At 40.0% G+C, this 115343-nt stretch carries 106 protein-coding genes (2 of these 106 only partly in view); 58 read left to right on the top strand and 48 right to left on the bottom strand.

What is annotated here, in order from left to right; translation table 11 throughout:
• The 8 genes from thiS to HDF25_RS10950 form a co-directional block, all read left to right on the top strand.
• On the top strand, positions 1 to 83 hold the final stretch of the coding sequence (thiS, locus tag HDF25_RS10985) for a sulfur carrier protein ThiS (RefSeq protein ID WP_260409359.1). Its footprint begins 130 nt before the window's first position; the window shows 83 of its 213 coding nt (coding positions 131–213); the start codon falls outside the window, past its left edge; it ends in the stop codon at positions 81 to 83.
• Between the two features lie 83 nt (positions 84 to 166).
• The gene (gene thiC, locus HDF25_RS10980) at positions 167 to 2110 is read left to right on the top strand and encodes a phosphomethylpyrimidine synthase ThiC (protein WP_411267909.1); all 1944 of its coding nucleotides are present in this window, start codon (positions 167 to 169) and stop codon (positions 2108 to 2110) included.
• A complete protein-coding gene (locus tag HDF25_RS10975) occupies positions 2111 to 2704 on the top strand; it encodes a thiamine phosphate synthase (protein WP_184624805.1) in 594 nt (197 codons plus the stop codon). It abuts the gene before it with no gap.
• Between the two features lie 7 nt (positions 2705 to 2711).
• Positions 2712 to 3362 (top strand): thiamine phosphate synthase, encoded by a 651-nt coding sequence (locus HDF25_RS10970; protein ID WP_184624804.1) that lies wholly within the window; start codon positions 2712 to 2714, stop codon positions 3360 to 3362.
• Positions 3356 to 4120 carry a thiazole synthase gene (locus tag HDF25_RS10965; protein WP_184624803.1) on the top strand — a complete coding sequence of 255 codons (765 nt, stop codon included), beginning with the start codon at positions 3356 to 3358 and terminating at the stop codon, positions 4118 to 4120. The genes HDF25_RS10970 and HDF25_RS10965 overlap by 7 nt, the downstream gene beginning before the upstream one ends.
• Positions 4113 to 5237 (top strand): 2-iminoacetate synthase ThiH, encoded by a 1125-nt coding sequence (thiH, locus tag HDF25_RS10960; protein ID WP_184624802.1) that lies wholly within the window; start codon positions 4113 to 4115, stop codon positions 5235 to 5237. Before HDF25_RS10965 ends, thiH begins: the two co-directional genes overlap by 8 nt.
• A complete protein-coding gene (locus HDF25_RS10955; protein ID WP_184624801.1) occupies positions 5234 to 5677 on the top strand; it encodes a hypothetical protein in 444 nt (147 codons plus the stop codon). Before thiH ends, HDF25_RS10955 begins: the two co-directional genes overlap by 4 nt.
• A gap of 31 nt (positions 5678 to 5708) precedes the next feature.
• Complete coding sequence (locus HDF25_RS10950; protein ID WP_184624800.1) at positions 5709 to 8399, top strand: MGH1-like glycoside hydrolase domain-containing protein; 2691 nt, start codon at positions 5709 to 5711, stop codon at positions 8397 to 8399.
• A 5-nt stretch (positions 8400 to 8404) separates the two neighbouring features.
• Here the strand turns inward: HDF25_RS10950 and HDF25_RS10945 are convergent, their stop codons facing one another.
• Both HDF25_RS10945 and HDF25_RS10940 read right to left on the bottom strand, forming a co-directional pair.
• On the bottom strand, positions 8405 to 8914 hold the full coding sequence (locus tag HDF25_RS10945; protein ID WP_184624799.1) for a hypothetical protein: 510 nt from the start codon (positions 8912 to 8914) through the stop codon (positions 8405 to 8407).
• 52 nt (positions 8915 to 8966) lie between these two features.
• Positions 8967 to 10505: a putative Ig domain-containing protein gene (locus HDF25_RS10940; RefSeq protein ID WP_184624798.1), complete on the bottom strand. Its 1539-nt coding sequence runs from the start codon at positions 10503 to 10505 to the stop codon at positions 8967 to 8969.
• Between the two features lie 128 nt (positions 10506 to 10633).
• Between HDF25_RS10940 and HDF25_RS10935 the strand changes: the two genes are divergently transcribed.
• From HDF25_RS10935 to HDF25_RS10905, 7 genes are all read left to right on the top strand, one after another.
• Positions 10634 to 11911, top strand: coding sequence for an NAD(P)/FAD-dependent oxidoreductase (locus HDF25_RS10935; RefSeq protein ID WP_184624797.1), 1278 nt, complete (start codon positions 10634 to 10636; stop codon positions 11909 to 11911).
• Positions 11912 to 11990: 79 nt separating this feature from the next.
• Positions 11991 to 13319 (top strand): cytochrome ubiquinol oxidase subunit I, encoded by a 1329-nt coding sequence (locus HDF25_RS10930; RefSeq protein ID WP_184624796.1) that lies wholly within the window; start codon positions 11991 to 11993, stop codon positions 13317 to 13319.
• Between the two features lie 3 nt (positions 13320 to 13322).
• Positions 13323 to 14342, top strand: coding sequence for a cytochrome d ubiquinol oxidase subunit II (locus HDF25_RS10925; protein WP_184624795.1), 1020 nt, complete (start codon positions 13323 to 13325; stop codon positions 14340 to 14342).
• Between the two features lie 12 nt (positions 14343 to 14354).
• Complete coding sequence (locus tag HDF25_RS10920; protein ID WP_184624794.1) at positions 14355 to 14969, top strand: HAD family hydrolase; 615 nt, start codon at positions 14355 to 14357, stop codon at positions 14967 to 14969.
• Positions 14970 to 15113: 144 nt separating this feature from the next.
• Positions 15114 to 15875: an alpha/beta fold hydrolase gene (locus HDF25_RS10915; RefSeq protein WP_184624793.1), complete on the top strand. Its 762-nt coding sequence runs from the start codon at positions 15114 to 15116 to the stop codon at positions 15873 to 15875.
• A complete protein-coding gene (locus HDF25_RS10910; RefSeq protein ID WP_184624792.1) occupies positions 15863 to 16831 on the top strand; it encodes an NAD(P)H-quinone oxidoreductase in 969 nt (322 codons plus the stop codon). Before HDF25_RS10915 ends, HDF25_RS10910 begins: the two co-directional genes overlap by 13 nt.
• A 102-nt stretch (positions 16832 to 16933) precedes the next feature.
• The gene (locus HDF25_RS10905; RefSeq protein WP_184624791.1) at positions 16934 to 17710 is read left to right on the top strand and encodes a DUF3050 domain-containing protein; all 777 of its coding nucleotides are present in this window, start codon (positions 16934 to 16936) and stop codon (positions 17708 to 17710) included.
• A gap of 920 nt (positions 17711 to 18630) precedes the next feature.
• On the opposite strand, the gene HDF25_RS10900 is transcribed toward HDF25_RS10905, so the two are convergent.
• Positions 18631 to 19638, bottom strand: coding sequence for a hypothetical protein (locus HDF25_RS10900; protein WP_184624790.1), 1008 nt, complete (start codon positions 19636 to 19638; stop codon positions 18631 to 18633).
• On the bottom strand, positions 19631 to 20221 hold the full coding sequence (locus HDF25_RS10895) for a hypothetical protein (protein ID WP_184624789.1): 591 nt from the start codon (positions 20219 to 20221) through the stop codon (positions 19631 to 19633). Before HDF25_RS10895 ends, HDF25_RS10900 begins: the two co-directional genes overlap by 8 nt.
• A 129-nt stretch (positions 20222 to 20350) precedes the next feature.
• On the opposite strand from HDF25_RS10895, the gene HDF25_RS10890 reads away from it, so the two are divergent.
• Positions 20351 to 20839 (top strand): GNAT family N-acetyltransferase, encoded by a 489-nt coding sequence (locus HDF25_RS10890; RefSeq protein WP_184624788.1) that lies wholly within the window; start codon positions 20351 to 20353, stop codon positions 20837 to 20839.
• A gap of 57 nt (positions 20840 to 20896) precedes the next feature.
• Here the strand turns inward: HDF25_RS10890 and HDF25_RS10885 are convergent, their stop codons facing one another.
• A complete protein-coding gene (locus HDF25_RS10885) occupies positions 20897 to 21730 on the bottom strand; it encodes a S1 RNA-binding domain-containing protein (RefSeq protein ID WP_184624787.1) in 834 nt (277 codons plus the stop codon).
• Between the two features lie 88 nt (positions 21731 to 21818).
• Between HDF25_RS10885 and HDF25_RS10880 the strand changes: the two genes are divergently transcribed.
• The 4 genes from HDF25_RS10880 (at position 21819) to trxA (ending at position 24454) form a co-directional block, all read left to right on the top strand.
• Positions 21819 to 22331 carry a DNA-deoxyinosine glycosylase gene (locus tag HDF25_RS10880; protein ID WP_184624786.1) on the top strand — a complete coding sequence of 171 codons (513 nt, stop codon included), beginning with the start codon at positions 21819 to 21821 and terminating at the stop codon, positions 22329 to 22331.
• Positions 22332 to 22376: 45 nt separating this feature from the next.
• Positions 22377 to 23546, top strand: a complete 1170-nt coding sequence (locus HDF25_RS10875; RefSeq protein WP_184624785.1) for an MFS transporter — start codon at positions 22377 to 22379, stop codon at positions 23544 to 23546.
• A 10-nt stretch (positions 23547 to 23556) separates the two neighbouring features.
• Positions 23557 to 24024, top strand: coding sequence for a DinB family protein (locus HDF25_RS10870; protein ID WP_184624784.1), 468 nt, complete (start codon positions 23557 to 23559; stop codon positions 24022 to 24024).
• A 130-nt stretch (positions 24025 to 24154) separates the two neighbouring features.
• On the top strand, positions 24155 to 24454 hold the full coding sequence (gene trxA / locus HDF25_RS10865) for a thioredoxin (protein WP_184624783.1): 300 nt from the start codon (positions 24155 to 24157) through the stop codon (positions 24452 to 24454).
• A 7-nt stretch (positions 24455 to 24461) separates the two neighbouring features.
• On the opposite strand, the gene HDF25_RS10860 is transcribed toward trxA, so the two are convergent.
• The 9 genes from HDF25_RS10860 to HDF25_RS10820 form a co-directional block, all read right to left on the bottom strand.
• Positions 24462 to 25295: a hypothetical protein gene (locus HDF25_RS10860; RefSeq protein ID WP_184624782.1), complete on the bottom strand. Its 834-nt coding sequence runs from the start codon at positions 25293 to 25295 to the stop codon at positions 24462 to 24464.
• Between the two features lies 1 nt (position 25296).
• On the bottom strand, positions 25297 to 27840 hold the full coding sequence (locus tag HDF25_RS10855; RefSeq protein WP_184624781.1) for a TonB-dependent receptor domain-containing protein: 2544 nt from the start codon (positions 27838 to 27840) through the stop codon (positions 25297 to 25299).
• Between the two features lie 42 nt (positions 27841 to 27882).
• Entirely contained in the window at positions 27883 to 28878 is a 996-nt protein-coding gene (locus HDF25_RS10850) for a FecR family protein (protein WP_184624780.1), read from the bottom strand.
• A gap of 10 nt (positions 28879 to 28888) precedes the next feature.
• Positions 28889 to 29503 (bottom strand): RNA polymerase sigma factor, encoded by a 615-nt coding sequence (locus HDF25_RS10845; protein WP_184624779.1) that lies wholly within the window; start codon positions 29501 to 29503, stop codon positions 28889 to 28891.
• 7 nt (positions 29504 to 29510) lie between these two features.
• Positions 29511 to 29936, bottom strand: a complete 426-nt coding sequence (locus HDF25_RS10840) for a CHRD domain-containing protein (protein WP_260409358.1) — start codon at positions 29934 to 29936, stop codon at positions 29511 to 29513.
• Positions 29937 to 30027: 91 nt separating this feature from the next.
• The gene (locus HDF25_RS10835; RefSeq protein WP_184624777.1) at positions 30028 to 31056 is read right to left on the bottom strand and encodes a glycosyl transferase; all 1029 of its coding nucleotides are present in this window, start codon (positions 31054 to 31056) and stop codon (positions 30028 to 30030) included.
• Positions 31049 to 31849 carry a methyltransferase, TIGR04325 family gene (locus HDF25_RS10830; RefSeq protein WP_184624776.1) on the bottom strand — a complete coding sequence of 267 codons (801 nt, stop codon included), beginning with the start codon at positions 31847 to 31849 and terminating at the stop codon, positions 31049 to 31051. The genes HDF25_RS10835 and HDF25_RS10830 overlap by 8 nt, the downstream gene beginning before the upstream one ends.
• Positions 31850 to 32003: 154 nt before the next feature.
• Positions 32004 to 33212 (bottom strand): GAF domain-containing sensor histidine kinase, encoded by a 1209-nt coding sequence (locus HDF25_RS10825; protein ID WP_184624775.1) that lies wholly within the window; start codon positions 33210 to 33212, stop codon positions 32004 to 32006.
• A 5-nt stretch (positions 33213 to 33217) separates the two neighbouring features.
• Positions 33218 to 34480: a prephenate dehydrogenase gene (locus tag HDF25_RS10820; protein WP_184624774.1), complete on the bottom strand. Its 1263-nt coding sequence runs from the start codon at positions 34478 to 34480 to the stop codon at positions 33218 to 33220.
• A gap of 219 nt (positions 34481 to 34699) precedes the next feature.
• Between HDF25_RS10820 and HDF25_RS10815 the strand changes: the two genes are divergently transcribed.
• The gene (locus HDF25_RS10815) at positions 34700 to 35065 is read left to right on the top strand and encodes a YybH family protein (RefSeq protein ID WP_184624773.1); all 366 of its coding nucleotides are present in this window, start codon (positions 34700 to 34702) and stop codon (positions 35063 to 35065) included.
• A 3-nt stretch (positions 35066 to 35068) separates the two neighbouring features.
• On the opposite strand, the gene HDF25_RS10810 is transcribed toward HDF25_RS10815, so the two are convergent.
• Positions 35069 to 35710: a YceH family protein gene (locus HDF25_RS10810; RefSeq protein WP_184624772.1), complete on the bottom strand. Its 642-nt coding sequence runs from the start codon at positions 35708 to 35710 to the stop codon at positions 35069 to 35071.
• Positions 35711 to 36319: 609 nt separating this feature from the next.
• Between HDF25_RS10810 and HDF25_RS10805 the strand changes: the two genes are divergently transcribed.
• Positions 36320 to 36634, top strand: a complete 315-nt coding sequence (locus tag HDF25_RS10805) for a hypothetical protein (RefSeq protein WP_184624771.1) — start codon at positions 36320 to 36322, stop codon at positions 36632 to 36634.
• Positions 36635 to 36836: 202 nt separating this feature from the next.
• On the opposite strand, the gene HDF25_RS10800 is transcribed toward HDF25_RS10805, so the two are convergent.
• A complete protein-coding gene (locus tag HDF25_RS10800) occupies positions 36837 to 37622 on the bottom strand; it encodes an SDR family oxidoreductase (protein WP_184624770.1) in 786 nt (261 codons plus the stop codon).
• Positions 37623 to 37757: 135 nt separating this feature from the next.
• Positions 37758 to 38294 carry a hypothetical protein gene (locus HDF25_RS10795; RefSeq protein ID WP_184624769.1) on the bottom strand — a complete coding sequence of 179 codons (537 nt, stop codon included), beginning with the start codon at positions 38292 to 38294 and terminating at the stop codon, positions 37758 to 37760.
• A 145-nt stretch (positions 38295 to 38439) separates the two neighbouring features.
• Here HDF25_RS10795 and HDF25_RS10790 point away from each other — a divergent pair, with 145 nt between their 5' ends.
• Complete coding sequence (locus HDF25_RS10790; protein ID WP_184624768.1) at positions 38440 to 38832, top strand: (deoxy)nucleoside triphosphate pyrophosphohydrolase; 393 nt, start codon at positions 38440 to 38442, stop codon at positions 38830 to 38832.
• Positions 38833 to 38843: 11 nt separating this feature from the next.
• Here HDF25_RS10790 and HDF25_RS10785 read toward each other — a convergent pair whose 3' ends face one another.
• The 3 genes from HDF25_RS10785 to HDF25_RS10775 all read right to left on the bottom strand — a co-directional run bounded on the left by HDF25_RS10785 (position 38844) and on the right by HDF25_RS10775 (position 43135).
• Positions 38844 to 39323: a TlpA family protein disulfide reductase gene (locus tag HDF25_RS10785; RefSeq protein ID WP_184624767.1), complete on the bottom strand. Its 480-nt coding sequence runs from the start codon at positions 39321 to 39323 to the stop codon at positions 38844 to 38846.
• Positions 39324 to 39524: 201 nt separating this feature from the next.
• Complete coding sequence (locus HDF25_RS10780; protein WP_184624766.1) at positions 39525 to 41987, bottom strand: DUF5686 and carboxypeptidase regulatory-like domain-containing protein; 2463 nt, start codon at positions 41985 to 41987, stop codon at positions 39525 to 39527.
• A 245-nt stretch (positions 41988 to 42232) separates the two neighbouring features.
• Positions 42233 to 43135: a hypothetical protein gene (locus tag HDF25_RS10775; RefSeq protein ID WP_184624765.1), complete on the bottom strand. Its 903-nt coding sequence runs from the start codon at positions 43133 to 43135 to the stop codon at positions 42233 to 42235.
• A 222-nt stretch (positions 43136 to 43357) separates the two neighbouring features.
• On the opposite strand from HDF25_RS10775, the gene HDF25_RS10770 reads away from it, so the two are divergent.
• The 4 genes from HDF25_RS10770 to HDF25_RS10755 all read left to right on the top strand — a co-directional run bounded on the left by HDF25_RS10770 (position 43358) and on the right by HDF25_RS10755 (position 47496).
• A complete protein-coding gene (locus tag HDF25_RS10770; protein WP_184624764.1) occupies positions 43358 to 43621 on the top strand; it encodes a hypothetical protein in 264 nt (87 codons plus the stop codon).
• Positions 43622 to 43709: 88 nt separating this feature from the next.
• Positions 43710 to 45851: a S9 family peptidase gene (locus tag HDF25_RS10765; protein ID WP_184624763.1), complete on the top strand. Its 2142-nt coding sequence runs from the start codon at positions 43710 to 43712 to the stop codon at positions 45849 to 45851.
• Positions 45851 to 47059, top strand: coding sequence for an MFS transporter (locus tag HDF25_RS10760; protein ID WP_184624762.1), 1209 nt, complete (start codon positions 45851 to 45853; stop codon positions 47057 to 47059). Before HDF25_RS10765 ends, HDF25_RS10760 begins: the two co-directional genes overlap by 1 nt.
• 26 nt (positions 47060 to 47085) lie before the next feature.
• The gene (locus HDF25_RS10755) at positions 47086 to 47496 is read left to right on the top strand and encodes an OsmC family protein (protein WP_184624761.1); all 411 of its coding nucleotides are present in this window, start codon (positions 47086 to 47088) and stop codon (positions 47494 to 47496) included.
• 512 nt (positions 47497 to 48008) lie between these two features.
• Here HDF25_RS10755 and HDF25_RS10750 read toward each other — a convergent pair.
• Together HDF25_RS10750 and HDF25_RS10745 are read right to left on the bottom strand one after the other, a co-directional pair.
• Positions 48009 to 48335 carry a DUF3276 family protein gene (locus HDF25_RS10750; protein ID WP_184624760.1) on the bottom strand — a complete coding sequence of 109 codons (327 nt, stop codon included), beginning with the start codon at positions 48333 to 48335 and terminating at the stop codon, positions 48009 to 48011.
• A gap of 153 nt (positions 48336 to 48488) precedes the next feature.
• Positions 48489 to 50303 (bottom strand): ABC transporter ATP-binding protein, encoded by a 1815-nt coding sequence (locus tag HDF25_RS10745; RefSeq protein ID WP_184624759.1) that lies wholly within the window; start codon positions 50301 to 50303, stop codon positions 48489 to 48491.
• A gap of 111 nt (positions 50304 to 50414) precedes the next feature.
• On the opposite strand from HDF25_RS10745, the gene HDF25_RS10740 reads away from it, so the two are divergent.
• The 9 genes from HDF25_RS10740 (at position 50415) to HDF25_RS10700 (ending at position 56639) form a co-directional block, all read left to right on the top strand.
• Entirely contained in the window at positions 50415 to 51503 is a 1089-nt protein-coding gene (locus tag HDF25_RS10740; protein WP_184624758.1) for a Glu/Leu/Phe/Val family dehydrogenase, read from the top strand.
• Positions 51504 to 51593: 90 nt separating this feature from the next.
• The gene (gene nusB, locus HDF25_RS10735) at positions 51594 to 52487 is read left to right on the top strand and encodes a transcription antitermination factor NusB (protein WP_260409357.1); all 894 of its coding nucleotides are present in this window, start codon (positions 51594 to 51596) and stop codon (positions 52485 to 52487) included.
• Between the two features lie 13 nt (positions 52488 to 52500).
• Complete coding sequence (locus HDF25_RS10730; RefSeq protein ID WP_184624756.1) at positions 52501 to 52944, top strand: DUF1573 domain-containing protein; 444 nt, start codon at positions 52501 to 52503, stop codon at positions 52942 to 52944.
• A gap of 19 nt (positions 52945 to 52963) precedes the next feature.
• Positions 52964 to 53287 carry a preprotein translocase subunit YajC gene (yajC, locus tag HDF25_RS10725; protein WP_184624755.1) on the top strand — a complete coding sequence of 108 codons (324 nt, stop codon included), beginning with the start codon at positions 52964 to 52966 and terminating at the stop codon, positions 53285 to 53287.
• A 227-nt stretch (positions 53288 to 53514) separates the two neighbouring features.
• Positions 53515 to 54462: a YbbR-like domain-containing protein gene (locus tag HDF25_RS10720; protein WP_184624754.1), complete on the top strand. Its 948-nt coding sequence runs from the start codon at positions 53515 to 53517 to the stop codon at positions 54460 to 54462.
• Positions 54462 to 55055, top strand: coding sequence for a dephospho-CoA kinase (gene coaE, locus HDF25_RS10715; protein ID WP_184624753.1), 594 nt, complete (start codon positions 54462 to 54464; stop codon positions 55053 to 55055). The genes HDF25_RS10720 and coaE overlap by 1 nt, the downstream gene beginning before the upstream one ends.
• Positions 55056 to 55997: an MBL fold metallo-hydrolase gene (locus tag HDF25_RS10710; RefSeq protein ID WP_184624752.1), complete on the top strand. Its 942-nt coding sequence runs from the start codon at positions 55056 to 55058 to the stop codon at positions 55995 to 55997.
• Positions 55997 to 56167 (top strand): DUF5522 domain-containing protein, encoded by a 171-nt coding sequence (locus HDF25_RS10705; protein WP_184624751.1) that lies wholly within the window; start codon positions 55997 to 55999, stop codon positions 56165 to 56167. Before HDF25_RS10710 ends, HDF25_RS10705 begins: the two co-directional genes overlap by 1 nt.
• 7 nt (positions 56168 to 56174) lie before the next feature.
• Positions 56175 to 56639 (top strand): MarR family winged helix-turn-helix transcriptional regulator, encoded by a 465-nt coding sequence (locus HDF25_RS10700; protein WP_184624750.1) that lies wholly within the window; start codon positions 56175 to 56177, stop codon positions 56637 to 56639.
• On the opposite strand, the gene HDF25_RS10695 is transcribed toward HDF25_RS10700, so the two are convergent.
• From HDF25_RS10695 to HDF25_RS10685, 3 genes are read right to left on the bottom strand one after another with little or no spacing between them, the layout of a single operon-like run.
• Positions 56636 to 57361: a ZIP family metal transporter gene (locus HDF25_RS10695; protein WP_184624749.1), complete on the bottom strand. Its 726-nt coding sequence runs from the start codon at positions 57359 to 57361 to the stop codon at positions 56636 to 56638. The two genes, HDF25_RS10700 and HDF25_RS10695, sit on opposite strands and share 4 nt — an antisense overlap.
• The gene (locus tag HDF25_RS10690; protein ID WP_184624748.1) at positions 57361 to 57924 is read right to left on the bottom strand and encodes a phosphatase PAP2 family protein; all 564 of its coding nucleotides are present in this window, start codon (positions 57922 to 57924) and stop codon (positions 57361 to 57363) included. Before HDF25_RS10690 ends, HDF25_RS10695 begins: the two co-directional genes overlap by 1 nt.
• On the bottom strand, positions 57921 to 58652 hold the full coding sequence (locus HDF25_RS10685; protein ID WP_184624747.1) for a class I SAM-dependent methyltransferase: 732 nt from the start codon (positions 58650 to 58652) through the stop codon (positions 57921 to 57923). The genes HDF25_RS10690 and HDF25_RS10685 overlap by 4 nt, the downstream gene beginning before the upstream one ends.
• A 139-nt stretch (positions 58653 to 58791) precedes the next feature.
• On the opposite strand from HDF25_RS10685, the gene glmM reads away from it, so the two are divergent.
• The 6 genes from glmM to HDF25_RS10655 all read left to right on the top strand — a co-directional run bounded on the left by glmM (position 58792) and on the right by HDF25_RS10655 (position 65986).
• Entirely contained in the window at positions 58792 to 60180 is a 1389-nt protein-coding gene (gene glmM, locus HDF25_RS10680) for a phosphoglucosamine mutase (RefSeq protein WP_184624746.1), read from the top strand.
• A gap of 5 nt (positions 60181 to 60185) precedes the next feature.
• Positions 60186 to 61334: a cysteine desulfurase family protein gene (locus HDF25_RS10675; protein WP_184624745.1), complete on the top strand. Its 1149-nt coding sequence runs from the start codon at positions 60186 to 60188 to the stop codon at positions 61332 to 61334.
• 65 nt (positions 61335 to 61399) lie between these two features.
• Entirely contained in the window at positions 61400 to 61933 is a 534-nt protein-coding gene (locus HDF25_RS10670; RefSeq protein WP_184624744.1) for a GNAT family N-acetyltransferase, read from the top strand.
• A 250-nt stretch (positions 61934 to 62183) separates the two neighbouring features.
• A complete protein-coding gene (locus HDF25_RS10665; RefSeq protein WP_260409356.1) occupies positions 62184 to 64475 on the top strand; it encodes a GH92 family glycosyl hydrolase in 2292 nt (763 codons plus the stop codon).
• A 198-nt stretch (positions 64476 to 64673) separates the two neighbouring features.
• The gene (locus HDF25_RS10660) at positions 64674 to 65327 is read left to right on the top strand and encodes an outer membrane beta-barrel protein (RefSeq protein WP_184624743.1); all 654 of its coding nucleotides are present in this window, start codon (positions 64674 to 64676) and stop codon (positions 65325 to 65327) included.
• 11 nt (positions 65328 to 65338) lie between these two features.
• Positions 65339 to 65986 carry an outer membrane beta-barrel protein gene (locus tag HDF25_RS10655; RefSeq protein ID WP_184624742.1) on the top strand — a complete coding sequence of 216 codons (648 nt, stop codon included), beginning with the start codon at positions 65339 to 65341 and terminating at the stop codon, positions 65984 to 65986.
• A 76-nt stretch (positions 65987 to 66062) separates the two neighbouring features.
• Here the strand turns inward: HDF25_RS10655 and accD are convergent, their stop codons facing one another.
• On the bottom strand, positions 66063 to 66908 hold the full coding sequence (gene accD / locus HDF25_RS10650; RefSeq protein ID WP_184624741.1) for an acetyl-CoA carboxylase, carboxyltransferase subunit beta: 846 nt from the start codon (positions 66906 to 66908) through the stop codon (positions 66063 to 66065).
• Between the two features lie 252 nt (positions 66909 to 67160).
• Between accD and fbaA the strand changes: the two genes are divergently transcribed.
• Both fbaA and HDF25_RS10640 read left to right on the top strand, forming a co-directional pair.
• Positions 67161 to 68240 (top strand): class II fructose-bisphosphate aldolase, encoded by a 1080-nt coding sequence (gene fbaA / locus HDF25_RS10645; RefSeq protein WP_184624740.1) that lies wholly within the window; start codon positions 67161 to 67163, stop codon positions 68238 to 68240.
• Between the two features lie 142 nt (positions 68241 to 68382).
• Positions 68383 to 68805 (top strand): GNAT family N-acetyltransferase, encoded by a 423-nt coding sequence (locus HDF25_RS10640; protein WP_184624739.1) that lies wholly within the window; start codon positions 68383 to 68385, stop codon positions 68803 to 68805.
• Here the strand turns inward: HDF25_RS10640 and HDF25_RS10635 are convergent.
• From HDF25_RS10635 to HDF25_RS10615, 5 genes are all read right to left on the bottom strand, one after another.
• A complete protein-coding gene (locus tag HDF25_RS10635; RefSeq protein ID WP_184624738.1) occupies positions 68795 to 69658 on the bottom strand; it encodes a hydroxymethylglutaryl-CoA lyase in 864 nt (287 codons plus the stop codon). The genes HDF25_RS10640 and HDF25_RS10635 overlap by 11 nt on opposite strands.
• 111 nt (positions 69659 to 69769) lie before the next feature.
• On the bottom strand, positions 69770 to 71125 hold the full coding sequence (locus HDF25_RS10630; RefSeq protein WP_184624737.1) for an alpha-L-fucosidase: 1356 nt from the start codon (positions 71123 to 71125) through the stop codon (positions 69770 to 69772).
• 183 nt (positions 71126 to 71308) lie between these two features.
• Complete coding sequence (gene secDF / locus HDF25_RS10625; RefSeq protein WP_184624736.1) at positions 71309 to 74251, bottom strand: protein translocase subunit SecDF; 2943 nt, start codon at positions 74249 to 74251, stop codon at positions 71309 to 71311.
• A 112-nt stretch (positions 74252 to 74363) separates the two neighbouring features.
• Positions 74364 to 74849, bottom strand: a complete 486-nt coding sequence (locus tag HDF25_RS10620; protein ID WP_184624735.1) for a dihydrofolate reductase — start codon at positions 74847 to 74849, stop codon at positions 74364 to 74366.
• Positions 74846 to 75640 (bottom strand): thymidylate synthase, encoded by a 795-nt coding sequence (locus HDF25_RS10615; RefSeq protein ID WP_184624734.1) that lies wholly within the window; start codon positions 75638 to 75640, stop codon positions 74846 to 74848. Before HDF25_RS10615 ends, HDF25_RS10620 begins: the two co-directional genes overlap by 4 nt.
• Positions 75641 to 75766: 126 nt before the next feature.
• Between HDF25_RS10615 and ispE the strand changes: the two genes are divergently transcribed.
• Genes ispE through HDF25_RS10595 form a run of 4 tightly spaced genes read left to right on the top strand, consistent with a single transcriptional unit; the run spans position 75767 to position 79181 of the window.
• The gene (ispE, locus tag HDF25_RS10610; protein WP_184624733.1) at positions 75767 to 76570 is read left to right on the top strand and encodes a 4-(cytidine 5'-diphospho)-2-C-methyl-D-erythritol kinase; all 804 of its coding nucleotides are present in this window, start codon (positions 75767 to 75769) and stop codon (positions 76568 to 76570) included.
• A gap of 6 nt (positions 76571 to 76576) precedes the next feature.
• Positions 76577 to 76993, top strand: a complete 417-nt coding sequence (locus tag HDF25_RS10605) for an OsmC family protein (RefSeq protein WP_184624732.1) — start codon at positions 76577 to 76579, stop codon at positions 76991 to 76993.
• A gap of 4 nt (positions 76994 to 76997) precedes the next feature.
• On the top strand, positions 76998 to 78164 hold the full coding sequence (locus tag HDF25_RS10600; protein ID WP_184624731.1) for a trans-sulfuration enzyme family protein: 1167 nt from the start codon (positions 76998 to 77000) through the stop codon (positions 78162 to 78164).
• Positions 78165 to 78221: 57 nt separating this feature from the next.
• On the top strand, positions 78222 to 79181 hold the full coding sequence (locus HDF25_RS10595; RefSeq protein ID WP_184624730.1) for an MBL fold metallo-hydrolase: 960 nt from the start codon (positions 78222 to 78224) through the stop codon (positions 79179 to 79181).
• On the opposite strand, the gene HDF25_RS10590 is transcribed toward HDF25_RS10595, so the two are convergent.
• The 5 genes from HDF25_RS10590 to tgt all read right to left on the bottom strand — a co-directional run bounded on the left by HDF25_RS10590 (position 79178) and on the right by tgt (position 85722).
• Positions 79178 to 79468 (bottom strand): LapA family protein, encoded by a 291-nt coding sequence (locus HDF25_RS10590; protein ID WP_184624729.1) that lies wholly within the window; start codon positions 79466 to 79468, stop codon positions 79178 to 79180. The two genes, HDF25_RS10595 and HDF25_RS10590, sit on opposite strands and share 4 nt — an antisense overlap.
• Positions 79469 to 79472: 4 nt before the next feature.
• Positions 79473 to 82283 carry a TolB family protein gene (locus HDF25_RS10585; RefSeq protein WP_184624728.1) on the bottom strand — a complete coding sequence of 937 codons (2811 nt, stop codon included), beginning with the start codon at positions 82281 to 82283 and terminating at the stop codon, positions 79473 to 79475.
• Between the two features lie 311 nt (positions 82284 to 82594).
• Positions 82595 to 83488, bottom strand: a complete 894-nt coding sequence (locus HDF25_RS10580; protein ID WP_184624727.1) for a DMT family transporter — start codon at positions 83486 to 83488, stop codon at positions 82595 to 82597.
• The gene (locus tag HDF25_RS10575; protein ID WP_184624726.1) at positions 83488 to 84591 is read right to left on the bottom strand and encodes an LptF/LptG family permease; all 1104 of its coding nucleotides are present in this window, start codon (positions 84589 to 84591) and stop codon (positions 83488 to 83490) included. Before HDF25_RS10575 ends, HDF25_RS10580 begins: the two co-directional genes overlap by 1 nt.
• The gene (tgt, locus tag HDF25_RS10570) at positions 84592 to 85722 is read right to left on the bottom strand and encodes a tRNA guanosine(34) transglycosylase Tgt (protein WP_184624725.1); all 1131 of its coding nucleotides are present in this window, start codon (positions 85720 to 85722) and stop codon (positions 84592 to 84594) included.
• A 135-nt stretch (positions 85723 to 85857) separates the two neighbouring features.
• Here tgt and HDF25_RS10565 point away from each other — a divergent pair, with 135 nt between their 5' ends.
• The 4 genes from HDF25_RS10565 (at position 85858) to HDF25_RS10550 (ending at position 90248) form a co-directional block, all read left to right on the top strand.
• Positions 85858 to 86979: a glycosyltransferase gene (locus tag HDF25_RS10565; RefSeq protein ID WP_184624724.1), complete on the top strand. Its 1122-nt coding sequence runs from the start codon at positions 85858 to 85860 to the stop codon at positions 86977 to 86979.
• Positions 86970 to 87602, top strand: a complete 633-nt coding sequence (gene rsmG / locus HDF25_RS10560; RefSeq protein WP_184624723.1) for a 16S rRNA (guanine(527)-N(7))-methyltransferase RsmG — start codon at positions 86970 to 86972, stop codon at positions 87600 to 87602. The genes HDF25_RS10565 and rsmG overlap by 10 nt, the downstream gene beginning before the upstream one ends.
• A 47-nt stretch (positions 87603 to 87649) precedes the next feature.
• Entirely contained in the window at positions 87650 to 88729 is a 1080-nt protein-coding gene (dprA, locus tag HDF25_RS10555; RefSeq protein WP_184624722.1) for a DNA-processing protein DprA, read from the top strand.
• A 157-nt stretch (positions 88730 to 88886) separates the two neighbouring features.
• A complete protein-coding gene (locus HDF25_RS10550) occupies positions 88887 to 90248 on the top strand; it encodes a pyridoxal-phosphate dependent enzyme (RefSeq protein WP_184624721.1) in 1362 nt (453 codons plus the stop codon).
• Between the two features lie 50 nt (positions 90249 to 90298).
• Here HDF25_RS10550 and HDF25_RS10545 read toward each other — a convergent pair whose 3' ends face one another.
• The 4 genes from HDF25_RS10545 to HDF25_RS10530 all read right to left on the bottom strand — a co-directional run bounded on the left by HDF25_RS10545 (position 90299) and on the right by HDF25_RS10530 (position 96402).
• Positions 90299 to 91837: an ArnT family glycosyltransferase gene (locus HDF25_RS10545; protein ID WP_184624720.1), complete on the bottom strand. Its 1539-nt coding sequence runs from the start codon at positions 91835 to 91837 to the stop codon at positions 90299 to 90301.
• 116 nt (positions 91838 to 91953) lie between these two features.
• Positions 91954 to 93282 carry a UDP-N-acetylglucosamine 1-carboxyvinyltransferase gene (gene murA / locus HDF25_RS10540; protein WP_184624719.1) on the bottom strand — a complete coding sequence of 443 codons (1329 nt, stop codon included), beginning with the start codon at positions 93280 to 93282 and terminating at the stop codon, positions 91954 to 91956.
• 34 nt (positions 93283 to 93316) lie between these two features.
• On the bottom strand, positions 93317 to 94009 hold the full coding sequence (locus tag HDF25_RS10535; protein WP_184624718.1) for a DUF4290 domain-containing protein: 693 nt from the start codon (positions 94007 to 94009) through the stop codon (positions 93317 to 93319).
• Positions 94010 to 94095: 86 nt separating this feature from the next.
• The gene (locus tag HDF25_RS10530; protein ID WP_184624717.1) at positions 94096 to 96402 is read right to left on the bottom strand and encodes an ATP-dependent helicase; all 2307 of its coding nucleotides are present in this window, start codon (positions 96400 to 96402) and stop codon (positions 94096 to 94098) included.
• Positions 96403 to 96522: 120 nt separating this feature from the next.
• Here HDF25_RS10530 and HDF25_RS10525 point away from each other — a divergent pair, with 120 nt between their 5' ends.
• On the top strand, positions 96523 to 97893 hold the full coding sequence (locus HDF25_RS10525) for a dipeptidase (protein WP_184624716.1): 1371 nt from the start codon (positions 96523 to 96525) through the stop codon (positions 97891 to 97893).
• Positions 97894 to 97926: 33 nt separating this feature from the next.
• Positions 97927 to 98859: a glycoside hydrolase family 25 protein gene (locus HDF25_RS10520; RefSeq protein WP_184624715.1), complete on the top strand. Its 933-nt coding sequence runs from the start codon at positions 97927 to 97929 to the stop codon at positions 98857 to 98859.
• A gap of 146 nt (positions 98860 to 99005) precedes the next feature.
• Here HDF25_RS10520 and HDF25_RS10515 read toward each other — a convergent pair whose 3' ends face one another.
• From HDF25_RS10515 to HDF25_RS10495, 5 genes are all read right to left on the bottom strand, one after another.
• Entirely contained in the window at positions 99006 to 99386 is a 381-nt protein-coding gene (locus HDF25_RS10515) for a hypothetical protein (RefSeq protein ID WP_184624714.1), read from the bottom strand.
• A 947-nt stretch (positions 99387 to 100333) separates the two neighbouring features.
• Positions 100334 to 100582: a hypothetical protein gene (locus tag HDF25_RS10510; RefSeq protein ID WP_184624713.1), complete on the bottom strand. Its 249-nt coding sequence runs from the start codon at positions 100580 to 100582 to the stop codon at positions 100334 to 100336.
• Between the two features lie 360 nt (positions 100583 to 100942).
• The gene (locus HDF25_RS10505; protein WP_184624712.1) at positions 100943 to 101320 is read right to left on the bottom strand and encodes a DUF2750 domain-containing protein; all 378 of its coding nucleotides are present in this window, start codon (positions 101318 to 101320) and stop codon (positions 100943 to 100945) included.
• A 643-nt stretch (positions 101321 to 101963) separates the two neighbouring features.
• Positions 101964 to 105332, bottom strand: coding sequence for a DUF6443 domain-containing protein (locus HDF25_RS10500; RefSeq protein WP_184624711.1), 3369 nt, complete (start codon positions 105330 to 105332; stop codon positions 101964 to 101966).
• A 56-nt stretch (positions 105333 to 105388) separates the two neighbouring features.
• Entirely contained in the window at positions 105389 to 109279 is a 3891-nt protein-coding gene (locus HDF25_RS10495) for a DUF5977 domain-containing protein (protein WP_184624710.1), read from the bottom strand.
• A gap of 192 nt (positions 109280 to 109471) precedes the next feature.
• Here HDF25_RS10495 and HDF25_RS10490 point away from each other — a divergent pair, with 192 nt between their 5' ends.
• The 3 genes from HDF25_RS10490 (at position 109472) to HDF25_RS10480 (ending at position 111802) form a co-directional block, all read left to right on the top strand.
• Positions 109472 to 109837, top strand: a complete 366-nt coding sequence (locus tag HDF25_RS10490) for a DUF1801 domain-containing protein (RefSeq protein WP_184624709.1) — start codon at positions 109472 to 109474, stop codon at positions 109835 to 109837.
• 93 nt (positions 109838 to 109930) lie between these two features.
• Complete coding sequence (locus HDF25_RS10485; protein WP_184624708.1) at positions 109931 to 111142, top strand: DUF3472 domain-containing protein; 1212 nt, start codon at positions 109931 to 109933, stop codon at positions 111140 to 111142.
• Positions 111143 to 111193: 51 nt separating this feature from the next.
• Positions 111194 to 111802, top strand: a complete 609-nt coding sequence (locus HDF25_RS10480; protein ID WP_184624707.1) for a YiiX family permuted papain-like enzyme — start codon at positions 111194 to 111196, stop codon at positions 111800 to 111802.
• On the opposite strand, the gene HDF25_RS10475 is transcribed toward HDF25_RS10480, so the two are convergent.
• Genes HDF25_RS10475 through HDF25_RS10465 form a run of 3 tightly spaced genes read right to left on the bottom strand, consistent with a single transcriptional unit; the run spans position 111795 to position 113768 of the window.
• A complete protein-coding gene (locus tag HDF25_RS10475; RefSeq protein ID WP_184624706.1) occupies positions 111795 to 112559 on the bottom strand; it encodes an arylamine N-acetyltransferase family protein in 765 nt (254 codons plus the stop codon). The two genes, HDF25_RS10480 and HDF25_RS10475, sit on opposite strands and share 8 nt — an antisense overlap.
• 26 nt (positions 112560 to 112585) lie before the next feature.
• Entirely contained in the window at positions 112586 to 112894 is a 309-nt protein-coding gene (locus tag HDF25_RS10470) for a GNAT family N-acetyltransferase (RefSeq protein WP_184624705.1), read from the bottom strand.
• Positions 112895 to 112898: 4 nt separating this feature from the next.
• Positions 112899 to 113768 (bottom strand): pirin family protein, encoded by an 870-nt coding sequence (locus tag HDF25_RS10465; protein WP_184624704.1) that lies wholly within the window; start codon positions 113766 to 113768, stop codon positions 112899 to 112901.
• Between the two features lie 155 nt (positions 113769 to 113923).
• On the opposite strand from HDF25_RS10465, the gene HDF25_RS10460 reads away from it, so the two are divergent.
• Positions 113924 to 115343, top strand: partial view of a thioredoxin domain-containing protein gene (locus HDF25_RS10460; protein ID WP_184624703.1) — the 5' portion only. It continues 593 nt past the right edge of the window; only the first 1420 of its 2013 coding nucleotides appear in the window; the start codon lies at positions 113924 to 113926; its stop codon lies beyond the right edge, outside the window.

The raw sequence follows: 115343 nt of genomic DNA, 5'->3' as shown, positions 1-115343 counted from the left end.
TTGTGTCTAAAACTGACTGGTCTGTATATCATCTTCAGCCCGGTGACCAGGTCATGCTGATCAAAGCGACCCAGGGCGGGTAATTTCCAAATTTCTGTTTGTTAAAAAATAAATCATATAACGATGAATCCGACAGGATTAAAATAATCATTAAGCACGCAGGGCAATGATTATTTTAATCATCAAAGGATCCATCTGGCAAATAAAAAACAATAAATATATACAGATGAAAGTAGAAAAAATTCCAGATGGCCAGGTCATCAGCAGAACACCCTTTCCGGCATCCCGTAAGGTTTTTGTAAAAGGTGAGCTTCATGATATTGAAGTTGCCATGCGTGAAATCAGTCTGAGTGAAACTAAAATACATAACGGTTTCGGTCTGACGGAGAAAAACCCTTCTGTAACTGTTTATGATACCAGTGGACCGTATACCGATCCCAACGTAGAGATAGATGTGAAAGCCGGTTTAGCCAGGATCAGAGAAAAATGGATTACAGACAGGGGAGATGTAGAGAAACTGGATCAGATTACTTCTGCTTACGGTGCCCAGAGACTGGCAGACCCATCCCTGGATCAATTGCGTTTTGCTTTTCAGCATTCTCCTTACCGGGCAAAAGAAGGACATAATGTTTCACAGATGCACTATGCGAGAAAAGGAATCATTACGCCCGAGATGGAGTACATCGCTATCAGAGAAAATCAAAGGATAGATTTATGGAATAAAGAGCAGGGAGCGCAGGCTGAATCTATGGCCCATCAGCATCAGGGAAACAGTTTCGGAGCAAATACGCCTAAAGGACATATCACACCTGATTTTGTAAGGGAAGAAGTAGCCTGTGGAAGAGCTGTTATCCCTTCCAATATTAATCATCCGGAATCAGAGCCTATGATTATCGGCCGTAATTTCCTGGTTAAAATTAATGCGAATATCGGTAATTCGGCAGTGACTTCGAGTATTGAGGAAGAAGTAGAAAAGGCTGTCTGGGCTTGTCGCTGGGGAGCGGATACCATTATGGATCTGTCGACCGGTAAAAATATCCATGAAACCAGAGAATGGATTATCCGTAATTCTCCAGTACCTATAGGCACTGTTCCCATTTACCAGGCTTTAGAAAAAGTAAATGGAAAGGCCGAAGACCTGACCTGGGAATTGTTCAGGGATACACTGATTGAGCAAGCCGAGCAGGGTGTGGATTATTTTACGATCCATGCCGGGGTTTTACTGCGTTATATACCGCTGACAGCCAAAAGAATTACCGGTATTGTATCCAGGGGTGGGTCAATTATGGCTAAATGGTGTCTGGCACATCATCAGGAAAGTTTCCTTTATACCCATTTCGAAGAGATCTGTCAGATTATGAAGGCCTACGATGTAGCGTTTTCACTGGGGGACGGCCTAAGACCAGGATGTTTAGCCGATGCTAACGATGCAGCGCAGTTTGCAGAGTTGGAAACTTTAGGTGAACTGACTAAAATCGCCTGGAAACATGATGTACAGACCATTATAGAAGGGCCGGGACATGTGCCGATGCATATGATCAAGGAGAATATGGAAAAACAGCTGGAACATTGCGGAGAAGCCCCTTTCTATACCTTAGGGCCATTGACAACGGATATTGCCCCAGGATATGATCACATTACTTCAGCTATCGGCGCAGCGATGATTGGCTGGTATGGAACGGCGATGTTATGTTATGTAACACCAAAAGAACACCTGGGTTTACCTAATAAAAAAGATGTAAAAGACGGTGTAATCACCTATAAGATTGCTGCCCATGCTGCGGATCTTGCCAAGGGTCATCCGGGTGCCCAGTACCGTGATAATGCACTGAGTAAAGCAAGATTTGAATTCAGATGGGAGGATCAGTTTAACCTGTCCCTTGATCCCGATACAGCTAAAGAGTTTCATGATGAGACCTTACCTGCGGATGGCGCTAAAATTGCTCATTTCTGTTCAATGTGCGGGCCCAATTTCTGTTCGATGAAAATCACGCAGGATGTCAGGGAATATGCAGCTAAACAAGGTGTGGAAGAAGCTGAAGCCCTGGCCAGAGGAATGGAAGAGAAATCGCGCGAATTCACTGAAAAGGGAAGCGAAATTTATTTATAAATGGAACTGATTGTCATTACCCGTCCAGATTACTTTCCGGGAGAAGGAGAGTTGATCAATGCGCTTTTTGGTGCAGGTCTTCGCTTACTACATCTTCGGAAACCGGAAAATGACGTTGCTAAATTCAGGGCGCTGATGAATGAAATAAACCCGCTTTACTATCAGGATATTTCTATTCATCAGCACCATGAACTGGCAGATGAGTTCTCTATTATGCGGCTTCACTTTCCCGAAAAATTATGGTCTTGCACTACGGGACAAAGAAAAATAGAACTTTTTACCAGTGGATTCCGTTTAAGCCGTTCCGTTCATCAATGGGAGGTTCCGGCAGATACAGCTTTCCTCGATTATGTTTTCTTTGGCCCTGTATTTAACAGCATTTCCAAACCTGGTTATTTAAGTACCATACCTAAAGATTTCTATTTATCCGGTGTACCTGGCGGTTTAAAGATTTTTGCCATAGGTGGGATTACTGCGCACCGGTTAGGAGATTTGAAAAGGATGAATTTCCATGGAGCCGTTATACTTGGGTCAATCTGGAACCATCCGCCATCCGCATTAAAAGAATTTGAAAAAATGTTAAAATCAGTATAAAACCATCATGATAATCGATCAGTTACATTATATATCACAAGCCCCCGCGAAGGGTACCCATCTGACTGCTATAGAAGAGGTATTAAGCTCCGGCGGCAAATGGATACAGCTCAGGGTCAAAGAACAGCCTGAACATGTTGTACTTGAACTGGCCATTGAGGCTAACCATTTATGCTTAAAGTATGGCGCAAAACTGATAGTGAATGACTATCCGGAGATTGTGCTTTCGGCTGGTGCATATGGGGTACATCTTGGTTTAGATGATATGCCGGTTCCTGAAGCAAGGGCGCTTCTGGGAAAAGATAAGTGTATAGGCGGCACCGCGAATACTTTTGCAGATATCTGCAGAAGAGTAGAAGAAGAAGCTGATTATATTGGCCTGGGACCTTTTCGTTTTACGACGACCAAGAAGAACTTAAGCCCGGTTCTGGGACTTGGAGGTTACTTGCAGCTCATGAAGCAAGTCAGTGATGCAGGCATAAAGACACCCATCATCGCTATAGGCGGGATCGGACTGACTGATATTAAACCCATCCTGGAAACCGGGATATATGGTATTGCAGTTTCTGGCCTGCTGACACAGGAGGGGAATTCTACGGAAAATGTTAATCAGCTTTACCGTGAAATAAATCTTAATTCAACACAAAAGACATGTTAAAGATCGCAGATAAAGTATTTAATTCAAGGTTGTTTACCGGGACTGGTAAGTTCAGTTCGGCAGAACTCATGGAAAATGCACTACTGGCTTCTGGTTCAGAATTGGTTACAGTAGCCCTAAAAAGAGTGGATTTAAAGGATGGAGATGATGATATCCTTCGTCATCTGGATTATCCGCAGATGAACCTGCTACCTAATACTTCGGGAGTCAGAAATGCAAAAGAAGCTGTTTTTGCTGCCCAAATGGCAAGAGAAGCACTCGAAACAAACTGGATCAAGCTGGAAATTCATCCTGATCCGAAATATCTGATGCCAGATGCGATAGAAACGCTGAAAGCTACGCAGGAGCTGGCCAAACTGGGTTTCATTGTATTGCCTTATATCCATGCTGATCCTGTTTTATGTAAACACCTGGAAGATGCCGGAACTTCGGCAGTCATGCCCTTAGGTTCACCCATTGGAAGTAATAAGGGATTAAAGACGATAGATTTCCTGGAAATCATCATCAGCCAGAGTAATGTACCAGTGATCGTGGATGCCGGAATAGGTTCTCCTTCTGATGCCGCAAAAGCCATGGAAATAGGGGCCGATGCAGTACTGGTCAATACCGCTATAGCAGTTTCCAGTGACCCTGTTCGCATGGCAGAGGCTTTTAAAATGGCTGTAATTGCCGGTAGAATGGCTTTTGAAGCAAAATTAGGTTCTGTAAATTCATTTGCTGTGTCGAGCAGCCCTTTAACTTCTTTTCTGGATGACTGATAATTTCAATACACTCTTTGAAACCTATAGCTGGACGCAAACCAGCGAGAGTATCTATGCCAAAACTGCTCAGGACGTTGAACGTGCTTTAGGGAGCAGTAAAAGGACGCTGGAAGATTTTAAAGCATTGATCTCTCCGGCTGCGGCACCTTATCTGGAACAGATGGCCCAGCTGAGCAGACAAATTACCCTGAAACGTTTTGGTAAAGTGATACAGCTTTATGTTCCGCTTTATCTTTCCAATGAGTGTAATAATATATGCACTTATTGTGGTTTCAGTTATGATAACAAGGTCAGACGTAAAACCCTGTCGCCTATAGAGATCATGCAGGAAGTAGCTGTCTTGAAAAAGATGGGGTATGATCATGTTTTACTGGTTACCGGCGAGGCGAACCAATCTGTACATACTGCTTATTTTAAAGATGTGCTGAAATTGCTCCGGCCACACTTTGCTCATATTTCAATGGAGGTACAGCCCCTGGACCAGGAGGATTACGAGGAACTGATACCTTTAGGTTTAAATACTGTTTTGGTTTATCAGGAGACCTACCATAGAGAGGATTATAAGAAGCATCACCCGAAAGGAAAGAAATCCAATTTTGAGTACCGGCTCGAAACACCCGACAGACTGGGAAGGGCGGGAGTACATAAAATGGGATTAGGCGTACTGATCGGTTTGGAAGACTGGAGGACAGATTCTTTTTTTACAGCACTGCATCTGAATTACCTTGAGAAAAAGTACTGGAAAAGTAAATATAGTTTATCATTCCCACGCCTGCGGCCGTTTAGCGGGGGGCTGGAGCCAAAAGTGGAGATGTCTGATAAGGAGCTGGTGCAGCTGATTTGTGCTTACCGTCTATTTAATGAGGAAGTAGAGCTGTCTATTTCTACCAGGGAGTCGACTGTGTTCCGTGATCATATTATTAATCTGGGAATTACGTCGATGAGCGCGGGATCTAAGACTAACCCAGGAGGATATGCCGTTGAGCCCGAATCTTTGGAGCAGTTTGAAATTTCTGATGAAAGGAGCACAGCTGAGATCGTGACCATGCTAAAAGGAAGAGGTTATGAAGCGGTGTGGAAAGACTGGGACCAATCGCTGATAAATCCTCATTGAATGAAATAAAATTTCAGGCGGCGCTGGCTTTTTTACTTAAATTCGAAGCCAGTATGCTTAAACCCCTGAATAATTTTATTTTCTACTGTTACTATTCAATAGTACTCTATAACCGGGAGGATAAACGGATTGACAGGGCCTGTTTCGGACTGGCGATGTTTTACGCCATCATTGCAATGACTATTTTTCTTCAGCTTGGAATATGGAGGATACATTTTAGTATAAATCCTATTATGCTGGCCCTCAGCTTTCCAATGATTTTTGCGTTCACTTATCTGAATGGAAAGCATTATTTCCTGAGCAATTTTGAAATTATCGAAACTAAATATGAAAAGTTAATTCCAAAAAGAGGATATGTTTTTTTTGGATTACTATTCTTTATCGGTTCAATCCTTCTTTTTGGAATTGCGGCCGATCGTTATACCAGCATGGATAAATAAATTATACTTTTGTGGTTATATATCAATAAATATGACCAGACTTTGTAAAATTGCCGTTCCTTCTTTATTATTGCTCTCTTTCACTACCACTAAGGCTCAAAAACCTATGGATAATATCTTTCAGTCTGATAGCTATAATTTATCAAAAAGTAAGGTTACACAAGGAACATTTGAAGCGACAGCATTATCTTCAACAGCGCTGCACTCGAATTATCAGAGCCCGGTTAATTTAGAAATCAGTCCGGTCTTATCCTTTAAGTTCAGTATTAATGGTAAGGATAATGAAATGGTTTCGGGAAAGAACCACCAGATTAGTATTATCGCAGCAAATGGAAAATTTGAAACTCCTGTCATCCGGTTCGGGCAACAGTTTACCGGAAAGGACCTGGCTGCGAAAGGAGTTTTCCTGAAGCCGGATACCAAATTTACCATCCGCTTAGATATGCGTGAGGTAATGGCAGCCTTTGCGGACAAAGGTTTTTATGCCACTTTTGATGGTACCAAAATTTATAAAGCAGATTTTAAAGGTGTTTTTGTGGCTGGGAGTATCAGTCCGCTGATCTGGGATTTTGATAACCTGTCGAATCACAAGGAACTGGAATTAAAAGATCCGGATGGGGACGGTATTTATACCGTAACCCTTGAAATGAATAAAGCAAAAGAAAAAAAGACTACAGCTTCTGCCTGGCAGCTGACAAAAAACATCTCTGCTTTTCCGGCTTATAAATCTGATGTCCCGATGATGGATGCACTCTATAATCTCGCTTTAGAAGAGATGGAAAATGCAGTGGAACCAGATAGTACATTCAGAACAGGAAAAGAGTGGGCAGGAGTCTGGACCAGGGATATCAGCTATAGTATTATCTTATCCATGGCTACCCTCCAGCCTAAGGTTGCCCAATATAGCTTGTTGAGAAAAGTAAAAAATGAGCGGGTAATTCAGGATACAGGAACCGGAGGTTCATGGCCAGTATCTTCAGACAGAATGATCTGGGCCGTTGCTGCCTGGGAAGTTTATAAAACTACAGGTGATCAGGCCTGGTTAGCTAAGGCCTACCGGATTATTAAAAATTCGGTAGAAGACGATCTGAAAAACGTTTATGATCCTCAGACCGGTCTGGTCAGAGGTGAATCTTCTTTCCTTGACTGGAGAGATCAGACTTATCCAAAATGGATGCAGTCTGCTGATATCTATTCTTCAGAAAACCTCGGTACCAATGCTGTACATTATCAGACTAACCATGTGCTCTCACAGATGGCTGTACTGATGAAAGACCAGGCAGCGGCGGACAAATATTCAGCTATAGCTTCACAATTGAAAAAAGCTATTAATACCCATCTATGGATACCGGAAAAAGGGTATTACGGGCAATATTTATACGGCAGACAGTTTAAGATATTATCTCCCCGTTCTGAGGCATTAGGTGAGGCGCTGACAGTTTTATTTGACATCGCAGATCAGGAAAGACAAAAAACTGTAGTCGCCAGTACACCTGTGACTAATTTTGGTATCCCTTGTATTTATCCCCAGATCCCAAATATTCCTCCTTATCATAATAATGCTGTATGGCCTTTTGTACAAGCCTACTGGTCGCTTGCTGCTGCCAAAACAGGCAATGCCGAAGCATTGGTTCAAAGTATGAGTGCTATTTATCGCCCTGCGGCATTATTCCTGACCAATAAAGAGAATTTTGTTTCTACTACAGGAGATTTTGCCGGTACACAAGTCAACTCCAGTAATATGTTGTGGAGCCTGGCTGGAAACATCAGTCTGGTCTATAAAGTTTTGTTTGGGATAGATATCCAGGAAAATGGATTAGTATTCAAACCATTCATCCCTGAAGTTCTGAAAGGAGAACGGACATTAAGTAATTTTAAATACCGCAAAGCGATACTGGATATTAAACTGAGTGGATATGGTAATATCATCAAATCTATTACCCTGGACGGTAAAATCCTGCCACAGGCAAAAATTCCTGCAAACGTAACAGGTAGACACGCTGTCGTAATTGTTCTGGCTGATAACAAATTAGAAAAAGGTAAGGTGGATCATGCTAAAGATTATTTCTCTGTTGTCGCACCTTTAGTGATCAGGAATGGGGAGAATTCTTTTAGCTGGGACAAGGTAGACGGGGCGCAAACTTACAGTGTACTTCGTAATGGGGAAGAAACCCTGAGAACTAACGGTCTGAATTACGCGGCTAAGCTAAGCGGAGAATACCAGGTGATTGCAATAGACAAAAATGAAGTGCCTTCTTTTGCCAGTGAACCTGTTCTGATTATCGATACAGCAGCAGTAGAAAAGATCGGAATGGAAAAGATAGCGCCAAAATCAGATCTTCCTTACCAGGGATATACCGGAAATGGTTTTATTGAGATCAGTAAAACGAAGAATGCAGTTATCGCCATTAAAGTAAATATACCTGAAGATGGTACGTATGCCATTGACTTCCGTTATGCCAATGGAAACGGGCCAACCAATACAGAGAATAAATGTGCTATCAGAACCTTCATGGTAGACGGATTATTCGCAGGAACCTTTGTCTTCCCTCAGCGTGGAAAACAAGAGTGGTCTGACTGGGGATTCAGTAATGTCAATCCGGTAAAACTAAAGAAAGGGGAACATACGTTCAACCTTTCTTTTGAAACCTGGAATGAAAATATGAATGGCGAGATCAATCAGGCCATGTTGGATTACATGAGGTTAATCAGAATAAAATAACAATATTACTTTGGCTCATTTAAAGGGCGGCGTAAAAAGAAATACTCGCCCTGATGCCGTGCAAACTCCTGAAAACCGGAAGAAGCCTGGATATCTCCAGGGAAATTTTTAAAGTTTTCAGGGGTTATATATCTCCAGGTTACCCCACCTGATTCCTGCAAAGAGATAATTTCAATAGGAAAGTTTAAGACAAACTCGTCCAGAAATTCTCTTTTACAGGCCGCCCATTGCGCATTACTGCCCAGGTTACGTGGCCAGGTATATAATTTATGTGCTTCCAGCACTTTTCCATTCTCATCGATATAACTGGATTGCTTCAGGATCAGGTCACTGATCTTAACAGCGGCTATATCTCCGTGTAGCTGGTCATTTTCAGTTGTTATTAAAATCGCTTTTGCAGAAAAGAAAGGAACGCTTACACCTTCAGGATGTACTTCAGTTAAATTGTCTGTAAATACATATTTCCCTTTGTTGAATAACAAAATAGCTGCTGCTGGTTGATCTTCTGAACTCATCTTTTTTTTGTAAACTTAATAAAATCAGACCGGATTCCGGGTAATCTGCCTGTTACTCTTTCAGGCTGATCAGTAAAATTCCATGTGGCGGAATCTTTGCCTGGATCTCTTTGAGGCCAGTGCCGATCATTTTTTTCTTCCACAAATCTCTTACCTGATAACGTCCTTTTTTGCCAATCAGTGTAAATGGAAATTTAATTTCCTTTTCCTGATCTGCCGGATTTAAGAGCCCGACAGTAACTCCGCCTCCATACAAATCTTTGCTCCAGATCTCTACCTGATTAGGAAAAGTATATTTGAGGTTTGCAGCTTTGCCCAACGCATCCTGATTAATAGCGATGACTTCATTATTAGTGAGCAGGGAAAGCGTAAAAGGGTCCATGTGCTCGAGGTTTGCTCCGATTAAAAGCGGAGAACTTAACAGGCACCACATACTCATTAAAGTAGTTTGTTCCTGGTTATTCAGGTGATTGCTATTACCAGACCTGCTTTCGGCACCTACTGCACCGATCTGTAAAATATCAGGATCATTCCATCTGCCGGGCTTAACATAGGCACTCTTATCAGCCAGCAGTTTAAAAGCACTATAAATTGATTTCCAGTTATCCCTTACATCACCGCCGGTTCTCCATAATTGTCCATCAGTTTCAAATCCCCATTTCCAGACATCACCCATACCATACTGACATAAAGAAAAAATAATATCTCTCGGTTGGCTTTTGAGCGCTTTTCCCATTAACTCATAAGGTTTCTTTAATTCCGTTATAGAATTGTCTTTGGCGAAAATGCCATAACTGCACCAGTCATATTTAAGGTAATCAAAACCTGTTTTTGCGAAATATTCCGCATCCTGCTGCTCGTGCTGGTAACTCCCTGCTACTCCTCCACAGGTTAAGGGGCCCGGAGAACTATAAATGCCAACCTTAAAACCTAAATTATGAATGTCCTTTACCGTTTGTCCGATATTTTTAAAATACTGGTTCGGAATAATTGTGCCATCCTGATCGCGGGTTAATCCCACGCGGTCTGTTAAATTTCCGGGACCTTCATGATATTCATAAACCTTGTTGTCTGGTTTATCTTTAAAGGCAGACCACACCGGATCCTTCTCGCCAGGCTGGTTGGTCCAGGGATCATCGATTTCAAGAATACTCCATCCATATTGATCCAGCCCATATTGTTTCATCAGTTTTGCAGTTCTCAGAATATCTTCTTCTTTTACCTTTCTCCCGTAACTATACCAGCTGCTCCAGCCCATGGGGGGTGTCAGGGCTAGTTTATCTCCGGCAACGAGCGTTAAATCGCGACTGTCATTACCAGATTTGTTCGCTACGTTTATTTTTATTTTGTACTGGCCGTCTTTCTCCAGTTTTCCAGAGATAATCCCTTTTTCCGCATCAAACGAAACCCCGGCAGGTAAATGCTGTAGTTGTATTTTTAACGGTCTTTTTCCGCTTACCGGAATCTGATAAAAAAAATCCTTTCCCGTCCGGGTGCCGAAAAAAGTTACATTATTTAGCTGTGGTTTATCTACTTGTGCAAGACTTACATTTATCCAGAAGGTGAAAAATAAGAGCAGGTTATACTTCATAAGTGGTCAGGGCTTAAAAAGCTATAAGTTACGGCTTTATTTGATGCACCACATACAAAATATTATTCTGTTTTTTAAAACTTAGTGTCTTACTGACTGTTTTAAAGCTAGCGTTAATCCATTCGTATATGAAGCATACCCCTCAAAAGATAGTCGTAGTTGGCGGCGGTTTCGCCGGCGTTAACCTGGCGAAAAAACTAGCTGATCATGAAGCTTTCGATATAGTCCTTGTAGATAAAAATAACTACAATTTCTTTCCGCCATTACTTTATCAGGTTGCTACCGGGTATCTGGAAACCTCCAATATTACCTACCCGTTCCGTAAGCTTTTCAGAGGAAAGAAGAACTTTATGTTCAGGCTGGGGGAATTGCTCGAAGTTCTGCCTGAACAAAAGAAAGCGATCCTTTCTACCGGTGAAATCAGTTATGATTATCTGGTTTTTGCCACAGGCTGTGAGAGTAATTATTTTGGGATGGAAAATGTCGCAAAATATTCCATTCCGATGAAGACTGTTGCTGATGCGCTTCAGATGCGTAATACTTTACTGGAACGCCTGGAGGAAGCTTCACGTGAACAAGATCCTGTAGAACGGAAAAAGCTGCTGACTGTAGTGGTAGCTGGTGGCGGCCCTACAGGGGTGGAGATTTCAGGGATGTTTGCTGAAATGAAAAAAACTATTCTTTCTAAAGATTATCCTGAGCTTAAAGGTGCTGGCGGTGAAATCTATCTGGTAGATGGTGTAAAAACGTTATTGGCACCTATGAGTGAAAAATCACAGCAATATACCTATGATACCCTGATGAAGATGGGAGTGAAGGTCAGGCTGAATATGATGGTGAAAGATTTTGTGGCAGATACTATTCAATTTGCCGATGGGAGTACTATCGCCTCCAAAAACCTGATCTGGGCAGCCGGCGTTACTGCGATGACCTTTAAAGGGATGCCCGATGAAGCTTATGGAAGAGGAAAACGGTTAAAGGTGGATGAATTCAACCAGGTCCTGGGTTTAACAGATATTTATGCCATAGGCGATACCTGTATTCAGCTGACAGATCCTGCTTTTCCGCAGGGACATCCGCAACTGGCACAGGTCGCCATCCAGCAGGGGGATAATCTGGGGAAAAATATGATCCGGAAGAGTGAAGGGCAGAATTTGAAAGTATTCAGTTATGTAGATAAAGGGACTATGGCTATTATAGGTAGAAATAAGGCCGTTGCCGATCTTCCAAAACCCAAATTGTTCTTCAGTGGGTTTATCGCCTGGGTGATGTGGTTGTTTATACACCTGATCTCTCTGATTAATACAGGAAACAGGGTTAAAACACTTTATAACTGGATGATCGCTTATTTTACCAAAGATCAGTCATTACGTATGATTGTCCGGCCCAGCGTTAAGCAATTGTAATCCGCTAATATTACATTTTTCAAGCAATTTAAACGGCCCGTTCCATAGGTTCATAAGGCATAACTATTACATTTGTTACATGGATGATTTCTTAGCCGCGCGACTCCAAATGGCCTTTTCACTAGGCTTCCACATTGTTTTCTCCTGTATCGGAATGGTTATGCCGTTCTTCATGTGTACTGCTCATTATCTCTGGTTAAAAAGAAAAAAAGCTGTTTATCTCGATGTCACTAAGGCATGGAGTAAAGGTGTTGCAATTTTCTTTGCTACCGGTGCTGTTTCGGGAACAGTTTTGTCTTTTGAACTCGGGCTGCTCTGGCCTAAATTTATGGAACATGCAGGGCCGATTTTCGGGATGCCTTTCTCGCTGGAAGGAACCGCATTTTTTATAGAAGCGATAGCCCTTGGATTTTATCTTTATGGATGGAACCGTTTTCATCCCTGGTTTCATTGGTTTACCGGCGTTATTGTCGGTATCAGCGGATTGCTTTCGGGTATTCTGGTTGTGGCAGCTAATGCCTGGATGAACAGCCCGGCGGGATTTGATTTTATCGGTGGGCAATACCTGAACATAGACCCGATGAAGGCCATGTTTAATGAGGCCTGGTTCTCACAGGCTTTACATATGTGTGTGGCTGCCTTCGTATCCACTGGTTTTGCCGTTGCAGGTGTACATGCCCTGATGATCCTGAAAGGACAGAATGTACAGTTCCACCGTAAGGCTTTTCAGATAGCAGCCATATTCAGTACTGTAGCGGCTTGTCTGCAACCTATAAGTGGGGATATCTCGGCTAAAGATGTAGCTCACCGTCAGCCTGCAAAACTGGCTGCAATGGAAGCTCATTTTCATACCGAAAAGGGGGCCGGTTTAATTATCGGAGGAATTCCTGATACCGCTACCCAAACCGTTAAGTATGCTTTGAAAATCCCTAAAGCCTTAAGTTTTATGGCAACCGGTGATTTTAATGGTGAAGTCAAAGGATTAGACAGTATTCCGAAAGAAGATCATCCGCCTGTAGCTGTAGTGCATTATGCTTTCCAGATTATGGTCGGTTTAGGGATGGCTATGCTGGGGATAGCAGTGGTTTATTTCATCGCCCTGCTGAAGAAAAGGACCTGGTACGAAAGTAAATGGATGCTTAAATTATTCGTGCTTGCAACCCCCATGGGATTTCTTGCGCTCGAAGCAGGCTGGACGGTGACTGAAGTCGGACGTCAGCCCTGGATCATTTACGGGGTCATGCGCACGGCCAGTGCGGTTACGCCTATGCCGGGAATTGCTTACTCTTTTTATCTTTTTACAGCTGTTTACATTTCCCTGGCCATTATTGTAAGTCTGTTGTTATTCCGTCAGATTAAAATGGTTGATAAACTATATGATTCTTCCACTGATAAAAACACCAAATAACCTATGGTATACGTCGTAATAATTTTCCTGTGGACTGCCATTCTGTTATATATCCTGTTGGGAGGAGCTGATTTTGGTGCCGGAATTATAGAATTGTTTACTTCCAGGGCTAACCGTCCCCGGATGAGAAAAAAGATGTATGAGGCAATCGGGCCGGTATGGGAAGCAAACCATATGTGGCTGATTATTGTGATTGTTATTCTTTTTGTCGGTTTTCCTAAAATATATACTACTGTTTCTATTTATCTGCACATCCCTCTGGTTTGCATGCTCATGGGGATTATTGCCCGGGGTACGGCTTTCGTTTTCAGGAACTACGATGCAGTGAAGGACGATATGCAAAAAGTATATACGCCTATATTCGTCATTTCGAGCGTTATTACCCCATTTTTCCTGGGTATTATTGCAGCAAGTGCGGTTTCAGGCCAGATAGATCTGCAAGCTCAGAGCTTTGTTTCTGCCTATATCCTAAGCTGGTTAAGTTGGTTCTCTTTAAGCGTCGGTTTGTTTACCGTGACGATCTGTGCTTACCTGGCCACCATATTTATTATCGGAGAAGCAGAAAATGAATCTGACAGACAGTTGTTTACCAGAAAAGCAAGACGGACCATCTTTATCGTTATGGCTGCGGGCGGATTAGTGTTCCTGGCAGCTCATGCTGAAGGAATTCCTCTCTTACACTGGATCTTTAGTGATGTTCCCGGAATTATAGGAATTATCCTGGCTACCATTTCACTGGTTATCACATTTGTACTCCTGAACAGGAATAAACCAGTTATGTTACGTTTACTGGCGGGTTTTCAGGTAACGATGATCCTTTTTGCCGCCACATACAGTCATTTTCCGGATATAATTTTATTAAAAGGAGGAGATAACCTTTCTTTACTTACCCACCAGGGGCAATTTAAAACCATGGAAACTTTAGGTTATGCCTTGCTGATCGGCAGTATTTTTATACTCCCGGCATTGGTTTACCTGATTTATAGTTTTCAGCAGAAGAAGGGAAGTAAAGGAGTACATTAGTGCATATTTTTTATGGAAGAGACCAATTTTTCAAGACTCAGTCAGCTGACTGCAGGAGATTACGAGGCATTTTTATACGACTGTGATGGTACGCTGGCGGACAATATGCCGGCACATACGGAGACCTATGTTGAGATAGCGAAACAGTATGGTGTAGATATGGATCCGGCAATTATAGATGAACTGGCCGGGTGGCCTATCCTCAATGTAGTAGAAGAACTCAACCGCCGTTATCAGTCGGAGATGGATCCTGAAGAATTTACGGCAAGAAAGGCAGAACTTTACTTTGAACATTATATCGGTAAAGCCCAGCCGATTATTTATGTAACGGAACATCTGAAAGTGAATGCCGGAAGAGTCAGGATAGCTGTAGTTTCTGGCGGGGATCGCCGGGCAGTGCAGCGTACACTCGAGGTTATAGGAGTCAGTAAATATGTAGAAGTCCTGGTCTGTGCCGGAGAAACACCAAAAGGCAAGCCTTTTGCCGATCCTTTTTTAAAAGCAGCAGAGTTATTGGGGGTAAATCCGCAGAAATGTCTTGTTTTTGAAGATGGAAACCCAGGGGTGCAAGCTGCCGAAGCCGCAGGAATGCACTGGGTAAGAATTGATCAGCTTAAATTTGGTTAATTTTAAAGAAACCATTAAACTTAAATCGATTCTGATTGTCATAAATACGGTTTTTATTATGCATAACGCTTATGTATTAGCGAAATCGGGCCGAAATGGCATAGATTGTGCATAAAACCAAATTAACATCTATTTTAATTTATAATGAAGTATTGGTTACGCGCTTTCTGTCTTGTCTATGTTTTTACGCTTTCTGGCTGTGGTTTGCTGATGAAGACCAGAGCGACCAATCACCATGGAATTGAAACAGATGATTTTAATCTCCCGGTAATTAACTATCCAAGTGCAAACCCTAATTCAAAAAGATTACTTATTTTACTCTCGGGCGATGGAGGCTGGCTGGACTTTGAAGATCAGTTATCTACTGGTTTCGCAGAAAAGGGGTTTCATACGATAGGATTTAATTCAAGGAGCTATTTTTGGAGTAGCAGAACACCTCAGCAAACCGCTGATGATATTGCTCAATTGATTTACAAGTATTCTGCCTTATATAAAACCAAACTCATTTATCTGGTTGGTTATTCTTTTGGTGCCGACGTAGTCCCTTTTATTTACAACCGCCTGCCTGAGGCGATGAAAAATAATGTGGTGGCGCTGGAACTGATGTCTCCTTACTCAACCTCAGCATTTAAAGTTCATACTTCCGACTTGCTGAATATTGCAGGTGATGACCGTGAATTTAAAGTACAGCCAGAGATTGAAGCGGTAAAAGTTCCTGTTTTTTGTTTCTATGGCGAAAAAGAAGATCCTAAACCGATGCAGAAACTGGAGAAAAAGAATTTTACCCTGAAGATTGTGCCTGGAGATCATCATTATGATGTTTCCTCGCATCAGGAAATCTTTAAAGCGTTGCGCGGGTTAAGAAGGAATCAATTTTTAAAACAATACGGTTTATGGATGCTATAGTAATTACGGCGAAAGGTGGCCCTGAAGTTCTTCAATTAGAAAATGTGGCAACGCCGGTACCTCAGGGGAACGAAGTGCTTATCAAAATAAGTGCTGCCGGATTGAACCGGAGCGATGTAATTTCGAGAAGCAGTAATCTGTATGGAAAAACAACTGAAAAAGAGATTCCCGGACTGGAGATATCGGGTTTAGTTGAAGCTGTCGGTCCTGATGTTAAACGCTGGAAAACCGGTGATGCTGTCTGTGCGTTAATTGCAGGAGGCGGATATGCCGGGTACAAGGCAGTGGATGAACGTTTATGTCTTCCTGTTCCCGAAGGTTTTTCTTTTGAAGAGGCAGCAGCTTTACCGGAGACTATCTTTACAATCTGGTACAATGTATTTAAAACGGCTGGTTTTAAAGCTGGTGAGAATTTTCTGATTCACGGTGGAACCAGTGGAATAGGCGTAATGGCTATACAAATGATTGTCGCAATGGGTGGTAAGGCCTATGCAACAGCTGGTAGCGATGAAAAATGCAGGTTTTGTGAAAAGCTTGGTGCTACATTGGCGATTAATTATAAAACCGAAGATTTTGTAGCTGTGCTAAAATCTATTGGGATAGATGTGATTTTAGATATGACCGGGGGAGAGAATACCCTTAAAAATATTGATATCCTGAATCAGGATGGACGTATCTCTTTCATTAATGCGATGAACGGATCAAAATCAGAAATTGATATTTTGCAGCTGATGACTAAAAGGGTAGTGATTACGGGGAGTATGCTGAAGCCCAGAACCGATGATTTTAAAGCTATCCTGGCACAGGAAATTGAACAGACGATCTGGCCGCTGATTGCAAAAGGAGAGATCAAACCAATTATCTACAAAGTATTCCCCTTGGCGCAGGCTGCAGATGCACAACGTTTGATGGAAAGCAGTACACATATTGGCAAAATCATCCTGAAAGTAGGGTAGCCCCAATCAGATTTTTCTTTGAAAAGTAATATTATGAGCTGTTGTTATCAAAACGGTTGATTAACTGATACATTTGCGCCCGGATTATAAATACAAATCTTAATGAATCAGCACATCACCAAAATACAGCAGGTAATTGAACCCCTCCGACAGGAAATTATTAATCACAAGGTATATTCAGTAATTAATAGTCTGGATGACCTGAAGGTATTCATGCAATATCATGTTTATGCTGTATGGGATTTTATGTCATTGTTGAAATCCTTACAAATTGGACTAACCTGTACCACTACACCCTGGTTTCCTGTTGGGAATGCCAATACCAGGTACCTGATCAACGAAATTGTTGCCGGTGAAGAATCTGATGTAGATGGTTCGGGTGTTCGCAAGAGCCATTATGAAATGTATCTGGAAGCTATGGCACAGTGTGGTGCAGATACGACAGTAATCGATAAATTTATTAGCACTTTAAAAGAAACAAAATCTCTGACCGAAGCTTCCGCGGTAGCAGGGGTTCCGGCTGAAGCACGTGAATTTATGGATTTCACTTTTGAAGTAATCAATGGCCAGCAATCTCATTTGCAGTCAGCAGCCTTTACTTTTGGAAGAGAAGACCTGATCCCGAATATGTTTATCTCTATCGTAGGAGATCTGAACAAAAAATTCCCGGATCAGTTGTCATTAATCAAATACTACCTGGAACGTCATATCGAAGTAGACGGAGACCATCACAGTCATTTAGCACTGGATATGACTGCAGAACTTTGCGGAGACAATGAAGCTTACTGGAAAGCCGCAGAAGAGGTAACTATAGCCTCGCTGAAACAGAGAATAAATCTCTGGAATGGTGTATACAATGAACTAACCGGATCTAAATAGTTTTATCATAAAGTTAATCATATAAAAGGGTGTATATCATATATGATATACACCCTTTTATATGATTAACTTGAGGGCTCATTTTTTGAAATTATATTAAACCTTGAAAATGAATTTTCTGAGTAGTGGTAAAATGAACAATAGACTGGTATTGATTATATAGATCATCCATACTTTTCTCGTAGTTGTTTTTTCTATTTCGTAACCACTTGTACCTATGTCATCCTGATCTACATTAAAGACTCTAAACAATAACAAATACATGAAAAATGAAAATGTGCCGAAAATAATAAAGCTGCTTATTTTTCCATAATATATTACTACACGGGTTCGAGAAATAATCTCATAAGTAGTTATAATGTTTAAAAAGAACGCAAACAAAAATAGAGAAGAGGTTAAACAACCAAATATTTTTGGATCATTTGATTGTTTAATCCTTTTATTATACATCACTTTATATAGTGTTGTAACCAGATTCTTAAACATATTTAGTGAGCTTGTTTATATTCATATAATTTTATAAATATTGTGTTAGTAGCAAATATTGCTATTGTGGTAAGTGTCTTTATTATTGACGTCAAGTTATAATGATTTAACCGATAATATTAAAACATGGGATCAAAAATACGTTTTTAGGGGCCCATTTAGTAGGAAAGTTCAATTTCTGAAGTTTTATGCTGAAAACCAGTTCGTTTCTAGTGGAGAACAGGTGTTTACGATTGTTCCTAAGCAAGACAAGGTTCTTGTCCTTCCTTTATTTTACCAGCTCAGGGGGCTGGTAAAATAAAGGAAGGACAAGAAGTTATTGTAAAGTTATAGAACCATCCCTAGATGGAGTATGGTTCTATAATGTGTTTGATAATCTTAAATACATCATGAAGAAATAAATGAGTGTCCGAAAAATAATAGACACTTATTTATCAAGCGGTCTCCTTACCTAAAATGGTCGAAGTCTCGTTCAGAAAATCTTCGATTTTATTGGTTTGGGTAAACGCCTTCAGTGGAACCAGCGTTATCTTATCCGAATTGCCAACACTCATTTGTAAACTGACGACTGTGCCAGTATGTGCAAAATTTGTTGTATTACGAACAATACTGAAGCCTGCAAAATGGTGAAAGGCATAATCTTTTTTGCGCAGGCCACCAGCTGTGGTTACTGTGATCATCTTAGTATTGGTATCAAGATCAACTTTTTTTAAGACGACACTGAGTAAATACAAACCCAGACCGATCAAAAATAAAGGCACAAATAAACCCGCATTTGCGCCTTGTGATACCCAGTAAAATACGCCCCCTGCAATGACCAGGCCGGCTAAAACTACGCCCCCGATCTTTTGCTGACTGATGGTATAAATACCATTGTCTATCTTATAGTTCTCAAAAGAAGTTACAACTGGTCTGCTGAATTGTGATTCCGGAATAGCTGAAACAAGCGTGTCAGCAGCTGGTGCGGTTATCCCCAGCCATTGTTCTACCGGTTCGATAACCTCATGGATAAAAGCTGTTGCATTTTCGTCGCTTTCTTTACCGTATTGTTTAGTCAGGCTGATTCCTTTACCATGTCTGTTACTTTTCAGAAAAACTTTAAACTCGAATGCGCCACCGTTAATATAAACAGGCTCAATAGCAGCTATGTTACTAAACGGAATATTCTTCAGGGGAATGATACCAAATAATTTAACCGTCATCAACTGCGTAATCCGATTAAAGATGATCGTATTCCTGGTCAGTGCAAAATAAATTGCCGGAACAGAGCCGAAAACAATGATGTAACTGATCAGCGTTCTTGTACTTCCCATTAATTCATTTTTGGTGAAATATCCCAATGCCAAAAATGCGGCAAATGCGATTAGTCCATACAGGGTATAATGTGATTTCGGCAGGATCGTAATCTGGTCTGATGTTGTGGTCCATTTAGTTTTAGTCATAGAGGTAGGTTCTTTTAAATTTTAGATCTGTTAATTTTACATAGCCAAAAAGCTGTTTTCCATTAGACATAAAGGTGGCGAAGCCCCAGTTGCCTTCAAAAATTTCTTCAATATTCAAGATCTCGGGTGGATAGGCAAAAGCTCTTTTCCTTGATTTTTCGTCTGGTTTGCTATAGAAATAACAGATGTCAGCAGCAACTATATATTCACCAGTTATGTTGTCCGCTATTTTAGCATAACCACCAGAAAAATTATCAGGGAGCTGATAGTTTGTACAATCCTGGAAATCGACCAGCAAAGAATCTTCTTTAAAAGTCAGAGACACTTTACACAACTGTGAGCCCTTTTCCTTTTTAAGGATACATTTGTTATCAACCAGAATTCCTTTTCCTGTAAAATCACCATAAGTACCAGCTTTGTTATTCCAGTTAGCGATAATATTTACGTCTAGCTCATCATCGGTTCTCCGGATTGAAATATTGCCCGTTGTGCCAGCTGCCTTATTAATTAGTTTATAGGTAGCAGATTGAGCGAGTATATTTTCTGAGCAGAGTAGAAAGAGTAAGAGAACGCAATATTTCATTAATTATTAATAATATGTATTCTATAATGATGAATTAAATTCTATTTTGATAATATATAACACTATTCGATAGGGATTGTTTTTATGAATAATTTTTATTTTTAAATTCGCTTAAACAGTAAAATATAAATGGGTATAACAATTAGAGAAATTCAGCCGGAGGATAACGCTGCAATGGCAGTAATTATTAAAACAAGTTTAGAAGAATTTGGTCTTAATATCCCGGGTACAGCTTATTTTGATGACAGTACCAACCATCTGTATGAATCATTCCGTGTTGCGGGAAGCAAATATTTTGTAGCCACTGAGGGTGGTCAGATTTTGGGTGGGGCCGGGGTCTATCCTTCAGAAGGATTACCGGCAGATACAGTGGAGCTGGTGAAAATGTATCTGGTACCCGAACATCGGGGTAAAGGGCTGGGGAAGATGCTCATGCAAAAATGTATGGCTTTGGCCGGGGAGCTGGGATATAAAAATATATATCTGGAATCTATGCCGGAATTAGCTGCGGCTGTTTCTGCCTATAAGAAACTTGGTTTTGAACTGCTGGACAAACCAGTGGGGAATACAGGGCATTATTCCTGTACAATCTGGATGCTACATAAGATCGGAGTATAGGGCTGTTAAAAAACAAAAGGCACTGAGCAGTTTTTCTACTTAGTGCCTTTTAGCATCTTATTCAGATAATAGTCTGATTTCATGATCACCAATTGTAATCAAACGTTCTTTATAAAGTGCTCCGGTTGTTTTCTTGAATGCTTTTTTGCTGACTTTCAACTGCTCATAAATAGCTTCTGGTGTACTTTTATCACCCAGGTGGATAACACCCTGGTTTTCTTCCAGCATTTTGATCAGCACTTCTTTCATATCCAGGATATGACCGTAACCCATCGGTTGTAAGCTCAGGTCTATTTTACCTTCTACCCTTACTTTTTTGATCCATCCTTTTCTGATCTCACCAGGGTTCAGCTGATCAAATAATTCATTCTGATATAATAAACCAATATACTTGTTATCAATAATTGCATTATATCCCAGGTCACTGCGGTCAGCAATCAGCAGACTCACTTCATCACCCTCTTCAAAATTAATTTCTTCTTCTTCCACATAGTTAGTTAATCTGGAAGAAGCAACCATACGGTCATTACTATCATCAAGGAAAACGTAAACTACGTGTTTATCACCCTTAAACATCGGGCGTTTTTGCTCCTTTTCAGGTACATACACGTCTTTGTCAATGCCAATATCCATGAAAACCCCATTCTCCCCATCTTCAACAACGGTCAGGTAGGCAAAATCGCCTACACAAGCCAGAGGTTTCTGCGTAGTTGCATGTAGTTTTCCATCCTTATGCATGTAAACAAAAACGTTGATATTATCTCCAAGTTCTGCACCAGCAGGGACGTGATTGTAAGGAAGTAGCGCTTCCTTATCGCCATCAGACAGTATCAGTCCTGCTTCTGTCTTGTTTATAATTCTCAACTCGTTGTATTGTCCTATCTGTATCATTGGTATTTCTTAATATTCAATCTGCAAAGGTAGCAATATCGCTAAGATTATGAGAACATCTTTCGCGTCCGGTTGTTATTCTGTCAGAATGGATAAATTAATCAAAAGCCCTGTTAAGACTGCCTTTCCGCCCATTATAGATCGGCAATGTAAAATCCTGTTATTAGGTACTATGCCGGGTGACCGCTCTTTAAGTCTGCAACAATACTATGGACATGCCGGAAACCATTTCTGGAAATTAATATATGCTCTTTTTGAACTGCCTGTCGATCCTGATTATGAAGCCCGGAAGAGATTTCTGCTATCCCATGGGATTGCTTTGTGGGATGTCCTGGAGTCTTGTACCTGTGAAGGAAGTCTGGATAGTAATATCAAAAATGAGGTGGTGAATGATTTTCCGGCTTTTTATAAACAATATCCGTCTATTACAGAAGTATTCTTTGACAGCAGAAGGGCGGAACAGTTTTATCTCCGGTATATTAAAAAAAGTGAAGCTAAGAATTATCATTTATTACCCTCTCCAAGCCGGGCCAATGCCGCCAGAACTTTTGAACAGAAACTGGAACAATGGAAACAATTATTGGCTTATGTCAAATTATAAAGAAGACAGAATCAATGTAATCTGATGCTTATATTTGCTGTATAAATGAAGGATCCAATCAGTAAAAACAAGCACAGAATATTTTTAAGTACCTTTTTCTTTATGTCAGGATTTAGTTTTGCTACCTGGGCATCAAGAATTCCAACTATCAAAATGGCCTTTGGTTTTAATGAAGCAGAATTAGGTACCATTCTGCTCGCCATGCCGATAGGTTCTTTAATTGGTCTGCCAATTTCAGGCTGGCTGGTCTCAAAGTATCACAGCCGTGTACCACTGGCTGTTGGTTATGGGCTAAATGCCATTGCGCTGGCCATGATCGGATTTACTCAACATACCTATAGTTTAGTTGCTGCTGTTGTACTGTTTGCTTTTACAACCCGTATTTTTAATATTTCAGTAAACACACAGGCTATCACCCTCCAAAAACAATTCAGTCAGAAGATTATCGGTTCTTTTCATGGTTTCTGGAGTACCGGAGGTATTGCTGGGGTAGCATTTTCAACGCTGCTGCTGACCTATAATGTTTCCCTCCAGATGCATTTGCTTAGTGTAGCTGTGATTACGCTGCTGATTACCTGCTATTCCTATCAGTTCCTGTTAAAAGGCGACCGCTCGGAAAGTGGAAATAAAATTATTGTAGGTAAACCAGATCCCTATATCTTGTATCTGGGAATAGTTGTCTTTTTTGCGGCGATTTGTGAAGGCGGCATGTTTGACTGGAGCGGAATCTATTTTCAGGAAGTACTGCACGTGAAGATTTTTACTTACGGGTACCTGATCTTTATGACCTTTATGGCCATGTCCAGATTCCTTTCGGATTTGATTATTGCCAGGATAGGCATGCCTGCTACCTACCTGATGAGCGCATCCTTTATCATTCTGGGAATTTCACTGGCCATTCTGGTTCCTCAGTTCTGGACAGCCATGATCGGTTTCTCACTGGTTGGCTTTGGTACAGCGGCAGTTGTTCCAATGTCTTATGCGCTGGCAGGGGCTTCAGGTAAATATTCACCAGGAATGGCAATCTCTATTATTGCAACTTATGCCATTACCGGGATGTTGCTTGGACCTCCGATTATCGGTTACCTGGCACATGCTTTTGGGCTGAGGGTTGCATTTATTATTTTTGGGTTAAGCGGTTTAATGCTGATCCCTGTTTCGCAACTTTTCTTCAGACATCAGCGTAGCCTGACAACAACACCTGAAAAAGCTTAAATATTATGATATGGACAAGTTAATTGATAACGTCAAACAAGTAAGAGTAGCCTTTATTGAAAGTATCAATGGGTTATCAGTTGCCGAACTGAATGAAATACCGGAAGGGTTCAATAATAACATTATCTGGAATATGGCACATCTTGTGGCTGCCCAGCAAGGAATCTCTTATCTAAGGGCCGGTTTGGAGACCGTAGTCGATCAAGATTACTATCTGGCTTATACTGGCGGTACCAAACCAAATGGTACAGTCACAGAAGAGGGGATAGCCCATATCAAGGCGCTGATGATTTCTACCCTGGACCAGTTTAAAACAGACTATCAGAATCAGATATTTGGGAACTATAAAGGATGGACTACCCGGTATGGCGTTGATTTAAATAGTATTGAAGATGCGGCAGCTTTTCTTTCTTTTCATGAAGGGTTGCATTTTGGATATATCATGGCCTTAAAAAGGGTGATATCAAAAAATATTTGATAAAATATATAATAATATCAAAATATAAGCGTCTATATATCCGAGAGCGTTAATTTAGATGGCGGGGATACGGCGAAAGTTGGATCCCCGCTTCTTTTTTTGTAGATTGTTATATTACAAATCATAGTTTATGTCAAACTTCTCAGATATTATTAAATCAGATAAACCAGTCCTCGTGGATTTTTCAGCTGAATGGTGTGGCCCCTGTAAAATGATGGCACCAATCCTGCAGCAGCTCAAAGGGATGATAGGTGATCGCGCAACCATTTTAAAAGTTGACGTAGACAAGAATCCTGCAGTTTCAAATCAATATCAGATTCAGGGTGTACCCACGTTGATCCTTTTCAGAAATGGCGAGATCAAATGGAGACAGTCCGGCGTAATACCTGCAGGTCAGTTACGGGAAATTATAGAAGGTCATCTGTTATAAAAAACGATCAGATTAATTCCTTAACCTTATATTTCCGTAAATCAATATCGGTAACGAAAAAATAGCCCTGTGCATTTCCTGATATATTACCATTCACATTGACTGGTACATTAGAGAAAAGACCATTCCAGTCAGTTTCCAGGAAAACACCGTACAGATATTTTGCATACTCTTTGGAAAGAGAGAATTTATAAATGAAGATCTGATCTTCACTCATTAAATTGAAGGTGCGTTTCAGGTTATTTAACGGATATAAAGAATTCGGGGAACCTAAGAAGTGCGTGTAATTATAATACTGCATCTGGTCAAATTTAGCAGGGTTCCAGGCTGGTACCCCAGTATAATTAATCCACCATTTATTAGGGTTCAGGTAGCCGAACGTATGTTTTGGAATTGTTCCGTCATAAGTCCCGTTTTCATTTTTCTTAACCTTAAGCGGCAAAAAATCATCTACGATATTCACGACCTGTCTTAAAGTATCTACGGCAGTATAGGTTTGTTTATTAAAATGAATGGTTAGCTTGTATGCCTTGTTGTAATTCGGACTGTTATTATTCGTGGCTGAATAGACTCCGGCTGTAGATGTCTCTTTAAACACGATGTCTTCTTTGCTGTCATTTACAATTACTTCGGCTTTGGAAATAGGTGTAGGTGAGGCATCTGGTGTCAGTGCTGGTTTAGTCAGTTTAATATACTGGGTGCGTATTAAAGTATTGATCCCGCCTTCTACGGCCAGATCATATTGTTTATTTGGTTTATTAAACAAGACTTTACCCGCATCCTTTTTACAGGAAGCCAGCAGACCCGGAATTAGGAGTAACAGATAATGTAGCCTTTTCATATTAAAACTTAAAACTGTAAGCGATCCATGGGAAAAAACCAAAAGCATACTCTAAAGAGCTTTTCTGAGTGGTATTCGAAGCACTTGGAGTTAAATTGTAATACAAAGGGTTTTTTCTATTATATAAATTATATATTCCTACGGAAACAGTACTTGCCAGGGCTCTTTTTCTGGATATAGCAGATTCAAAATTATATTGTGCCGAAATATCCAGTCTGCTGAAATCCGGGAATCTGGAGGTATTTCTTCCCTCAAAGATAGGTACATTAATCCCATCATGCTGATAATATCCCACCGGAAGTGTTAAAGGTCTGCCAGTAGAATAGGTGAAAAAGGATTGGACAGAAAACTGTTTATTGAAAACATAGGTTGCTGTCAGTTTCATTTCATGAGGGATATCATAATTCGCCGCAAATCTATTGCCACTATTGATGTCCTGGATGGTACGGAATGCCCTGGAATAAGTATAGGCTAAACTACCTGTGAATTTACCTGTCGTTTTACTGATCTCAGCTTCAAAACCATAAGCATCTGATTTACCGGCTTTGAGCTGGCTTCTGATGTCCGGATTCTGAATAATCTGGGCATGTCCAACCAGATCCAGCTGGTTAGACATCTTTTTATAATAGGCACTGGTTGAAAATAAATAGCCTTCAGTAGAATAACGGTAACCAGCAGAAAAGAAGTCGGCATATTGAGGGGCAATCGTTGCAGAGGCCGGTATCCAGGGCTCCAGGGAAGAAAATGCCAGTGTACTGTTCTGAACCAGCTGTAAATATTGATAATTCCGGTTATAAGTAATATAAATCCGGTTTTGATTATTGAGTAAGTAACTCAGGTTAATCCTGGGTTCGGGATTAATAAATGTTTTGTAATCATACTGATTTAGCCTGTTGCCCTGGGGATCAAAGACATCGAGACGTTCTTCTGCATTCCGGAACATGCCCAGACGGAGTCCATAATTCAATGTGAAAGATTTGCCAAACGAGATTTCCTGGTTGTAATAAATTGCCGATTCTACTGATTGTGCCCGGGCAATATTAAATTGGTTGACCTCTTTGTTTTTTGTTTGTCCGGGGATAAACTGATGATAAGTACTGGACAGGCCAAATTTGATCAGGTTAGTGGGGCTTTTGTAAAATGTATAATCGGCCTTTAAGGTGAAATCTTTTACCCCTGTACTCCATTGACTTTTCTGTGAGAGTGTATCTGCATTCAGATCCAGCAGGTTGCTGTAATTACTATAAATAGCAGAAATGTTCAGGAATAATCTTGAACTGAAAATATGGTTCCAGCGGAGGGTAGAGGTAATATTGCCCCAGTCATTTCGGAAAGAGTTCTCAGATAGCAGCCGGTCTTTTCCTGCATAGACAGAAAAATAAACACTGTTGTTTTTATTGAGCCTATAGTTCGCCTTCGCATTCAGATCGTAATAAACGGAGTTAGGGTTGAACAGTTTGAACTTATTCCTGAAGACATCCAGTAAACTTCTTCTGAAAGCAACGATAAAGGAGCCCTTATCTTTTACAATGGGCCCTTCGGCAGCAATCCGGGCAGACATAAGGTTAATTCCTCCGTTCACATGGAACTCTTTATTATTCCCCTCTGCCATTCGGTTTACGATAACCGAAGAAAGCCTGCCGCCAAAATTAGCTGGGATATAATCTTTATAGACTTGCAGATTGTTAATGGCATCGGGGTTGAAAACGGAAACCAGTCCATACAGATGGGAAGGATTATAGACTACCGCTTCATCCAGTAAAATCAGGTTCTGATCAGAATTACCACCTCTGATAAATAAGCCTGAACTGCCCTCAGAAATAGCTTTGATCCCGTTTTGCATTTGTAAAGCTTTGACCACATCCATTTCTCCTGCATAGTAGGCTTTCAGGTCTAATGCCTTTGGACTGAAGTTTTGCTCATTTTGCAGCAGCGGATTTGGCGTAACTGTTTGTTTGATTTCTATCTCCTGTAATAGCTTACTCTGTTCGGTAAGTTCACTTTCCAGCTCAAAATCATGATTTAAAACAATTGATTTCTGCTGGGTTTCATAACCCAGCGTCGAAATCAGTATATCGTAAGTCCCTTCGGGTACACTGAGCGAATAAAAACCGTATTGGTTAGTGATAACACCAACTTTGAGTTTTGGGATATACACAGTAGCCCCTACCAGTTCTTCTCCATCAGAGCGGTCGCGTATATGACCGTGGATAGTCCATACCTGGGGTTTGGTTCTGGTAATCACAATATCATTTCCAACCAGCGAGAAGCTTAAGGGGGTTCCCTTGAAAATTTTATGCAGTACTACTGTTAAGGGTGCATGTACAAAATGCAGCGCCGGAGTACGATAGGATCTAAGCTGATCAGGGTCAAAAGAAAAATTAGTATGTGTACTGGCCTGCAATTTAGCCAGGACATTAATCATTGAGTCGGCACCCAGATTAATATCTACATGCCTGTCAAGAACCGTTTTTTTCTGAGCATAGAGTTTTCCTGGTTGCCATAAACAGACAAAAAGGAATAACGCTAAAATTTTATTCACCATACATTTTTTACCAGGGAAGAGAGCCGTTCAGGTCAGGCTGTTTTAATTTTCAGCTAAAATAAAACCTCCTTCGCGTATAGTTAACTGGCATTGTAAAGTTGCGGTAATAACTTTTAAGGCGCTATCTGGTGTCTGATAATGTAAATGTGCATTTAATTTGCGTGATTTTAATTTGTTTCCGTCAATTGTGATAGCTGTCTGATACACTTTGCTGAGCTCTTTAACGACTTCACTAAGTGGTGTTTCATTAAATGTGAACTCTTTGCTAACCCATGATTTATAATTCACATCGGTGTTCTTCTCCATCGTCAGTTTACCGGTAGATGAAATATAACGGCCAGTCGTACTGGGCATCAGTAATATGGATTTAGAAGCCATAGGTTGTTGCAGGGCGACTTTACCTTCTTCAACGGTTAAGGTGATATCCCGGTTATGTCTGATAATGTTGAAACGTGTACCCAGATCGAGTGCACGCACATCTCCCAGATCAACCAGGAACGGATATTTTGTCTGATGTATAACTTTAACGAAGATTTCTCCGTTCAGTAATTGAAGTTTTCTGTTCGTTTTAAAATTTCCGGCAGCATATTTTATCGCGGCTCCGCCGTTTAACTGTATCTGTGTACCATCCGGAAGGGTGATGTTTTTGATGGCTGCATTTTGCTCATTGCTAACTACTGTATAAGAGGTTTTATTGGCAAAATAGTACCCGATAGAAAATACCAGCAGAACGGATGCAGCAATACTATACCATATTTTAAGGTTATTGTTTTTTTGCTGCGGTTCCCAGGAGCTGGACAACCTGTCAATTTTCTGATCCAGGATCTCCCATGAAGCCTCGGCTGTATAAGGCTGGCGGCTGTAAAGCTCATTTATATTCTGCTCGACTTCGACAAATTCCTGATAAGTCTTTTCATTAAGTTCGCTTTCCGATCTCCATTTTTCGAGTAGGATTTTATGCGCCGGACTGATCGATTCCTCGAGGTCATCGATGATCAGAGAGTGAATAAATTCTTCGTTAGTTTCAAATGCTTTCATGGTATGCTTTTTACTGGCCCCAATATTTATATAGTACCATCAGCAGGACTAATAAAGTTTGCTGCTGCTTTTTTAGATGCTCTCTCAATTTTAGAAAACCGTAGGTCAGGTGATTTTTAACTGTTTTAACAGATATATTCAGCTGTTCCGCAATTTCCTTTTGTTTCATTTTAGTGAAACGGCTTAAATGCATGACTTCCCTGCATTTAGGTGGCAAAACAGCCATTGCTTTTTCCAGGTTGTCCAGCATTGATTCCTTGCCTTCGGTCTGTTCAGTTTCATGAACTTCTTTGCCTTCGATCTTCAGGTAAGCATCCTGCTTCTCCTGTTTGATCTTTTCTTTTTTAATATAATTAAGCGATGAGTTGATGATCGCCCTGGATAAATAGCTTTTAACAGAAGACTGAATCTCCAGCTGACCGGCCATTTTCCAGATCGTCAGAAACACATCATGTACAATTTCTTCGGCAACCGGTGTCTGACCAACATAGCGGTAGGCCAGTGCAAACAGTTGTTTGTAATGTTGTTTATATAGTCTCTCAAATGCTTTGCGGTCATGCGCTTTTACCGCAGCTATTAATTCCTGTTCTCCATCCGGAAGAGAGTATTTTTGTTCCTCGCTCATCCGTAAATTATTTTTGTTTTAAGGTTAGTACACCTGAAATCTCAGGAGAGGCTAACGTTGTACTTATAGCTACAAACCATAATCCTTTCAGCAGGTTCCGTTCCTGTAGCGGGGTCAGATTGAAAGAGCCCTGGGTACTTGTGACTGCTGATTGTCCATTATTTCTGTAAAGCTCTCTGACCAGTTCTCCAACTGATCCTTTAATACCACTTCTTAAAGTGATTAGTGTAGGACGAATATTTTCAAAATCGAGTTTATAAGTCAGCGTTTTTGATCCTTCGTCATAAGATCCTTTTAAAACACCCGTCCCCTCTGAATCTGTATTCGTTCCTTTTTTATCTATCCTTGCCGTTATGATATAACTTCTTACGGGCGGGTTAATTCTCGTTTCTTCTGATGGTGTTTTTTTGCATGATAATAATGCAAAGAACATTAAAACAGAAAATTTCCCTAAAGTTGTATATAACCTTGTTTTTTTGGCCTTCATTCCCTTTGATACAGAAGGCTAAAATACTAATTATAGCTTAATTAAGTCTAAAACTTTTCATACTCAGGAAGCCATATTCCATAGAACGTTTGCTGTAAAAGTTTTTATAGTATCCCATTAAAAAGAAGACAACTGATCTTCCGATTACTTTTCTTATCCAGGTATTATCATCCGATAATTCATGGGAAGATATTTCTTTATTTACCGCGTATATCTGTGATTCTGCTGCCGAAAGGGCCTTAGTATAAGGCTTGTAAATCGACTTAACCACATTCCGGTCTAAATTATAGACAGGCGCGGATAAACGGTAAGTATTACCCTTAATATATTGAAAATCATGGAAATGATAAAATACCAGATCAAAAGAATTAGCTGTAGCTGTTTCCTGACCTTTTACACTGCGGCTTGTATTCACAAAATTATATTGTTGTACATTCCAGGGGGCAACACCACCGCCAAGATGTTTTAGTACATGGATACAATCAAAACGTGTTGTCCAGTCATCCAGATATTTTTGATCACCGAACTTGTTATCTTCAAAACGGTTAAAACACCAGTCTATACAGGCATCAATCCACCAGTTCAGGACTTCCATTCCCTCAGGGTTGTTTTTGAAGGTCATAAACTGGACACAATATAATCCACTTGTAGCTGACTGATCATAACAAGGTGTGTATCTGTGTTCAGTGATTAATACTGATTTCTCTCCCATTTCTTTCAGCAGGATGGCTGGATCGTTAAAAAACAACAAATCTGCATCTATATAAGTACAGTGATCCAGTGCATATTTATCAATGCAGTATTTGATGGTCGAAGAGGCACAGGTCCAGCAATATTCTCCGGCGGTACGCCCATCTTTGATGGCCAGTAGCCTGTCGTTTTCAAATGCTGTTAAATTGATAATACTTGCATGCTTCAGTGCCATTTTGGTAAGCAGGTCAAAGCAGTGATTATCAAAAGCAAATATATACAGATGAAAACTTTCACATTGCTGTTCCAGTGAGTTGTACATGGCCAGTCCGCGGGAAAGATAGGTTGTGTTGAATAGCGTGCAGAATTTAAGCATACAATGATGTGTTTACTAAGTAAAATCCTTTGTTAAAACCAATTGGCTGATGATCGACAGAAAGCACTGCTTCTCCTTCCACATAGGAAGGGAATTCGCAGATAGTCCTGTAAGTTTGATGGTAGTGTTTTAAAAAAGCTTCTTCCTGGAAAAACCAGGCAGGATAGGAAGCTTTATATATTTCAGGTGGTACAATTTGCAGGGTTAACCTGTCTTGTTTGCCGTGATGGAAAGCAGTACGGTCAAAAACAATAAAGTCGAAGTTATAGGCTGCGAGTTTTTCGAGAAAAGCATGTGGGGCCTCCAGGTATTGTACGGAACTGGAAAGTAAAACCAGATCGATTTTTTTATCCTGCAGGCAGTCATCTATACTATTGTAGAATTTTAAATAGTCATCCTCAAAGTGTTTTTTACCGGTAGTTACATAGTGTTCCTGTTCTACAATGTTCCAGCTGGAACAGATCTCTGGGCCTGTCAGGTTTCTGGCCTGGTAGTAAGTACTTCCCAGTGATCCGCCAAAGTCAAGTACATGAATAGGTCTTTGTAGCAAAGAGGCGCTGCGTAACAGACAGGTCAGTAGCGGGAATGGATATTCTATTTTGTCGAATAGTACGGAATCACGTTCGTAAACAGCCTTTCCATTTTTAACCCTCAAAAGAGAGTCCCTTGTTTTGTTCAGTATACCAGCCGAATCATAACCATCGGCAGCCGACATGACTTCCTCCCAGGAAGAATAATTTCCAAACCAGCCGTAAGGGTTCTTTCTGGATTTTGATGAAAATATTTTGAACATGATATACCTTGATTTATCGATTTCTCATTTACATGACAACCGTTTAATCAAAAGGTCCCAGAAGAAATTTAAAATAAAAATCCGCTGTGTTTTCGCGCAGATTTCAGCGAAAACATAGCGGATTTTATCCGGTGGGGTTAATTATGACCTGTTTTTAGGCGTGATTTTGCAGGAGAGTTACTTCGAAGGTTGTACCGGACCCGATTTCAGAATGGATGTCAAAACTGCCATGTAGACTGTGAACCAGGTGTTTAACGAGGGAAAGGCCAAAGCCATACCCTTTTTCACCGACGGTACCAGCGGTAGAGGATGTTTCTCCGTTAATAATACAATCAATGGTATGTTTGTCCATACCAACCCCTGAGTCTTCCACAGTTATTTTTAATTTATACTGACTGATGTCAGTTTCCAGGTTAAGGGTGACGGTAACATGGCCATTCTGAGGGGTAAATTTCATGGCATTGGAGATCAGGTTTCCGGTGATCTGAAGCAACTTATTTTTTATAAATGGAATATGCTCGTTTTTCTCATTGACTTTAACCAGAAAATTGATGTTTTTATTCTTTGACTGAGGTAAATATAAACGTTCCAGTTTTTCCTTAAATAAGAGGAGCGTAAATTCATTTTCCTTCAGTCCAAGCTCTTTTCCTTCTGTCAGGATTTCATCGGCAAGTTCCAGTACAGACCTGCCGCTTTTGTGGATCATGGAGATAAATTCCAAAACTTCATCCAGATTGTTTTTATCTCCCTGTTCTGCAATAATTGCAGCCAGACCAACAATTCCTGCAATAGGGCCACGGATATCATGTGCCACTTTTTTCTGTGTGTCTTTGACCTGGTTGAGTTTGTATTTTAATCCGTCTATGGCTTTTAATGCTTTTAACCTGTTCACCACTTCGTCGGCAACGATTTTTAGCAGTTCAATTTTTTCAGGACTCTGTCTTCTCATGTCTTTATCCAGGACACAAAGAGAGCCTATATTGTAGCCATCAGAAGTCGTTAAAGGAATGCCGAAATAATAACGGAGATTAGGAGAGCCGCTAACATAGGATTTTTCTTTAAAACGATCGTCGGATAACAGGTCGGGGACTTCAAAATATTCATCTCCAGTAATTGTATACTGGCAGACAGATTCTTCTCTTGGCATTTGCTCAACACCTTCAATACCATAGCTGGAATAGGTCCATTGTGTAAAAGAGTCAATCAGATTGACCAGGGATATTTCAGCACCAGCAATTTTTGCCGCTAAATGCGCCAGATCTTTGAAATTATTCTCCATAGAAGAGTAATCAATATCAAATTCTGCCAGGCTTAGTATTCTTTCCAGCTCATTTCCTGGTACAGGTGAAGGATTTGTCTGCATTTGGTTTAAGAATTACGGTTTAATCTGTTGATCATTTCAGCGCTTTGTTTTCTGCCCTGTTCCAATCTGTCGTTAAAGTAGTCTTTTGTCTGATCAAAATGTTGTTTATAGCCATTGATATCTCCATAACCTATAATGGAAGACCATTCCCTTACTGCCGAATGAAATTCCAGATCGTCAGCCCGGATCTGCTTGTCATACAATGCGGCATGGATAGATTCTTCCAGTAATTCTTCGTCTCTGAACAGGTATTCAACGATACCTAAGCGTAAACGGAAGGGGGGAGTCTGACAGATCAGATTATCGTAAGGATTTATTCCCAGGTGATACCAGGCATCGGCCATGCTCAGTAAACTCAAATGAGAATTAGGCGTATGTGGCGCCCCGCTGCCGGAAAGAGAGAACTCCTTCATGATCTGGTTATCCAGCAGCAGAAACTGTTTCGTGTCGGGGAAAAGGAAATTTTTGACTTCTTTGATCCTTTGACGGAATTCTGCCTCTTTTTCCATAATCATCAATTTGAAAAGCTCGGATTCTGACTGGGCGTAACGTTTGATCTGTTGACGGGCATAAGGATTCATAATTGCCAGCCCCGCATAAATATGTGATTTGTAACTGAAAATGCGGAGCATAGTGAGTATTTTCACATTGTCTATACCGCCCAGGTAAGAGGGATTTTCCCAGGGAAAGAAGCCTGCTGATGCCCATGCTGTTCCCATACTTTCAAAACCCATATGTGTTACAGCTTGTGTATCAGCTACAATTTTATCATGTTCATGATAATCTTTCATTTCTACTATGTCCGAACCCAGTACAGCAAGTAAATCAGTCATTCGTTGATAAGCCATCTGATCGCAGCGATGTGGAATCACTATCAGGGTTTGCCCTTTGGGATCAAAACCAGGACCATGCAGAGAATGGCAGGTAATGATGTTTACATCATTTGGTAAGTACTTTTCAAAAGCTTCTATTTCTGGGTGTTTAACCGATGTTTGTCCGGCAACGATAGCTCCGTATTTTGTTGCCCCGCCATATAAAGCGACAACTTCAGCAATTTTTTCTGCTTCAACAGCATAAAAAATGACATCGCATCTGCGCGATACCGCATTTCCATCAATCAGTATTTCTATTCCTAAAGGCGATAGTTCTTCTTCCAGTTTTTCACGAAAAGCCGGAAGGTCTGCTCCGCATACATTATGCCCTGCTTTGGCAAAATGCTTTGCGTAGAGTTTCCCCATGTCACCTAATCCAATTATTCCTATGTCCATCTCTTTATTATATCCGGCAAATAACCAAAAATCCAGCTAAAAAGGAATGATTATAATTATATTTTTCATCGGGGTTATATATTGTTCTTTATCGGTGATGAAGTTATCATAAGCATATTCATTAAGTATGTAAGTTGTATGCTTATGATGATTTCATCGGAGTATATTTGCATTTTATCTGATAAAAAATCTATCGTCATAAAATCAGTATATATAAGTATGAATCACGAAGCTAAAATTATTCAGCAAGCCAGAGAAAATTCAAATGCAGCTATTCTTAAAGCTGATGCAGCCGGCGTTGCACAATATTGGATGGACGATATAGTGGTAATTTCTGGTGAAGGAGGACAATATGCCGGTAAGAAGGTTTTACTTGAAGTATTTAAAGATATGTTCAGGAATGACCCACCAGTTTTTGAACGGTTACCTTCAGAAATTACTATAGGTGATAGTGGTGTATTAGCCTGGGAAACGGGTAAATGGAACTACAAAACAGAAAAGTTCAGAGGTAATTATTCGGCGATGTGGCGTAAAATTAAAGGGAAATGGCTTACTCAGTCTGAACTTTTTGTTTCGCTGGATTGATTTCTATTGGTTCATTAAAAGATTGAGCATCTCCTTAACTTCTTCCAGTTCCTGCTCCAGTTTAGTAACCCTGTTTTCAAGATCTGAAGATGGTTGCTGCTGTATCTCGGGCTCCTGATACTCTTCCTCTTGTGTATCACCACCAAACAGCTGTTTATACCTGGCTTCCTTTTGTCCGGGTTTTTTATCCAGTTGTCTGACAAAAGGAGGGTGTTCTGCGGATAGCTTCTGAAGGATTTCCTGAACTTCCTCAATCGTTTCAAATTCATATAATCTTGCCGAATTACTGTTAATCTCACCTGGCGTTAACGGACCGCGTAAAAGCAGTAGGCAGATTACAGCCAACTCTGCCGGAATCAGGGGATATACAATAGCCAGATTATGTTTATATTTTGTGCTCCGGCTGCTTCCGCCCATAGCAGTACTGGTCAATCCTTTGATTTTTAAGGAATTCAGTGTAAGCGTTACAGTTTCCTCATCATAATTGACAATTGGGTTTCTGGAGGTCTTTTGATTACAGGCAGTTGTCAATGCCGCTATAGTCATCGGGTAATAATCAGGTGTAGTTCTGCTTTTTTCAATAAGTACGCCCATAACCCGTTGTTCGGCAGGACTTAATAGTAGTAAAGTTAGATTATCTTCCATAGCTATAAATATATAAGATTTGATTCTTGATACAGAAATAATTTAAATTTTAGATAATTGTACGTAATAATCGGACTGGTTATTAATTTCAAAACAATATTCCTTATCTGTTAGCTTATTTTGGGTATTTAAGTTGCTAAAACAATTTTTTTGTAAAAAAAACCGATCATAATTTGGTTTTTATTGGGAAATAATTCTATCTTAGAATTATATACTAGTATTAAACGCTTGGATAATAAATTGACGCTCAATTAGTTGAATTATTACTCGTGTTTTTTATTTGAATTCTATCTTTTTATCTGATAGAATTACCTTTTTGAAAATATGCAGATAAATAACTGCGAAAGAAATAAGCGTCTAGGCTTATAAATAGGTAGTTAATAAAAAAAATGCTGATGGATGTCAGCATTTTTCTTTTGTTACCTGTCTCATCAGATTGTAGCGTTATTCCCCAAATGGTTTTCTTATGTTTATTTGTAATTAACTGTTTTTAAGTTTGTTGTGTTTTATTTTTGATTTTGGCACTATTGTGTGACTATAGTTAGCGATTGAATGAATCACCTACGAATAAAGAAAATAATTATTTCAAACAGAATAAAACAAATTGTTATGAAAACTTACATCTTAGCTGCAGCAGCATTATTAACATTCACAGGAATATCTACAGTAAAAGCAGCGGAAACTAAAACTCCGTTAACTTTAACTATATCAGCAGACAGTACACAAAAAGTACCTGTTAAATTGGAAGAACTTCCGGCCCCGGTTACTGCGACTTTAAAAGCAGATGCCTATAAGGACTGGACAGCTACAACGGCCTTTTTGGTAACCGCTGCTGACAAATCCCAATACTATCAGATTGATGTTAAAAAAGGCACCGAAAAAGCTTTTATTAAAATCAACAAAGATGGTGTAGTGGTTCAATAATAAATATAACACAGAATCATCATAAAAGGGGGAGGGTGTATCATATTGATGCACCCTTTTTTGTGGTATATATTATTTTATCCACAGCCGATGTTTATAACTTGTTGATTACACTCTGTTTAATGTGGACTATTGTGGATAATATGATGTACTTATTCACAATAATTGTTGATTACTATGTTAATATCTTGCTGGTCAGTGTTTAAATAGCAGGTGTTCTTCCACCGTCTACCGGGATACTGGTACCCGTAACATACGAAGCCGCAGGAGAGGCAAGGAAAGCGATCACATTCCCGATTTCTTCGGCGTTACCTATTCTTCTCATAGGGACAGTATTAATCAGTCCCTGTTCCACTTCAGCTGCAGAAGTATTCGTACTGCCTGAAATACTCTCAACCAGTTTATCGTAACGCGTGGTAGCTGTTAGTCCAGGGAGTACATTATTTACTGTAATATTGTACTGGCCAATTTCATTAGAAAGAGTTTTTGCCCAGGAAGCAACTGCGGCCCGGATTGTATTAGATACTCCAAGATTTGGCAAGGGAGTTTTTACTGAAGTAGAAACGATATTAATAATCCGGCCATAACCACGGGATTTCATCCCTGGTAAGACGGCATTAACTAATAACTGATTACAAATCAAATGCTGATTAAAAGCCTGACTGAAGTCTGTTGCCGTAGCTTCGGTAATAGGTCCTGGTTTAGGCCCCCCGCTGTTATTAATCAGGATTTCTATTGGTGTCCGGGAGACAATATCCTGTATAACCAGAGCTAAACCTGAAGGATCTGTGAAATCAGCCACGCCATAAGCGTGTTGCTGGCCTTCTGTGACTGGTAAGTCTTTGAGTGCCTTAATTAATGCATCCTCATTTCTTGCGATCAGGATGCAGTTAGCTCCTAAACGAGCCAGAATAACAGCAGTAGCTAATCCAATACCTTGTGTGCTTCCACAGATTACTGCATATTTATTTGTTAAAGACAGGTTCATGGTGTGTAATTTCTACGGTTATGAATAATTTCCTCAATATAAATATAAAATCAATATAAGAAGCTGTTAACGCAAAAACGCTGGCTTCAAAGGGCCAGCGCTTTTACGGTGTGTATTGTGTGTTGTTGTGTGAACCTAATTTCTGTTATCTCTGTGATCTCTTCCATTGTTCTGATCACGTCCGTCCTTACCATTACCTCTTCCGTTACCATTATTACCCCTACCATTGTTATGGTCTCTTTCATTCGGACGGGATCCTATGTTTTTTCTCGATTCATCGTATCTTTTATCACGATTATCCCTGATCATCTCTTGTTTCCCACGGTAATTTTTGAATTTACTGTATTGTCTGACGTCCTGGGCATGGTTCATATAAGGTTTTGGCCTGTTGATCACTACTTTATAACCACTGTATAAATCATATCCGCTGTATCTTGATGGTAATGTATTTCTATTTACCCATTGTCCGTTAACCTGGTAGGTGTACATTTTAGCAGGGACATTATAATAGGCATCAATATCTGGTAAGTAATAATTTTCGACATGATTATATCCTGTAGGACCCCATGTAGGTTGAGAGCCAATATTTATACTCAGGCTAATTTGTGCATTGGCGTTAATGCTGCTTAACGAAGCTACTCCGATGATTACAGCTAAAATTAATCTTTTCATTTGTGTATTTGATTGATATACAGTGATGAACAAACCAGGTGCCACTATTCATTGTCCTGGCCAGGAGTCTGCCAGGAGGGTGTATTCACCGATGAATCATTAAAATTTATAGAAGTAACGTGAATATTGTACTTATTTTAGTACCATGATTGATGTATCCTGTGCACTGATAACAGACTATAATGGACAAGTTTTAGTTACACAAAGAAGTGCAGTAATGCATTTGCCTTTAAAATGGGAGTTTCCGGGAGGTAAAGTAGAGCCTGGTGAAAGTGCTGAGGCTTGTTTGTACCGGGAGATCAGGGAGGAATTAGGGGTAGATATAAAAATACTCAATCCGTTACCAGTTTCCATTTATGATCAGGGGGATCGGATTATCCGTCTCCTTCCTTTTCAATGTGTACTGATCGGGGGAGAAATCAATTTAACAGAACATGCAGCCTTTTTATGGCTTCTTCCTGAAGATTTAAAAAAACTGGATTGGGCAGAGGCGGATATCCCTGTTGTACAATATTATCTTGAAAGCCTGAGGGCTTAAATACGCAGGACCTATTTTTTTACAGCCACGAAAAGCTCAGGAATTTGTGTATCTCCGCTGGTATTAAATAAAAGGGTGTTTTTAGGAGAATATAAAAACAATGATGGATATTTTGAAGGTTGAAACAAAGGGATGAATACATGATCCCTGTCTTCCAGTAATAATACATTTTTCTTACCAATCAGATTTTTGCCATAATGACTCATGAAGTCATTCATCGTTACATGCTGATCAAGAGAAACCAGGTAGATATTTAACTTGTCAAGTTCAGCATATCGTTTTGAAAGTTGAAGCATCGTTTTCTGACAGTGACTGCAAGTAGCGTCAAAAAATACAAAAAGAGATTTCCTGTTGCTGGTAATCTGGGATCTGTTAAACGCTTTCCCGTCAGCTTTGTAAAATTGAAAATCAGGAACTGTTGCAGCTGGGGTCTGGCCGGCAGCGTTAAAAAAAAGAAACATGACTAAAAAGCCTAACAGATATGTTTTCATATATATAATGTTATTCAAATATAATAATTAATGGGAGGAAAGGTAATTGAATGGAAGGAAAAAGAAACGGGAACCATCCAGGCGGACGGTTCCCGTTATCTAAATTAACGCTCTCAGATATAATACGGCCTAAAACGTTATTTATTGTCTTCAGCTTTATGTTTTTTATGAACTGGCTTCCTGATCTCCAAAATATATTCTTTAAAATGCAGCAGAAACCCTGAAACCTGTGCTGTTGCCGTTTTTGTAATTAAAGGTTTTGACCAGGTTGAATCTTAGTCCAAAACGCTGTATACCGACATAAGCTTCCGTATAGTTTTTAATTACATCAGAAGTCAGATAATTCACCCCGATCACCTCTTCCAGTTTTAGCTTTTTGAATAAAGGGATCTTGCTCAGGAATAGTCCGCCAAAATTGTGTTCGGCATGCGCTTCCAAAAATTCCTTTCCTGTACTGTATTCATAAGGATTGAGCATCATAAATCCATCAGTGAACTGGGTATAGAGGAAAATGTCGCTGCCTGCAAAATGTTTGAAATCCATATAGTACATTTTGTCCCGATTGAAGAATTTACCTGCGGCTGCACTATATTTAAAAGTGCCTAAAATACCTAACTTCTTATTGGTGTCAAATACCCGGATCCCTGCATAATCGAAATCTACAGCTGAATCAAAGATCCCTTTCACGCCTTTGCGGTATTCCAGTTCCAGCTTCGGATATCTGGAGCCTTGTCTGATATTAAAATCGGGACGTTCAATATAGCTTTGTGCAAAAGCAATATTCAGCTTCAGACCAAGTGTGAGTGCTTTATTGGCACTAAAAGCATAATCGTTTCCGGATAAAGAATATGGATTGTTTGCTGTAAATTGTTTATCCGGAAAATCTCCGGCAGCCCTGAATGAAGTATTTAGCAGGGGTGTCCTGTTTGCATATTCTATATTGCCGGAAAGGTATAATCCATTGCTTAGCTCTCTTCCAGAATAGATCCTTACAAAATCCTTTTTAAACAGTTTTAAGATATTATCCTTTGCAAATAGCGTGCTGAAGGTATTGAACAAAGGAGGGATAGCTCCATATTCAGTATTAAAATCTGTATAACTTGTCCCCCCGCTGACCCCGAGGTAAGCCCTTTGTTTTAGGTTATACATATAGATAATATTGCCGTTTGCACTTAATTTCTTGTTCTCAAAACCGTATCGCGGATTGATTTTAATGTTCAGACTGGTGCTGTCTTTTAAGGTTTTTCTATAATTCAATACCGGATTATATATCCATCCTTCTATGGTATTGTAATTCAGACTTAATACCGGACTATTCATACCCCAGGATTCTTTCTCTTTGGTATTCTGATGGGTATAACCTGTAAGAAGGATTTTTAAAGGCTTAAGTTGATTTGCTTTTCTATCAATCGAATCTTTGTATTTATCGGAACTTCTTACCAGTTTAATGCTGTCTTTTTTTACATAATCCCTTTTTTCTTCCGGAGTTAAAAGCATAGGTCTGACCCCTGCCCAATAGGCAGAATCTTTTTTGTTGGCTCCTGCATTTACTTTTAAGATTCTGTTATTGAAAAATTTTGGCGGAAAATTGGGCTCCACATCGTAATTACTGAATACGCCGGTATAGGTTCCCTCAAATCTAAAAGCGAATATTCCTCCTGTGTAATCATAACGCTGAAGGCCCAGCATCCATTTATCATTTTTAACAGGTATATATTGTTGCTTAATGCGAAGGGTATCGATTCCTTCGATCATCGAATTGTTGGTAATAGCCAGGTCGGTACTATGGATGCGCCAGCTGTCATCAATAATATAGATATAACCATTAAATACCTGGTCATATTTACGACGGGAAATGACCTGTATTTTATTGATCCAGTTATTACCTTCCCTGAAAGTTCCAATAAATTTATAACGGTAAAACAGCATGGCATTCTCGGCAATTGGCGAAACAAAACCAACACGGCTTAAATTGCTGATGTCTACAATGTTCTTGTAAAAGCTAACCAGGAAATCGGTTGCCTGATTAAAACTAAACCCGTTGCTGTTGCCGCTGACTTTTGAAGAAGTCATTTCCTCATTGATTTTATCGGGCTGTTGAAAATTAAATCTGGAAACGGATTCGGACAGATAGAGTATTCCTCTTTTACCAGAGTCAAGACCTATGTTTTTGAGGTCATCCTGTATGTTCCTGCCCAGGAATTTCTTTGGTGCATTTTTAAGTTTAGTGACTCCTTTGATATAAGTGTCGCAAGAAAAAGCCTTGACTTCAGTTAGATGCTCTTTCCGTTTTTTGATGGCATTTCTGATTATTTCATAGGCAGGATCTTCAGCATTGGCCTTAATCGCGACATCCTTTAGCTGATATACTTCTGCCTCCATGATCACGGGTATTTCAGTATCTCCGCTGATCTCTACTTCTTTAATCAGTTGCTTATAGCCCACCGCCCTGAAAACCAGGCTGTATTTCCCTTTATCGAGTTTGAGCTGGAACTCACCATTGGAATTGGCAGAGGTGCCTTTACTGCTGCCTTGAATATAAACACTGGTGGAAGGAAGTATGTTTTTTTCTTTATCGGAAGTAATCCCTTTAAGCGTAAACTGCTGGGAAAATGCAAGGTTTGTAAACAACAGGGAGCAGAACAGAAACAAGAGCTTCTTCATATCGTTTGAGTGGTATTTAGGTTACCAAACGAAATTGCCTATAATTTTTGAATAGTACTGTGTTCTGTTAAGTTAAAAAAAGTTAAAGACAAAGAAGATGGATATGGCTGATAGTGGAGCTGGGTTTGTGGGAAAAGGAAAGCGGGAATAACCCTCCGGATCATTCCCGCTTAATCTAAATTAACGCTCTCAGATATAATACGATCTAAAACATTATTTATTGTATATATGGTGATTTATAAAAATTAGTTGGCACGGTAAGAATCAGTAGGTCTGGCCAGTTCATATTTAATCCAGAAATCTGCCGCTGCTTTTGAACCCTGGCTATCTGTGGATGCCGAACTATTATTTCGTCCGCCCATACCACCTCCGCCATGTTTTCCACCGCCGCCGCCCATTCCACCACCACCACCGCGCATACCACCTCCGCCACGCATACCACCACCGCCGCCGCCACTCATACCGCCACTTTTGCCTGAAGCCCCGGCATCACCTGAAGCTTTACTATGATGATCCACTCCGGCATTTATTTTGATGTTGTAAGCAATAGGTTTCACCTCATCACCTCTTAAACCAAGCTGCGAGAGAGGAATAGCCAGTTCACAGATATAATCTCTTTGTTTATTGAATGATGCTGCTATTTCTATACCGTTCTTATTTGGCATAGTCAGGGGGCCATCCGGGATATTTTTAAAGCCGGATACCTGGATCATATTTATTGCCGGGCCATTCTCATGATCCATATCAGGCGTCTGATGAGTCAGCGTGTCATTTTTATCATGAGGAGAAGGCGGTTGGTTCATACCCAGGAAATTCAGTTTCATCCCATCTTTCTTTTTTCCTGCTGTATTAATGTCCAGTGTAAGCCCACCGGTCAGTAATTTTCTGGTCGTGACTTCATCCAGCGATTCAATAATCAGATAGAGGTTTTGCTGGTCATTGGCCAGTGCAAATGCAAGCTTTGTTTCTGTATTGTAGTTGTTAAGCGGTTCGTGCCATTCGTTCGAAATCCCGTCTATTTTAACGGGTTGTTGCACCCATAAATTTACATCTGCATCCGGATCTGTTTTTTGGGCATAAAGCGCTGTGGAAGTGAGACCAGTGAGACTGGTGAAGAGTAATAAACTCAGGACTATTCTTTTATCCATTTTTTGTTGAGCAGGGGGGACAAATTACCGTGCTTGTCAAAATTATCTTATCAGTCAGATATCTGGAATAAATTAACATTATTTAACTTATGCAGAGATCTGTGTTTAAACGCTTTCAGGAAATAATTTTCTGTTCCTTTCGTTCATAATAGAAGCACCGGCTTTCTTTCTATTGCTAAATTTGGAGGTACACTGTATCTTGGCTGAATACTAAATATAAACATGACAGCTGCTGACCTCCGGAATAGACAGGAATTATTTTATAGATTGATAGATCAGGTAGAGAAGGATTATTATTTGTATTTCGGATTGAAATCTATTCAAAAGGGCTTGAGTTATACCGAAAGTATTTACGATCATTTTAAACTTAGTTCTGAAACTTTAGGACTCAGTTTTAATGAAGACAGTGATCTCCCCCAGGAGATCAGGGATTTGATTCTGAACGAATATCACGGGGTTTTCTTAAACGAGAAACAGATCAGTTAAAATATTGCAAAACTAAGAGGTTTTAGTCTACCTTTAATAGTTGAAAATTGTGGTTTTGTCATTAATTTAGGGCTTCAACCTAAAGAATATGAGACCTATTTTTACTGTTGTTTTATGGCTGTTTACACTACATTCTTTTGCCCAGAACAAGGACAGAATTTTAGTAAGTGATCTGTATAAGATTAAAACGGCTTCTGCTGTTAAGTTTTCTCCTGATGGGAAGTGGTATGTTTACAATGTCAGGGCTATAGTACCCAATGAGGAGCAATCCGGTGAATATGATTACCGGCAGACCTGGTTCCTCGCCCCGGCTGATTTTAGCACAGCCCCCAGGGCAATTACAAACCAGAAAGAAAACAGCAGTGATCTTTGCTGGTCGGCAGATCATCAGCAATTGTTTTTTACCCGGTTAGTAAAAGGTAAATCTCAGTTATTCAGTCTTCCTTTAAACGGGGGAGAAGCGACTCAGCTAACAGATTTTCGTTACGGCGTAACCAATCCTTCCGTTAGCAGGGATGGTAAAACCATAGTCTTTTCTGCATCACTGACTCTCAGTGAGATGGAAAAGGATTCTGTGTTGAACCCCGGAAAGAAATCACCTTTGTGGAGTCTGGAAAAACCAAGGGTTACTGCTCAGGAGATTTACAGTAATACTTTAAAAGGAAATGCTGATGGTAACCTGGCAGAGATCAGGGCTTATCTGCAGCAAAATGAAAAAGAAAAAAAAGCAAAGGTTTTTAACCGGCTCGATTTCCAGGGCGAGGCTGCAACTAATCCTGAACTGACTTTTACACAGTTGTTTTCTTTGGCGCTGGATCGTAAAAGTGCTTCACCGGTAGCTTTAACAAGTGGATTTTATAATTATAACCTGGTAGATATCAGCCCGGATAATCAGTATATCCTGGTCAATGCCGATCTCAACCCGGGGATACATCCTGACAGAAGTATTGAATCTGCTATTTACCGTATCAGTATGGATGGAGGAAAACCGGAACTGATCCTGTCTGAAGCTGGTCAGCGTTTTGAAGGAACAAGTATTTCTCCTGATGGAAAATGGATGAGTTTCGTGCTTAGCCCAGCCAAAGGGATCCATGTAGGGAAAACCGAAATCTATAATTTTGGTACTAAAGAACAGATTCTGGTGCCCCTGGAAAGAAATCTGAGTTCTTTTACCTGGAGCAGGGACAGTCACGAACTTTATTTTCTGACCAGTTCAAATGGAGGGAATGTTTTATATAATTTCAAACCAGGGGGGCGTGTCCTGAACCGTTTGTCAGGCTTTGATAGCGGAATAACTTCGTTTGATCTGAATAATACACAGCTGGTTTATTCCAAGATGAACAGTTCAGATCCTTCTGAGGTGTATGCAGCTGATCTGCAGAATAAAGCATCCAGAAGAATCTCTAACCTGAATACAGATTGGCTGGCAGGCAAAAAACTTAGTATTCCGGTGAAAAAGACCTTTATGAATGATCAGGGAATGGAAGTCGAATATTGGGTCATGAAACCTGCGGGAATTGAAACAGGCAAAAAGTATCCGGTAATCTTAGAGATCCACGGAGGCCCTTCGGCTATGTGGGGACCAGGTGAATCAAGTATGTGGCATGAATTCCAGTATTATACTGGTTTGGGTTATGGTGTTGTCTACAGTAACCCGCGGGGATCTGGAGGGTATAGTGAGGCATTCTTACGGGCTAATATCAAGGACTGGGGCGAAGGGCCGATGCGCGATGTCATCAAAGCTCTTGATCTCACGATTGGTGAAGGCTGGGCAGATACTACAAAACAATTCGTTACCGGGGGCTCTTATGCAGGTTATCTGACTGCCTGGATAGTTGGACACACAGACAGATTTAAGGCTGCATGTGCGCAGAGGGGAGTTTATGATCTGACTACCTTTTTTGGTGAAGGAAATGCCTGGCGACTGGTGCCTGAATATTTTGGTGGTTATCCCTGGGAAAAGGAAGCCGGTAAATTGCTCCGGGCCGAATCACCTTTTACTTATGTAGATCAGATTCATACACCGCTGATTATTTTTCATGGGGAGACCGATTTAAGAACGGGGGTCATTCAATCCGAAATGATGTATAAAGCCTTGAAGGTATTAGGCCGGGAAGTGGAGTATGTCAGACATCCCGGAGGTACACATGAACTCACAAGATCCGGAAACAACAGGCAACGTACCGACCAGATGTTAAGGACAATGGAATTTTTTGAACGATACAGATAATGCTTAAAAAAATATATACTACCTACAAAAACTCTTTTTCAGGACTAAGCAAACAAACATGGTTACTAAGTACAGTGATGCTCATCAACAGGAGCAGCAGCATGGCTGTCCCCTTTATGAGTTTATATATGACACAATATCTGCACAGACCACCTTCTGATGCAGGATTAATTATTACCTTATTTGGTGCAGGCTCTATCGCAGGTGCAACCGCTGGTGGAAAACTGACTGATGTGATCGGTTTCAGGGCAGTACAGATTATTGCAGCAATTACAGGAGGAGTATTTTTTATATTATATTCCACTATTACTCATTTCCACTCCCTTTGTTTACTGACGCTGGTGATCAGTTTCTTCTCGGAGGCATTCAGACCAGCAAATTTTGCTGCAATAGCAACTTATGCAAAAGAAGGAACGCTTACCCGGTCATATTCCTTAAACCGTCTGGCGACCAATATGGGATTTGCGGTGGGAAGTGCTATCGGAGGGATTGTCGCTTCTTTCAGTTATCCGTTGCTTTTTGTGGTAGACGGCTCTGTGAGTGTTCTTTCGGGCGTAGCTATCCTTATTTTGCTGCCGGCCACTGTAAAAGGTGCACGTAAGGCTGTTGCCGAGAAAATTAAAGGAATGAATGTCCAGAAGCCCTGGGAGGATATTTTGTTTGTTAAGTTCTTATTGCTGACAACCATGATGACTACCTGTTTTTATCTGATGTTCAGGGTTGTTCCTTTGTTTTACAAAGAAGTATGGCATATCAATGAGATGGAAATAGGTTTAATCCTGGGAACGAACGGTTTAATCATTGCACTTTTTGAAATGGTGATGATCAACAAAATTGAGAACAAGCGTTCGCCGATTCATTATATAGTCAAGGGTGTATTGTTTATTGGGCTTGCTTACCTTATGTTATTGGTGCCGGGAATTACACCGGTATTGGTAGCGATCCTTTCTGTGATCCTGTTTACCATCGGAGAGATGTTTGCACTTCCTTTTATCAATACATTCGTGATGAAGCGGTCCAATGAATTTAACCGGGGACAATATGCTGCAGGCTATACGCTTAGCTGGTCTGTCTCACAGGTGATAGGCCCTTCGGCAGGGTTTTTTCTCGCAGAGAGATACGGGTATAACTGGCTATGGGTTATGCTGATCGTATTGCTGCTCCTTTGTGCATCAGGATTTAAAATGCTGAGAGATAAAATGAATTAAATCTGTTATCAAAAAATAAAAATGATATGAAACGTAATGCAACAGCCGTTTGGAATGGCACAATCAAAGAAGGTAAAGGTCATCTGACCACTGACAGTACTGTTCTGAACCAGACACAGTATTCATTTAACAGCCGTTTTGCTGATGGGGTAGGGACCAATCCTGAAGAACTCATGGCAGCTGCCCATGCAGGATGTTTTACCATGAAATTGAGTCTTGATCTGACCGAAGCCGGGTTTAATCCTGAGTCCCTTGAAACTAAAGCCAGTGTAACATTAGACAATGGTGTGATTACAAGGTCTGATTTAGTTCTTGAAGCCAGTATTCCCGGAATTACTGAAGAACAATTTCAGCAGATTGCTGCCGGAGCTAAAGAAAACTGTCCGGTAAGCAAAGCTTACAATGTCGCAATTTCCCTGACCGCGACTTTGAAATAAATTTACAAACTGTTTAAACCTGATGCCTGAACAACCAAAAGTTGTTCAGGCATCAGGTTTTTTAGTATCCGAGAGGTTGCCCCCTAAACCTCACTGGTTTTTAGACCGCTTGTCATACATATTTAAAGGCTTTAATCAATCGGCATAATCACGGCCGGTTAAGTTTACAATGTAGTAGAAGTGCTGATCAAGAGTATCTTTACAAATACTTATTCATGAGATTATTCACATCCGATTCATTGTTTCTTCGATAATAACTGAATGGAGTCTTTACCATCTCTGAAGGAGGTCTGAATGAAGTCTGAACAAAGTATATACAGTACACTGATTATCAGTGTTTTGTGATTAATGCTTTTCGGGTATTTTTTGGATGGAAATTGATTGTTTTTTACGGGAATCCTGTCGGTTTTTCCTGCTGTTCAATGCAGGTTTCTGATCCATGTCAGACATGGAGGGAAATAAAAGGGCAAAAAAAAAGCCCCTGAAAGGAGCTTTTGAAAAGATCTTAAATGCTAGAATGAATAATCATCGTTATTGCCTTTTACAGCGCCTTCATGATTTTCTGAATATTCATAACGCTTTTCAACTACTTCCTGATGATTCTTGATGTAATCAACGGTCTCGTTTAGTCCTTCAGCAAACTTCTCAAAATCTTCTTTGTATAAGAAGATTTTATGCTTTACAAATACACCGTCTTCCAGTCTTTTCTTGCTTTCAGTAAGAGTTAAATAATAATCACCTGAACGCGTTGCTTTAACGTCGAAAAAATAAGTCCTCTTACCGGCTCTTACTTTTTTAGAAAAAACCTCTTCTCTCTCTTTGTTGTCAAATTCTCCCATGTTTGGTATTGCTGTTGGTTTTGGTTCGGGTAAATATAAAGTAATAATCAGTAAAGATCAAAATAGAAATCAAAGAGATTTATTTTCATCAGAGTATATATTGTTTTTAATGGTAACGATTGAGCTGATGTTACCAGAATTTATAGTATAAACTTACTTATCTCCCTCAGAGATTGGTGAAATGACACTTGTTTCTTCTTCCAGAAGCTGATTATGATACATTTCTTCATAGATGCCATGGAGATTGATTAATTCATCATGAGTACCTTGCTCGGCAATTCTGCCTTCTTCGAGAACCAGAATTTTGTCTGCTTTTTTGATAGTGGAAATCCTGTGGGCAATTAGTATGCTGGTTTTTCCTTTCATGACATTTCCGAGGTTATTTAAAATCTCTTCTTCAGTTTTAGTATCTACAGCGGAAAGACAGTCGTCAAAGATTAGTATTTTAGGTTCCTTAATCAAAGCCCTTGCAATCGATACTCTCTGTTTTTGTCCGCCTGAAAGCGTAATGCCCCTTTCACCAAGCATGGTGTCAAATTTCAGTTCAAAGTCCATGATGTTCTGATAAACAGCAGCATTTTTAGCGGCAGTCTCAATTTCCAGGTCAGTTACCGTATCCAGACCAAAAGCAATATTATTTTTGATATTATCAGAAAATAGAAAGACTTCCTGGGGAACAAAGCCGACCTGATTTCTGAAAGAATTGAGGTTTACTGTTTTTAACGGGATTCCGTCAATCGAAATCTGGCCCGAATCGGCATCGTACATCCGCATAATCAGGTTTGCCAGGGTCGATTTTCCTGATCCGGTTCTCCCGATAATAGCCACAAACTGGCCTGCCTTGATATCGAAACTTATATCTTGTAATGCTTTAATACCAGTATCCTGATAAGTAAAACTCACCTGGTCAAAACGGATATTTCCATTTACAGGTGAAGCTGCTGCTTCACCCGAACGGATGTCCGGCTGTAATTCCAGGAACTCATTAATTCTTTTCTGCGATGCCGAAGCACGTTGTATTAATGTTGTTACCCAACCCAGCATCGTTACCGGGAAAGTAAGCTGATTGACGTAGACGATAAATTCGGCGATATTGCCTGCGGTGATAGAGCCGTCCAGCACCTGTTCTCCTCCTATATATACCGTCAGAATTGTACTCAGACCAACCAGAAGAAGCATAGTTGGATAAAAGAGTGCCTGCACACGGACAAGGCCCATTGAACTGTGTTTATAGGCAGCACTTTCTTCGGCGAATATTTTACGGGTATGATCTTCTCTTACATAAGATTTGATCACCCTGATGCCAGAAAAACGTTCCTGTACAAAACTTGACAGCGAGGAAAGCTGTTGCTGGATCTGTTCACTTTTATTATTAATCTGTGTATTTACAAAATAAATAATGATGACCAGCACAGGTAGTGGAAGCAAACAGAAAGTAGCCAGTTTGGCATTCACAGAATACATTGAAGTAATAATCAGCAGAAACAGGACCAGCGTATTGATGGTATACATAATGGCCGGGCCAACATACATTCTCACCCTGTTCACATCTTCTGTTGCCCTGTTCATCAGATCACCCGTATTGTTACGACGGTAAAATCCCAGGCTTAATTTCTGATAATGTGCATAGATCTCATTCTTCATGTCAAATTCAATATGCCTGGACATTAAAATAAGTGTCTGGCGCATGAAAAAGAGAAATAATCCCCGGACCAGGTATAAAATTAATACCAGGGAACCGAAGTACAGCAGGCTGTAACTAAAGATATCATAGATAATCTGCTGCCGTTCAAACCCGTTAAACAGCCTGTATATCTGGATGTTTTCGGTGATCAGGTTAAAAGCGTGACCAATAACCTGAGCGGGAATGACACTGAAAATATTGGAAATAATAACGAAAAACACCCCCGGTATGATCCACCATTTATATTTATAGAAATGTTTATTTAGAAAACGAAGGTGCTTCATGTGGTGTAAAGTTAGCCAATTGCACCTGATTTTTGAAAACTGTTTGGTTAAAACAATGTAAATAATGTTTTTTATCCTTAGTTTTGCGAGCTGTCTGATAAACGAAATCTTATGTCTGGTAATAGTTCTGCGGTAACCTCAATTTTAGATCAACTAAGTGCTTTAGGACACAAAAAAGTTGTTTTTTGCAATGACCCTGATACTGGCTTAAAAGCCATTATTGCGATACATAACACTACATTGGGGCCCGCTTTGGGGGGAACAAGGATGTGGAGTTATGCTACAGAAACCGAAGCATTGGAAGATGTTCTGCGGTTATCGAGAAGTATGACCTATAAAGCAGCTATCACCGGGCTTAACCTGGGTGGCGGTAAAGCTGTCATCATCGGCGACTCCCGCAAAGGGAAATCTGAAGCGATGATGCGTAGTTTTGGTCGTTTCATCCAAAATCTGAACGGGGAGTTTATCACAGCCGAGGATGTGGGTACGACAACCAAAGATATGGAGTACATCAGTATGGAAACCAAACATGTAACCGGGGTTCCTGAATCCATTGGTGGTATGGGAGATCCTTCCCCGACTACAGCTAAAGGTGTTTTTCTGGGTATAAAGGCTTGTGTTAAAGATGTTTTTGGTACGGACATGCTAGCCGGACGTTCTGTGGTAGTACAGGGGATCGGTAATGTTGGAGAACAACTGGTACAGTTACTGAGAAATGAAAACGTAGAAGTTTTTATCAGTGATATTAACGAAGAACGTTTGCAGCACGTAGCAAGAAAATATAAGGCAAAACCTGTGGAGGCTGATAAAGTATTCGGTCTGGATGTGGATATTTATGCGCCTTGTGCACTGGGTGCAACAGTCAATGACAGGACTATCCCAAGAATGAAATTTGCGATTATTGCGGGTTCTGCTAATAATCAGCTGGCCGATGAGCAGGTACACGGTAAACTGCTGCTGGAAAAAAATATCCTTTTTGCACCGGATTACCTGATTAATGCAGGTGGATTGATTAACTGTTACTCGGAACTGACTGGTTTCGGCAGAAAACGTACTATGCAGCTGACAGAGAATATCTATGATGCTACACGTAACGTAATCAAGTTATCCAAAGCAGAAAATATACCTACAATCCTTGCCGCAAACAGGATTGCAGAACAAAGAATAATAGACATCAAAAAAATAAAATCATCATTTTAATAACCGGTAAATTACCAACTCGTTCTTACATTCATGTTAAATAGAAGGCACCTAAGAATTAAAGTCCTGCAAAACATTTTTGCGTGGCAAATGACAGACAAAAAGGATCTACTTTCTGCAAAGAAAGAATTGATGCACAGTATTGATAATGTTTATGAAATGTATGTCAGAATGCTGGCATTACTTTCTGAAATTACGGAATACACTTTAGTCGATGCAACTGAAAGAGCAAATAAGCACTTTCCGACTGCTGAGGATTTAAATCCCAACAAAAAATTGCTGCGTAATAAATTCATTATTATGCTGCAGGAAAACCCTGAATTTAAATCGGCTGTAAACAAATACCAGATTAACTGGCATGCAGATCCTGAGTTCATCAGAACGATCTACAATAAACTGAAATCAACACCTGAGTATACTGCTTATCTGAATGATTCAGATGAAAGTCTGGAAGGATCAAAAGAGATTATCAAATTTATCTTCAGAAAGATCATCCTTAAAAGCCAGAATATTATCCAGGCCTTTGAAGATAAATTTATTAACTGGCCGGTTGATAAAGAAGTTATGCAGGGTATGGTTGCTAAAACACTGAAAAACTTTACCTCGGAAGACCCGTTCAAAAATAAACTGACACCTATCAGTGCAGACTGGAAAGAGGATAGTAAGTTTGTGGAAGATCTGTTTATCTATACGCTTAAGAATAACACAGAGTACCAGGCATTAATAGCTGAGCGTACTAAAAACTGGGAATCAGAGCGTATTGCCTTAATGGATACGATCCTGATGAAAATGGCAATCTGTGAGCTGATGAACTTTCCGTCAATTCCGGTGAAAGTAACTATTAATGAATATCTTGATTTATCAAAAGATTACAGTACACCTAAAAGTAATTCATTTATTAACGGTATCTTGGACAAAATTTTAGGCGATTTAAAACGTACTAATAGTATCAAGAAAATCGGTCGCGGATTAATTGAAGAATAAAAAAATATAATTAATGAAAAGGATATTTTTAATTGCATTTGCTGCAGCTTCACTGGCTGCCTGCCAACAAACAAAATCTACTCAACCTGGAGCTGATAGTACGGCAAAAGCTGCTAACACAGTTGTAGCTTCTCCTGATGCACCAGTACTTAGTTTTGAGAATGGGATGTACAACTTCGGTAAAATCACTCAGGGAGAATCTGTACATTATGATTTCAAATTCAAAAATACAGGAAAAACCCCTTTGATTATTACCAATGCAACAGCAACCTGTGGTTGTACAATTCCTGAAAAACCTAATGAACCAATTAAACCAGGGGCAGAAGGCGTGATTAAAGTCGTATTTAACAGTGCGGGTAAAATGGGAATGCAGGATAAAATAGTGACAGTTACCTCAAATGGTAATCCTTCAACATCAGAAGTTCACCTGATTGGTGAGGTTCTGGGAAAAAAATAATTAAATAATACACAACAATATGACATTAACAGTAATTTTAGATGGAGCTGCAGGTGGCGGCAGTATGTTAAGTACCCTGGTTCCAATGGTATTAATCATGGTAGTTTTCTATTTCTTCATGATCAGACCACAAGTTAAAAAAGCTAAGGACCACAAGAAATTAGTAGCTGATTTGAAAAAAGGTGACAAAGTGGTTACTACAGCAGGAATACACGGTAAAATCATTGATATGAATGAGCTTACTTTCTTAATTGAAGTTGAAGGCGGTACTAAAATCCGTTTTGATAAGTCTGCAATCTCCCTGGATGCTACTAAAGCATCGACTGAATTGCCTAAAGCTTAGAGCCTGTTTAAATTTAGATCCTCAAATTGTTTATAGCTTATTTTTAAGCGAAACAAGGATTATTTATTTCTGGTAGCCTTCCTACCTGAAATGAATAAGACGAGGTTGCAGCTAAAAAGAAGCAAAAACAAATGAGCAGATGAATTTTAAACAAGCTCTTAGTTCGTTAACAGATATTCTAAGCCGCTCCATTACCTGGTGCGGCTTTTTTGTTTTAACTTTAGGCCATGCCATTCATAAAACTTACAAAAATAGAGCGAAAGCGCTTTTTGGTTTTGATCACCTGTGTGCTTCTGGCAATTGCAGGATGGCTGTTTCTGGCGTTGAACAATAAATATGTTTATACGGCCAAAACTGTCCTGATATATAAGAATTTTCCTCAGAAAAAAGCCTTTCATCCACTGCAGTCTGATACGGTGGATCTACTGGTGGAAGGAACTGGCTGGCAACTATTATTTGCGCGTTTACGTGTAAATCCACAATCTATTAATATTAACCTGGATAAACTGAATAACAGGAATTTTGTTCTTTTCTCAGAGCAGTTATACAGTGTAAATAATCAACTGGAGACTTCGCAGAAAATTATCTCTGTAAGACCAGATACCCTGTATTTCGATTTTTCTAAAAGGACAGTGAAAAGAGTTCCTGTTAAGCTCGTTTCTAACCTTACTTTTGTTAAACAGTTTGGCATTTCTGATCGGATACAATGTACACCCGATTACGTAACTGTATCTGGCCCGCAGGAAGAACTGGAAAAAATTGAGGAGTGGAAGACCGATACCCTGACTTTGCATGATATGCAGTACCCTGCTGTCACCAGAGTGGCCATGAAACAAAATGTCCTGAAGAATGTAAATATATTTCCGGGGAATGTTGAAGTTAAATTACCGGTCGATGAGTTTACAGAGAAAACACTGGAAGTACCACTGAAGGTTATCAATAATAATGAGTATTATAATGTGAAGCTTTATCCTAAAAAAATAAAGATCACTTTTATGGTTGCCCTGTCCAGCTATCAACAGGTTAATGAAGATTTTATTGAAGCGGTAGTGGATCTGAATGAATGGAAATTAAGACACCATGGACAGTTAACTGTTAAGCTGATGCGTTTTCCTGATTATTGCAGGAAAGTGAAAGTCGATCCGGTGAAAATTGATTTTATTATAGAAAAATAATGCTGAAGATAGGAATCACAGGGGGTATTGGAAGCGGTAAAAGTACTGTTTGCAGAATATTTGAAACATTAGGTATCCCCGTGTTTTATGCAGATACTGTGGCCAAAGAAATTATGGTCACTGATCCGGTATTGATGGAAGGGATCAGCAAGACATTCGGAGAGGAGAGTTATACCGGTGGAAAATTGAATAACAAACATATCGCCGGAATCGTATTCAATAACAAAGAAGAACTGGCGAAACTTAATGCTTTGGTTCATCCTGCTGTTTTCAGGGCATTTGATACCTGGGAAGAAACCATTTCTGCTGATGTTCCCTATACCCTAAAAGAAGCGGCCTTATTATTTGAGAGCGGCTCTTACCGGTTATGTGATAAAAATATTCTGGTTACGGCACCTAAAGAAGTTAAGATACAACGTGTCATGGAACGGGACGGAGCGAGCAGGGCAGAGGTAGAAGCGAGGATGGACAAACAGCTCGGTGATGAAGAAAAGATTAAAATGGCTGATTTTCTAATCAGAAATGAAGAAAGCCAACCGGTAATTCTCCAGGTATTGGAGTTACACCGTCAATTTATAAACCTTACAAAATAAATGATATTAGAGGATTTTTTAGTGCCAACTAAAATTGGACTGTATTGCGCTTACGGTAATTTTTACCTTGACCCAAAGGAGATGGTAAAAGATGCGGTAATCTCACATGCACATGGTGATCATGCGGTCGGTGGTAATTTGAATGTATATTGTACTGAAGCAACCTCGTTGTTCATGTTGCAGCGTTATAAGAAATTTGCAGGAGGTGAATTTCATCTTTATGCCTTTCATCAGACTTTTATCCTGAACGGGGTAAAGATTAGTTTTATCCCGGCTGGGCATATATTGGGTTCGGCCCTGGTGCTGATGGAATATCAGGGGATTAAATACCTGTATACAGGAGATTATAAGCTACAGCCTGATACGACATGTGAGCCCATTGAATTTGTACAGGCTGATGTTTTGATTACCGAAACAACTTTTGCAAATCCCGATACCAAACATCCTGATGTGACAGGAGAGATTCAGAAGCTGAACACGACCAGCAGTAATATTATGCTTGGTGCTTATGCTTTGGGGAAAAGTCAGCGGCTGATTAAACTGATCAGTGATCTTTGTCCACAGCGAAGGATCCTGGTTCATCATAGTATACTTCCTTTTGTGAAAATTTACGAGCAAATGGGGATTGATATGGGGAAATACGAAGTCTATGACCGGAAAGTAATGAAAAATAATAAAACTGATATGATTTACCTGGTTCCCCCTTTGGTTTACCGGAGTTATATCAAGGCTGTCAATGTGATCAGGATTTTTGCTACGGGATGGAAACATTTACAAAATAATAATGAGCTGCAAATGTATATATCTGATCATGTCGACTGGGATGATATCATTTATACCATTGATCAGGTGAAACCTAAAGAGATCTGGACTACACATGGGAGTGGAATTCAGCTAAAAAGTTATTATTCAAACATTTTAACTGTTAAATTGCTTAACTGATGGAACAGGATGCCGATTTCTATTTTAATGAACAAGGGCTTATGGTCTTTACAGAGGCTTATCATCTGAAAAGGGGATACTGCTGTAAAAATGGCTGTAAGCATTGTCCCTGGAAATATGGTAAAAAAAAGAATGATGATAATGAACCCAATTTAACCAAAGAAAATTAAAGAAGAGATGTCTTTGCAGAAAGAAAATAAGGCCCCCCGTTACGAAAGTGCGTTTCATGAGGCCATGGTTAATGTCGCCTTTACACACAACTGGTGCAATGAGCAGATGAAACAGGCCGTTTCTCTTTATGAGATTACCAATCAGCAGTTTAACGTATTGAGAATATTGCGTGGTCAGCATCCTGATCCTTCAACTATCAATTTGCTGAAATCCAGAATGCTGGATAAAATGTGCGATGCTTCCAGGATTGTGGACCGTCTGGTACAGAAGGATCTGGTAGACAAACAGATTAATCCTTATGACAAACGGGCAGTAGATATTATGATTAATGAGAAGGGCCAGGCCCTGTTAAAAAGGATGGACCGGGAAATGGATTTATCAGGTATTCTGTCCTGTAACCTCAATACTGAAGAAGCAAAACAGCTGATCCTTTTACTGGAAAAAGCCAGGGGCAGCCATCCGGATCTCTAATGACTGTGTCCTGCAGTATAAAATCCGATCAGTGCTATGCCGATCCCCAGTAAAACGGCCATCATTTTCCGCTTGGAGACTTTATGATCTACACTGGATTCAAATAAAATAGTGGTCGAGATATGTAGAAATATTCCGATCACAATTCCCATCATTTTATGGAAATAAACTTCGATACCAGCAATACTTCCCGTGCTGATACTATGGCTTACCCAAAAGCCCAGTGGGGCCATGATCGCAAACACGGCCAGGTAAAAGGTGATTCCTGCTGGTTTGAATTTGTTTTGCATCAGAATGCTTGCCAGGGCAAAAGCGGCTGGGATATGGTGCAGAGAAATACCGAAAATCAAGGCGTTATGCTGATCAGCAGCCAATGGCATTCCTTCTAAAAAGGCATGCAGACATAAACTGATCATAATTCCATAAGGAAAGATCTGCGTATCGTTGTGTTTATGGATATGGCCATGTTCTACACCTTCAGAAAACTGCTCAAGAAATACCTGTAGAAGAAAACCTATTAATATATAAAGACCAATTTCGGCGTGATCGGGACCGCTGTAAGCATCCGGGATAAGATGTAATACCGTAATGGCAAATAAATAAGCCCCACTGAATGACAGTATCAATTTCAGAAATTGTGATTTATCACTCTTTACTAAAAAGATAGACAGTCCTCCTAAAAAGGCACAGAAGAATAGTACGAGTAATTTCCAAATTTCCATTAAAGCACTGGTTGTAGTTTTTTATAAAGTAAGGAGACCAGAAATCCTAAAGTTGTACCCAGAGCAGCTCCGGCTATGGTATCAATAGGATAATGTACGCCCACATAGATTTGAGCAAAAGAAATAATAAATGCCCAGGCCAGACCAATAGGAAGAATAGGTTTCCATTTCGGATAGAAAACCATAATCAGAAATACTGCTATGCCAAAATGATTGGTTGCATGGGCAGAGGGAAAACTGAACCCGCTTCCACAGGGAACCCGGTGAATAATATAATTGGCCAGGGCCGGGTCATTACAAGGCCTTAGCCTGGATACAAATGGTTTGATAAACCGCGAAGAAATCAGATCGCCCAATGCAAACGTCAGTAATACACCACCTATAATATACCATCCGCCTTTTTTATACTCCCTGAAGCAGAAGATAATAATAAAAAGATAGAGAGGTGCCCAGAAAAAACGGTTCCGCATCAAAGGCAGAAACCAGTCTAAAAAGCCATTGGAGAGACCTCTGTGGATTCTTAGAAAGAGTTCTACATCGAAGTTATGCAAGCTTTCTATCATACTTTTTTACAAACAAGTATTAACCTGTCAGAATGGGTCACGTCAAAAGGTTCCAGATTATAACTGCCAAAAATATTGACGATGGCCAGGCCACTTTTTTCAAACATACGTTCAAAGTCCTGTAATGTAAAAGCCTGAACACGTTCTTCGAAAGCATAGGCTTTACTCTTATGTTCGAAATTAATGTGTTTGATGATTTTACCTTCAGCTACAAATTTGCGCAGCTCAAAATCTATACCTTCTACCGTTTTTGTTTCCCGGTGGGTAAGATTGTTGATTATTTTCTGTGTATTGAAATAGTCAATAACCACTTTTCCATCTTCCTTAATACTTTTTCTGAAAGATTTGAGTGCGTTGACATGATCCTTTTCAGTATCAAAATAGCCAAAACTGGTGAACAGGTTCATCGCAATATCATAATAGTTGATATAGCCCAGTTTACGCATATCATGAACAAAAAAATGAAGATATTTCTGTTCAAATTGTTTAGCGTACTTGATACTCTGTTCAGAAAGATCGATTCCCGTAACATCAAAGCCCTTCTTATTCAGATAAACAGCATGCCGGCCCCTTCCACAGGCAATATCCAATATCCGTGAATGCAGGGCAGGTTTTAAAAAGGCGGTCAGGTTATCAATTAAAAACTCTGCCTCAGCATCATTCCGCTGACTGTATAGAATATGATAATAAGGAGAATTGAACCAATACTGAAACCATTTTCGCTGCATAAGGACCGTCTTAATTTAATAATGGGCAAATATAGTAATTAGGAATGCAACCGGGTGGATATTCAATAAATTTAAAGAGGCGCTTAATATGATAGGCTCTTAAATTTTTACTATTTTTGGGGGAACAAAATTCGCAGCATTGACACTTATAAAATCTATTTCAGGAATCAGGGGAACTATCGGCGGAATCGCTGGAAATGGGCTAACGCCTATTGATATAGTGAAATTTACCGCAGCTTATGGCGCGTGGGTAATTAAAAATACGAACATTAAGAAAATCGTAGTCGGACGGGATGCAAGAATCTCGGGTGATATGGTGAATAATTTAGTAACCGGCACTTTACAGGGCCTGGGTATTGAAGTGATAGATTTAGGTCTGTCTACTACCCCAACTGTTGAAATTGCCGTTCCTATGGAAAAAGCAGGAGGAGGAATTATCCTTACGGCCAGCCATAATCCAAAACAATGGAATGCATTGAAACTCTTAAATGAGAAAGGTGAGTTCATTAATGATGAAAATGGTAAAGAAGTATTAGAAATCGCTGAAAGAGCTGATTTCTCTTTTGCCGAAGTGAATGACCTGGGGAAAGTGACCTATGATGATTCGTATTTGCAGAAACATATTGATGCGATACTGGCCTTACCGCTGGTTGACGTTGAACTGATTAAGCAGGCTAATTTCAAGATCGCTATTGATTGTGTGAATTCTACAGGTGGTATTTTTATTCCTGCCTTATTAAAAGCTTTAGGGGTTAAAACTGTATTTGAACTATACTGTGAGCCTAACGGGGAGTTTCCGCATAATCCGGAACCATTACCGGAAAATCTGACTGAGATTGCGAAAGTGGTACAGAGTAAACAGGCTGATCTGGGGATCGTAGTTGATCCGGATGTTGACCGTTTATGTTTTGTATGTGAAGACGGGTCTATGTTTGGAGAGGAATACACTTTAGTTGCAGTTGCAGATTATATCCTTAAAAACCAGGTAGGAAATACTGTTTCCAATTTATCTTCAACCAGAGCTTTAAAAGACGTTACCTTAAGGGTAGGTGGTGAATACCATGCTGCTGCAGTTGGTGAAGTCAATGTGGTAAACCAGATGAAGGCAACCAATGCAATCATCGGTGGTGAAGGAAACGGAGGAATCATTTATCCTGAACTGCATTACGGACGTGATGCACTGGTAGGTATTGCTTTATTCTTAACGCATCTTGCAAAATTCGGTAAATCGATTTCTTTGCTGAGAAGCAGTTATCCGAATTATCATATTTCTAAGAATAAGATTACCCTGACACCGGAAATGGATATTGATGCTTTGTTGATTAAGGTACAGGAGAAGTACAAAAACCAGCCAAACAGTACCATTGATGGATTAAAAATAGAGTTTGATAATGAGTGGGTTCACCTGCGCAGATCAAATACAGAACCAATTATACGTATCTATAGTGAAGCGGAAAATGAAACTGTAGCTGAAGGTCTGGCGAACAAGATTATATCAGATATCAAAGAAATTTTAAAATTGAATTAATACAGATGAACAGGATCTATTTAGATAATGCAGCAACAACTCCTCTTGATAAAGAGGTAATGGCCGAAATGATTAATGTGATGGAGAATTATTATGGTAATCCGTCTTCAATTCATGCGCAGGGCCGGGAGGTGCGTACATTAATTGAAAAGGCCCGTAAGACTGTTGCTGGATTATTAAATGCAACCCCTGCCGAGATATTTTTCACTTCAGGTGGTACGGAGGCTGATAATACAGCTATCCGTTGTGGTATAGCCGCTTTTGGAATTAAACATGCAATTACTTCAAAAATTGAACATCATGCGGTAGAACATACGCTGGGTTCTTTATTGAAGGATGGGGTTATAGATAAACTGAGTTTTGTTAATATTGATGCAAAAGGTAACATAGACTATGCACATCTGGAAGAACTTTTAAAAGAGAACCCGCGTTCTTTTGTTTCGTTAATGCATGCCAATAATGAGCTGTCCACTTTATCGGATATGGAGAGGATAGGTGATATCTGTGAACGTTATGATGCTATTTATCACTGTGATACAGTGCAGACTATGGGCCATTATGTGCATGATGTCAGAAAGCTGAAAGCTCATTTTATCGTTTGTGCTGCACATAAACTGCATGGTCCGAAGGGAGTAGGCTTTTTATTTGTGAATCATAACGTAAAGATCAGTCCGATGATTTTTGGAGGTGCCCAGGAGCGTAATATGCGTGGGGGCACTGAAAATGTGTATGGTATTGTTGGTCTGGCTAAAGCGCTTGAACTGGCTTATGCGCACATGGCTGAACACCAGGCTTATATACAGGAACTGAAGACCTATATGAAAGACAAACTGACTGCTGAAATTCCTGCAATTACTTTTAACGGAGAGACAAATCCTGAAAAAAGTTTGTATACGGTACTGAATGTTTCTTTCCCTGCTATGGAAATGTCTGATATGTTATTGTTTAACCTGGATATTAACGGTATTTCTGCTTCGGGCGGAAGTGCTTGTTCTTCAGGATCGAATATCGGATCCCATGTGCTGACGGCTATCGGAACAGATCCTAACCGTCCTTCTGTTAGATTCTCTTTCAGTAAATACAATACAAAAGAGGAAATAGATTACGTCATTGAAAAAGTAAAACATATTGTAGAGCAGAATATCGCTGTATAATAAATTATTTATAAAGGAAAAGCTCCGACCCTGGTTGGAGCTTTTTTTATATTAAGCCCCCGCTTATGCAATACCTGGCTATAGAAAATATTAACGACCCGCATTTACCATTTGTTCATGAATTGTATCATTCAGCCTTCCCTCTGGAGGAAAGAAGGGATTGGACGCAACTGTTGAAAATGATCGGTAAAGTTCCGGAAATGTGTTTCCAGGTAATTAAAGTGGAAGAAAAAGCTATTGGTTTTATCATAAGCTGGATTTTTGGAGACTGGTGTTTTATTGAACATTTTGCTATTGACCCAGCCAACAGAGGAAGAAAATATGGAGAAAGGGTAATGCAGGATTTTATGAAGGCCAGAAAATTACTACTGGAAGTTGAACCCCCGTCATCTGGTGATGCTATACGAAGGATCGGTTTTTATGAAAGACTGGGAATGAATTGTTTGCCTTTTGATTATCTACAGCCTTCTTACCGGGACAGGGATGTGTCCTACGCGCTTGTGTTAATGACAAATGCGAAGGAAAGAGAGGAGTTGTATTTCAGTGAAATTATTCGACTGGTTAAAAAACAGGTATATTTATATCATCCTGTGAGCTGAATGAGAAAAAAATGAAAAAACCCCGATTCATAACCTGAACCGGGGTTTTTAGTTTAAGGGGCTCTGGTAACATTTTTAATCGTGTAAATATTACAGGATTAATTTGTGTCTGAACGTTTTCTCCATTACATTAGATGATATATTTGATTTTGAATGAACTGAATAATCGGTATTTATTTAAATGCTAAATCGATTATACTTTTATTCAGTAGCTGAGCTTATTATCTATAATTATAAACCACACAAACAAATGATGAAACGTTTCTTATCAGCGTTATTGATTTCTGCTGCTTTGCCGGTACTGGCACAACAGGCAGGTAAAGTAACCGATCCTGTAGACTGGATTAATCCGTTAATGGGGACAGCAAGTAAACCCAGTCTGTCTAATGGTAATACTTATCCTGCTATTGCTGTACCATGGGGGATGAACTTCTGGACACCTCAGACCGGTAAAATGGGTGATGGATGGGCCTATACTTATGATGCTGATAAAATAAGAGGATTTAAACAAACGCACCAGCCCTCTCCCTGGATGAATGACTATGGGCAGTTTTCTGTTATGCCTGTCACCGGTAAAATGAAATTTAACCAGGATGAGCGGGCAAGTTGGTTTTCACATAAGGCAGAAGTAGTAAAGCCATACTATTATAGTGTGTACCTGGCTGACGCCGATGTGACTACAGAGATCACACCTACAGAAAGGGCTGCACAGTTTCGTTTTACCTTTCCTAAATCTGATAGTTCCTATGTTGTTGTAGATGCTTTTGATAAGGGATCTTATATCAAAGTAATTCCTAAAGAGCGGAAAATTATAGGTTATAGTACGCGTTATGCCAGTGGCCCCCTGCCGGCAAATTTCAAAAACTATTTTGTCATCTATTTTGATAAACCTTTTGTTTCGGCCAATACCTGGCATGGTAACAGCCTGGCGAAAGATACACTGGAGCTGAAAAGCGATCACTCCGGTGCTATAGTTGGTTTCAGGACTGAAAAAGGGGAGAAGGTAAATATGAAAGTAGCTTCCTCTTTTATCAGTATAGAACAGGCTGATCTGAGTTTAAAGAGAGAACTGGCAAATGATACTTTTGAAGCCACTGCACAAAAATCAAGAGCAGTATGGAATAAGACTTTAAATAAAATTAATGTCGAAGGCGGAACGGTTGATCAGACACGTACCTTCTATTCGAGTTTATACCGCACTTTGTTTTTCCCGAACAAGTTATATGAAATTGATGCCAATAATCAGATTGTTCACTGGAGTCCTTTTAACGGGAAAACAATGCCGGGTTATATGTTCGCTGGTACTGGATTCTGGGATACTTTCAGGGCATTGTATCCGTTTCTGAACCTGGTATATCCTTCTATTAACAAAGAGATGCAGGAAGGCCTGGTTAATGATTATAAAGAAGGCGGATGGTTGCCGGAATGGTCAAGTCCTGGTTATGCCAATTGTATGATAGGTAATAATTCGGCCTCAGTTGTGGCTGATGCTTATATTAAAGGTCTTCGCGGTTATGATATTGAAAAGTTATTTGAAGCGCTTAAACACGGTGCAAATAATGAAGGACCGAATGAGGCTGTAGGAAGAGCAGGCGTTAAATATTACAACGAGCTCGGGTATGTACCTTATGATGTAAAACTCAATGAGAACGCTGCCAGAACACTGGAATATGCTTATGATGACTTTACTATTTATCAATTGGGAAGAGCGTTGAAAAAACCTGCTGCTGAAATTGATATTTATAAGCAAAGAGCGATGAATTATAAGCATATTTTTGATCCGTCTACTGGTTTGATGCGCGGCAAGAATAAAGATGGTTCCTTTCAGTCGCCTTTCAATCCCTTTAAATGGGGAGATGCCTTTACTGAAGGTAACAGCTGGCATTATTCCTGGTCAGTTTTCCAGGATATAAACGGACTGGTAGGTCTGATGGGTGGCAAGGATAAGTTTGTGACCAAACTGGATTCTGTATTTACTATGCCTCCGGTTTTTGATGCAAGTTATTATGGTTCTGTGATTCATGAAATCAGAGAGATGCAGATTGCCAATATGGGACAGTATGCACATGGTAACCAACCGATACAGCACATGATTTATTTATACAATTATGCAGGACAACCCTGGAAAGCACAATATTGGGTAAGAGAGACCATGAATAGGATGTATAAGGCTACTCCTGATGGCTATTGCGGAGATGAGGATAACGGACAGACTTCTGCCTGGTATGTTTTCTCGGCGATGGGCTTTTACCCTGTTACGCCTGCTACAGATCAGTATGTGATGGGCGCGCCATTATTCAAAAAGGTAACATTGAACCTTGAAAATGGAAAACAGGTAGTAATTAATGCTGCTGCGAACAGTGTCGAGAACAAGTATATCAACTCTTTAAAATATAATGGAAAAGATTACCAGAAAAACTGGTTAAGTCATTCAGAGTTAATGAAAGGGGCTACACTTGATTTCAACATGACCTCAACCCCAAATAAACAAAGAGGTATAGCGGATTCATCATTTCCTTATTCTATGTCTACAGAGAAATAAATAAAATAAATAATAGCTCCCGGTTGATCGGAGAGCGGATAAAGCCTGATGGTTTCCTTTGACAGGGAAATATCAGGCTTTTTTTTGTTTAATGTAATGTGTGTTTAATTAATGTGTTTTGAGTTAAAATTAATTAACAATAAGGTTGTTTTTCGGTTTTATATGTTTATTATTGACATACACAAATGAAACCAAAGTATGAAGAAAATTTTAACAATGGCAGCGCTATGCGTTGTCGCGCTGGCAGCTCATGCCCAAACTGAAAAAGGTAAAACTATTGTTGGTGGGACAATAGGGTATTCCAATACCAAATTTGATTATAGTGACCACATTGATGAAACTACAAAACTGACTTTACTTCCAAGTATCGGTTATTTTGTGAAAAATAACCTGGCTTTAGGGCTGGGGATTGGTTATTCAAATTCAAGAGGTAATAATTCTTCAAATTTATCTGGCAATATGTCTGCAAGGCAAAATGCTGATAATTTTCAGATCAGTCCTTATGCTCGTTATTACGTGAACATCAGTGAAAAATTTAAGTTTTTTAGTCAGCTTTCAATACCTGTGGAGTGGGGGAATTCAAAGATAATTTACGATAATGATCTTATAGGATCACCAGCTATTCCCATGTCAAAAGTAAATACTTCTTCTATAGGAGTTCAGGTAGAGCCGGGACTGGCTTATTTTCCAACAAAGAGGATAGGTATACAGTTATCAATTGATGGCCTTGCTTATTTCTGGAATAAGACGAAAAATACATCAGCGATAAACCCTGATACCGACGAGAATCATGCTTTTAGTCTCGGTGCAAGTTTCTTTGCGCCAAGGATAGGTATTCAGTTTCATTTTTAATTAATATAAAAATGAAAAAGATACTATTCGTTCTTGTTGCTTCATTAGCAATATCAGCCAGCTGTACAGCTCAGACGGAGAAAGGAAAAATGCTTTTAGGCGGAGCCATTTGGTTCCGTTCTGCAAAGTCATCCTATTCCCAAAAAAAATCGACCTTTATTAATGTAATGCCAAATGTTGGGTATTTCATCGCGGATAACCTGGCTATTGGTGGTGGAATAGGATATTTACATCATAACGATCCGGCGAAATTATATCCAGGATATCCTACCTGGACACCTGCTATAAAATCGAATAATTTCAGTATCAGCACATTTGGAAGATACTATATCGGGCTGACCCCTGAGATTAAATTTTTCAGCCAACTATCAGGATCTATAGATATGCAACAATCTAAATATACTGATGAGTCTGGCAATCCAATAACAGATAGATTGAAGAACCGGGTTTATGATGTAAGTTTATCTCCGGGATTTGCCATATTCCCATCCAGAAAAATTGGAATTGAACTATCATTTACGGGGTTCCAGTATAGAAAGGGTAATGGTAAATATCCTCCAGATCCAAATAAGAATGAGGTAAGTGAAGTACATTTCAGGAGTTTTGATCTTGGAGCTAACTTTTTTACCCCTCATTTAGGTGTTCAGTTTTATTTTTAATCCGGCACTGAACACCACAAAAAATCCCCTGTGAAACTGATGTTTCTACAGGGGATTTCCTTGTATAGATTAATCTTTAGTTCTTCACCATTTTGATAAATGTAGCTAATTTAGCTTTCATCGCTCTGCGGTCTACAATAAAGTCAAGGAAACCATGTTCCTGTACAAATTCTGCAGTCTGAAAACCTTTCGGTAAATCTTTTTTGATAGTTTCTTTAATTACCCTTGGGCCTGCAAATCCGATCAGTGCACCTGGTTCTGCTATGTTAATATCACCCAGCATTGCATAAGATGCAGTTACCCCACCAGTAGTCGGGTCAGTCAATAATGAAATATAAGGTATTTTAGCCTGGTTAAGCAGGGCTAATTTAGCCGAAGTTTTAGCCATTTGCATTAGTGAGAATGCGGCTTCCATCATTCTGGCACCTCCTGATTTGGAAATCATCAGGAACGGAATTTTATGTTTTATGCTATAATCGATAGATCTTGCAATCTTTTCACCTACTACCGAACCCATTGATCCGCCGATGAAGTTAAAATCCATACAGGCAATCACCAGGTCTTCTCCTTCGATTTTACCAACGGCCGAACGGATAGCGTCTTTAAGACCCGTTTTTGTCATCGTATCAACCAAACGTTCTGTATAAGGTTTGCTGTCAACAAAGTGCAGTGGATCTCCCGAGGTCAGGTCTGCAAAAAGCTCCTTAAACTCATTGTTATCAAATAATACCTGGAAATATTCTTTCGAACCTACCCTTAAATGATAATCACAATAATGACAAACGTATTTATTTTCGATCAGATCTGCGCTGTGTAATGCTTTTTTGCAATTAGGACACTTGTTCCATAAGCCATCCGGCGCTTCTTTCTTTTCTTCTGTCAGCGTACTGATACCTTTTTTTTCTCTCTTAAACCAAGCCATGTTATTCGTTGAAAAATGCGAGTACAAAGAAACGAAAAAAAATCAGAACAGCTTAACCTAGATTCGGGGGCTGTTTAAAATTCATCAAATAATTTGATTACAGCTCATTTTAGCTGTAAAATCGCCAATTTTTTTTCGGATAGAGTGTGATGTTGAGGCGAAAAAACGGATTCTTCGCTAAAATAATACAGCATTTAGATTTGCCCAGGCTGATATTTTTCCTAACTTCGGCATATACAAAATCTAATAACAATGAGTTTAAAAGGCTATAAAGGCGTAATTTACGGAGATGCCGTTCAGGAATTATTTGAGCAGGCTAAAAAACATCAGTTTGCACTTCCTGCAGTTAATGTTACCGGAACAAATACGATTAATGCGGTTATGGAAACTGCTAAAGCGGTGAATTCACCAGTGATGATCCAGTTGTCAAATGGTGGTGCACAGTTTTATGCAGGTAAGACATTAAACAATGATAACTTAAATGCGTGTGTATTGGGTGCAGTATCTGCGGCAAAACATGTTCATTTATTAGCAGAACATTACGGTGTTGCAGTAGTATTACATACTGACCATGCAGCTAAAAAATTATTGCCATGGATTGACGGTCTGTTAGATCACGGAGAAAAATTCTTTGCTGAGCATGGTAAACCATTGTTCTCTTCACACATGCTGGATCTTTCTGAAGAACCGATTGAAGAAAACATGGAAATCTCTGCTAAATATTTAGCCCGTATGGCTAAAATGGGCATGACTATCGAAATCGAGCTGGGTGTAACCGGTGGTGAAGAAGATGGTGTGGATAACAGCGATGTAGATAGCTCTAAATTATATACTCAGCCTTCTGAAGTAGCTTATGCTTATGAGGAACTGAGCAAGGTAAGTGATAAATTTACTGTAGCAGCAGCTTTCGGTAACGTACATGGTGTTTATAAACCAGGTAATGTTAAACTGCAACCGGTAATTCTTAAAAACTCTCAGGAGTTTGTGAAAGAGAAATTTGGTTTGACGGCTGAAAAACCAATCAACTTTGTATTCCACGGCGGATCTGGTTCTTCTCAGGAAGAGATCAGAGAGGCTATCTCTTATGGAGCAATCAAAATGAACATTGATACTGATATGCAATGGGCATTATGGGAAGGTGTACTGGATTATTACAAAGCGAATGAAGCTTATCTTCAGGGACAGATTGGAAATCCTGATGGAGAAGATAAACCAAACAAGAAATATTATGACCCACGTGTATGGTTACGCAAAGGTGAAGAAGCATTTGTTAAACGTTTAACTCAGGCTTTTGAAGATTTGAACTGCAAGAATGCAAGTGATAAATTATAGATCATAATTACTGACTGAGAAAAGCATTTCCGGGTTAATCCGGGAATGCTTTTTTTTTGCAGGTAAATTCTATGTCACATTTATATGGTTTCTCAAACAAGAAATGTGTCTTTATTGTTCTCAGTAAATAAACCCAATAGCCATGGAACTACTTCAGGTAAATAAAATCAGGACAAAGGAAGAACTGGAAAGTGCATTGGCAGTCCGCAGGAAGGTATTTGTCGAGGAGCAGGGTTGTCCACCGGAACTGGAACTGGAGAATGAGGACGTTTCTACTCATTTTCTGGCATTAATGGATAATCAACCCTGTGGTGCCTGCCGCTGGCGTAAAACTGATAAAGGGTATAAGCTGGAGCGTTTTGCAGTTTTAAAGGAATACAGAGGTAAAAGAGTAGGGCAGGCATTGGTTGCCGCTGCCCTGGATGATATTCCTTATAATACAGAGAATATCTATCTGAACGCACAGTCAGATGCTGTTAGTTTATATGCGAAATTCGGATTTGCTATCGAAGGAGAAGAATTTGAAGAAGCCGGTATGAAACACTTCCGGATGGTTAAAAAGTAAATACTTTAGCTGACATGAGCATAGCCTGGTGCCATTTATCCATATTCAGGTTCAGCATTTCTCCCTTTTCTTCCAGATAAGCAATTAATCCTTCTGTAGCCAGATTACCGGTCAGGTCATCGGCAGCCATAGGGCAGCCTCCAAATCCTTTTAAGGCACTGTCAAAACGTCTGCACCCTGCAACGTAAGCAGCCTCTATTTTTTCGTTACGGGTCTCCGGAGTGCTGTGTAAATGAAGACCTATTTCTGTAGATGGAAAGCTGCGGATCAGTAAAGGAAGTAATTCTTTAATTTTTTCGGGTGTGGATACACCGGTGGTGTCCGAAAGGGAAAGGATCTGAGTTCCTCTGTCTACCAGTGCAGATGCCCACTGCTCCACGATTTCTGTGTTGTAATCATCTCCGTAAGGATTTCCAAAGCCCATTGATAAATAAACCACAGCAGTCTTTTGATGTTTATCACAAAGTTCCAGCATTTGTTCAACAGTAGCCAGAGAGTCTTTGATACTGGAATTGGTATTTCTTTGCTGAAAGGTCTCGGAGATCGAGAAGGGGAAACCTACATAATTGATTTCCGGAAAAGCCATTGCATTTTCAGCACCACGAAGATTGGCTACAATAGCCAACAACTTACTTTTGGTATTATTGAGGTCTAATTGTGCTAACACTTCCCGCGTATCGGTTAACTGAGGAATAGCCTTTGCAGAGACGAAACTTCCAAAATCTATAGTGTCAAAGCCAACCTGCAACAGCAGATTGATGTAAGCTGCTTTTAAGTTGGTTGGGATAAAATCATGAATGCCCTGCATAGCATCTCTGGGACATTCAATTAGTTTAATAGCTTTCTGGTTCATATCTGGTTATACACGGTGTGTGACTCAATGTAGGTAAAAATACAAAATAATAGAAAAAGCGCAGATCTCTCTGTTGGAAATCTGCGCTTTTATACATTGATATGATTTTATCTATTGAAGTACCAGTTCAACAACCGGAATGGTAAAACCTGGTTTTTTAACCGGTAAGCTGACTACAAGATCATCACCTCCCGATGGTTTGTAAATTAATTCGGAACTATCATTCAGGAACTGGGCATATTTAATTTTGTTATTGTACCCTGGTAAAATCAGTTTCCCATCAGCAGGATATTCATACAGGTGAACATATAACCGTTTAGTTTTGGGGTTATAGGTTAATTTCGTGTTTTGTGGTACACGATAGCTATCCGGTGCATAAGTGCAATTATAAATGGATTTGTCATTGGCATGCATCCACTGGCTCAGGCTGTCCAGTGCACTGGTCGCTCTGTGATCAAATTCTCCTCTGGCTGTAGGACCGACATTCAGGATCAGGTTACCGCCGTTACTCACCGAAGTGATCAGCAGGTCAAGTAACTGTTTGTGAGTTTTCCAGGTATTTTCATCGCGGTAATAACCCCATGAACCGGAGAATGTCTGACAGGTTTCCCATGTTTTGCCTTTGTACTTGGCAAGCTCTGCAGTTCCCACCTGTTCAGGTGTTACAAAATCTGCTCCGTCTTTATATTCATCCAGATCCAGTCTGTTATCGACAATAATACCAGGCTGCAGTTTTCTGATCATTTTCAGCAGTTCAACCGAGGCCCAGTCATCTTTTCCTTTTCCTCTTCCATTAGGTTTAGGAAAAGAGAAGTCAAGCCACAAGATATCTATTTTACCATATTTAGTGAGGAGCTCAGTAATCTGGTTACGCATGTACTGTCTGTATTTAGCCATGTCACGACCTTTGTTTAAACGGGCGTAGGCTGCATCACTTTTGTCCTTTTTGGTCAGCGGATGATTTTCATCCATGGTGTAATCGGGATGATGCCAGTCCAGTAATGAATAATAAAAACCAACTTTGATACCTTCGGCCCTGAACGCATCTACATATTCTTTGACCAGGTCCCTTTTGGCCCCGGTATTGGTTGCTTTATAATCGGTGAACTTAGAGTCAAAAAGACAGAAGCCTTCATGGTGTTTAGTAGTTAATACGGCATATTTCATCCCAGCGGCTTTAGCTTGTTTAGCCCATTTTTTAGGTTCAAAATGATCTGGATTAAACTCATCGAAGTATTTCTGGTATTGCTCATTAGACAATCCTTCGTAACTTTTCACCCATTCATGTCTTGCCGGCTGGGCATAAAGTCCCCAATGGATAAACATTCCGAAACGATCCTGTGTCCACCATTCCATTCGTTTTTCCTTCTGTTCCGGCGTTTCGTTACCGATCATTTTTTGTGCGTGAACCCCTTGTAAGAGGAACAGACAGAGCAGTACTGACAGCTGTAGTTTTTTTGATATCATGGTTCTGGTTTAGATTTGGTAAACTGATTTAGCTTTAATACAAAAGAAAAGAAGTCTGTGCTGAAATGATTAAAGGAAATTAGCTTAATCATTAGCTTTTTTGTGGTACCGGGCTGGGAGAGAGGGCATAAAAAAAGAGGATGCTGTTAAGCATCCTCTTTTAAAAAAAGAATTCTGTATTTACTATTTGTGTTTTTTACCTAAGTCAATTACGATTGGGGTAGAGATACATAATGATGAGTATGTACCGATTACACGACCAATTAATAAGGCGAAGATAAATCCACGGATACTTTCTCCACCAAAGATGAATACTACCAGTAATACGAAGAATACAGTTAATGAGGTTAAGATCGTACGACTTAATGTACTGTTCAGTGCGAAGTTGATTAAAGTATTACGCTCTTCACCATATAAATCGTCTTTACCAGCTTCAGCTAATTTCTCACGGATACGGTCAAATACAACTACTGTTTCAGTCATTGTGTAAGACATAACCGTTAAGATCGCAGCGATGAAATCCTGACCAATCTCTAAAGAGAATGGTAAAACACCATCCAGGATAGTATAGAATGATAATACCAGTAACACGTCATGGAATAATGCGATAACCGCACCTAAACCATAGTTTAGTTTCTTGAACCTGACGATGATGTAAACAAACATCAGCAGACATGAGAATAAGATAGCTCCGTATGCACTGTAAACAAGGTCACTTGCAATAATTGGCCCTACCTTCTGGTTACTTTCAATAGTATATTTTGCACCTGTTTTAGATAAACCGGCTCTCAGTGCATCTTCTACAATTTTATCAGCACCAGCATTCTGGTCAGTGATATGATAAGTAGTAGTGATTTTTAATTCATTGTCAGCACCAGCAGTTTTAACCTGGATCTCTTCATTCTGGAAGTTCGGAGCTAATTTCGCTTTTACATCTTCAGTATTCATTCCTTTATCGAAATGAACGATGTAAGTTCTTCCTCCTTTAAAGTCAATACCTAATCTTAATCCACCGTTTTTGAAGTAGAAAATGATACCTAAGATAATGATGATTGAAGAAATTGTATAGTAGATCTTTCTGCGTCCAACAAAGTTGAATGCAATGTTTTTGAAAGCGTGGATCGTTGCTTTGTTACCGAAAGTGATATTAGCGTTTTTGTTCAGTAATGAATCAAACACTAAACGGGAGATTAATACCGCACAGAACAATGAAGATAAGATACCGATACATAAAGTAGTTGCGAAACCCTGAACCGGACCGCTACCAAAAACGTAAAGAATAACACCCAGGATTAATACGGTCACGTTTGAGTCAATGATAGAAGGCATTGCATGTTTGAAACCTTCTTTAATTGAAACAGCAGTTGATTTACCGTGGTTCAGTTCCTCTCTTACACGTTCGAAGATCAGGATGTTTGCATCCACCGATAAACCGATTACCAGGATAATACCAGCGATACCAGGTAAAGTCAGTACAGCACCCAGTGAAACCAGGGTACCCATGATGAACAATAAGTTGATCACTAAGGCAAGGTTAGCTACCCATCCTGCTTTGTTGTAATACAAGGCCATAAATACCAGGATCACGATAAATGCAAGAACGAATGACATCAGACCATTGTGGATTGCAGCTTCTCCTAAAGAAGGACCAACCACAAATTCTCCAACGATACGTGCCGGAGCTGGTAATTTACCTGCTTTTAAAATGTTTGCTAAATCCTGTGTTTCATTCACTGTAAAGTTACCAGTGATTGAAGAGATACCGTTAGGAATTTCATTCTGAACTGTAGGAGCAGAGTAAACTGCGTTGTCCAGAACGATAGCGATTGATTTTTTGTTGTTTGGATCTGCTGAAGCTTCTGCAGTAATTTTTTTCCATTTCTGAGCACCTTCGCCAGTCATGTACATCGTTACTTCAGGTTTACCTTTCTGATCGTAATCATGACGGGCATCGCTGATGGCTTCACCACCTAAATCAGGTTTTCCATCTGGAGAAACAGATTTGATCGCATACAATTCGAAAATTTTAGTACCAGCCATTGGTCTTACGCTCCACATGAATTTGAAGCTCTGAGGAATGATGGCTTTTACTTCTGGTGTATGGAAGTAAGCATTTACTTTGGCTGTATCTTTTTGAGCAACCCATCCTACAGTTGGTCCAGGACGTAATGAAGGCTGTCCTTTTTCATTGTTATAAGTAGGAATGTTTAATACTGCGAATAATGGGTTAGACTTCGAAAGTGCTGCAGTTTTTAAATCAGCAGAATCTTTAGAGTTTGATTTTTTAGCCAGGTTAGCTAAAGCACTTTTACCTTTTGCTGCTGTATCTTTTACTACTGTTGTTGCAGTAGTATCTTTTAAAGTAGAGGCAAGAGTTTTGTTGATGTTCTCCATGATAGAGTAAACCTCTTCATTTTGATACACCTGCCAGAATTGTAATTCTGCAGAACCTTGTAATAATTTATGAACCCTTTCTTTATCCTGAACACCTGGCATCTCAATCAGGATACGGTTAGTACCTTCTTGTTTCTGCATGTTTGGACTTACCACACCAAATCCGTCGATACGACTTCTGATAATGATAAATGAACGGTCGATTGCGCTAGTTGCTTCTTTTGATAAATAACTTTTAACATCAGCATTGCTTGCGTTAGCTTTTAACTGCTGCGCATTATCCTGATTAGAGAAATAATCTGCAAGTTTTACATTCGGGCTGATTTTTTCAAATTCATTGACAAACAAACTGATGAAATCTTTGCCACCTGCATTCAGCTGAGTTTGTGCTGTAGCCAATGCTTTGTTAAAATTAGCATCATCTGTATGGTTAGCTAAAGATTTTACTAACTCACCTAACGAAATTTCCATCGTTACGTTCATACCGCCTTTAAGGTCAAGACCCAGGTTGATTTCTTTTCCTTTACAGAATTGATAATCAAAACCGAATACCGGATAAACCGGAACAGTTGACATGGAGTCTAAATAAGCTTTTTCCTTAGCCAGATCGCCTTTAGCATACGCTTTAGCGTCTTTTTCTACCTTCGACGTAACGAAATTGAACGAGAGGGAATACACGCAGACAATACCTAGAAGTATTGCCATAAATTTAATGAAACCTTTACCTTGCATTTTTGTTTGTAATTATTTGTCTATGCTGTATATTTTTTTCAACAAGTCGGCAAATCTAATTAATTTTTTAATTAATAGTCAGCCTTATATAATATTTATTGGGTATTTGAAACTATTTACGAACAAGGGTTGAAAATGTGTAACCTCTTGTGTTTTTTTCGTCTGGCTCATGACTGATGCTGCTTTCTTCTTTCCATATATCCGGATCTATCGCCGGAAAGAAAGTATCAGCGTCGAAATTGCCTTTGACAACCGTCAGATAGATCTTATCCGTTATATTCATTGCCATTTTATAAATTTCGGCACCCCCTACGATAAACACCTCTTCGTTCTGATCACATAGTGCTATTGCAGCTTCCAGCGTGTTCACAACTTCAACGCCCGGTATCCCGAGGGATGCTGAGCGGGTGATTACAATATTGCGGCGGTTGGGCAATGGCTTGCCTACCGAATCAAATGTCTTACGGCCCATGATAACAGTATGGCCGCTGGTTGTATTTTTAAAATGTTTCAGATCAGCAGGCAGGTGCCATAGCAGTTGATTATCTTTTCCTATGCCATGATCTTCGGCAATGGCTACAATGATAGAGATGATCATACGGCAACAATTCCTTTAATGTGCGGATGTGGTTCGTAATTTTTCAGACTGAAGTCTTCAAATTTGAAACTGAAGATGTCTTTGACATCGGGATTGATTTCCATGACCGGTAGCGTTTTGGTATCCCTGCTTAATTGCAGTTTTGCCTGTTCAATATGGTTATTATATAAATGTGCATCACCCAGGGTATGGATAAATTCGCCGTATTCCAGATCACATACCTGTGCCACCATCATGGTTAACAGTGCATAAGATGCTATATTAAAAGGTACACCTAAAAATATATCGGCACTGCGCTGATAAAGCTGACAGCTTAATTTGCCGTTGGCTACATAAAACTGAAAAAGGGCATGACATGGAGGAAGTGCCATCTGATCAATATCAGCTACATTCCAGGCAGAAACCATAATCCTTCTTGAATCCGGATTGGTTTTGATGGTGTTAATGATATTGCTGATCTGATCGATATGTCTTCCGTCGGGAGTAGGCCATGAACGCCATTGAGAACCATAAACAGGGCCTAAGTCACCGTTTTCGTCTGCCCATTCATCCCATATCCTGACATTATTGTCTTTCAGATATTTGATATTCGTGTCACCGCTCAAAAACCAGATGAGTTCGTGGATAATCGATTTCAGGTGTAATTTTTTGGTGGTCACCATAGGAAAACCTTCCTGGAGGTTGAAACGCATCTGATAGCCAAATGTACTGATGGTCCCTGTTCCCGTCCTGTCGTGTTTCTGTGCCCCATGGTCCAGCACGTATTGCATTAAATCCAGATATTGTTTCATGATAGAGGATAATATTCGCGTAAAGTACAAAACTAAAACAAAATATATTAAAAAATAGATGAATATAATAGAAGGGATTATTCTCGCCTTTTGTAAGTTTGCTGTTCAATCCTTTAAAATACGACAATGCTCGCATTCGCCAATGCCAAAATAAATCTTGGCTTAAATGTTATTGAGAAGAGGGCTGACGGATATCATAATCTGGAAACAGTTTTTTATCCGGTAAAGCTCTATGACAGCTTAGAAATTACTGACGCAGCAGAAACCAGCTGTCTGGTCAGGGGAATTGATATTCCTGGTGATATGACCGATAATATTTGTTTGCGGGCTTACAGGCTTCTTCAACATGATTTCGATTTACCGGCTCAGCAGATTACCCTACTGAAACATATTCCTGTTGGCGCAGGATTGGGGGGGGGCTCTGCCGATGGCGCTTTTCTGATTAAATTATTAAATGATAAGTTTCGTTTAGGTTTATCCATTTCAGCAATGGAGGCCTATGCGGCTACGCTGGGGGCAGATTGTGCTTTTTTTATCAGGGATAAACCTGTGTTTGCTACAGGCAGGGGAGACCAGTTTACGGATCTGGATTTAGATCTGTCCGGTTATTTTATAGTTCTGGTTAAACCACCTGTCCATGTTTCTACTGCTGAAGCTTATGGTGGGATTCAGCCTGCTTTTCCTGAGACAGGGTTGAAAGAGTTAATCAAACTTCCTGTAAATGAGTGGAATAAGTACCTGAAAAATGACTTTGAAAAGCCAGTTTTCTGTAAATATCCTGAAATTTCTCAAATAAAAGATCAGCTTTATCACGCGGGTGCTACATTTGCATTAATGAGTGGCAGCGGTTCAAGTGTTTTCGCATTGTTTGAACAGGCCGTAATTTTACCACAACTGGAAAAAGATAACAAGGTATTTTACAATATATAGTGAGTCATGGAAATCAACTTAATACGTAAGAACGATAAATTTAATTTTGAAGCCGAAAATTCGGGAGGGATCAAAGTCGAACTGGATGCAAATCCAAAGATTGGCGGAGAAGGTAAAGGGTTCAGGCCAATGGAAATGTTACTGGTCGGCCTGGGAGGCTGTAGCGGAATTGATGTGGTTAATGTTTTAACTAAACAAAAGGAGCCCCTGGATGATATCAAAATTAACATTAAGGCTACGCGTAAAGATGAAGAAGTACCACCGATATTCGATGTGATTAACATTCATTTTAACCTTTATGGGGCATTAAATGAGCAGAAGGTAGAGCGTGCGCTGGCACTGACCTTTGAAAAATACTGCTCAGTTTCAAATATACTTGGCCGTTCGGCGACTATAAACTTTTCGTACACTATCCATAATTAATATCATGCAGGAAGATAATTTTGAAACCCTGGCCATTCGTTTACAAACAGAACGCAGCCAGTATAAAGAACATTCAGTACCCTTGTACTTAACATCCAGTTATAAATTTGACGATGCTGAGGAAATGCGGGCATTGTTTGCCAATGAGAAAGAAGGTAATGTTTACAGTCGTTATGCAAATCCTAATACTTCAGAGCTGATCGAAAAGATGGCCGCACTGGAAGGTGCAGAAACAGGTTGGGTAACAGCAACTGGTATGGCTGCGATTTTCACGACTTTCGCTACTTTTTTGGGGGCAGGAGATCATATTTTATCGAGCCGCTCTGTTTTTGGTTCGTCCCATCAGTTGCTGAACGGAATATTTCCTAAATGGAATATTTCCTATACTTATGCCGATCTGGATAAAAAAGAGCAATGGGAAAATGGTATTCAGCCCAATACAAAAATCATCTTTGTAGAAACACCTTCCAATCCGGGAATTGATATTATTGATCTGGAATGGATAGGGCAACTGGCTAAAAAACATAATATCCTGCTGGTTGTGGATAACTGTTTTGCAACTCCTTATTTACAGCAGCCGCTAAAATACGGTGCTGATTTGTCTATACACTCTGCTACGAAATTTATCGATGGCCAGGGACGTACTTTAGGCGGTGTGATTTTAGGATCTGATAAACTGATCAGACAAATTGAAGGTTTTGCCAGACACAGCGGGCCGGCGATGTCACCGTTTAACGCATGGATACTATCTAAGAGTCTGGAAACACTTGCTGTCCGTATGGACAGACATTGTGAAAGTGCTTTGAAGGTGGCTGAGTTCCTGGAAGCACATCCTAAAGTGAAACAGGTGAGATATCCTTTTTTACCATCACATCCGCAATATGATATTGCTAAAAAACAAATGAAGCTGGGTGGCGGTATTGTGACCCTGACCATAAACGGTGGTGTAAAGGCAGCAGGTAGTTTTATGGATAAGCTGAAAATGTTCTCTATTTCAGCAAACCTTGGAGATACCCGTTCTATTGCTACACATCCGGCAACAAGTACACATGCTAAACTGACTGAAGAAGAAAGATTGCAGGTTGGTATTGAGCAGGGAACTGTCCGTCTTTCTATAGGACTGGAACATATCAATGATATTATTGGCGATATCGAGCAGGCTTTAGCTTAAAAACAAAATATTTATCGGAGGGTGTTCGTAAAGGACACCCTTTTTTAATGGAGACCTATGAAATCATCAGCTGTTTTACTGTTATTGTCTTTGTGTGCTGTTCAGCTAAAAGGACAATCGATCATCCATCCCCAGTCTAAATTAAAAATTGTTGTCCCTTCTCTGATTGTGCTGGGGAATGTACAGGATGGGGGATCGCCACATATTGGTTGTACCAAAGACTGCTGTAAGGAACTGTTTGAACACCCCGATCCGACAAGGATGGTATCTTCATTAGGTGTGATTGATCCTGAAAATAAGATGAACTGGTTGTTTGATGCTACACCCAATCTTCCGTTCCAGTTTAAGAAACTGAAAAAAGCTTCCGAGTTCAGTAGTAAAGAAGTGCCGGATGGGATTTTTCTTACTCATGCCCATATTGGTCATTATGCAGGGCTGATGTACCTGGGCAGGGAGGCTATGAATGCTAAACAGGTACCTGTTTATGCCATGCCAAAAATGAAAAGCTTTTTAGAGCATAACGGGCCATGGAGTCAGCTGGTTAGTTTGAATAATATCAGCATCAGACCTATACAGGACGAGCAGGTCAATGTCCTTTCTTCCCAGATCAAAGTAAAGGCATTTAAGGTTCCGCACCGCGATGAATTCTCTGAAACAGTAGGTTACCTGATCGAAGGGCCTCATAAAAAAGTACTGTTTATCCCGGATATTGATAAATGGTCAAAATGGAATAAAAACATTGTGGAGGAGATCGGGAAAGTAGATTATGCTTTTATCGATGCCACTTTTTACAGTGCTGCTGAAATGAATAACCGCCCAATCAGCGAAATCCCCCATCCTCTGGTGGTAGAAAGTATGGAGTTATTTAAAGACCTTCCCGCAAAGGAGAAAGATAAAATCTATTTTATCCATCTTAACCATACCAATCCATTGCTGAACCCTGAAAGTTCACAAACGAAAACCGTACTGAAAAACGGATTTCATATTGCCAGTTTTGAGGATGTGTTTGAACTTTAGCTGATGTAATCCCTGTCTTCGTCACTCAGGGTGCCTTTTGGAACTGAGGGAGGACTGACCGGTGTAATCTCATCCTCATTTCTGTCATAGGTAGAAACTACAGTTTTCGGACGGCCTACCCAGTAGCCCAGCAGAAAACCTGCAAAAGTACATACACCTACGACCAGCAATTTTGAAATCTGTGCTTTGAAAATTATAAAATCGAATTCAACTGCGTCTGTATTCATCATCAGGAAAATAGTGATCAGTACAGTGAGAATGATAATCAGGATAGTTTTGGTACGCATGAGCCTAGAAAGTATAGTTAACAATTAATTCAAAGATAGGATTATGGTGGTATTCCGGGTTGACCAGCACAAATCTTGTACCTAAATCAACATTTGGAGAGTAACGGAGCAGGTTCATATTGCCATGCAGTTCAAATCCATATGTTTTAGGCTGTGAAAGGTTACTGTCTGAGCCCAGGTTTTCATAACCGCAGAATACCCCGCCCCAGACATTTCTGATATAGGCCAGTGGTCCGAGTTCAGCATCCGGATAAAAAATCGGAAAACGATAGTTTAGCAGTAAGGTATTTTTAAGACTGCTTTTTGCCAGGATATTATTGTAGCCGTAAACTGTATTGATCTCGTTATCATAGGTGCGGATTCCCGAAGCATTCTGGTAATTGAAGTTGGCAAGGAAGGTGTGGTTTCTGGCCAGACCAGGAAAATAGAAGAACCCTTGTGCTGCAAATAAATTACCACTCAATTTTGGATCAAAGGGCTGGCTCAGGTAACTGATTTTGAGAACTTGTGCCCAGCGGGGAGCTATATCCCGTTCTGCTGTACTGATCGTATGGGTAAAAGTGAAACCGGTTTCTAGCGGAAAGCTGAGCGAAGTAATGAAATTGGAGGGCAGGTTTACCGCGTCATATCTTTTGGTGTAACTCGTTCCTGCGTTGACAGAAAAATTGTAATTGTCATTTTGTGCGCTCAGGCTAACAGGGACTACCGCCTGAAGCTGGACATAGTTTTCTCTCCAGTCACCCTGCCTGGTCATTTTACCCATGTTGTAAAAAGTTCTCCGCGGGCGGTTGATGTAGTTCACATTGAAAATAGGGTAGAGTCCTTTGAAACTTGCACCGGCATTATAATCAAAACGACCCAGGTCGCGATGATAATTTACTCCTGCATAGGCATCAAAAGTGTTTAACAGGTTGTCTGCCTTTAACTGAAGCCCCCCACTGTACTCATCCTGAATCACCGGGATGACGCTATGTACATTCAGCAGGTGTCCGAATTTGTGATAAGGTTTGGAAACGAAGCTGCTGTCCGGGATGTTGTCAAACACGTTTCCTGTATTTTCCTGTTTCGCTGCTGCTGCACCAAAAAAGACAAAGTTGTCTTCACCAGTTTTCTGGTAGCTGATCCCGGTCTTTGCAATTTCATAACCATATAGGTTGTAATTGTTGAATAAAAGACTATCTGTTCCGTTAATCACAGATGGATTGGCGGCGCCGTATTCTGAAGCGCTCAGAGCGCTTATTTTTTTAGAGATGACATCTACGTTGTAAATATTGTTAATTCCGTTGTAGTGGGCGTTAAATGCGATTCCTGAGTTGATGAATACCGGCCTGCTCAGCTGCTGCGGAGTTTCACTGATCAGTTTCTCTGTTTTACCATTCGTATCTACTGTCCAGAGTGCTTTTCCTTTTTCGGTCACGCTGATATAGGTGATCACCGAACCGGTTTTATTGAAGGCCGGTGTTTGGATCAGCAAGTTCTCAGGATTTGGGTAAGTACGGATGATTTTTCCGCTTGCTGCATCCATGACAATCAGTTGTACCTTGTTGCTGAAGTCAATCTGTACTGCCGCGATCTTGGAGCCATCGGCAGAGAGGGTAGGGGAGAAGATTCTGGACCTGGTGCTCAGTTGATTAACATTTCCGGTCCGGAGATTATAACTGCAGACTACACTGTAAGTCCTTTGCTGGAACCTGGGGTCGTATCTGATTTCATCCCAGACCACCAGGTCATTTGCATAACTGAACCAGGGCTGTTCCTGCTGGCCGATCCCCAATACCCGGTGTTCCTTTTTGTCTTCACCGATCAGGGTAAAAGCCGGGGCTTCAGCTTTGCTCTGTTTGAGGGCCAGGATTTTTCCATCTTTCAGCTTTACCGGAAGGAAGTAATCAGTAGCATAGGTTGCTTCACGGTTCAATACCGGGTAAGTGGCAGCCGGACTCAGGTCAGCTTGTTTTTTCCAGGCCTGCTTTACTTTTTCAGTCATTGCACCATACCATTCCTTACCCGTTTTTCCAGTGAACTTTTTAAGACTTCCTGCAAATGGATAGAGGCGTACCGGTCGTTTTTTGATATCTGTGAGCAGGCTGTCAAAAACGAATTTTCCATTAGTCTCCCGGATATCAGAAGCCATCAGGTAGCCCAGCTGATAATAACCCGTAGTCACATCTTTCTGTGAGCCGAAATTAGCCTTGCTGTAAGACATGGTTTTTCCTTTGAGCAGGATCGTCCGGTATGGCATAATCCAGCTGGGCTGACGACCACGGCCGGCATGGGTAAGAGAGGTTTCGTTAGATACTGCATCTCCTTCAAAAAACCATAGCGGGATACTCACACCCATCCAGGCAAAATAGACGTCCTCAGGAAAAGGATAAGGTCTTCCGCTGGTTAGTTTATCGAACTGTGCAGCATGGCGCAGTTCATGTACAGCGAGGTTATTCAGCCAGTCCTGACTGTCGAAAGACTGGGGTGGGGTAGTATTGAATTCTGACTTCTTTGGGCCTAGCTGAACAAAGCCATTTGCAATGACTCCCTGGTTCTGAAAAATAATGGGGATAGTGGTTTTCCGGACGTTCAGGCTGCGGCCCACCATCGGGAAGATATAACGGATATTATTGGCCATCCGCTGTGCTTCAGTTTCCAGTTCGACAGGGTAAATAATCTTGAAGCCGGAGGTATTGATCTGCCGCCAGTTTACACTAAGCGGGTTCTGTTCCCCACCAAAAAGCTGTGCATATGATTTATCTGTGATAAAAATTGAACTTATTAATAGTAATATTCTGATTATAAGTGTTTTATTGGTTTTTATATGCCGCATTATTTTGTGTTACTAAAATAATTAGTTTTTTAAAGAATTTTAATTCTGTTTTATGTGTTTTGTTAAATTATGTATTGAATATCAAATGATTGATGTGTAGTAATTTATGTTTTTAGTTTTTACATTTTTATCAGTTTTTTTATTTGATTTTAACTCTTGTAACACCCTGATCCTGGTTTTATCGCCATGCGTTTATTGTCCGCTTTTAATCATGCGATGAATATACACTTATTCCATTCAAAACAAAAAATAAAAACCAGGGACTGTTCAGGAAGAAGGGTAGTTTTACAGGAGCTTCCCTCCTCTTTAAATCAACTTTTACTTTGACGTTTCTTGTAGATCGGATATAGAAAAACGGCACCCAGAATTAAGGCTGAACCACAGTAAAAACCTGCGGACATGGTCTCTTTATGACCGAAAAAAAGGAAGGCCAGAATGATCCCGTAGACAGGCTCAAGGTTACTGATCAGCGCTACCCTGAAGGCAGATAAAGTGCGCATGACTGACACGCCGGCTATATAGGCAAGGGCAGTACAAACGGTGCCCAGGATCAGCAGACAGATCCAGTCGGATACACTCAGATTGAAGCTTTCATGAAGCAGGCTATGATCAAATAAACGATACACGGTGATCCAGAAAAACGCACCTGAAAGTTCATAAAAACTGATCACTTTGGCGTCACTTTTCTGAGCGAAATTGGAGTTGATAATAGAAAATAAACTGGAAGCTACAGCTGCCGAAAGACCAAAAATTATGCCTGCTGTATAATTGGATTCGAATTTAAAAATAAGATAAATGCCAATGATAATTACGATCCCGATAAAGATATCACCAGGTTGCAGGGCGGTCTTTTTGATGATGGGTTCAAGGATGGCTGTGAATAACGTGAAAGAGGAGAGGCAGACAAGCGTTACAGATACAGTTGATACTTTGATGGCCTGAAAAAAAAGAATCCAGTGAAGCGCAACAATACTGCCTGTAAAGAAGAATTGCAGAAATTCCTTCCGCGTAACCTTAATACTGAATTTAGTGGCTTTAAAATAGATCAGTAAGGTGATGCTGGCAATCAGAACCCTGTACCAGACCATCTGTACTGCATCTATAGAAATTAGCGCGCCCAGGATGCCTGTAAAACCCCAGATGAAAACCGTGAAATGAAGAATAAGCAAGTTTCTTTTAATCGCGGAAGCAGAGAGTGCGGTCATTATTTTGGCGCTTTTTTTAGGAGATAGAGCCCGAGTAAGCCGAAAAACAGAGTTGGTATCAGGACAGCCAGTAAGGGCGGGATACCGCCTTTAAGCGAAAACATTTTAGCGAACTGGTTCATCACAATGTACAGGAAACTCAGAATAATTCCTATTCCCAGTGGTAAACCAACGCCCCCACGTACTTTACGGGAAGAGAGGGCAACGCCGATCAACGTTAGTACGAAGGCAGATAAAGGTTGCAGCCAGCGTTTATACTGTTCAAAAAGAAGGTCGTTCCAGATACCTGTACCCCTGATTTTTTCTTTTCTGATTTTATCAGAAAGCTCCTTATTGGTTAATATTTCATAAATATTATCGTAGGCAGAGAAGTCATCAGGACGCATATCCAGGATAGTATCCTTGGGTTTGTCGATGCTTTTGAACATAGATTCTTTCAGGCCATGCACGGTCCGGACTGAATAATTGATCAGTTTCCAGCTGCGTTTGACAGAATCCCATTTGATTTGTTCTGCAATCAGCTTTTTGGTTAATACATCGCCGTCAAAATTATCGAGCATAAAGCGGTAACCAGATTTTGTTTTATTGTCGAAATTATCAATATAGATGTAGGTGTTTTTATCCAGCTTCATATGGATATTCGTCTTGCTTGTCGGGTCGTTCCGCTTTACATAAGTATTTTCAAAGCTGTTTTTAAGCTTGTTCGTATAAGGCAGGATGTATAAATTGGAGCCCAGATTGGCCGAGAATATGATAAAAGCTGAGATAAAGTAGGGCTGTAAGAACCGGTTGAAACTTACACCCCCGCTTAAAATTGGAACTATTTCAGTCTGATCAGCCATCTTCGCGGTAAAGAAAATTACCGCAATAAAGTTGATCAGGGGAGATAACATGTTTACATAAAATGGGATGGAACCCGCATAATAAAGGGTGAGGACCTGCCAGGCAGACAACTTGCTTCTTAAAAAGTCATCCAGTTTTTCTGATAAATCAAAAATGACAATAATGATCACAAAGACAGTCAGGGTATAAATAAATGTACCCAGGTATTTGCCAATAATGTAGCGATCAATAATTTTAAATCTGCCCTTGAGGATATTCATTTATAATTTATTCCCTAATATAGTCACCATTTTGTTCTTCCAGGCGTAAAACTCGCCGCTGATGATCTTTTCGCGGGCTTCTTTAACCAGCCACAGATAAAAATGAAGATTATGCAGGGTTGCAATTTGCGCGCCAAGCATTTCTTTCGAGTGCATCAGGTGTCTCAGGTAAGCTTTAGAATAAACCTGATCAGCATATAGGTCACTTTCAGGATCAATAGGAGAGAAGTCATCTGCCCATTTTTTGTTACCGATATTGATAATTCCGTTTCTGGTGAAAAGCATTCCGTTACGGGCGTTTCTGGTTGGCATTACACAGTCAAACATATCTACTCCTAACGCAATATTCTCTAAAATATTGATTGGTGTGCCCACACCCATCAGGTAACGGGGTTTGTCTGCCGGTAAAATATCACAAACTACTTCGGTCATACCGTACATTTCTTCGGCCGGTTCACCTACCGAAAGACCGCCGATAGCGTTTCCTTCACGGTTCATCGAAGCGATAAATTCTGCTGATTTAACCCTCAGGTCTTTATAAACTGAACCCTGTACGATAGGGAATAAAGTCTGGTCAAAGCCGTATTTAGGCTCAGTGGAATCAAAACGTGCACAGCAGCGTTTTAACCAGCGGTGCGTCATATTAATAGAGTTCGCCGCGTATTTATAATCACAAGGATAAGGTGTACATTCATCAAATGCCATGATAATATCGGCACCAATGGTACGCTGTATATCCATCGCATATTCAGGGCTGAAAAGGTGTTTCGAACCGTCAATATGAGAACGGAAGGTTACCCCTTCTTCTTTGATCTTGTTTACTTTACTTAAAGAATAGACCTGGTATCCTCCGCTATCTGTTAAAATCGGGCGGTCCCAGCCTATAAATTTGTGCAAACCACCTGCGCCTTCCAGTACATCGAGTCCCGGTCTGAGATATAAATGATAGGTATTTCCTAAAATAATCTGTGCATCAATATCATTCTTGAGCTCGCGCTGATGAACAGCTTTGACCGTTCCTGCGGTGCCCACTGGCATAAAAATCGGTGTTTGGATGTCGCCATGAGCGGTAGTAACTGTTCCCGCCCTTGCTTTTGACTGGGTATCGTTTGCCTGTAAGGTAAATTTCATAAATGTGTGTACGCTTCAAAAAATCTCGGCAAAAGTAGGAAAAAACACCCGGTTTACCCGTTTAAATTTTTTATCAACATAGGACGGCTTTATAGATTAAAAAGCAGAAATTTGACGCTTGTCAAAAAAACCATCGTGGAATTAACCTTATTAGAGAGTTGCCTGCTGGGTGCCCTCGTTTTTTGTTTTGCCGTTTCCTTGTATTTCAGTTTGTTTATACATTTAAAGCTGGCCCTGATTAAAGTAGAAGAGCTGCCAGCCCAGGCTGCCAAACCTTTGAGTGTAATTATCTGTGCGCGTAATGAAGCAGAGAACCTTACCCAATACTTACCCGCCGTATTGCAGCAGAAATACCCTGATTTTGAGGTTATTGTTGTCAATGACCGTTCATGGGACAAGACCAGTGACATACTGGAGGGGTTTGCGGCGCAGTACAGTCACCTTAAGATCGTTACTGTTGCTGAAGGAGAGAAATTTATAGCTGGTAAAAAGTTTGCAGTGACCATGGGAATTAAAGCCGCCTCGCATGAATGGCTGGTATTTACCGATGCCGATTGTCAGCCGGCTTCCGAAAACTGGTTAATGGGGATGCAGCCTTCTGAAAATTACAAAAATGCGATTGTCCTTGGGTATTCTCCTTATATGCGCAAACGTGGATTGCTGAACAGCCTGATCCGTTTTGAAACATTTTTTACAGCCGTTAACTATCTTTCATTCGCGGTCAAGGGCATGCCTTATATGGGAGTTGGCCGGAATATGGCTTATAAAAAGTCATTGTTTTTCAAAAATAAAGGCTTCGCGGCACATATGCACATCCCTTCGGGAGATGATGATTTGTTTGTGAATGCGCATGCCAATAAAGATAATACAGAGATCCGTATAAACCCTGAAACCCATATCTGGTCAGTTCCAAATACATCTTTCGGGGCCTATCTGAGACAAAAGAAAAGACATTTTGGCGCAGGTAAATTCTACAAGGCCAAACATAAGTTTATCTTATCTGTGCAGATTATATTCCAGTTTTTATTCTATGCATTGTTTATAGCTCTGTTGTTTTTTAAACCGGCACTGTACGTGGCTTGTGGCATTTTTGCCTTAAGTCTGATCATCAGAAGTTTCATTTATCCCCGATTGTTAAAACGCCTGAATTACCCTGATTTAAGATGGTGGTTTCCTGTATTGGATATTCTACTGTTCATTTTCTTAGTGTTTAATGGCATTCTGTCTATATTTGTTAAAAAAGTAAAGTGGAAATAAGCTCAGCCCTCATACAAAAGTATTTTAAAGACCTTAGTGAAGATCAGATCGCCAAGTTTGATCAGTTGTTTGATTTATATAGTTTCTGGAATGCGCAGATCAATGTGATTTCCAGAAAAGATATCGAAGAACTCTATGAACGTCATATCCTGCATTCTCTGGGAATTGCAAAGTTCTGTACATTCAAACCGGGAGAAAAAGTCCTGGATGTAGGTACAGGAGGAGGTTTTCCGGGTATTCCACTGGCCATTCTGTTTCCGGAAACAGAGTTTCACCTGGTAGATTCTATCGGTAAAAAGATTAAAGTAGTGACTGAAGTGGCCGCTGCTTTAGGTTTAAAGAATGTGAAAGCTTCCCATTTAAGAGCTGAGCAGGTTGATGATAAATACGATTTTGTGGTTTCCCGTGCGGTGACCCGCCTGATCGACTTTTATCCCTGGATAAAGGATAAGTTCAATAAAAACTCTAAAAATGCAATTTCCAATGGTATTTTGTATTTAAAAGGAGGGGAGCTGGCCGAAGAAATCCAGGAATCCAGGTTAAAAGCGGAGTTGTACCCACTTTCTGCCTATTTTGAAGAAGATTTCTTTGAGACGAAATTCGTCGTTTATATTCCCTGTTAAGGTAAAATAGATTACCAGTATGAATGGGCTAAGTATTAATTTAGCTCATGAGTCTAATCCATCAGATCGCACTTACCTATATTAAAGGTATTGGTCATATAGCAGCGAAAAACCTGCTGGCCCGTTTCGGAAGCCCTGAAGCTATTTTCTCTGCCGGTAAACAGCAGTTAATGGAAGCTGAGGGAATTAACAGTTTCCTTGCCGCCGAAATCCTCCGCACAGATGCATTATTCCTGGCTGCGGAGGAATTAAAACTCCTTGAGCAATATCAGATAAACATCCTTTTTTATACAGATAACCTTTACCCGAGGCGTTTAAAGAACTGTTATGATGCCCCGGTGTTATTATATTACCGGGGCACAGCCGATCTGAACCATTCCAGAATAGTCAGTATTGTAGGGACCAGGATGGCTACCCCTTATGGGTTAATGCTCTGCCGGCAGCTGGTCTGCCTGTTACAGCATTATGATGTATTGGTGATTAGCGGACTGGCTTACGGAATTGATGTGGCAGCGCATCGGGAAAGTCTCTCTTGTCAGATTCCTACGGTAGGCGTCCTTGGGCATGGACTGGACCGGATCTATCCTGCTGTACACCGTAAAACAGCTGATGCAATGCTGAAAAACGGAGGATTGCTGACAGAATTCCCACTAAAAACAATTCCCGGTAAAGGTAATTTTCCAAGACGGAACAGGGTGATTGCCGGTCTGGCTGATGTAGTTGTAGTCGTGGAGGCTGCACTAAAGGGAGGGGCATTAATCACTGCTGAGCTGGCTAATTCATACGACAGGGATGTTTTTGCTTTTCCCGGAAAAGCAACAGATGTGTATTCACAAGGCTGTAATTTCCTGATCAAAACTAATCGTGCTGCTTTGATCAATGAGCCACTGGATTTGGTCTATTATATGGGCTGGGATCCTGTGAAAATCTCTATTCCGGCAGTTGTACACGGGCTCTCTGTAGTGGAAACACAGCTCTCAGATTTACTGAAAACGGGGCCTTTGACTATGAATGAACTCTTTCTGAAAGCTGATATTCAACACCATAACCTGGCCTTACATCTGCTGAATCTGGAGATGAAAGGTGTCATAATCTCTCTTCCGGGGAAGATTTATCAGCTGATTTAACGATGGTTTGTCTTCAGTTTGCCATATAATAGCACTGTGTAAGTGTCTGGTTAGATGATGAATCGGAATATAATTTTATTAAAATAAATAATACAAAATTTGATTTTGAATATATAATAGAAATAAAATTCTAGGAATCAAGTCGTACTTTTGTAACATGTGGTATAATAATATATTAGAGACTATTGGCAACACACCGTTGGTGCGATTGAACAATGTTACGAAAGAAATTAAGGCGACAGTACTGGCAAAAGTGGAGACCACTAATCCGGGAAACTCGATTAAAGACCGTATGGCTTTAAAGATGATTGAAGATGCCGAAAAAAGCGGTAAGCTTAAACCAGGCGGAACAATCATTGAAGGAACTTCTGGAAATACCGGGATGGGCCTGGCTATGGCCGCTATTATTAAAGGATATAAGTGTATTTTCACAACTACAGATAAACAGTCTAAGGAAAAAGTAGATGCTTTACGTGCCTTTGGGGCAGAAGTAATCGTTTGTCCTACTAACGTTGAACCAGAAGATCCGCGTTCTTACTATTCGGTTTCTTCCCGTCTGGAGCGTGAAGTACCTAATTCATGGAAGCCTAATCAATATGATAACCTGGCTAATTCAGCAGCACATTATGAGCAGACTGGTCCTGAGATCTGGGCACAGACTGAAGGTAAAATTACCCATCTTGTTGTTGGTGTAGGAACCGGAGGAACAATATCTGGTACTGGCCGTTATCTGAAAGAGCAGAACCCTGATATTAAAGTATGGGGAATTGACACCTATGGTTCGGTCTTCAAAAAGTATAAAGAGACAGGTATTCTTGATAAAAATGAGATCTATCCTTACATTACTGAAGGTATTGGAGAAGATTTCTTGCCAAAAAATGTAGATTTTGATGTGATTGATCTTTTTGAAAAGGTTACAGATAAGGATGCTGCATTGATGACCCGTGATATTGCCCGCAAAGAGGGGATATTTGTAGGAAACTCTGCTGGTTCGGCAATTGCTGGTTTACTTCAGCTGAAAGATAAACTGAAACCTGAGGACGTAGTTGTCGTGATCTTCCATGATCATGGAAGCCGTTATATGGGTAAGATGTACAATGAAGACTGGTTGAGAGAACGTGGTTTCCTGAAAGACGAAAAGCTGACAGCTAAATCTATCCTGGCCAAAAAAGAGCATTCTGAGATTGTAACTATCGATTGTGAAAAAACTATCGTTGAAGCCATCAATACGATGAATATGCTGAACATTTCGCAGATCCCGGTTACCCAGCAGGGCATGGTTGTAGGTAAACTGGCTGAGGGAGATATCCTGAGAGCATTAATGGAAAACCCTTCCTTAAAGTCTGCACCGGTAAAAGAGATTATGTCTGCAACCTTCCCGTTTGTAGATCTGAATACTTCTATTGATAAGATCTCTGCACTGATCAACAAAGAAAACAGCGCGGTACTGGTAGAAGATGAACATGGAAATTTCGAAATTATCACACAATATGATATTATCAACGCTATATCTGCATAAGACAGCGATTGATTAAAATGGAGCCTGTCTGGTTAACCAGACAGGCTTTTTTATGGCCTTTTGGCTTTCAGTGCTGACTGATAACCGGGATTAACATCTTTTACAGGTGCTGAAAGCAGCCAGATTTTAGTGCCGTTTTCCCTTGAGTATTCATTACTTACTGTACCAACCAGCGTAGCATTGGTATATGCCGGTTTGGTTTTTTCTACCTGTCCCTTATCATCAATATAAATCAGGTACTGATAAGGAATCTGTTCTGGTGCCCAAAGCGTAAAACTACTGCTTAAGGAGACGCTTGCCGGAAGATTATATTTCTTACCCAGGTGATCAATAGCCCCTGCTTCCCCGTAATTTTCAGCAAAAATAGTCGTGTTTTTGCGGTGTATTTCGGGGATGGTCTGATAAGCTTCCGCTGTTATCGCAGTCATTTCTTCCCAGCCAATCATATCAGCATAGTCCTGGGTTATCGGGTGTTTTTGCCTGTCTTCCCAGTATAAAAGATCATCGAGATGCATAGTTTTGAGATAGGCAGCAGTAGTATTCACTGGCAAAATGGGGATAACCAAGGGTATGAGCAGTAAATTAGGTAATATAATCAGAATAGCAACAGCATATTTTAGGGCTGGATTGATACGCCCGGTGATCAGTTCAATCCCATAAGCACTCACTGCGAATAGGACCGGATAGATCCCAAAAGCGTAATAATCCTTTCCCTGAAAATAGATCAGTGTCACAATAAGCAGAACGTAACTGAAGCCAATCCATCTTAAACGGTTTAACTTATGATGTGAAAACACCAGGAATAAACCAGGCAGCCAGATTAGGAATGCAGTTCCTTGTGCGATGAGTTGTGATTTGATGAACCCCCCTACAGTATTGTGTGTCAGCTGAGTTTCAGTCAGCTCCTTCATATGAGTTACTACAGGCCAGTGGTGAAGATACTGCCAGATCAGGTTTGGAAGGAAAATCAGAAAAGCAATGAATGCAGCTATATAAACCTGCTTTTTACTTAGAATATTGCGCTGTTTAGTTAATAAAAGACCAGCTGTAACTGACAGGATAATAAACAGAATGGCATATTTAGTCAATAAACCAAGGCCGACAACAGGGCCCAGCCATAGTAAATATTTGGTTTTCCCGGTATAAATATATTTGATCAGCAGAAAAAAGGTCATGGTCCACCAGAACTGGTCAAAGGCCACGGGCTGTAACAGATAACCAGTCGCCAGAAAACCTGGTGAGAAACAAAGTGCGAGTCCGCAAAGCGTAACTGCAAGGCGTCTGCCGCCGATTTCATTAACAATCAGGCCTGCGGTCAATACCGTTAAGGCTGCGAAAATAGCTGGAATCAGGCGAATGGCAAAAGCACTGTCACCGAAAGTGCTGACCGAAAATCTGGCTACCAGTGCAATGAAAGGAGGGACCTCTGCATAGCCAAAAGCCAGATGGTTACCCAGTGCAATATGCAAATATTCATCACGGTTAATGCCATAATTGTTTAACCCGATCAGATGAAGGGTCAGACTGAGACAGGCAAAAAGAAAAATCAGGAAGTTGCTTTCAGAAGATTGGTAGTTGTGTGAGCGCATTATCGATTGTTTTTGTAGCAATTAGATAATTAATAGACTATTAAGTTACATAACTAATTGACAGGAAACAAAAAAACCGGAATAGAAATTCCGGTTTTCGATAACATCTTTAATGATTAGTGAGAGGGAGAACCTGCATCATCGATACGTTTAATCTGCGCACCTAATGCACGTAAACGCGTATCGATATCCTGGTAACCACGCTCAATCTGCTCGATATTGTATATAGTTGAGGTTCCTTCCGCTGATAAAGCAGCAATCAGAAGGGAAACTCCAGCCCTGATGTCAGGAGAAGTCATACTGATACCTCTTAATTTATATTGTTTGTTGATTCCATTAACAGTAGCTCTGTGCGGATCACATAAAATGATCTGTGCGCCCATTTCAATTAGTTTATCCACAAAGAACAAACGGCTCTCGAACATCTTCTGGTGGATCAGGATTGATCCTTTAGCTTGTGTAGCAATAACCAGCACAATGCTCAACAGGTCAGGGGTAAAGCCTGGCCATGGTGAATCTGCAATAGTCAGGATAGATCCGTCGATGAAAGTATCGATAATATAATGTTTCTGAGAAGGGATATAAATATCATCGCCTCTGCGTTCAAAGTTGATCCCTAATTTTCTGAATACATCAGGAATTACACCCAGCTCATCATAACATACGTTTTTGATGGTGATTTCTGATTCTGTCATAGCAGCAAGGCCAATGAAAGAACCAATTTCAATCATATCAGGTAACATTTTGTGCTCTGTACCACCCAGTTTCGTCACCCCTTCGATAGTCAAAAGGTTTGAGCCAATTCCGGATATTTTGGCACCCATGCGGTTAAGCATTTTACATAACTGCTGTAAATAGGGTTCACAGGCAGCATTATATATAGTAGTGATTCCTTTAGCCAGAACTGCAGCCATGACAATGTTTGCTGTACCTGTTACAGAAGCTTCGTCTAAAAGGATATAAGCTCCCTGAAGATTGGTTGCATCTACATTAAAGAAGGATTCTTTGGCATCATAAACGAATTTGGCACCTAATTTTTCAAAACCAAGGAAGTGGGTATCCAGTCTTCTGCGGCCAATTTTATCACCACCCGGTTTAGGGATAGCTGCCTGTCCGAAGCGGCCCAGCAATGGCCCTACGATCATAATTGAACCTCTTAAACTTCCTCCTTTTGCTTTGAAGGTAGCTGATTTAAAGAATTCCAGATCGATATTTTTGGCTTCAAAAGTATATGTATCTTTTGATAAACGGTTCACCTGAACGCCTAAATCTCCTAAAAGTTCAATCAGTTTATTGACATCCTTGATGTCAGGAATATTACTGACCGTAACTTTTTCTTCTGTCAGTAAAACGGCAGATATAATCTGCAAGGCTTCATTTTTAGCCCCCTGAGGATGGATTTCACCTTTTAATTTCTTCCCACCTATAATTTCAAATGCGTTCATGTGCTATTAACCTATATTGTCTAAATCTGCTCTTTTAATGTCTTTGTTTGGGGTTGGGATTGCTGCTGCGCGGGCGGTTATTGTTGTTATTATTGTTATTCTGCCTTCCCTTATTATTATTGTTGTTGTTATTGCGGCCGCGGTTGGTATTGGTCGAAGCTCTGTTAACTGCCGGTCTGAATTCAACTTTGTTCAGGTTGATATTTTCTTCCAGACGCAGTAAACCACCTGATAATTCACTCAGGTTTTTCAGAATGGTTTCATCCGCTACGCTGTCTTTATTCCAGGTCACATAGGCCATTTTCATAAAGTTGGCGATGCCCTGAACCAGTGCTGCGCGACGCTCCGGTTCTTCTACAGCGATGGCTCTTTCGATCATCACTTCAACAGTTTTACCGTAGTGTTTGTATTTAATTCTTTGCTGCGGATAACCGATATGCGCAGGTTTAACCAATGCCATTTCTGGTGTTGGTTTAGGATAAGGACTATCAACTTCGATTTTATAACCGGAGATGATATGTAAATGATCCCATAATTTATGCTTGAAATCGGCAACATCCCTTAGATGAGGGTTTAAAAAACCCATCAGATCTATCACTGCCTGAGCATACTTATTGCGTTCTTCCAGGTCCGGAAGTTCGCAAATGTACTTCACCATGTTCTGTACATTACGTCCGTATTCTGCAAGAATTAGCTCGTTTCTTGTGGTATTGTAATCGAAATTCATTCTATTTATTTCTTGTGGTATTCGCTGAAGGGGGATTATTAAGGCTCCAGGCGCCTTTTTTATGTATTCCTGGTTAAAGATAAACCTTATTTTACAATCCGCAATTTAGCAAATTTTAATAACAATTGCTTGTTTCCTAATCCCTGGAAAAATACCGTTGCTTTTACGTCCGGTAAAGTGCCTTCCAGGTTGATGATTTTACCAAAACCAAACTTCTCATGTTCCACTTCCATTCCATTCTGAAATGCATTGGCTGCATCAGGCGTAAATCCAGGGGTAGGGATGTGTGCAGTAGGCAACATCGTACTGGTTTTAGGTCTTACAGGTGCTGTCTGAGTAGCTGATCCTGAGGTGGCTGGCTTCGGTTTGCTGAAAGAATCCCGCTGCTGTGTCCATGATCTGCGTTCTCCGTCAAAACTATCCGAACTCAGGCTCGTTTTAGGCGCTTTGATGGTTTCCAGTTCAAGGAACCTGGCACTGATTTCACTGATAAACCGGCTCGGCTCACAATTGGTCAGTGTACCCCAGCGATATCTTGAAGTGGCATAGGTCAGGGTCAGTTTCTTCTCTGCACGGGTGATCGCTACGTAGAATAACCTGCGTTCTTCTTCCAGATCTGTTCTTGAATTGAGCGACATTTGTGAAGGGAACAGGTTTTCTTCCAGTCCTACAACAAAAACGTTCTTAAATTCAAGTCCTTTTGCCGAGTGGATCGTCATCAGGGAAACGGTATCTTTTTCTTTATCGTCCTGTCTGTCGTCATTGGTTAACAACGCGATATCCTGCATAAATATTGCAAGACTTCTGTCCTCAATGTCCTCACGTTCAGCAAATTCTTTAATACCATTCAGTAACTCCTGAATGTTTTCATATCTGCTGCGGCCTTCGACACTGTCATCCGTGTGCAGTTCTTTCAGTATACCAGAATGTTGTGCGATGTATAAAGCAGTTTCATAGGCATCCAGCTTTTTGGATTCAGCCTGGAAACTTTTGATCAGCATTGCGAAATCGTTCAGCTGATTGGCCACACGACCGGGGATATAAGTCTGAGGTTCATTGATGACCTGCCACATGGTGATATCATGCTCGTCGGCAGCTACAATAATCTTATCAACAGTAGTATCACCTAATCCTCTTTTTGGATAATTGATCACCCTTTTGACTGCTTCTTCATCACTTGGATTGAAAGTCAGACGGAAATAAGCGATTAAATCCTTGATCTCCTTACGTTGATAGAAAGAAAGTCCGCCGAAGATCTTATAAGGGATGTTCAGTTTTCTTAAACCTTCCTCCATAGCCCTTGACTGAGCATTGGTACGGTAAAGGATGGCAAAATCATTATAATTTAAACCTTTGGATGTTCTTTCCTGTACGATGGATTCGGCAACTATTTTACCTTCCTCATTGTCAGTGAAAGCACGCGAAACCTTAATCCGGTCTCCTGATTCATTCTCGGAAAATACATTTTTCTCGAGCTGGTTTTTGTTGTTCGCAATGATACTGTTGGCAACATCAACGATATTTTGAGTAGAGCGGTAGTTCTGCTCTAATTTATAGACTTTCAGATCAGGGTAATCCTTCTCAAAATTGAGGATATTCTGAATGTTTGCACCACGGAAACCATAAATACTCTGTGCATCGTCACCTACAACACAGATGTTCTGATAGGCTGCAGCCAGTTTTTTGACAATTGTATATTGTGAAAAGTTGGTATCCTGGTACTCATCCACCATCAGGTATTTAAATTTCTGCTGGTATTTATTTAATACGTCGGGATTATCTTTTAATAAGACATTGGTTTTGAACAGCAAATCATCAAAATCCATAGCACCAGCCTTGAAACAGCGTTTGGTATAGGTTTCATAGATAGAACCTATCAAAGGACGTTTATTACTGATATCCTCTGCCTGGATTTCTGCGCTTTTCATATATTCTACATGACTAACCAGGTTGTTCTTGGCTGAAGAGATGCGGTTATAGACAAAGTTTGCATTATACAATTTATCATCCAGCTGCATTTCACGCAGGATAGCCCTGATCAGACTTTTACTGTCATCAGTATCATAAATGGTGAAATTTGACGGATAACCTATCTTTTCGGCTTCTACACGTAATATTTTAGCAAATACCGAGTGAAAGGTTCCCATCCACAGGTTTTTGGCCTCTGTACCGACTACTTTAGAGATACGCTCACGCATATCTTTCGAAGCTTTGTTGGTAAAGGTCAAGACTAAAATGTTAAATGCATCGACCCCGGTTTCAATAAGGTGCGCTACCCTGTAGGTAATTACCCTTGTTTTTCCCGATCCCGCACCGGCGACAATCATTGCCGGTCCTTTGGTATTCTCTACTGCTGCACGTTGCTGAGGGTTTAATCCTGCTAAATAATCCAAATTGATAAACTGTTTTGCGTATTAAAAGATACAAAAATAACAAAAGTATAGTTGTTATTTAAGCATGTTGGTAAAATTGCATAAGAACAATTATTCTATATTTGTCCAAAATCATTTGTTATGCAAGAGATCAAAAAATATGTAGAAGAAAACAAGCAGCGTTTTTTAGAAGAGCTGTTTGAATTATTACGTTTTCCTTCAGTAAGTGCAGACCCTAAATACAAAGGTGATGTATTGAAAACGGCTGCTTTTGTGGCTGAAAAACTGAAAGAAGCAGGTGCCGATAAAGTGGAGATTTGTGAAACTGCCGGTTATCCTATTATATATGGTGAGAAAATTATTGACGCAGCATTGCCTACGGTATTAATTTATGGTCATTATGATGTGCAGCCAGCAGATCCGCTGGAATTATGGCATACTCCTCCCTTCGAACCTACTGTTCGTGACGGAAAGATCTATGCGCGTGGTGCCTGTGATGATAAAGGACAGTTCTATATGCATGTAAAGGCTTTTGAACTGATGATGAAAACCAATACACTGGCCTGTAACGTGAAATTCATGATTGAAGGGGAAGAGGAAGTTGGATCAAGCAACCTGGGCATCTTTGTCAATGCAAATAAAGAGCGTTTAAAAGCTGATGTAGTATTGATTTCTGATACTTCGATGATCAGCATGGAGAACCCATCTATCGAAACCGGATTACGTGGACTGGCTTATATGGAAGTTGAAGTAACTGGCCCGAACAGAGATCTTCACTCAGGTGTTTACGGTGGTGCGGTAGCTAATCCGATTACTATTTTATGTAAAATGATTGCTTCATTGCATGATGAGAATAATCACATTACTATTCCTGAATTCTATGATAAAGTTGTAAAACTGACAGAAGACGAAAAGAAAGCATTAAATTCTGCTCCTTTTGATCTGGAAGACTATAAAAAAGATCTTGATATCAATGCTGAGTGGGGTGAGAAGGGATATTCTACTTTAGAACGTACCGGAACAAGACCTACTTTAGAAGTGAATGGTATCTGGGGCGGTTATATCGGCGAAGGAGCTAAAACTGTATTACCTTCAAAGGCCAATGCTAAAATTTCTATGCGTCTGGTGCCTCACCAGAATTCGGATGAGATTTCTGCAATCTTCCAGAAACATTTTGAAAGTATCGCACCTGATTTTGTAAAGGTAAAAGTTCATGCACATCATGGTGGTGAGCCGGTAGTTACTCCTACAGACAGTGTGGCTTACCGTGCTGCTGAAAAAGCAATTCTGACTAGTTTTGGTAAAAAACCTATCCCGACAAGGGGAGGAGGAAGTATTCCGATTGTAGCTTTATTCGAGGATGTACTGGGTATCAAATCTGTTCTTTTAGGTTTTGGTCTGGACAGTGATGCATTACACTCTCCGAATGAGAAATATGATATCTATAACTATTATAAAGGCATCGAAACATTGCCTTTGTTCCACAAATATTTTGCTGAGCTAAGCAAATAATTTTTGATAATTCTATAAACATAGGGTGGCCAAATGGCTGCCCTTTTGTATTTTTACCCCGTGCCTCCTCCTATCAAGAAAACAACAGCTACCCCAAGGAAACCTCCCGTACCCAAACCACTTGTGCCAAAAGCCCCTGTAAGGCGGAAGAAACCTGTACAGAAGAAGAAAACAGGGCTATCCCTGCAATGGAAATTTGTGATTGCCGGGTTATTACTTATTCTGTTCTCACCATTGTATTATGGTTATGTGTTGAAGTTTTTCAGCTCTGCGAAACGTTGGGTCCTGGATATCGGAGAAGATCCAAACTACAGAACTTATCAGAGTTATGCGATCCGGATCCCTAAGAAGTATAATATTCATGGAATAGATGTTTCTTATTATCAGGGTAAGATTGACTGGAACAAGGTGAAGGCGATGAAAGAGGATGATGTTCATATCAGGTTTGCTTTTATCAAAGCGACAGAAGGGGTATCAAGTGTCGATCCTTATTTTACACGTAACTGGCGTGAAGCACCGAAAGCAGGGATTGTCTGCGGGGCCTATCATTATTTTATTCCTAAAAAATCTGGTTTATGGCAGGCGAGGTTCTTTCTGCAAACGGTTAAGTTTGAGGAAGGGGATTTACCTCCGGTAGTAGATATAGAACAGCTCAATGGCGTTACTCCTGAAAAGATGAGAGCAGAGCTGAAAGATTTTCTGAAACACGTGGAAAAGAAAACTAAGGTGAGACCTATTCTTTACTCAGGCCTGGTCTTTTACAGGGAATATCTGAAAGGTCATTTTGATGGATATCCTTTATGGATTGCGCATTATTATAAATCTGAGCTTAATGCCGGGACAGATACGAAATGGTCTTTCTGGCAGCATTCCGATAAAGCGAGGATTACCGGAATTAATCATATCGTTGATTTTAATGCATTTAAGGGGGATAGTCTGGCTTTTGAGCAGTTGCGGATTAAATAAATATTTCCATAAACGTAAGGGCTGAAACGTCTACTCTTCTCAGAAAAGAGTGCTATAACATTCACCTTCCAATCACCGAATCATAAAACCTTGCCCTATAATCGTATACGCTAATTCTGACCTAAACCTGTATTCTTAACTTCGTGTTACTTTAATCTTTTATAATTATCTCTGTAATCAAAGATGATTTTTGATCCGTTTTTTTTATAGACTTCCAGCTTAAAAGAGTTTTTAGTCTTTGATAATGAATCACCAATTTCTATATATGGTTCCCAATTCCTGAAAATTGGGAATTTTTCTGTCTTAGTTGATACCGCGTATTTTACATTATGATTTTCTTCATCAAAATGCATTCTATTAATTCTACCATTAAAATGCTTCATCAGATTGTCCTTTTGTATTATTTCTACCGTACTTGGACTAGAAATAATCGAGTGAAAAACAAAACCAATTAAGAATAATAATGGCACAACTACAGCTATGCCGACAATAATGCTGTCTTGTATTGAAATTTTTTTCTTTGTCATCTCAATAATTTTGTCCTTGAGTTACTATACATAGCTCCAGCGCCCCAACCGGAACCAAACGAGAAACCTGTTTGATGAGTTTTGTAAGCTCTAACTTTTGACTCTTTACATGACATTTTGTTTTGAATGATTTACCTTACGAATAAAAAGATGTAAATGTTTAAAAATATAATAATTAATATTCTCATAAAATGAAGTTTCCTATAATCGACCCACGTTGTCTGAAATAGAAGATAAATAAATTGAGGTAATAAGAGCAAAAATTCGATGTAATAGAAAAATAATCCGTCATATAATTTTCCTGAATATATTGCTATCCCAACTAAACATACTGCGTAAACTAATCCCGATAATATTGAAAACACAATGTGTTTATCTTTATCTACAGGAAAAATATACCAGCTAAATACTATATAATAGAATCCCAATAAAAGAGAGGAAGCCATTGCCGGTACATTTGGGTGACTCCTTATTAAAATTGTAGAAATCATAATTGACCCGAAAACGAGTTCTTCTTTCCTGATTTTTTTTATCGCTTTTAACATAATAATCAATAAGTAAATTTTACTTCTTAGGGAGTATTGCCAGTGTGGCGACAAACTTAGCTAAAGGTAAGTCTGTTTGTACACCAACCGTAATCTTGTTTGAATAAAGAAATAATCCCGAAGTAGATTCGCGAAATGAAGACTGCTGATATATCTGCTCATCAAGGGGCCTAAAAACAGAGAAAAATTAAACCAGTGTCTCTTTTTATAAAAAGACAATTAAAAGGATACAACAGATAGAACATTTACCGGAAAAGGACAGAACTTACCTACTGATTATTATCGACGCATTTCTTAGAGATGCAAATGCTAGAAAAACTTATGGTCAGTAAATAATAAAGCCTGGCAAGTACATGACCAGGCTTTGTCGTTATTTTGCATTATAGCTTATGAGTTACAAGTCTATATCTGTTTTGACAGATAATGTAGAACTTTTTCATTTGAGCCGTATATAATACATTCAATATTTTGATTTTCCAATATTATAGACTTAGCATATTCTAGAGCCAACTCAACATTATCAAATATGGTATATACTTTTTGAACATTGTTCAACGCCAATATAAACTCATCATCTAGGACATGCCCCGTTAAGGTATCTGCTCGCATTAAAGCGACTTGTTGTTTTCTTAATTCAGGAAATTTTTGCATATTATTACTAATTTAAGGTTTTACTGAACGTGCTTTTACACCAGAGACAGTACCTCTCAATAATAACTCCGATTCATTCATAACATCCATCAAAATGCTATTTCCCTTTGGTCGCAATGCAAAACTTATTACCACGTTTGGATTCTTCGACTATGACATAAAATTACTGACCGTATTACCCGAATTATGTAATACTACGGAAGCTGCCTCGCCTCGAGGTACTCCTTAGTTCTCTCAACTGCATTAACAAAGCCTGCGATCCTTGGAACTTGGCTTTGTTAATGTCGTTTTTTTTTATTCAATCAAGGAAGTTGCTGTTAAATGTTGATTCAAGTATCCTTACAGATGAGACTTTTGATATTAATCATACTGCTCTAATTCGTCATTAATATCTCTCCAAAGTTCATTCTGGTTTACAATAAACCCTGTTTTATTAGCAACAGAGAAAACATTGATTAAAAGGTTATTCTCTGTAATAAATACTCCAATATCATCCTTAAATTCCTCTAAACTAAACTCAGTAACTGTATAGTTTTCCCATTCTTGAATTGCACACTCCTTAGCAAACTCAGCTGCACTCCAAACTGAAATCAACTTATTATCTTTTACCTCTGCAATTTCATTTTCGAAAGATAGAGTATAGATTTTTTCTTCATCTACTACCTTTTTTATGAAATATTTATATCTGTTAAATGCATCCAATTTGGTGACATTTAAGATTTCTTCATTTGTTATCATATAGCCTTAGTTTGGATAAGGAGATGGTCAAAAGGTTTATTGTATTCTAAGTATATTAATGAAGGTAGTATCCGATAAAGTGTGTAAATGGGATTAGAGGTAAAAACTTAGGTCCCATTTCCAACAGGTTCAAGTAGCTATGAGTAATAATTACGTTATCAATTTAAGCTGTATATCAAATTTATTCTTTGATTCTATGCTTCCTTCATTATAAAAGTTGATGGTAAACGAAAACTTTAACTCTTTATCAAGAAGGAAACATGTATTACTATATCCGAGTCTAGCTACATTTAAACAGTGTTCTTGTACGGACTTTGCATCTGTAAGATACATACCACAGTAGTAAACATCATCAGAGAATATATAACAACCATCAGAACTATCAAGATTTACAAATATTGATGTTAACAATTTTGAATCATGATATGTACTGTTTTCTGATAATATCTCAACACTCTGTTGAATCATGGGAAATACGGTTCTTATGTAACTCAATAACTTATCAGACTTATCTAAATCAATATATATTAATTCATCTTCTTTGAATCCTGACAAAAAAAATATTTCTTTATACTTATTCAATAACGATTTTCCTTTATTTTTTCGAATTAAGAGATCTAAACGATTGTTACTGCTACTCATCCTATGAAATTATATTATTAAAACTAAATTGTGGTTTGGGTGCGTCAGGATTATAATAAGACTTTCCTTTGTTCCCATTCTGCATCTGAGGCTTATTTGATTTTTGTCCAGATCTATTTAATCCATCCGGTTTACTCTCATCTTTCTTTGTTTTTCCAGCTTCCCAGTGCGGCTGTCCTGGATGACTTTCGTCGTTTTTTGCATCTTGAACAGTATTTTCACCATCCCTGTCCAAGTAGACTTTATCCTTAGAATTAGAATCTTTATCTTCATGTAATGGTTGACTTGTAGGCAATCCTCCTTTTCTCATTGCATCTCTTCTTGCTGCACGAGAGGTTGGTTGAGGATTTTCTGGAGTGTCACCAAGTTTTACGGGTTCACTATGCGCTTTCATAGATACCATGGTACCATCCTGAACGGAATAATTTCTATTCCTTGAATAGCTATTAATTCCTTTTACTGCTATTACTGTTGTTGTAGCAGCTAATCCAACAGTTACAACTTCTGCTGCTGTTGCAGCTTCATATATAGCAACCCCTATTTCAATTAAACAAGGAATACAAAAATTGCCATCGGGATCTATATTTCTTATTGGATTGTTTTCAGCATAATTATATGGAGAAAATCTTTTGCCAAATTCTGCTTTTGCATCAACAACACCCCACCTGCCAATCACGGGATCATAGAACCTGGCCCCATAATCATACTGGCCTAATTCATCCTGTAATTCCTTTCCATTATACAGGTATTTATTATTTAAAGATACAGGACTTCCTGATGATTTACGCAATCCAAAAGGATAATAATCATCACTCTGTAATCGCTCCAGCTGTCCTGTAACCGGATTCACATGGAAAGTATATCGAATATTTCCTAAATTATCAGATAGATTATACTCATAACTATAATCTGTACCAATCTTCCTGGCTATACCTTCTTCATTATGAATCAGATCTATTGCTGTACCATTATATTCAATACCACCAATATAATCCCGGCTAGTACCATTACTTGTTTTCTTCAGCTTATTCCCTGAAGCGTCATAAAGATAAGCGAGATTCAGTCCTGCTTTTGTAACTGTCAAAGGTAGGTTCAATACATTGTAAGTAAATGTAACGCCATTCCTTCCATCAGTTGTTGTATTTCCATTTGCGTCATAACTATAGGTTCCGGTAGTTAATGGACCACCTGTAATACTTGTTAATCTGTTACCTGTATAACTATAAACACCAGCAGCACCACCGTCTCTGCTCAAACTGCTGATGTTGCCCATTAGATCATAGCTCTGCACTTCGCTCATGGTAACACCTGTACTGGTACCACTGATTAATCTATTGAGCTTATCATAACTATAAACAAATTGGTTGCCCGTACCCCAGTTCTGACTGGCAATATTACCATTATACTGAGGAGTACTTAAAGTATCATAACCCAGTTTATAACTAAACTGATCTGAAGTATTACCCTTTAACCAGCCTCTTTCATTATAAGCGTAATTGCTATTCTGGAGGAAAGTGGTTGCTCCATCCGTACTATGTACCGATTTTTTGATCAGCTGCCCAATTTCATTGTAATCCAGTTTATTCAGTACTACTTCGGTCGCTCCGTTAATGGACTCCATTGTAGCTTTCTTCCTGCCCATATGATCATAAGCCTGACGGGTTGCAATAACTGTAGTTGCCCCATTTGCTGAATGTGTCCTCGTACTTGCTGTCAGTTCTCCTGCAAAATCATAAATGTTATCTACAATGTCTGACCCGCCTAGATGGTTTTCTGCCTTAGTCTGTATGACACGTCCTTCTTCATCATAATAACGTGTAGTTAATAGCATGGTACTTGTACCTAATACCGTAACCCTTGTACCTGTCAGTTGTCCTTTGGTACGCTCGCCAGCTACCTGAGAAGAGGAAGGCTGTCCGAAAGTATTGTTGTAAAAATCATAATCATCGTAAAAGTTAATGCCATGATAATAAGCTATTCCTGCCGTAGGAAAAGATAGATTAGTATAACCTATACCCAGTCCATTGCTGTTCGCATTGTCTGTTTGTTCCCATAACGGGAGATTAATTCCTGGCTGCACATCAACAGTGCTCTGTATAGCTGCCCTACTACTAGCATCTGTGTATAGACCAGTGATTATAACCCGACCTAAAGCATCATATTTAGTAAACAGCCATTGGTTATTTGCACGCTGGTTTCCATCCTGAGTCAATACAACCTGATCCAACTGATTATATATAATATAATCCCAGCCCTTTCCAGGGATCTTTTTTTCTATAGCACGGCGGCGTCCGTCATAATGATAACCATAGATAAACTGATCAAATAGTGGATCACTTTCAGTAAAACTAGTCAGATTTTGACCATTTTCATTCACTGCCGGAGGCAGGACATACCTCAAATTATTATAATCGTCATATACATAATATGTAGAAAGACTCTTAGTATCATTCTCCCAGACCCGTCTTAAAACAACATTCCCGTCAAAATCCTTATACTCATCAGTTGTTCCCCCTTTACCATCTGTAATGACCCAGTTTTCATCTTTTGAGGTTGTTCTGTTTAAGCTCCCTGCCGGATAATAACCTGCAGTTGCTCCATTTGAAGTAACCGTCCACAATTTAACATCCGATGCTGCATTCGTGCCATAATCCATTTTTGAGGTATGCCCGTTACTTAATTGCCATGATACCCCTGGAGCACCTTGTTCCAATACCCTGTTTAATGGAGAGTCCTCGAATTTCGTTTCTGAGAAAGCCACATTAGGCATCACTGTAACATTAGGAGCTGACCAGCCCGAAGGATTACTATAAAAAGAGTTCTGATCAGTTAGTGCAGTTTGTTTATATGCTCCATTGCTATTGGCAGAGGTAGCTACATATGGCAGATACTTTTTACTTTCTCTTCCAAAAGGATCATAAACAACCGGCTGAACCACATCTCTGAAAGTCGGGCTTCCCTGTACGGTAACAGTCTGCAAAGGCTGACCCAGTCCGTCATAATACTGAATAGTCTGATTGACTTCACAAGTACTGCGTCCACCCGCATTGACATCAGTTTCCGTAAAGACACCTGGAATCTTAAATACCCGTGTACTTACGTAATTCTGGTATAAACCTGGATTTCCTCCGGCAAAAGGAGTACAGTTCAGAAAATTTACTGCCGTATAAATCCAGACATTGTTACCTTCAGGAATTTCAAAGCCAGGGTTGAGTGTTACACTCCCAGAAGCTGTGATTTCTGTTTGATTACTATACTTGTTCAATACGATATCCTTCTGCTGTGCATTTGCATTAAACCAGTTCAAAGCGATTACCCATGCCAGGATATATTTGAAGTAGCTGAAGGATTGACCTGATTCCTTTTCCATAATAGGAGCATTAAAATTGAGATAGGTAAATGTTTTTTTATATGTAACTGACATGATTACTGCAGCTTTCCTAATTGACATGGTGTAGTGTTCTGTTCAGTGTAATTAGCTGTAACCGACCCATCTGAGAATACATAATAATATGTACAGGTATAACTAGAGCCACGTCCAACAGATTTAACGTTTACTCTGTCCCCTTCCTCGCATACTCCATTGATTATTCTGTTACTTTCTCCGGTACAGATAATACAGGTTCCATTGGCATTGGCATTGGCCTGCCCCTGGGTACCCAGGGCGGCTATAGCCTGGCTATCTGCGTCAGCCTGACTAATAGTTGAACTGAAAGATCCTGCGGGTATCGTAAAACTTAATGACGTACCCAGGTTGCCATCACCACAGTTGTTCCTTGTGTATGTACCTGTTTGTGCATCATTATGATAAATCAGTTTACCACCGTAGTTAACGCTATAACCAGCAAAATTATAATCAGTTCTTTTGATGATATTTCCGTTTTGATCCCGGATATTTTTTAAACGGTTTAATGCATCATAATCATAATAAGTGATCTTATTCTGCGGATCATTAACTGCACTTTCTCCGGTCAACGGCAGATAGCTGTAGGTAGTCATCTGTGCTTTTAAAGGATATAAACGTAGCTCATCGATTTGAGAGGTACCTTGCACTGATACTGAAGTAACTCCGCTAATCCGGTGTTCATAATAAGTCCAGCCATTATAACTGCGGCCGGTTTTAGGATATCCTGTAAGTGTACCAACTATAGTAAGTGGTGTACTACTTTTTAACCAATAAGACAAAACATAAGTATTTGTACTTGTTAAACCTCCTTTATTAATAGCACCACCAGATAAGGCATAGCTATTTCTACCCGTTATACTGGTCGTACTGTCTCTGGCCACTGAAGGAACGCTCCAGTTACCGGTGCTATCCGCTTCGAATGAAGTATAAGCGATTTCGTTATAACCTGCATTAGTGGCTGCTGCGACTACAAATGCATTTGTATAATCCCATATGAAAGACTGTTTTGCACCGTTTATTTTTTGCTGTTCAAGAATATTACCTTTAATGTCATAGTTATTGAACGATATCCTTTTCTCTGCAAGATTGGTTCCATCCTGAGTTTCTATAGTTTGAGGAAGGACAAGGTTATTAGGCCAGATCAGATAGTTGGCCCTTAAAGTATTTAGTACAGTACTGTTTTTACTTGTTTTCTGATAGAGTAAAGGCGAAATGATATTCCGGTTAACCAGTTCTGTCTGTGCTGCCTGGGCATTTGAAGCAAAGCCCGGGATGACGTCCATCGGATAGAAGTTCTGTTTGGAAATCGTATCGCCTCTGCTATTGATAGTTTTTGTTCTGCTTAACAATTGATGACTGATATTGTCATAAAAATAAAGTTCTGTCGAACTTACCGGATTCTGGCCATTGGAGTCATAAACAATAGTTTGAATAGCAGAAGGGTATAACCAGCGGGTTGCCAGTTTATAATAAGAAACATTTAACCAGAAATATTCGTTTAGGTTGTTAAACATCGTAAAACAGGTTGACTCCCAGGAAGGATTAGCCTGCAGTGTGTAGTAGAATGTAGAATCTGATAAACGGCTGTCCTCCTTATAGGTAGTGATTACATTTTTTAAGGTTATAAATTGTGTCCCTTGTTTTTTGAATGTCCTTTGTCCAAGCTCTTTGCCTGAATACATCCCCAAGTTGGATAACGGAGCACCTGGAATAGGGTTTCCTTGTAATACTCCCTGTGATTTTGGATCGGCATTTCCAACATAAAACGTGTGCTCAGTTCCTCCACCTTCAAAATTATCACCTAAACTTTCTGTTACATTCTTATAGAAAATATTATTTCCGGTGGCATTCGATTCAAAGTAATTGGCTGAAGATAACTTAGTATAGTAACATTGTTTATAATTACAGAATGTCCCTGTGCCTCCTATGCTCCTGTACGAAGTATAACTGTACTGATATAAAGGAGCACTATTCATTAAAACCCCAGAGGATCTGGAATTGCTCAGTGTATCATAAGTGAATTTTCTAATATCATAATGATCATTGGCCTGATTATAGGAAAGGATCCTTTTTATTCTTACTCCGGCTACCTCTTTATTACCGTTTTTAGCGTAACTGGTGTTAAAGCTAAAATTGGCATATCCCCTGGAGTCGCCCTGAACAAGTACTTTGACCGTATAAGTACCAGGTTTCAGTACTACATTAAAATCGACCGACTGACCGACAACAGCCTGTAGTGATCGACCCGTAATGTCAGTCCAATTGATTGGTTTGTTTGTTGTGTTGTCAATCAGGTCTACGGTAGTTAAATAATCACCTGCGGGATAACCTGGACGGCCGTCTCCGGCAAGGGTCTGTGGAACACAACCTACATTCACCACAACAGTTTGCTGGCAGGTAACTTTAAATCCTTTGCTGTAATTGATACTGGGGGGGACTCTGTCTTTTGAATAACCATTTACACTGATACTAAAAGTAGAATCCGGAACATCACAATTTGGCGGAGCTGAGATATATACTTTATTGGCTTCGTAGGCAAGAGAATCATATCCACCAGTAGGATAGTTTACCCTGGATAGCATACCGATTTTTGAAAAGTTTCCATCCGGACGCCTGTCTCCATAACCATAACTGGTAAAGGCATTGATCAGCGTCTGATCATTTGGCTGAGGAACCAGTGACCGGTTAGCTCTGCCATTATAATAACCATAATCATCCTGTGAATAGGAGAGTCTTGGAGGAAGCATGTCCAGATTATTATAAGCAAAGGAATAATATTTATCATCATCTGTAACACTGGCAAGAAACATGCGCTTATTTACCGAAGCCGTCTGATCATAGCCAGTAGTTGAACTGGATACTGTATTGTAAGCAAATTCTGTAAATTTTTTTGCTGTATTACCAAAGTAGGTGTTAGCCACCACATTACCGCCGCTACCTATGCCATCATATAGACTGATCAGGCTTAAACGATAGTCGCCTGGTAGATCCTCACGTGGGGTATAAGATAACTTCAGGATCCCAGCTTTACGCGAGTTACTGCTGATTTCGGTTAAATACATCCCGTTGTTGACGATCTGATTTGGGGTTACCACGTACTGGTGGCTATCATCACAAGGAAAAGTATTTCCTCCATCAACATGCTGTTCACCATCCAAATGGGTGAATGTTTGATTAATAGATGATATATAGGTGAATTGACAATCGCTATATTTAAAATAGATAATATCGCCTTCAGGGTGTGTAATTTTGGTCACATGCCAGGCATTATTTACAGCTGTTGCATGTCTCCCGTTCGATGACGATTCAATAGCCTTAAAATCATATTTAATGCCATCAGGGGTGATCACTGTAAAACCCTTAGTCGGATCGCCTGTAATAATCAGGTTGTTCTGCTCCAGTTTTTTAACAACCCCGTCAAATAAAGTAAACCTGCCGGAATATCCTCCGAAACTGAAACTATACAGGTCTGGCTGTGTATCGTATAGAGACGTTACGACTGAGGTGATATAACTTTTTAACGGATCTCCGGTTGTGCCTGGAAAATCAGCCGGCGTTACCGCACGTCCTCCAGACTCGTCTTCTCTTCCATATACAGTACGGCTGATTGAACCACCTCCTTCAAGCATCCAGCCCAGACCAACCCTCGAGGCAATCTGATTAACTACCAGTCCTGTGGAACTATAAGTCAGACTGACAGGGACTTGTAGGTTTTTAGTCCCGTAAGTATATAACGGAATACTCATATGAGCAGCTCCGGTACTCAAACTTGGTCCTATCAATGAATATTTTGCAATTTGTGTAGCTGTTGGAGAGGGGGGCATTACATTCGGCAGATCTGTACTGATTTTCTGTGAATATGACTGTAAGTAACTCATAATCAAAAGAGTTACGAATAATATTTTTCTCATTGCGTTAATCAATTATAACGCTAAGTTAATAAACGTCAGGTAATTAACTTTATACTAATAAGATTTAGTACAAAAACTTATCAACATTTGTAATCAATTGATATAATATGCGTTGTACATATTCTTTTAGAGAAAAGCGATGACAGGAAGTACCAGGTACTAAAACAAATAAATTAACTATTTTCGTTCAGCATGTCAAAAGAACTGGACAATTTTTATCTGCAAAAAGATGAACCACTACGGGGTTGTCTGCTTGCGCTCAGAGATCTCATTCTGAAACAGAACGAGTCGATTTCTCCTGAATGGAAATACGGAATGCCTTTCTTTTACTATAAAAAGAAAATGTTCTGTTATCTGTGGGTAAATAAAAAGACTGGTCAACCTTATATCGGTCTGGTGGACGGAAAAAAACTGGATCACCCCGAATTAATCCTTGAAAAGCGGGCAAGAATGAAGATTATGCCATTTAATGCAGCGGAAGACTTACCGGTTGTGCGTATTCGTGAGATATTAAACGAGGCCATAAAAATTGCTGAGCTGAAATTACATAAACCTTGATTCTATTGTAAATCAAACGTTTGCGCGATAGTTTTTCGTGATTATAGCTTTTGTTTCTCTTAAATTATAGTTTATAACCCAAAACCTATAATTATGAAAAACCTTTTTAAAAACTCCTTAACTCTGGGGATCTCAGTTTATGCCATGACGATTTTTATGAGTTGTCAAAAATCAGCAGTTCTGCCGGCTGCCGGACCTTCTGGTAAATCTCCTGATCAGCAAGCAGTAGCTGCCGCTGGCGAAAATGCTGCTCCCTCACAACATTTGTTTTTTACTTTCCCTTCGGATGCTATACTCAAAATGCAGAAAGTAAAAATCACCAAATCCGCGAATACTGAATATTTCTCTGTTAATAATTTTGCAGGTGGTTACAATGGTTTGCAGCAAACACCTGATAAATCATTCGGGACACCAAATATTCTGATTGCTTCCTTATGGGATCCAAATACTGCCGGAAAGATCTATGCAAGGGTTGCTTATACCGGTGCAGGAACTGTTTCCAGTCGCTTTGGTGGTGAAGGGGACGGATACAAAACCATTAACCCTTATAAATGGGTGCTGAACACCTGGTATAATATTGCGATACGTTCGTGGAAACTAAATGGAGAACTTTTCGTCGGTACATTTATCCAGAATTTATCTTCAGGAACCTGGTTTCATACTTCTACACTAGCCATTCCTGAGAGAACACAGTTCCTTGGATCGGGTAATGATGCTTTCCTCGAAAACTGGGACGGAACTAATCCTGCCAATGACGGAAGATTTGAACGTAAGGCCTTTTTTAAAGATTGCTGGAATCTGAATACAAGTAATGTATGGCAGAAACACAGCAGCAGATCTTTTAGTGCCAATGCGAATGACGCTGGCAGGAACGGTATTTATGACCGTAGTTTCAATGCCGGATACGATGCCACAGAAGATGCCTATTTCATGGAGCACGGAGGGAATGTAACACCATCAGCAGCTTTTGGAACCGGCAGAACTTTGAGCTTACCGGATCAGACCAATCAGGGATCACAGCCTGTATTAACTGTAGGTTCTGTTTATGGAGTGACTGCTAAATACAGCGGCGGATCAGTTGTGGTGAACTGGAATGTAACTGCTAACCTGAGCCCCCAGTTTTCTTCTAAAGTAGAAATTCTGAATGCCTCGGGAACTGTAATACAAACTGTAAATGAAGTTTTGCCAGAGAAAAGAAAGGCGACAATTACTACAACTTTAGGAGCCGGGATCAATACTGCAAGAGTAACAATAACTGATATATTTAACGGTGTGTCTGCACCGGTTACTGTAAATATTCAATAGTATTGTAGTGTAGCATCTTTCAGACAGATGCTACACTACAATTTTTTGGATATGAAGGGAATTATACTATTACTGACAGCGCTGATTTTATCGACGGGTCTGTACGCACAAACAAAGACCGATCACCTCGCAGAAGGAGATCTTATCTTTCAAACTTCATTATCCGCACAAAGCAAAGCCATCCAGCTGGCTACCAAATCCAGGTATTCGCATTGCGGGTTAATCTTTAAAGACAAAGACGGGTATTATGTCCTGGAAGCGATCAGTCAGGTAAAACGTACACCTTTAAAACTATGGATAAACAGGGGACAAGGGAGAAGCTATGTCGTTAAACGGCTTAAAAATGCAAAGCAGATACTAACCCTGCAAAAAATAGCAGAGATGAAAAAGATCGGTGCGCAATTCAGTGGTAAAGCTTATGATCTGGCTTTTGACTGGTCGGATGATAAAATCTACTGCTCCGAACTGATCTGGAAAATCTACCAGCGGGCTACCGGACTGGAAGTCGGAAAACTGGAAAAGCTCCGCGATTTTGATTTAACGAACCCCATCGTCAGGAAAAAGCTGAAGGAAAGATATGGTAATCATATTCCAATGCAGGAAACTGTGATTTCGCCGGTTTCCATTTTCAACAGCAAATTACTGACCATGGTCAATTAAGAGAAATGTTAAATTCCTTTTGAAGTAATAAGTTGAATTCCTGCTCATCGGTAATAAGTTCTTCTGTTTTATTCCCGTTGACAGTAATGATAAATTTCGATTGTGTAATTGTTTTTCTTCCTGTACTGGTCAGCAGCGAACAAACCTTATTCTGTGTGAAATGTGAATCTGGGGATAACTGCTGATAATAACAGCTATGGGTAAAATCATGAAGTAAATAAGGGATCCTGGTAAAAATGTATTGGGGAACGAACACCGCTTCAGTTTCATTGTATTTTTCAACCAGGTAATGATAACTATCTGTTTGTGTCAGTTTAAACTGTCCGCAGGGATCAGTATGATGAGTGGCTGTACCGATTTTTATAGGTTCTGAAACAAAATCTCCAAAGCCTACATCAACCAGATAGGTCTCTCCATCAAGATGAACCAGTAAAGCCATGTGGCTTGTTGGTGGGGAATAGGTTTTCTGGGCAGGAAAATATACTTGCGCACCGATTATCTCTACCTGGAAACCTATATGCATTAATAACTGATAGAAATTTCCATTCAGTTCATAACAGAAACCACCCCTGTTCTTCCTGACTATCTTGTTGTAAATCTTTTCCGCATCCAGCTCAATCCATACTTTACGATGGATATCCAGATTTTCAAAAGGCACATTTAACAAATGTGCCTTCATTAATTTTTTAAGTACCTGAAGATTAGCCGAAACTTCTCCCTGATATTGTATTCTGTCTAGGTATTGCTGAACGATCATACTTATGGTATTACAAAGTGCAGAACCTAAAAAGGTTCTACACTCGCATCTAAAATTCTGTTCCAGTCCGTATGGCGTTTCAGGTACGCTACCACTACCGGGCAGATGGGAATAAGTTTATATCCGTTTTCTTCAATATAAGCCAGCGTTTTTTCAATTACTGCTGTCGCTGCACCTTTACCCTTTAATTCTTCAGGAGATTCGGTATGAATCAGCCAGATTTTCCGGCTACGTTCTTTGTAGTCAATGAACACGGTATAATCACCTATTTTCAGTTCAAAACGATTCTTTTCCTGATTCTTAACCAGGGGAAGGTTTACATATTCCTCATTCATATCATTAATTCAATACGCCAAATTTACCACTGTTGAAATCATCAATAGCCTGATGAATTTCCTGTTCAGTATTCATTACAAACGGACCATAACTTACAATGGGTTCATTGATCGGTTCTCCGCTCAGTAACAAGATAACACTTTTCTGATTAGCTTTGATTTGGATTTCTTCTCCTTTGTTCTCAAATAATACAAAACTGTGCTCTCCGGCTATTTCGCCGTTTACTTCTATACTACCGTTTACAACTAATAAAGCAGTATTGTGTCCGGCAGTTATACTCGTATTCAATTCACCACCCTCATTCAGTTTGATATCAAACAAATTCAGGGGAGTATAAGTCTCAGCAGGTCCTGCCACGCCATTCAAATTACCGGCAATGACATTAACTATACCAGCCTGATCCGGCAATTCTACTTTTCCCATTCCATCGGCTGTTAAGGCCTGGTAATGTGCAGGAGTGGATTTGTCTTTTTTAGGCAGGTTAACCCAAAGCTGAACCATTTCGAAAGGACCTCCTGTTTTAGAAAATGTTTCTTCGTGGTACTCTTTGTGCAGGATTCCGTCACCGGCAGTCATCCATTGTACATCCCCCGAGTTGATGATTCCGCTGTTACCGCTGCTGTCATGGTGTGCAATGCTGCCTTTATAAGCAATGGTTACGGTTTCAAAACCTTTGTGCGGGTGTACATCTACGCCTCTGATATGATCTGAAGGGCCGAAATCGTACTCCGCATTAAAATCAAGTAATAAAAACGGACTAATTCTTTGCTGAGGGATGTTTGCTCCAGGGATATAGTTAAATACTCTGAATCCATCACCCACCATTCCCGGACGACCAGGTTTTGTCACGATTTTCTCAATTAATTTTTTCATTTTATTTCTCCTTGTTTTTAGATAAGAATGAACAAAAGCTGAATCACTTATGTTATCATTTCTTACCTACAAAGGTACCTGGCCCGGTGCTGAAATTAATTGATATAGGATAAGAAGTATTGAGCTCCAGCAGAATTGTTTTTATCTTTGTTACTATGAATCTTGAACCTAATAGTTTAATCCATGCCTCTTCGCCTTACCTTTTACAGCATGCCTATAATCCTGTAAACTGGTATGAATGGGGTGAAGAAGCATTAGCAAAAGCAAAAAGGGAAAATAAACTGATCCTGGTGAGCATAGGCTATTCAGCCTGTCACTGGTGTCATGTGATGGAACGTGAGAGCTTTGAACTGCACGAGGTGGCAGAAGTAATGAACAAACATTTTATATGTATTAAAGTAGACCGCGAAGAGCGTCCTGATATTGACCAGATCTATATGCTGGCGATACAGCTGATGACCGGGAGTGGCGGATGGCCATTGAACTGTATCTGTTTACCGGATCAGCGGCCAATCTACGGAGGTACTTATTTTAAAAAAGAAGACTGGATTAATATTTTAGTGAATGTTGCAGATTTATGGGAAACTGAACCCGGTAAAGCTGAACAATATGCAGAACAGCTGACAGCCGGAATCCGCAATTCGGAGAAAGTGGTTCATCAGCTGAAAACTGATCCTTATACCACCAAAGACCTGCATGATATTACCATGCCCTGGAAGCGTAATTTTGATATGACCGAAGGGGGATATAACCGTGCGCCTAAATTCCCTTTGCCTAATAACTGGCTCTTTTTATTACGTTACAGCCATTTAATGAAGGATAATGCCACCCATGTAGCTACGTTGTTAACACTCGAGAAGATGGCGCTGGGAGGGATTTACGATCAGCTTGGAGGCGGTTTCGCCAGGTATTCTGTAGATGGCAACTGGCATGTTCCTCATTTTGAGAAAATGCTTTATGACAATGCACAGCTGGTTAGTTTATATGCTGAAGCTTATCAGCTCTCGGGGCATCCTTTATTTAAAGATGTGGTTATTGAAACCCTAACCTGGGTAGAAAGAGAAATGACTTCTCCCAAAGGATTGTTTTATGCTGCCCTGGATGCAGACAGTGAAGGGGTAGAAGGTAAATTTTATGTGTGGGACTTGCTGGAAATTGAGAAAGTACTGGATACAGATGCAGCACTGATTGCGGATTACTTTAATGTTACTGCAAGGGGCAACTGGGAAGAAGAGGAAGTGAATATCCTGCTCCGGAAACAGACTGCCCAGGAATTTGCCGAATCAAAAGGCCTTTCCTATGAGAATTTTTCAGTGAAACTGAAACGTGCTAAAGAAAGGTTGATGGCCGTCCGTCAGAAGAGGGTACCTCCCGGACTGGATGATAAATGTCTGACTGCATGGAACGGAATGATGATTAAAGCACTGGCCGAAAGCAGTCAGATCTTTGATAGGGAAGAATTTTATCTGGCCGCTAAAAAAGCTGCGGATTTTATCCTGTCCGATCTGAGTACCGAGGACGGGGGCTTATACCGGAATTATAAACATAATAAGGCTTCTATTACGGCTTTCCTGG

The sequence above is a fragment of the Pedobacter cryoconitis genome (genome assembly GCF_014207135.1).
GTDB lineage: Bacteria > Bacteroidota > Bacteroidia > Sphingobacteriales > Sphingobacteriaceae > Pedobacter > Pedobacter cryoconitis_D.
The sequence above is the reverse complement of the archived record's forward strand: the minus strand, read 5'-3'. Positions and strand labels throughout refer to the sequence as shown.

Bases quoted from the DNA above. Each gene is read 5' to 3' on its own strand.
- HDF25_RS10750 (WP_184624760.1), bottom strand. From the start codon at position 48,335: ATGGGAGAATTTGACAACAAAGAGAGAGAAGAGGTTTTTTCTAAAAAA.
- HDF25_RS10760 (WP_184624762.1), top strand. From the start codon at position 45,851: ATGCTTAAAAAAATATATACTACCTACAAAAACTCTTTTTCAGGACTA.
- HDF25_RS10875 (WP_184624785.1), top strand. From the start codon at position 22,377: ATGAAGGATCCAATCAGTAAAAACAAGCACAGAATATTTTTAAGTACC.
- HDF25_RS10520 (WP_184624715.1), top strand. From the start codon at position 97,927: ATGGCTGCCCTTTTGTATTTTTACCCCGTGCCTCCTCCTATCAAGAAA.
- HDF25_RS10885 (WP_184624787.1), bottom strand. From the start codon at position 21,730: ATGATACAGATAGGACAATACAACGAGTTGAGAATTATAAACAAGACA.
- HDF25_RS10795 (WP_184624769.1), bottom strand. From the start codon at position 38,294: ATGAAAAGATTAATTTTAGCTGTAATCATCGGAGTAGCTTCGTTAAGC.
- HDF25_RS10975 (WP_184624805.1), top strand. From the start codon at position 2,111: ATGGAACTGATTGTCATTACCCGTCCAGATTACTTTCCGGGAGAAGGA.
- HDF25_RS10535 (WP_184624718.1), bottom strand. From the start codon at position 94,009: ATGAATTTCGATTACAATACCACAAGAAACGAGCTAATTCTTGCAGAA.
- trxA (WP_184624783.1), top strand. From the start codon at position 24,155: ATGTCAAACTTCTCAGATATTATTAAATCAGATAAACCAGTCCTCGTG.
- HDF25_RS10470 (WP_184624705.1), bottom strand. From the start codon at position 112,894: ATGAATGAGGAATATGTAAACCTTCCCCTGGTTAAGAATCAGGAAAAG.
- HDF25_RS10830 (WP_184624776.1), bottom strand. From the start codon at position 31,849: ATGTTCAAAATATTTTCATCAAAATCCAGAAAGAACCCTTACGGCTGG.
- secDF (WP_184624736.1), bottom strand. From the start codon at position 74,251: ATGCAAGGTAAAGGTTTCATTAAATTTATGGCAATACTTCTAGGTATT.
- thiC (WP_411267909.1), top strand. From the start codon at position 167: ATGATTATTTTAATCATCAAAGGATCCATCTGGCAAATAAAAAACAAT.
- HDF25_RS10475 (WP_184624706.1), bottom strand. From the start codon at position 112,559: ATGATCGTTCAGCAATACCTAGACAGAATACAATATCAGGGAGAAGTT.
- HDF25_RS10640 (WP_184624739.1), top strand. From the start codon at position 68,383: ATGGAACTACTTCAGGTAAATAAAATCAGGACAAAGGAAGAACTGGAA.
- HDF25_RS10925 (WP_184624795.1), top strand. From the start codon at position 13,323: ATGGTATACGTCGTAATAATTTTCCTGTGGACTGCCATTCTGTTATAT.
- HDF25_RS10790 (WP_184624768.1), top strand. From the start codon at position 38,440: ATGATTGATGTATCCTGTGCACTGATAACAGACTATAATGGACAAGTT.
- HDF25_RS10720 (WP_184624754.1), top strand. From the start codon at position 53,515: ATGCCATTCATAAAACTTACAAAAATAGAGCGAAAGCGCTTTTTGGTT.
- HDF25_RS10820 (WP_184624774.1), bottom strand. From the start codon at position 34,480: ATGGACATAGGAATAATTGGATTAGGTGACATGGGGAAACTCTACGCA.
- HDF25_RS10550 (WP_184624721.1), top strand. From the start codon at position 88,887: ATGTGGTATAATAATATATTAGAGACTATTGGCAACACACCGTTGGTG.
- HDF25_RS10935 (WP_184624797.1), top strand. From the start codon at position 10,634: ATGAAGCATACCCCTCAAAAGATAGTCGTAGTTGGCGGCGGTTTCGCC.
- HDF25_RS10910 (WP_184624792.1), top strand. From the start codon at position 15,863: ATGGATGCTATAGTAATTACGGCGAAAGGTGGCCCTGAAGTTCTTCAA.
- HDF25_RS10815 (WP_184624773.1), top strand. From the start codon at position 34,700: ATGAATCACGAAGCTAAAATTATTCAGCAAGCCAGAGAAAATTCAAAT.
- HDF25_RS10755 (WP_184624761.1), top strand. From the start codon at position 47,086: ATGAAACGTAATGCAACAGCCGTTTGGAATGGCACAATCAAAGAAGGT.
- HDF25_RS10500 (WP_184624711.1), bottom strand. From the start codon at position 105,332: ATGGAAAAGGAATCAGGTCAATCCTTCAGCTACTTCAAATATATCCTG.
- HDF25_RS10770 (WP_184624764.1), top strand. From the start codon at position 43,358: ATGACAGCTGCTGACCTCCGGAATAGACAGGAATTATTTTATAGATTG.
- HDF25_RS10635 (WP_184624738.1), bottom strand. From the start codon at position 69,658: ATGAACCAGAAAGCTATTAAACTAATTGAATGTCCCAGAGATGCTATG.
- HDF25_RS10690 (WP_184624748.1), bottom strand. From the start codon at position 57,924: ATGATAGAAAGCTTGCATAACTTCGATGTAGAACTCTTTCTAAGAATC.
- HDF25_RS10810 (WP_184624772.1), bottom strand. From the start codon at position 35,710: ATGGAAGATAATCTAACTTTACTACTATTAAGTCCTGCCGAACAACGG.
- HDF25_RS10575 (WP_184624726.1), bottom strand. From the start codon at position 84,591: ATGAATATCCTCAAGGGCAGATTTAAAATTATTGATCGCTACATTATT.
- HDF25_RS10490 (WP_184624709.1), top strand. From the start codon at position 109,472: ATGTCAAAAGAACTGGACAATTTTTATCTGCAAAAAGATGAACCACTA.
- HDF25_RS10930 (WP_184624796.1), top strand. From the start codon at position 11,991: ATGGATGATTTCTTAGCCGCGCGACTCCAAATGGCCTTTTCACTAGGC.
- HDF25_RS10845 (WP_184624779.1), bottom strand. From the start codon at position 29,503: ATGAGCGAGGAACAAAAATACTCTCTTCCGGATGGAGAACAGGAATTA.
- HDF25_RS10905 (WP_184624791.1), top strand. From the start codon at position 16,934: ATGAATCAGCACATCACCAAAATACAGCAGGTAATTGAACCCCTCCGA.
- HDF25_RS10685 (WP_184624747.1), bottom strand. From the start codon at position 58,652: ATGCAGCGAAAATGGTTTCAGTATTGGTTCAATTCTCCTTATTATCAT.
- HDF25_RS10850 (WP_184624780.1), bottom strand. From the start codon at position 28,878: ATGAAAGCATTTGAAACTAACGAAGAATTTATTCACTCTCTGATCATC.
- HDF25_RS10880 (WP_184624786.1), top strand. From the start codon at position 21,819: ATGGATAAATTAATCAAAAGCCCTGTTAAGACTGCCTTTCCGCCCATT.
- HDF25_RS10600 (WP_184624731.1), top strand. From the start codon at position 76,998: ATGCAGGAAGATAATTTTGAAACCCTGGCCATTCGTTTACAAACAGAA.
- HDF25_RS10545 (WP_184624720.1), bottom strand. From the start codon at position 91,837: ATGCGCTCACACAACTACCAATCTTCTGAAAGCAACTTCCTGATTTTT.
- HDF25_RS10945 (WP_184624799.1), bottom strand. From the start codon at position 8,914: ATGAGTTCAGAAGATCAACCAGCAGCAGCTATTTTGTTATTCAACAAA.
- HDF25_RS10730 (WP_184624756.1), top strand. From the start codon at position 52,501: ATGAAAAGGATATTTTTAATTGCATTTGCTGCAGCTTCACTGGCTGCC.
- HDF25_RS10775 (WP_184624765.1), bottom strand. From the start codon at position 43,135: ATGGATAAAAGAATAGTCCTGAGTTTATTACTCTTCACCAGTCTCACT.
- yajC (WP_184624755.1), top strand. From the start codon at position 52,964: ATGACATTAACAGTAATTTTAGATGGAGCTGCAGGTGGCGGCAGTATG.
- HDF25_RS10900 (WP_184624790.1), bottom strand. From the start codon at position 19,638: ATGACTAAAACTAAATGGACCACAACATCAGACCAGATTACGATCCTG.
- coaE (WP_184624753.1), top strand. From the start codon at position 54,462: ATGCTGAAGATAGGAATCACAGGGGGTATTGGAAGCGGTAAAAGTACT.
- HDF25_RS10525 (WP_184624716.1), top strand. From the start codon at position 96,523: ATGCAAGAGATCAAAAAATATGTAGAAGAAAACAAGCAGCGTTTTTTA.
- HDF25_RS10745 (WP_184624759.1), bottom strand. From the start codon at position 50,303: ATGAAGCACCTTCGTTTTCTAAATAAACATTTCTATAAATATAAATGG.
- thiH (WP_184624802.1), top strand. From the start codon at position 4,113: ATGACTGATAATTTCAATACACTCTTTGAAACCTATAGCTGGACGCAA.
- HDF25_RS10630 (WP_184624737.1), bottom strand. From the start codon at position 71,125: ATGATATCAAAAAAACTACAGCTGTCAGTACTGCTCTGTCTGTTCCTC.
- HDF25_RS10595 (WP_184624730.1), top strand. From the start codon at position 78,222: ATGAAATCATCAGCTGTTTTACTGTTATTGTCTTTGTGTGCTGTTCAG.
- HDF25_RS10920 (WP_184624794.1), top strand. From the start codon at position 14,355: ATGGAAGAGACCAATTTTTCAAGACTCAGTCAGCTGACTGCAGGAGAT.
- HDF25_RS10585 (WP_184624728.1), bottom strand. From the start codon at position 82,283: ATGCGGCATATAAAAACCAATAAAACACTTATAATCAGAATATTACTA.
- HDF25_RS10740 (WP_184624758.1), top strand. From the start codon at position 50,415: ATGTCTGGTAATAGTTCTGCGGTAACCTCAATTTTAGATCAACTAAGT.
- HDF25_RS10670 (WP_184624744.1), top strand. From the start codon at position 61,400: ATGCAATACCTGGCTATAGAAAATATTAACGACCCGCATTTACCATTT.
- HDF25_RS10480 (WP_184624707.1), top strand. From the start codon at position 111,194: ATGAAGGGAATTATACTATTACTGACAGCGCTGATTTTATCGACGGGT.
- HDF25_RS10660 (WP_184624743.1), top strand. From the start codon at position 64,674: ATGAAGAAAATTTTAACAATGGCAGCGCTATGCGTTGTCGCGCTGGCA.
- HDF25_RS10765 (WP_184624763.1), top strand. From the start codon at position 43,710: ATGAGACCTATTTTTACTGTTGTTTTATGGCTGTTTACACTACATTCT.
- nusB (WP_260409357.1), top strand. From the start codon at position 51,594: ATGACAGACAAAAAGGATCTACTTTCTGCAAAGAAAGAATTGATGCAC.
- HDF25_RS10840 (WP_260409358.1), bottom strand. From the start codon at position 29,936: ATGTTCTTTGCATTATTATCATGCAAAAAAACACCATCAGAAGAAACG.
- HDF25_RS10510 (WP_184624713.1), bottom strand. From the start codon at position 100,582: ATGCAAAAATTTCCTGAATTAAGAAAACAACAAGTCGCTTTAATGCGA.
- HDF25_RS10580 (WP_184624727.1), bottom strand. From the start codon at position 83,488: ATGACCGCACTCTCTGCTTCCGCGATTAAAAGAAACTTGCTTATTCTT.
- HDF25_RS10695 (WP_184624749.1), bottom strand. From the start codon at position 57,361: ATGGAAATTTGGAAATTACTCGTACTATTCTTCTGTGCCTTTTTAGGA.
- fbaA (WP_184624740.1), top strand. From the start codon at position 67,161: ATGAGTTTAAAAGGCTATAAAGGCGTAATTTACGGAGATGCCGTTCAG.
- HDF25_RS10855 (WP_184624781.1), bottom strand. From the start codon at position 27,840: ATGGTGAATAAAATTTTAGCGTTATTCCTTTTTGTCTGTTTATGGCAA.
- accD (WP_184624741.1), bottom strand. From the start codon at position 66,908: ATGGCTTGGTTTAAGAGAGAAAAAAAAGGTATCAGTACGCTGACAGAA.
- HDF25_RS10825 (WP_184624775.1), bottom strand. From the start codon at position 33,212: ATGCAGACAAATCCTTCACCTGTACCAGGAAATGAGCTGGAAAGAATA.
- HDF25_RS10895 (WP_184624789.1), bottom strand. From the start codon at position 20,221: ATGAAATATTGCGTTCTCTTACTCTTTCTACTCTGCTCAGAAAATATA.
- dprA (WP_184624722.1), top strand. From the start codon at position 87,650: ATGAGTCTAATCCATCAGATCGCACTTACCTATATTAAAGGTATTGGT.
- HDF25_RS10495 (WP_184624710.1), bottom strand. From the start codon at position 109,279: ATGAGAAAAATATTATTCGTAACTCTTTTGATTATGAGTTACTTACAG.
- HDF25_RS10965 (WP_184624803.1), top strand. From the start codon at position 3,356: ATGTTAAAGATCGCAGATAAAGTATTTAATTCAAGGTTGTTTACCGGG.
- HDF25_RS10620 (WP_184624735.1), bottom strand. From the start codon at position 74,849: ATGATCATCTCTATCATTGTAGCCATTGCCGAAGATCATGGCATAGGA.
- HDF25_RS10710 (WP_184624752.1), top strand. From the start codon at position 55,056: ATGATATTAGAGGATTTTTTAGTGCCAACTAAAATTGGACTGTATTGC.
- HDF25_RS10970 (WP_184624804.1), top strand. From the start codon at position 2,712: ATGATAATCGATCAGTTACATTATATATCACAAGCCCCCGCGAAGGGT.
- HDF25_RS10485 (WP_184624708.1), top strand. From the start codon at position 109,931: ATGAAAAACCTTTTTAAAAACTCCTTAACTCTGGGGATCTCAGTTTAT.
- HDF25_RS10915 (WP_184624793.1), top strand. From the start codon at position 15,114: ATGAAGTATTGGTTACGCGCTTTCTGTCTTGTCTATGTTTTTACGCTT.
- HDF25_RS10890 (WP_184624788.1), top strand. From the start codon at position 20,351: ATGGGTATAACAATTAGAGAAATTCAGCCGGAGGATAACGCTGCAATG.
- HDF25_RS10615 (WP_184624734.1), bottom strand. From the start codon at position 75,640: ATGAAACAATATCTGGATTTAATGCAATACGTGCTGGACCATGGGGCA.
- HDF25_RS10835 (WP_184624777.1), bottom strand. From the start codon at position 31,056: ATGCTTAAATTCTGCACGCTATTCAACACAACCTATCTTTCCCGCGGA.
- murA (WP_184624719.1), bottom strand. From the start codon at position 93,282: ATGAACGCATTTGAAATTATAGGTGGGAAGAAATTAAAAGGTGAAATC.
- HDF25_RS10860 (WP_184624782.1), bottom strand. From the start codon at position 25,295: ATGAAAAGGCTACATTATCTGTTACTCCTAATTCCGGGTCTGCTGGCT.
- HDF25_RS10780 (WP_184624766.1), bottom strand. From the start codon at position 41,987: ATGAAGAAGCTCTTGTTTCTGTTCTGCTCCCTGTTGTTTACAAACCTT.
- HDF25_RS10665 (WP_260409356.1), top strand. From the start codon at position 62,184: ATGATGAAACGTTTCTTATCAGCGTTATTGATTTCTGCTGCTTTGCCG.
- HDF25_RS10675 (WP_184624745.1), top strand. From the start codon at position 60,186: ATGAACAGGATCTATTTAGATAATGCAGCAACAACTCCTCTTGATAAA.
- HDF25_RS10700 (WP_184624750.1), top strand. From the start codon at position 56,175: ATGTCTTTGCAGAAAGAAAATAAGGCCCCCCGTTACGAAAGTGCGTTT.
- HDF25_RS10805 (WP_184624771.1), top strand. From the start codon at position 36,320: ATGAAAACTTACATCTTAGCTGCAGCAGCATTATTAACATTCACAGGA.
- HDF25_RS10655 (WP_184624742.1), top strand. From the start codon at position 65,339: ATGAAAAAGATACTATTCGTTCTTGTTGCTTCATTAGCAATATCAGCC.
- HDF25_RS10705 (WP_184624751.1), top strand. From the start codon at position 55,997: ATGGAACAGGATGCCGATTTCTATTTTAATGAACAAGGGCTTATGGTC.
- ispE (WP_184624733.1), top strand. From the start codon at position 75,767: ATGCTCGCATTCGCCAATGCCAAAATAAATCTTGGCTTAAATGTTATT.
- HDF25_RS10940 (WP_184624798.1), bottom strand. From the start codon at position 10,505: ATGAAGTATAACCTGCTCTTATTTTTCACCTTCTGGATAAATGTAAGT.
- HDF25_RS10785 (WP_184624767.1), bottom strand. From the start codon at position 39,323: ATGAAAACATATCTGTTAGGCTTTTTAGTCATGTTTCTTTTTTTTAAC.
- HDF25_RS10590 (WP_184624729.1), bottom strand. From the start codon at position 79,468: ATGCGTACCAAAACTATCCTGATTATCATTCTCACTGTACTGATCACT.
- HDF25_RS10950 (WP_184624800.1), top strand. From the start codon at position 5,709: ATGACCAGACTTTGTAAAATTGCCGTTCCTTCTTTATTATTGCTCTCT.
- HDF25_RS10870 (WP_184624784.1), top strand. From the start codon at position 23,557: ATGGACAAGTTAATTGATAACGTCAAACAAGTAAGAGTAGCCTTTATT.
- HDF25_RS10515 (WP_184624714.1), bottom strand. From the start codon at position 99,386: ATGACAAAGAAAAAAATTTCAATACAAGACAGCATTATTGTCGGCATA.
- tgt (WP_184624725.1), bottom strand. From the start codon at position 85,722: ATGAAATTTACCTTACAGGCAAACGATACCCAGTCAAAAGCAAGGGCG.
- HDF25_RS10605 (WP_184624732.1), top strand. From the start codon at position 76,577: ATGGAAATCAACTTAATACGTAAGAACGATAAATTTAATTTTGAAGCC.
- HDF25_RS10505 (WP_184624712.1), bottom strand. From the start codon at position 101,320: ATGATAACAAATGAAGAAATCTTAAATGTCACCAAATTGGATGCATTT.
- HDF25_RS10800 (WP_184624770.1), bottom strand. From the start codon at position 37,622: ATGAACCTGTCTTTAACAAATAAATATGCAGTAATCTGTGGAAGCACA.
- HDF25_RS10465 (WP_184624704.1), bottom strand. From the start codon at position 113,768: ATGAAAAAATTAATTGAGAAAATCGTGACAAAACCTGGTCGTCCGGGA.